Origin of the sequence: Streptomyces sp. NPDC048270, from assembly GCF_040652335.1 — a bacterium.
Classification (GTDB): Bacteria; Actinomycetota; Actinomycetes; order Streptomycetales; family Streptomycetaceae; genus Streptomyces.
Map to the genome: position 1 here is coordinate 1 of NZ_JBEZLV010000003.1, position 112003 is coordinate 112003.

At 72.3% G+C, this 112003-nt stretch carries 102 protein-coding genes, 2 tRNA genes, 1 pseudogene and 1 riboswitch (1 of these 106 cut by a window edge); of the genes and pseudogenes, 59 read left to right on the forward strand and 46 right to left on the reverse strand.

Annotated features, from left to right (window positions below):
• A pseudogene (locus AB0D66_RS03295) lies at positions 1 to 97 on the forward strand (small ribosomal subunit Rsm22 family protein); the annotation flags it as partial.
• 195 nt (positions 98 to 292) lie between these two features.
• On the opposite strand, the gene hemG reads toward AB0D66_RS03295, so the two are convergent.
• Genes hemG through AB0D66_RS03325 form a run of 6 tightly spaced genes read right to left on the reverse strand, consistent with a single transcriptional unit; the run spans position 293 to position 9512 of the window.
• Positions 293 to 1672, reverse strand: a complete 1380-nt coding sequence (gene hemG / locus AB0D66_RS03300) for a protoporphyrinogen oxidase (RefSeq protein WP_362295899.1) — start codon at positions 1670 to 1672, stop codon at positions 293 to 295.
• Positions 1673 to 1727: 55 nt separating this feature from the next.
• Positions 1728 to 2918 (reverse strand): TIGR04053 family radical SAM/SPASM domain-containing protein, encoded by a 1191-nt coding sequence (locus AB0D66_RS03305; RefSeq protein ID WP_362295902.1) that lies wholly within the window; start codon positions 2916 to 2918, stop codon positions 1728 to 1730.
• Positions 2915 to 3640: a respiratory nitrate reductase subunit gamma gene (gene narI / locus AB0D66_RS03310; RefSeq protein ID WP_362295905.1), complete on the reverse strand. Its 726-nt coding sequence runs from the start codon at positions 3638 to 3640 to the stop codon at positions 2915 to 2917. The genes AB0D66_RS03305 and narI overlap by 4 nt, the downstream gene beginning before the upstream one ends.
• Entirely contained in the window at positions 3640 to 4338 is a 699-nt protein-coding gene (gene narJ, locus AB0D66_RS03315; RefSeq protein ID WP_362295908.1) for a nitrate reductase molybdenum cofactor assembly chaperone, read from the reverse strand. Before narJ ends, narI begins: the two co-directional genes overlap by 1 nt.
• The gene (gene narH, locus AB0D66_RS03320; RefSeq protein WP_362295911.1) at positions 4335 to 5855 is read right to left on the reverse strand and encodes a nitrate reductase subunit beta; all 1521 of its coding nucleotides are present in this window, start codon (positions 5853 to 5855) and stop codon (positions 4335 to 4337) included. The genes narJ and narH overlap by 4 nt, the downstream gene beginning before the upstream one ends.
• 3 nt (positions 5856 to 5858) lie before the next feature.
• On the reverse strand, positions 5859 to 9512 hold the full coding sequence (locus AB0D66_RS03325; RefSeq protein WP_362295914.1) for a nitrate reductase subunit alpha: 3654 nt from the start codon (positions 9510 to 9512) through the stop codon (positions 5859 to 5861).
• Between the two features lie 177 nt (positions 9513 to 9689).
• Here AB0D66_RS03325 and AB0D66_RS03330 point away from each other — a divergent pair, with 177 nt between their 5' ends.
• On the forward strand, positions 9690 to 10460 hold the full coding sequence (locus AB0D66_RS03330) for a YwiC-like family protein (RefSeq protein ID WP_362295916.1): 771 nt from the start codon (positions 9690 to 9692) through the stop codon (positions 10458 to 10460).
• Positions 10461 to 10608: 148 nt separating this feature from the next.
• Here the strand turns inward: AB0D66_RS03330 and AB0D66_RS03335 are convergent, their stop codons facing one another.
• Entirely contained in the window at positions 10609 to 13425 is a 2817-nt protein-coding gene (locus AB0D66_RS03335) for a lysylphosphatidylglycerol synthase transmembrane domain-containing protein (protein ID WP_362295919.1), read from the reverse strand.
• Positions 13426 to 13535: 110 nt separating this feature from the next.
• Between AB0D66_RS03335 and AB0D66_RS03340 the strand changes: the two genes are divergently transcribed.
• From AB0D66_RS03340 to nudC, 5 genes are all read left to right on the forward strand, one after another.
• Positions 13536 to 13895, forward strand: a complete 360-nt coding sequence (locus AB0D66_RS03340) for an MGMT family protein (RefSeq protein ID WP_362295922.1) — start codon at positions 13536 to 13538, stop codon at positions 13893 to 13895.
• A gap of 237 nt (positions 13896 to 14132) precedes the next feature.
• Entirely contained in the window at positions 14133 to 17627 is a 3495-nt protein-coding gene (locus AB0D66_RS03345; protein ID WP_362296700.1) for an ATP-dependent DNA helicase, read from the forward strand.
• A 127-nt stretch (positions 17628 to 17754) separates the two neighbouring features.
• Positions 17755 to 21201 (forward strand): ATP-dependent DNA helicase, encoded by a 3447-nt coding sequence (locus AB0D66_RS03350; protein ID WP_362295925.1) that lies wholly within the window; start codon positions 17755 to 17757, stop codon positions 21199 to 21201.
• A 10-nt stretch (positions 21202 to 21211) separates the two neighbouring features.
• The gene (locus AB0D66_RS03355) at positions 21212 to 22618 is read left to right on the forward strand and encodes a dipeptidase (RefSeq protein WP_362295928.1); all 1407 of its coding nucleotides are present in this window, start codon (positions 21212 to 21214) and stop codon (positions 22616 to 22618) included.
• A 31-nt stretch (positions 22619 to 22649) separates the two neighbouring features.
• Positions 22650 to 23600 (forward strand): NAD(+) diphosphatase, encoded by a 951-nt coding sequence (gene nudC, locus AB0D66_RS03360; RefSeq protein ID WP_362295931.1) that lies wholly within the window; start codon positions 22650 to 22652, stop codon positions 23598 to 23600.
• A gap of 91 nt (positions 23601 to 23691) precedes the next feature.
• Here the strand turns inward: nudC and AB0D66_RS03365 are convergent, their stop codons facing one another.
• Positions 23692 to 23952 carry a mycoredoxin gene (locus AB0D66_RS03365; protein WP_362295934.1) on the reverse strand — a complete coding sequence of 87 codons (261 nt, stop codon included), beginning with the start codon at positions 23950 to 23952 and terminating at the stop codon, positions 23692 to 23694.
• Positions 23953 to 24108: 156 nt separating this feature from the next.
• Between AB0D66_RS03365 and AB0D66_RS03370 the strand changes: the two genes are divergently transcribed.
• The 5 genes from AB0D66_RS03370 to AB0D66_RS03390 all read left to right on the forward strand — a co-directional run bounded on the left by AB0D66_RS03370 (position 24109) and on the right by AB0D66_RS03390 (position 28037).
• On the forward strand, positions 24109 to 26277 hold the full coding sequence (locus AB0D66_RS03370) for an ATP-dependent DNA helicase UvrD2 (RefSeq protein ID WP_362295937.1): 2169 nt from the start codon (positions 24109 to 24111) through the stop codon (positions 26275 to 26277).
• A gap of 179 nt (positions 26278 to 26456) precedes the next feature.
• Positions 26457 to 26771: a hypothetical protein gene (locus AB0D66_RS03375; protein ID WP_362296703.1), complete on the forward strand. Its 315-nt coding sequence runs from the start codon at positions 26457 to 26459 to the stop codon at positions 26769 to 26771.
• Between the two features lie 193 nt (positions 26772 to 26964).
• On the forward strand, positions 26965 to 27336 hold the full coding sequence (locus AB0D66_RS03380; protein WP_328927527.1) for a WhiB family transcriptional regulator: 372 nt from the start codon (positions 26965 to 26967) through the stop codon (positions 27334 to 27336).
• Complete coding sequence (locus AB0D66_RS03385; RefSeq protein WP_362295941.1) at positions 27333 to 27662, forward strand: hypothetical protein; 330 nt, start codon at positions 27333 to 27335, stop codon at positions 27660 to 27662. The genes AB0D66_RS03380 and AB0D66_RS03385 overlap by 4 nt, the downstream gene beginning before the upstream one ends.
• A 168-nt stretch (positions 27663 to 27830) precedes the next feature.
• Positions 27831 to 28037 carry a hypothetical protein gene (locus AB0D66_RS03390; RefSeq protein ID WP_362295944.1) on the forward strand — a complete coding sequence of 69 codons (207 nt, stop codon included), beginning with the start codon at positions 27831 to 27833 and terminating at the stop codon, positions 28035 to 28037.
• 63 nt (positions 28038 to 28100) lie between these two features.
• Here AB0D66_RS03390 and AB0D66_RS03395 read toward each other — a convergent pair whose 3' ends face one another.
• Both AB0D66_RS03395 and AB0D66_RS03400 read right to left on the reverse strand, forming a co-directional pair.
• Positions 28101 to 29429, reverse strand: coding sequence for an AarF/ABC1/UbiB kinase family protein (locus AB0D66_RS03395; RefSeq protein ID WP_362295947.1), 1329 nt, complete (start codon positions 29427 to 29429; stop codon positions 28101 to 28103).
• Between the two features lie 74 nt (positions 29430 to 29503).
• Positions 29504 to 30646: a ThiF family adenylyltransferase gene (locus tag AB0D66_RS03400; protein ID WP_362295950.1), complete on the reverse strand. Its 1143-nt coding sequence runs from the start codon at positions 30644 to 30646 to the stop codon at positions 29504 to 29506.
• Between the two features lie 237 nt (positions 30647 to 30883).
• On the opposite strand from AB0D66_RS03400, the gene AB0D66_RS03405 reads away from it, so the two are divergent.
• From AB0D66_RS03405 to AB0D66_RS03420, 4 genes are all read left to right on the forward strand, one after another.
• Positions 30884 to 31423 (forward strand): M48 family metallopeptidase, encoded by a 540-nt coding sequence (locus AB0D66_RS03405; RefSeq protein ID WP_362295953.1) that lies wholly within the window; start codon positions 30884 to 30886, stop codon positions 31421 to 31423.
• Positions 31424 to 31565: 142 nt separating this feature from the next.
• Positions 31566 to 33197 carry a TerD family protein gene (locus AB0D66_RS03410; RefSeq protein WP_362295956.1) on the forward strand — a complete coding sequence of 544 codons (1632 nt, stop codon included), beginning with the start codon at positions 31566 to 31568 and terminating at the stop codon, positions 33195 to 33197.
• A gap of 20 nt (positions 33198 to 33217) precedes the next feature.
• Positions 33218 to 33898 carry an AIM24 family protein gene (locus AB0D66_RS03415; protein ID WP_361766368.1) on the forward strand — a complete coding sequence of 227 codons (681 nt, stop codon included), beginning with the start codon at positions 33218 to 33220 and terminating at the stop codon, positions 33896 to 33898.
• Between the two features lie 17 nt (positions 33899 to 33915).
• Positions 33916 to 34671: an AIM24 family protein gene (locus tag AB0D66_RS03420; protein ID WP_362295959.1), complete on the forward strand. Its 756-nt coding sequence runs from the start codon at positions 33916 to 33918 to the stop codon at positions 34669 to 34671.
• Positions 34672 to 34732: 61 nt separating this feature from the next.
• On the opposite strand, the gene AB0D66_RS03425 is transcribed toward AB0D66_RS03420, so the two are convergent.
• Both AB0D66_RS03425 and AB0D66_RS03430 read right to left on the reverse strand, forming a co-directional pair.
• Positions 34733 to 35257 carry an NUDIX hydrolase gene (locus tag AB0D66_RS03425; RefSeq protein WP_362295961.1) on the reverse strand — a complete coding sequence of 175 codons (525 nt, stop codon included), beginning with the start codon at positions 35255 to 35257 and terminating at the stop codon, positions 34733 to 34735.
• Positions 35254 to 36660: a zinc-dependent metalloprotease gene (locus AB0D66_RS03430; RefSeq protein WP_362295964.1), complete on the reverse strand. Its 1407-nt coding sequence runs from the start codon at positions 36658 to 36660 to the stop codon at positions 35254 to 35256. The genes AB0D66_RS03425 and AB0D66_RS03430 overlap by 4 nt, the downstream gene beginning before the upstream one ends.
• A 328-nt stretch (positions 36661 to 36988) precedes the next feature.
• Between AB0D66_RS03430 and AB0D66_RS03435 the strand changes: the two genes are divergently transcribed.
• From AB0D66_RS03435 to AB0D66_RS03450, 4 genes are all read left to right on the forward strand, one after another.
• Positions 36989 to 38050 (forward strand): SDR family oxidoreductase, encoded by a 1062-nt coding sequence (locus AB0D66_RS03435; RefSeq protein ID WP_362296706.1) that lies wholly within the window; start codon positions 36989 to 36991, stop codon positions 38048 to 38050.
• A 271-nt stretch (positions 38051 to 38321) separates the two neighbouring features.
• Positions 38322 to 38783, forward strand: coding sequence for a molybdenum cofactor biosynthesis protein MoaE (locus tag AB0D66_RS03440; RefSeq protein WP_362295966.1), 462 nt, complete (start codon positions 38322 to 38324; stop codon positions 38781 to 38783).
• A gap of 145 nt (positions 38784 to 38928) precedes the next feature.
• Positions 38929 to 39126: a hypothetical protein gene (locus AB0D66_RS03445; RefSeq protein ID WP_069921855.1), complete on the forward strand. Its 198-nt coding sequence runs from the start codon at positions 38929 to 38931 to the stop codon at positions 39124 to 39126.
• Positions 39127 to 39210: 84 nt separating this feature from the next.
• Complete coding sequence (locus tag AB0D66_RS03450; RefSeq protein ID WP_362295968.1) at positions 39211 to 40302, forward strand: PDZ domain-containing protein; 1092 nt, start codon at positions 39211 to 39213, stop codon at positions 40300 to 40302.
• Between the two features lie 21 nt (positions 40303 to 40323).
• Here the strand turns inward: AB0D66_RS03450 and AB0D66_RS03455 are convergent, their stop codons facing one another.
• Complete coding sequence (locus AB0D66_RS03455; RefSeq protein WP_361766289.1) at positions 40324 to 40893, reverse strand: PPA1309 family protein; 570 nt, start codon at positions 40891 to 40893, stop codon at positions 40324 to 40326.
• Between the two features lie 158 nt (positions 40894 to 41051).
• Here AB0D66_RS03455 and AB0D66_RS03460 point away from each other — a divergent pair, with 158 nt between their 5' ends.
• The 4 genes from AB0D66_RS03460 to AB0D66_RS03475 all read left to right on the forward strand — a co-directional run bounded on the left by AB0D66_RS03460 (position 41052) and on the right by AB0D66_RS03475 (position 46280).
• Positions 41052 to 43934 (forward strand): UPF0182 family protein, encoded by a 2883-nt coding sequence (locus tag AB0D66_RS03460; RefSeq protein ID WP_362296709.1) that lies wholly within the window; start codon positions 41052 to 41054, stop codon positions 43932 to 43934.
• A 53-nt stretch (positions 43935 to 43987) separates the two neighbouring features.
• Positions 43988 to 44061 (forward strand) — tRNA-Met (locus AB0D66_RS03465).
• Positions 44062 to 44254: 193 nt separating this feature from the next.
• Complete coding sequence (locus tag AB0D66_RS03470; protein WP_362295972.1) at positions 44255 to 46126, forward strand: tetratricopeptide repeat protein; 1872 nt, start codon at positions 44255 to 44257, stop codon at positions 46124 to 46126.
• Between the two features lie 80 nt (positions 46127 to 46206).
• Positions 46207 to 46280: transfer RNA gene (locus AB0D66_RS03475), tRNA-Met, on the forward strand.
• Positions 46281 to 46398: 118 nt separating this feature from the next.
• On the opposite strand, the gene AB0D66_RS03480 is transcribed toward AB0D66_RS03475, so the two are convergent.
• Complete coding sequence (locus AB0D66_RS03480) at positions 46399 to 46815, reverse strand: Fur family transcriptional regulator (protein ID WP_362295975.1); 417 nt, start codon at positions 46813 to 46815, stop codon at positions 46399 to 46401.
• A 129-nt stretch (positions 46816 to 46944) separates the two neighbouring features.
• On the opposite strand from AB0D66_RS03480, the gene AB0D66_RS03485 reads away from it, so the two are divergent.
• On the forward strand, positions 46945 to 48414 hold the full coding sequence (locus AB0D66_RS03485) for a catalase (RefSeq protein ID WP_362295978.1): 1470 nt from the start codon (positions 46945 to 46947) through the stop codon (positions 48412 to 48414).
• Between the two features lie 63 nt (positions 48415 to 48477).
• On the opposite strand, the gene AB0D66_RS03490 is transcribed toward AB0D66_RS03485, so the two are convergent.
• Entirely contained in the window at positions 48478 to 48870 is a 393-nt protein-coding gene (locus AB0D66_RS03490) for a CBS domain-containing protein (protein WP_362295981.1), read from the reverse strand.
• A 160-nt stretch (positions 48871 to 49030) separates the two neighbouring features.
• Positions 49031 to 49834, reverse strand: coding sequence for a histidinol-phosphatase (gene hisN / locus AB0D66_RS03495; protein ID WP_362295984.1), 804 nt, complete (start codon positions 49832 to 49834; stop codon positions 49031 to 49033).
• Between the two features lie 113 nt (positions 49835 to 49947).
• Here hisN and AB0D66_RS03500 point away from each other — a divergent pair, with 113 nt between their 5' ends.
• Positions 49948 to 50487: a TetR/AcrR family transcriptional regulator gene (locus tag AB0D66_RS03500; protein WP_362295987.1), complete on the forward strand. Its 540-nt coding sequence runs from the start codon at positions 49948 to 49950 to the stop codon at positions 50485 to 50487.
• Here AB0D66_RS03500 and AB0D66_RS03505 read toward each other — a convergent pair.
• The 4 genes from AB0D66_RS03505 to AB0D66_RS03520 all read right to left on the reverse strand — a co-directional run bounded on the left by AB0D66_RS03505 (position 50453) and on the right by AB0D66_RS03520 (position 54011).
• Positions 50453 to 50776 carry a multidrug efflux SMR transporter gene (locus AB0D66_RS03505; protein WP_069921864.1) on the reverse strand — a complete coding sequence of 108 codons (324 nt, stop codon included), beginning with the start codon at positions 50774 to 50776 and terminating at the stop codon, positions 50453 to 50455. The genes AB0D66_RS03500 and AB0D66_RS03505 overlap by 35 nt on opposite strands.
• A 92-nt stretch (positions 50777 to 50868) precedes the next feature.
• A complete protein-coding gene (rsgA, locus tag AB0D66_RS03510; RefSeq protein ID WP_362295991.1) occupies positions 50869 to 51879 on the reverse strand; it encodes a ribosome small subunit-dependent GTPase A in 1011 nt (336 codons plus the stop codon).
• A 9-nt stretch (positions 51880 to 51888) separates the two neighbouring features.
• Entirely contained in the window at positions 51889 to 53244 is a 1356-nt protein-coding gene (gene aroA, locus AB0D66_RS03515; RefSeq protein WP_362295994.1) for a 3-phosphoshikimate 1-carboxyvinyltransferase, read from the reverse strand.
• Between the two features lie 53 nt (positions 53245 to 53297).
• The gene (locus AB0D66_RS03520) at positions 53298 to 54011 is read right to left on the reverse strand and encodes a M50 family metallopeptidase (protein ID WP_362295997.1); all 714 of its coding nucleotides are present in this window, start codon (positions 54009 to 54011) and stop codon (positions 53298 to 53300) included.
• A 78-nt stretch (positions 54012 to 54089) separates the two neighbouring features.
• Here AB0D66_RS03520 and AB0D66_RS03525 point away from each other — a divergent pair, with 78 nt between their 5' ends.
• The 8 genes from AB0D66_RS03525 (at position 54090) to def (ending at position 61680) form a co-directional block, all read left to right on the forward strand.
• On the forward strand, positions 54090 to 54908 hold the full coding sequence (locus AB0D66_RS03525) for an SOS response-associated peptidase (RefSeq protein WP_362296000.1): 819 nt from the start codon (positions 54090 to 54092) through the stop codon (positions 54906 to 54908).
• Positions 54909 to 54927: 19 nt separating this feature from the next.
• Positions 54928 to 55569, forward strand: coding sequence for an alpha/beta family hydrolase (locus AB0D66_RS03530; protein ID WP_362296003.1), 642 nt, complete (start codon positions 54928 to 54930; stop codon positions 55567 to 55569).
• Positions 55570 to 55893: 324 nt separating this feature from the next.
• Positions 55894 to 56538, forward strand: coding sequence for a sigma-70 family RNA polymerase sigma factor (locus AB0D66_RS03535; RefSeq protein ID WP_030709911.1), 645 nt, complete (start codon positions 55894 to 55896; stop codon positions 56536 to 56538).
• Positions 56535 to 56852, forward strand: coding sequence for a mycothiol system anti-sigma-R factor (gene rsrA / locus AB0D66_RS03540; protein ID WP_362296006.1), 318 nt, complete (start codon positions 56535 to 56537; stop codon positions 56850 to 56852). The genes AB0D66_RS03535 and rsrA overlap by 4 nt, the downstream gene beginning before the upstream one ends.
• Positions 56853 to 57063: 211 nt before the next feature.
• Complete coding sequence (locus AB0D66_RS03545) at positions 57064 to 58605, forward strand: HD-GYP domain-containing protein (RefSeq protein WP_362296009.1); 1542 nt, start codon at positions 57064 to 57066, stop codon at positions 58603 to 58605.
• Positions 58602 to 59870 carry an HD domain-containing protein gene (locus AB0D66_RS03550; RefSeq protein WP_362296012.1) on the forward strand — a complete coding sequence of 423 codons (1269 nt, stop codon included), beginning with the start codon at positions 58602 to 58604 and terminating at the stop codon, positions 59868 to 59870. The genes AB0D66_RS03545 and AB0D66_RS03550 overlap by 4 nt, the downstream gene beginning before the upstream one ends.
• A 105-nt stretch (positions 59871 to 59975) precedes the next feature.
• Entirely contained in the window at positions 59976 to 60977 is a 1002-nt protein-coding gene (locus AB0D66_RS03555) for a hypothetical protein (protein WP_362296014.1), read from the forward strand.
• Positions 60978 to 61035: 58 nt separating this feature from the next.
• Positions 61036 to 61680, forward strand: coding sequence for a peptide deformylase (def, locus tag AB0D66_RS03560; RefSeq protein ID WP_362296017.1), 645 nt, complete (start codon positions 61036 to 61038; stop codon positions 61678 to 61680).
• Positions 61681 to 62004: 324 nt separating this feature from the next.
• Here the strand turns inward: def and AB0D66_RS03565 are convergent, their stop codons facing one another.
• Complete coding sequence (locus AB0D66_RS03565) at positions 62005 to 62976, reverse strand: helix-turn-helix domain-containing protein (protein ID WP_362296020.1); 972 nt, start codon at positions 62974 to 62976, stop codon at positions 62005 to 62007.
• A gap of 82 nt (positions 62977 to 63058) precedes the next feature.
• Here AB0D66_RS03565 and AB0D66_RS03570 point away from each other — a divergent pair, with 82 nt between their 5' ends.
• The gene (locus AB0D66_RS03570) at positions 63059 to 63265 is read left to right on the forward strand and encodes a hypothetical protein (RefSeq protein WP_362296023.1); all 207 of its coding nucleotides are present in this window, start codon (positions 63059 to 63061) and stop codon (positions 63263 to 63265) included.
• Here AB0D66_RS03570 and AB0D66_RS03575 read toward each other — a convergent pair.
• The 3 genes from AB0D66_RS03575 to AB0D66_RS03585 all read right to left on the reverse strand — a co-directional run bounded on the left by AB0D66_RS03575 (position 63220) and on the right by AB0D66_RS03585 (position 67439).
• Positions 63220 to 64251 (reverse strand): ribonucleotide-diphosphate reductase subunit beta, encoded by a 1032-nt coding sequence (locus AB0D66_RS03575; RefSeq protein WP_362296026.1) that lies wholly within the window; start codon positions 64249 to 64251, stop codon positions 63220 to 63222. The two genes, AB0D66_RS03570 and AB0D66_RS03575, sit on opposite strands and share 46 nt — an antisense overlap.
• Complete coding sequence (locus AB0D66_RS03580) at positions 64251 to 66629, reverse strand: ribonucleoside-diphosphate reductase subunit alpha (RefSeq protein ID WP_362296029.1); 2379 nt, start codon at positions 66627 to 66629, stop codon at positions 64251 to 64253. Before AB0D66_RS03580 ends, AB0D66_RS03575 begins: the two co-directional genes overlap by 1 nt.
• A gap of 141 nt (positions 66630 to 66770) precedes the next feature.
• A riboswitch (cobalamin riboswitch) is annotated at positions 66771 to 66900 on the reverse strand.
• A gap of 44 nt (positions 66901 to 66944) precedes the next feature.
• Positions 66945 to 67439, reverse strand: a complete 495-nt coding sequence (locus tag AB0D66_RS03585) for a GNAT family N-acetyltransferase (RefSeq protein ID WP_362296032.1) — start codon at positions 67437 to 67439, stop codon at positions 66945 to 66947.
• Positions 67440 to 67517: 78 nt separating this feature from the next.
• Here AB0D66_RS03585 and AB0D66_RS03590 point away from each other — a divergent pair, with 78 nt between their 5' ends.
• Positions 67518 to 68102, forward strand: coding sequence for a Uma2 family endonuclease (locus tag AB0D66_RS03590; protein WP_362296035.1), 585 nt, complete (start codon positions 67518 to 67520; stop codon positions 68100 to 68102).
• A gap of 50 nt (positions 68103 to 68152) precedes the next feature.
• On the opposite strand, the gene AB0D66_RS03595 is transcribed toward AB0D66_RS03590, so the two are convergent.
• The 3 genes from AB0D66_RS03595 to AB0D66_RS03605 form a co-directional block, all read right to left on the reverse strand.
• Complete coding sequence (locus tag AB0D66_RS03595) at positions 68153 to 68347, reverse strand: YbdD/YjiX family protein (RefSeq protein WP_362296038.1); 195 nt, start codon at positions 68345 to 68347, stop codon at positions 68153 to 68155.
• Positions 68347 to 70566, reverse strand: coding sequence for a carbon starvation CstA family protein (locus tag AB0D66_RS03600; RefSeq protein ID WP_362296041.1), 2220 nt, complete (start codon positions 70564 to 70566; stop codon positions 68347 to 68349). Before AB0D66_RS03600 ends, AB0D66_RS03595 begins: the two co-directional genes overlap by 1 nt.
• A 204-nt stretch (positions 70567 to 70770) precedes the next feature.
• Complete coding sequence (locus AB0D66_RS03605; protein WP_362296712.1) at positions 70771 to 71535, reverse strand: GntR family transcriptional regulator; 765 nt, start codon at positions 71533 to 71535, stop codon at positions 70771 to 70773.
• Positions 71536 to 71824: 289 nt separating this feature from the next.
• Between AB0D66_RS03605 and AB0D66_RS03610 the strand changes: the two genes are divergently transcribed.
• From AB0D66_RS03610 to AB0D66_RS03625, 4 genes are all read left to right on the forward strand, one after another.
• Positions 71825 to 73105 carry an extracellular solute-binding protein gene (locus tag AB0D66_RS03610; RefSeq protein WP_362296044.1) on the forward strand — a complete coding sequence of 427 codons (1281 nt, stop codon included), beginning with the start codon at positions 71825 to 71827 and terminating at the stop codon, positions 73103 to 73105.
• Between the two features lie 147 nt (positions 73106 to 73252).
• Positions 73253 to 74275: a sugar ABC transporter permease gene (locus AB0D66_RS03615; protein ID WP_362296047.1), complete on the forward strand. Its 1023-nt coding sequence runs from the start codon at positions 73253 to 73255 to the stop codon at positions 74273 to 74275.
• A 113-nt stretch (positions 74276 to 74388) separates the two neighbouring features.
• Complete coding sequence (locus tag AB0D66_RS03620) at positions 74389 to 75180, forward strand: carbohydrate ABC transporter permease (protein WP_362296714.1); 792 nt, start codon at positions 74389 to 74391, stop codon at positions 75178 to 75180.
• Between the two features lie 7 nt (positions 75181 to 75187).
• Positions 75188 to 76672 carry a glycoside hydrolase family 3 protein gene (locus AB0D66_RS03625; protein WP_362296050.1) on the forward strand — a complete coding sequence of 495 codons (1485 nt, stop codon included), beginning with the start codon at positions 75188 to 75190 and terminating at the stop codon, positions 76670 to 76672.
• Between the two features lie 357 nt (positions 76673 to 77029).
• On the opposite strand, the gene nagB is transcribed toward AB0D66_RS03625, so the two are convergent.
• A complete protein-coding gene (nagB, locus tag AB0D66_RS03630; RefSeq protein WP_069921887.1) occupies positions 77030 to 77815 on the reverse strand; it encodes a glucosamine-6-phosphate deaminase in 786 nt (261 codons plus the stop codon).
• 826 nt (positions 77816 to 78641) lie between these two features.
• Here nagB and AB0D66_RS03635 point away from each other — a divergent pair.
• Positions 78642 to 80111 (forward strand): PAS domain-containing sensor histidine kinase, encoded by a 1470-nt coding sequence (locus AB0D66_RS03635; RefSeq protein WP_362296718.1) that lies wholly within the window; start codon positions 78642 to 78644, stop codon positions 80109 to 80111.
• A 158-nt stretch (positions 80112 to 80269) separates the two neighbouring features.
• Here AB0D66_RS03635 and AB0D66_RS03640 read toward each other — a convergent pair whose 3' ends face one another.
• The gene (locus AB0D66_RS03640; RefSeq protein WP_003953983.1) at positions 80270 to 80527 is read right to left on the reverse strand and encodes a WhiB family transcriptional regulator; all 258 of its coding nucleotides are present in this window, start codon (positions 80525 to 80527) and stop codon (positions 80270 to 80272) included.
• 319 nt (positions 80528 to 80846) lie between these two features.
• The gene (locus AB0D66_RS03645) at positions 80847 to 81812 is read right to left on the reverse strand and encodes a diacylglycerol kinase family protein (protein ID WP_362296054.1); all 966 of its coding nucleotides are present in this window, start codon (positions 81810 to 81812) and stop codon (positions 80847 to 80849) included.
• 162 nt (positions 81813 to 81974) lie between these two features.
• On the opposite strand from AB0D66_RS03645, the gene AB0D66_RS03650 reads away from it, so the two are divergent.
• Entirely contained in the window at positions 81975 to 82367 is a 393-nt protein-coding gene (locus AB0D66_RS03650; protein WP_362296721.1) for a hypothetical protein, read from the forward strand.
• A gap of 23 nt (positions 82368 to 82390) precedes the next feature.
• Here AB0D66_RS03650 and AB0D66_RS03655 read toward each other — a convergent pair whose 3' ends face one another.
• The 3 genes from AB0D66_RS03655 to AB0D66_RS03665 all read right to left on the reverse strand — a co-directional run bounded on the left by AB0D66_RS03655 (position 82391) and on the right by AB0D66_RS03665 (position 84321).
• Positions 82391 to 83446, reverse strand: coding sequence for an RNA polymerase sigma factor SigF (locus AB0D66_RS03655; RefSeq protein ID WP_362296057.1), 1056 nt, complete (start codon positions 83444 to 83446; stop codon positions 82391 to 82393).
• Positions 83443 to 83856: an anti-sigma regulatory factor gene (locus tag AB0D66_RS03660; RefSeq protein ID WP_030153599.1), complete on the reverse strand. Its 414-nt coding sequence runs from the start codon at positions 83854 to 83856 to the stop codon at positions 83443 to 83445. The genes AB0D66_RS03655 and AB0D66_RS03660 overlap by 4 nt, the downstream gene beginning before the upstream one ends.
• 204 nt (positions 83857 to 84060) lie before the next feature.
• Positions 84061 to 84321, reverse strand: coding sequence for a UBP-type zinc finger domain-containing protein (locus AB0D66_RS03665; protein ID WP_361754736.1), 261 nt, complete (start codon positions 84319 to 84321; stop codon positions 84061 to 84063).
• Positions 84322 to 84386: 65 nt separating this feature from the next.
• Between AB0D66_RS03665 and AB0D66_RS03670 the strand changes: the two genes are divergently transcribed.
• Positions 84387 to 85964: a Na+/H+ antiporter gene (locus tag AB0D66_RS03670; protein WP_362296061.1), complete on the forward strand. Its 1578-nt coding sequence runs from the start codon at positions 84387 to 84389 to the stop codon at positions 85962 to 85964.
• A gap of 163 nt (positions 85965 to 86127) precedes the next feature.
• Here AB0D66_RS03670 and AB0D66_RS03675 read toward each other — a convergent pair whose 3' ends face one another.
• Positions 86128 to 87036 carry a pyridoxal-phosphate dependent enzyme gene (locus AB0D66_RS03675; protein WP_362296064.1) on the reverse strand — a complete coding sequence of 303 codons (909 nt, stop codon included), beginning with the start codon at positions 87034 to 87036 and terminating at the stop codon, positions 86128 to 86130.
• Positions 87037 to 87486: 450 nt separating this feature from the next.
• Between AB0D66_RS03675 and AB0D66_RS03680 the strand changes: the two genes are divergently transcribed.
• Together AB0D66_RS03680 and AB0D66_RS03685 are read left to right on the forward strand one after the other, a co-directional pair.
• Positions 87487 to 88152 carry an XRE family transcriptional regulator gene (locus tag AB0D66_RS03680; protein WP_362296067.1) on the forward strand — a complete coding sequence of 222 codons (666 nt, stop codon included), beginning with the start codon at positions 87487 to 87489 and terminating at the stop codon, positions 88150 to 88152.
• Positions 88153 to 88156: 4 nt separating this feature from the next.
• A complete protein-coding gene (locus tag AB0D66_RS03685; RefSeq protein WP_362296070.1) occupies positions 88157 to 88627 on the forward strand; it encodes an NUDIX domain-containing protein in 471 nt (156 codons plus the stop codon).
• Positions 88628 to 88652: 25 nt separating this feature from the next.
• Here the strand turns inward: AB0D66_RS03685 and AB0D66_RS03690 are convergent, their stop codons facing one another.
• From AB0D66_RS03690 to AB0D66_RS03700, 3 genes are all read right to left on the reverse strand, one after another.
• On the reverse strand, positions 88653 to 89243 hold the full coding sequence (locus tag AB0D66_RS03690) for an N-acetylmuramoyl-L-alanine amidase (protein ID WP_362296072.1): 591 nt from the start codon (positions 89241 to 89243) through the stop codon (positions 88653 to 88655).
• 114 nt (positions 89244 to 89357) lie between these two features.
• Positions 89358 to 90554, reverse strand: coding sequence for a globin domain-containing protein (locus tag AB0D66_RS03695; protein ID WP_362296075.1), 1197 nt, complete (start codon positions 90552 to 90554; stop codon positions 89358 to 89360).
• A gap of 180 nt (positions 90555 to 90734) precedes the next feature.
• The gene (locus tag AB0D66_RS03700; protein WP_362296078.1) at positions 90735 to 91190 is read right to left on the reverse strand and encodes an Rrf2 family transcriptional regulator; all 456 of its coding nucleotides are present in this window, start codon (positions 91188 to 91190) and stop codon (positions 90735 to 90737) included.
• Positions 91191 to 91406: 216 nt separating this feature from the next.
• On the opposite strand from AB0D66_RS03700, the gene AB0D66_RS03705 reads away from it, so the two are divergent.
• The 5 genes from AB0D66_RS03705 (at position 91407) to AB0D66_RS03725 (ending at position 95589) form a co-directional block, all read left to right on the forward strand.
• A complete protein-coding gene (locus tag AB0D66_RS03705) occupies positions 91407 to 92813 on the forward strand; it encodes a family 2B encapsulin nanocompartment shell protein (RefSeq protein WP_362296081.1) in 1407 nt (468 codons plus the stop codon).
• Between the two features lie 38 nt (positions 92814 to 92851).
• The gene (locus tag AB0D66_RS03710; protein WP_362296084.1) at positions 92852 to 93904 is read left to right on the forward strand and encodes a family 2 encapsulin nanocompartment cargo protein polyprenyl transferase; all 1053 of its coding nucleotides are present in this window, start codon (positions 92852 to 92854) and stop codon (positions 93902 to 93904) included.
• A 147-nt stretch (positions 93905 to 94051) separates the two neighbouring features.
• Complete coding sequence (locus AB0D66_RS03715; protein WP_362296087.1) at positions 94052 to 94645, forward strand: GNAT family N-acetyltransferase; 594 nt, start codon at positions 94052 to 94054, stop codon at positions 94643 to 94645.
• A 113-nt stretch (positions 94646 to 94758) separates the two neighbouring features.
• Entirely contained in the window at positions 94759 to 95340 is a 582-nt protein-coding gene (locus AB0D66_RS03720) for a dihydrofolate reductase family protein (protein ID WP_362296090.1), read from the forward strand.
• 36 nt (positions 95341 to 95376) lie between these two features.
• Positions 95377 to 95589 (forward strand): hypothetical protein, encoded by a 213-nt coding sequence (locus AB0D66_RS03725; RefSeq protein ID WP_362296093.1) that lies wholly within the window; start codon positions 95377 to 95379, stop codon positions 95587 to 95589.
• A gap of 14 nt (positions 95590 to 95603) precedes the next feature.
• Here the strand turns inward: AB0D66_RS03725 and snpA are convergent, their stop codons facing one another.
• Positions 95604 to 96257 carry a snapalysin gene (gene snpA / locus AB0D66_RS03730; protein ID WP_362296096.1) on the reverse strand — a complete coding sequence of 218 codons (654 nt, stop codon included), beginning with the start codon at positions 96255 to 96257 and terminating at the stop codon, positions 95604 to 95606.
• 210 nt (positions 96258 to 96467) lie between these two features.
• On the opposite strand from snpA, the gene AB0D66_RS03735 reads away from it, so the two are divergent.
• Positions 96468 to 97403 (forward strand): LysR family transcriptional regulator, encoded by a 936-nt coding sequence (locus AB0D66_RS03735; RefSeq protein WP_361754766.1) that lies wholly within the window; start codon positions 96468 to 96470, stop codon positions 97401 to 97403.
• Positions 97404 to 98287: 884 nt separating this feature from the next.
• Here the strand turns inward: AB0D66_RS03735 and AB0D66_RS03740 are convergent.
• Positions 98288 to 99115 carry a hypothetical protein gene (locus tag AB0D66_RS03740; RefSeq protein WP_362296099.1) on the reverse strand — a complete coding sequence of 276 codons (828 nt, stop codon included), beginning with the start codon at positions 99113 to 99115 and terminating at the stop codon, positions 98288 to 98290.
• Positions 99116 to 99281: 166 nt separating this feature from the next.
• Between AB0D66_RS03740 and AB0D66_RS03745 the strand changes: the two genes are divergently transcribed.
• Positions 99282 to 100223: a hypothetical protein gene (locus AB0D66_RS03745; RefSeq protein ID WP_362296102.1), complete on the forward strand. Its 942-nt coding sequence runs from the start codon at positions 99282 to 99284 to the stop codon at positions 100221 to 100223.
• 1 nt (position 100224) lies between these two features.
• Positions 100225 to 101169: a helix-turn-helix transcriptional regulator gene (locus tag AB0D66_RS03750; protein WP_362296105.1), complete on the forward strand. Its 945-nt coding sequence runs from the start codon at positions 100225 to 100227 to the stop codon at positions 101167 to 101169.
• Positions 101170 to 101521: 352 nt separating this feature from the next.
• Here the strand turns inward: AB0D66_RS03750 and AB0D66_RS03755 are convergent, their stop codons facing one another.
• The 4 genes from AB0D66_RS03755 to AB0D66_RS03770 form a co-directional block, all read right to left on the reverse strand.
• Positions 101522 to 102094 (reverse strand): Clp protease N-terminal domain-containing protein, encoded by a 573-nt coding sequence (locus tag AB0D66_RS03755; RefSeq protein WP_362296108.1) that lies wholly within the window; start codon positions 102092 to 102094, stop codon positions 101522 to 101524.
• Positions 102094 to 102303, reverse strand: a complete 210-nt coding sequence (locus AB0D66_RS03760) for a helix-turn-helix domain-containing protein (RefSeq protein ID WP_069921905.1) — start codon at positions 102301 to 102303, stop codon at positions 102094 to 102096. Before AB0D66_RS03760 ends, AB0D66_RS03755 begins: the two co-directional genes overlap by 1 nt.
• Before the next feature lie 49 nt (positions 102304 to 102352).
• Positions 102353 to 103315, reverse strand: coding sequence for a zinc-binding dehydrogenase (locus AB0D66_RS03765; protein WP_069921906.1), 963 nt, complete (start codon positions 103313 to 103315; stop codon positions 102353 to 102355).
• Positions 103316 to 103469: 154 nt separating this feature from the next.
• Positions 103470 to 104672, reverse strand: coding sequence for an NADP-dependent malic enzyme (locus tag AB0D66_RS03770; RefSeq protein WP_362296113.1), 1203 nt, complete (start codon positions 104670 to 104672; stop codon positions 103470 to 103472).
• 525 nt (positions 104673 to 105197) lie between these two features.
• Here AB0D66_RS03770 and AB0D66_RS03775 point away from each other — a divergent pair.
• Genes AB0D66_RS03775 through AB0D66_RS03785 form a run of 3 tightly spaced genes read left to right on the forward strand, consistent with a single transcriptional unit; the run spans position 105198 to position 107886 of the window.
• Positions 105198 to 106142 (forward strand): ABC transporter substrate-binding protein, encoded by a 945-nt coding sequence (locus AB0D66_RS03775; RefSeq protein ID WP_362296116.1) that lies wholly within the window; start codon positions 105198 to 105200, stop codon positions 106140 to 106142.
• 29 nt (positions 106143 to 106171) lie between these two features.
• Positions 106172 to 107122, forward strand: coding sequence for an amino acid ABC transporter permease (locus AB0D66_RS03780; protein ID WP_362296724.1), 951 nt, complete (start codon positions 106172 to 106174; stop codon positions 107120 to 107122).
• Between the two features lie 11 nt (positions 107123 to 107133).
• The gene (locus tag AB0D66_RS03785) at positions 107134 to 107886 is read left to right on the forward strand and encodes an amino acid ABC transporter ATP-binding protein (RefSeq protein WP_362296119.1); all 753 of its coding nucleotides are present in this window, start codon (positions 107134 to 107136) and stop codon (positions 107884 to 107886) included.
• A gap of 65 nt (positions 107887 to 107951) precedes the next feature.
• Here AB0D66_RS03785 and AB0D66_RS03790 read toward each other — a convergent pair whose 3' ends face one another.
• Positions 107952 to 108725, reverse strand: a complete 774-nt coding sequence (locus tag AB0D66_RS03790) for a class I SAM-dependent methyltransferase (RefSeq protein ID WP_362296122.1) — start codon at positions 108723 to 108725, stop codon at positions 107952 to 107954.
• An 81-nt stretch (positions 108726 to 108806) separates the two neighbouring features.
• Here AB0D66_RS03790 and AB0D66_RS03795 point away from each other — a divergent pair, with 81 nt between their 5' ends.
• Positions 108807 to 109436: a CGNR zinc finger domain-containing protein gene (locus AB0D66_RS03795; RefSeq protein ID WP_362296125.1), complete on the forward strand. Its 630-nt coding sequence runs from the start codon at positions 108807 to 108809 to the stop codon at positions 109434 to 109436.
• Here AB0D66_RS03795 and sodX read toward each other — a convergent pair.
• Positions 109340 to 109762: a nickel-type superoxide dismutase maturation protease gene (gene sodX / locus AB0D66_RS03800; RefSeq protein WP_362296128.1), complete on the reverse strand. Its 423-nt coding sequence runs from the start codon at positions 109760 to 109762 to the stop codon at positions 109340 to 109342. The two genes, AB0D66_RS03795 and sodX, sit on opposite strands and share 97 nt — an antisense overlap.
• Before the next feature lie 171 nt (positions 109763 to 109933).
• On the opposite strand from sodX, the gene sodN reads away from it, so the two are divergent.
• Positions 109934 to 110329: a superoxide dismutase, Ni gene (sodN, locus tag AB0D66_RS03805; RefSeq protein ID WP_136215065.1), complete on the forward strand. Its 396-nt coding sequence runs from the start codon at positions 109934 to 109936 to the stop codon at positions 110327 to 110329.
• A 127-nt stretch (positions 110330 to 110456) separates the two neighbouring features.
• Here the strand turns inward: sodN and AB0D66_RS03810 are convergent, their stop codons facing one another.
• Complete coding sequence (locus AB0D66_RS03810; RefSeq protein WP_030709801.1) at positions 110457 to 110645, reverse strand: DUF6104 family protein; 189 nt, start codon at positions 110643 to 110645, stop codon at positions 110457 to 110459.
• 130 nt (positions 110646 to 110775) lie between these two features.
• Between AB0D66_RS03810 and AB0D66_RS03815 the strand changes: the two genes are divergently transcribed.
• Positions 110776 to 112003 carry the 5' portion of a trypsin-like peptidase domain-containing protein gene (locus AB0D66_RS03815; RefSeq protein WP_362296132.1) on the forward strand. It continues 833 nt past the right edge of the window, so 1228 of the gene's 2061 nt are visible here — the first part of the coding sequence; its start codon is at positions 110776 to 110778; the stop codon falls past the right edge of the window.

A 112003-nucleotide genomic window follows, 5' to 3' on the forward strand; every position in this document is an offset into this window, starting at 1 on the left:
GGTCAGCCGCTCCTCCCTGCACCGGAAGGTCAAGGGCGGCTCCCTCCCGTACGAGGACGAGAAGTTCAGCTACGTCGCCGCGACCCGCTTCCCGATCCCGCGTCTCGGACGTTGGCGGGGCTGGTTTGGCTCCGGCCGGGCCCGCGCCTCAAACGCCGGCGGGGCTGGGTTTGGCTCCGGCCGGGCCCGCGTCTCGGCGGAGGCCGGCAGGGGTGGCGGGAGCCGGGGTGGTCAGGTGGTGGCCGGCCGGGCCCGTGGCGGGGCTGGGGTTGGGTCCGGTGCGGCCGGAGGGTCAGGTTGGGGGGAGGACCTGGTGGGCGGCGGATCGGGCCGTGGCTATGCAGGCGGCCACGCCCACGCCCTCGTACGCGGCTCCGCACAGCGCCAGCCCGGGCAGCTTCGCGGCGGCCTCGCGGATGCGGGCGACGCGTTCGCCGTGGCCCACGCCGTACTGCGGCAGCGCCCGGTCCCAGCGCGTCACCCGCGCCGCGAGCGGTTCGCCCATCGCGCCCACCGCGCGGTGGAGTTCGGTGATCGCGGAGCGGATCAGGTGCCGGTCCGGCCGGCCGAGGAGCTCGTCCTCGCCGATCCGCCCGACGGAGGCCCGCAGGACGAAGGTGTCCGGCGCCGACGCGGCCAGCCAGGACCACTTGTTCGACAGGAAGGACGCCGCCTTCAGGGTGTGCCCGTCCACCGGCGGGACCAGGAACCCGTTGCCCTCCGGGAGGAAGTGCGCCTGGGAGCGGGAGAACGCCATCGTGATCACCGCCGTCGAGGCGTGCGGGATCGCCGAGAGGTCGGCCTCCGCGAGCGGCGAGTGCGGCCGCAGCAGCTCCGCCGCGGCGTAGGCCGGCAGGGCCAGGACCACCGCGTCGGCCTCCATGGTCAGCGCGCCGTCGCCCGTCATGGCCTGCACCCGCCACCGGTCGCCCGCGGTCCGCTGGAGCGATCGCGCCGTCGTGCCCGTGAGGATCCGCGCCCCGCACGCGTCCGCGACGGCCTGCGGGAAGCGGCCCGTGCCGCCGACCACGCCCTGGACGGCCACGGCCGCCGACCGCGGGGCGCCCGCCGCCTTCATCCGGCGCAGGGCCGGCAGCAGCGGCCCGCCCTGCGCCGCCAGCGCGGCGATCCGCGGCATCGCCGCGCGCAGCGAGAGCCGGTCGGCGCGGCCGGCGTAGACCCCGCCGAGCATGGGCTCGACGAGCCGGTCCACGGCCTCCTGGCCGAACCGGGCCGCGAGGTAACCGGCCACCGAGCAGTCCTCGGTCAGCGGAGCCGCCGCCAGGGTCTCCTCCGCGGCCATCCGCGCCACGCCCTCCGCCGAGAGCAGCCCGGTGCCGGTCAGCGCCGAGGGGTCGGTGGGGATGCCCATCACGTGCCCGGCGGGCAGCGGACGCAGCGCGCCGCCGGTCCAGACGGTGGTCGGCGCCTTCGCCGGGTCGCACAGGGCGTCGCCCAGCCCGACGGCCGCCGCCAGCTCCACGGCCTCCGGCCGCAGCGCCATGAGGGACTCCGCGCCCTCGTCCACGGTGATTCCGGCGATGGTGCCGGTGCGGAGCTTGCCGCCGACCTTGGTGTGGCTCTCCAGCACGGTGACGTCCGCCCGACCGCGCAGCTGCCATGCGGCGGCCAGCCCGCTGATGCCGCCACCGATGACGATCACTGAACGCATTGTGTTCTCCCGCGAACGATATGTTCCCCTATGAAACATATGGGGCTTCCGGGTGTCAGCGCCTCAGGCTTTCGGCCAGAGTCCGCACCTCGTCCCGGTACGGGAAGCTGCCCGGCTCGTACGCGCAGTACGGGTCCGACTCCAGCAGGTCGCGGGTGAAGCCGTACGCCCGCGAGCGCGACCCCCCGCACACCGTCTTGAACTCGCACGCCCCGCACTTCCCGCGCAGCAGCGACGGGTCCCGCAGCCGGGTGAACAGCTCCGACTCCCGGTAGATCTCCGTCAGCGGGCGCCTCTTCACGTTGCCGCCCGACACCGGCAGGAAGCCGCTCGGGTGCACCTCGCCGGTGTGCGAGATGAAGACGAACCCGCGGCCCGAGGAGACGTCCATCGGCGGCCGCCGCACCGCCCGCCGCTCCCCGCCGCCCAGCCCCAGCTCGGCGGCGCGGGCCGACAGGCGCCCGTACAGCGGCCCCAGTTCCGGCCGCTCCCCGCGCGCGTCGAGGACCGTGCGCTGGAGCGCGACCCGCCGGAAGTGGTGGCCCTCGGTGGTCTTGGTGGCCATCACGGCGCCGCAGTCGTAGAGGAAGTGCAGCACGTCCTCGACCTCGCCGGGCGTCAGGGAGTCCAGCTGCCCGCCGCGGCCCGTTGGGACCAGGATGAAGCCCGACCAGAGCATCGCGCCCTCGCGCCGCACCAGCGCCGCGATGTCGGCCAGGTCCTCCAGGCTGTCGCGGGACACCGTGGTGTTGATCTGCACCTTGAGCCCCAGCTCGCGGGCCGTCCGCCAGCCGTCCAGGGTCCAGTCGTAGACCCCGGGCACCCCGCGGAAGGCGTCGTGCCGTGCGGCGGTCGAGCCGTCCAGGGAGAGGGACAGGGCCACGGCCCCCGCGTCGCGCACCGCGCCGAGGTTGTCCCGGGTGAGGGTGGGCGTGCCGGAGGGGGAGACCGCGACGCGCAGGCCCAGCGAGGTCCCGTACGCGACGAGGGCGGTGAGGTCGGCGCGCTGGAAGGGGTCCCCGCCGGTGATCACGAACAGGGGGCCCGGCCGGCCGAAGGCGGCGATCTGGTCCATCACGCGGCGGGCGTCGGCCCCGTCCAGCTCCTGGGGGTGCCGGGCGGTCTGCGCCTCGGCCCGGCAGTGCAGGCACGCCAGCGGACAGGCCCGGGTGGCCTCCCAGATGACGATGAACGGCCGCTCGGACACGGCGTGGCGGGGCCGGCGCACGACGCGGGACGGCTTCACGACACCCGCTCCCAGCCGCGCCGGCTCGGGCGGTCGGCCAGCTGCTTCGGATCCCGCCGCCGGTAGACCACGTACGGGCGGACCAGGTAGGCCAGCGGCGCCGAGAACATGTGCACCAGGCGGGAGTACGGGATCAGCGCGAACAGCGTGAAGCCGAACACGATGTGCAGCTTGAAGGCGAGCGGGGCCCCCGCCATCAGGTGGTAGTCCGGGCTGAGAGCGAAGAGGCTGCGGAACCAGACCGAGATGCCCTCCCGGTAGTTGTAGCCGTCGGTCTGCCCGGTGGAGTTGAGGATCGTGGCCGTCAGGCCGAGGACCATCGCGCCGAGCAGGACGGTGTACATCAGGTGGTCGCTCTTGAGCGTCGCCCTGCGCACGGCCCGGACGGTGAAGCGCCGGTAGACGAGGATCCCGATGCCGGCGGCGGCCGCGACGCCCGCGACCGCTCCGGTGCAGACGGCCAGCAGGTGGTAGGCGTGGTCGCTCAGCCCCAGCGCGTCGGTCCAGCTCATCGGGATCAGCAGGCCCACGACGTGGCCCAGCACCACGAACAGCATGCCGAAGTGGAAGAGCGGCGAGCCGATGCGCAGCAGCCGCGACTCGTGCAGCTGCGAGGAGCGGGTGGTCCACCCGAACCGGTCGAAGCGGGCCCGCCAGACGGTGCCGGCGATGAGCAGCGCGACGGAGACGTACGGGAGCACGCCCCACAGGAGGAGGTCCATCAGGCCGTCAGCCTTTCCGTGGTGGGCCAGGGCAGGTCGGTGGGCCGGCCGGCGGGCAGGTCGGCGGGCTGGTCGAGGCCGGGGCCGAAGGGTTCGAGCGGGGAGCCCGCGCCGACCAGCTCCTGCGGCGGCCCGTTCCTCGCGAGCGCCTTCGCCTCGGCCTTCGTCTCGGGGGACGGGCCCGGCAGGGTCGCGCAGACCGCCTCCAGCACCCGGGCGTACGGGGATCCGGCCTCGGCCAGCGCCAGCCGCAGCAGCTCCAGCCCGGCCCGGTGCTCCTGGAGGAGCTCGGTGCCGGCCTGCTCGCGCAGCGCGGCGAACTCCAGGGCCACGGGCAGGAAGTCGGGCAGCTCCTCGCCCGCGAACTCCAGCCCGAAGTCCCGGTAGATCCGCTTCAGCCGGACCAGGGACAGGCCGCGGCGGCGGGTGTCGCCGTCCACCCACCAGGTGAGGTAGAGGCAGCGCCGGTTGCGGGTGTCGAAGGTCGAGGTGTACGCGGCGCACAGCTCGATCGGGCCCAGGGACGCGGCGTGGTCCAGGAACGCGCCGAGCAGCGCGGCCGGTTCGGCGGCCGCCCCGGCGAGGGCCGCACGGAGCCGCGGGAGTTCGTCGTGGAAGTGGTCGCCGGGGTACTGCAGCGCGCAGCCGGCGACCAGGCGCACCAGGGCATCGGAGGACTGGGAGGGTCGGTGGCTCACGAACTCCTCCTGGTGGCACTGAGGTTGAGCATCACGCGCGGCTCGGCCACCGCGCCGACGGGGCATGCGGTGTCCAGCGGATGCGTGTCGGCGAGCGCCTCGGCGTCGGCGCGGGCGGCGCTGGGGATCACGAACCGGTCCTCGATCTTGGCGATCGCGAGCAGCCGGAACATGTCCTCCATCTCGACGCCGGTCAGGCCGACCGCCGCGGCGATCGACTCGTCCCGCTCCTCGCCGAGGTTGATCCCGCGCATGTAGGCGCGCATCGCCGCCATCCGGCGCAGCACCGCCTCGACGGCGTACGTGTCGCCCGCCGTGAGGATCGCGGCCAGGTACTCGACGGGAATGCGCAGGGCGTCGACGGCCCCGAACAGGTTGCCCGCGTCCTCGCCGTCGCTGCCGGTCGCGGCGACCGCCTCGACGACGGGGGAGAGCGGCGGCACGTACCAGACCATCGGCATGGTGCGGTATTCCGGGTGCAGGGGCAGGGCGACCTGGTAGGTGGCGATCAGGTCGTAGACGGGGGAGTGCTGCGCCGCCTCGATCCACTCGTGGGTGAGGCCGGCGCTCTTCGCGGCGGCGACCACGGCCGGGTCGTGCGGGTCGAGGAAGCACTCCACCTGCGCGGGGTAGAGGTCGTGCTCGTCCTCCACGGCCGCGGCCTCGGCGACCTTGTCGGCGTCGTAGAGCATCACGCCGAGGTAGCGCATGCGGCCCACGCAGGTCTCCGAGCACACCGTCGGCATGCCGACCTCGATGCGCGGGAAGCAGAAGGTGCACTTCTCGGCCTTGCCGGTCTGGTGGTTGAAGTACACCTTCTTGTACGGGCACCCGGTCACGCACATGCGCCAGCCGCGGCAGCGGTCCTGGTCGACGAGGACGATGCCGTCCTCCTCGCGCTTGTACATCGCGCCGGACGGGCAGGAGGAGACGCAGGCCGGGTTCAGGCAGTGCTCGCAGACCCGGGGGAGGTAGAACATGAAGCTCTGCTCGAACTCGAAGCGGATCTTCTCGCCCACCTCGTCGCGGATCTTCTCCACGATCGGGTCCCTCGGCGCGTGCGCGGGGGCGCCGCCGAGGTTGTCGTCCCAGTTCGGGCCCCACTGGATCGTGTCGATCGGCTCGCCGGTGACCTGGGAGACGGGCCGCGCGGTGGGCAGGTCGTCGCCCGCCGGGGCCTCGGTGAGGTTCTTGTACTCGTAGGTCCAGGGCTGGTAGTAGTCGTCGATCTCCGGCAGGTGCGGGTTGGCGAAGATCTCGCCGAGCTTCCTCAGCCGGCCGCCCGCCTTCAGGCGCAGCCGCCCGGAGCGGGTGCGCTCCCAGCCGCCCTTCCACTTCTCCTGGTCCTCCCAGCGGCGCGGGTAGCCCTGGCCGGGGAGGGTCTCGACGTTGTTGAACCAGACGTACTCGGTGCCCTGCCGGTTGGTCCAGGCTTGTTTGCAGGTGACCGAGCAGGTGTGGCAGCCGATGCACTTGTCGAGGTTCATCACCATCGCCACTTGTGCCATCACGCGCATGGGTCAGTACTCCACGTTCTGCGAGCGGCGTCGGATGACCGTCACCTCGTCGCGCTGGTTGCCGGTCGGGCCGAGGTAGTTGAAGGCCCAGGTCAGCTGGGCGTAGCCGCCGATGAGGTGGGTGGGCTTGAGCATCACCCGGGTCAGCGAGTTGTGGATGCCGCCGCGGCGGCCGGTCTTCTCCGTCCTCGGGACGCCCACCGTGCGCTCCTGCGCGTGGTTCATGTAGACCGTGCCGGGGGGCATCTTGTGGGAGACGATCGCGCGGGCGGTGATCACGCCGTTGCGGTTGACCGCCTCGATCCAGTCGTTGTCCGCGACCCCGATCGCCCCGGCGTCCTGCGGGGACATCCACACCGTCTGGCCGCCGCGGCCCAGCGTCATCATGTAGAGGTTGTCCTGGTACTGGCTGTGGATCGCCCACTTGTTGTGGGGGGTCAGGTAGCGCACGGCCACCGTCTTCTCGTCGACGACCCCGAGCTCGGGCTCCCCGTACAGGGTGTGCATGTTCAGCGGCGGCTTGTAGACGGGCAGCGATTCGCCGACCTCGTGCAGCCAGTCGTGGTCGATGAAGAAGTGCTGGCGGCCGGTGAGGGTGTGCCAGGGCTTGAGGTGCTCGGTGTTGACGGTGAAGGCCGTGTACCGGCGTCCGCCGGCCTCCGATCCGGACCACTCGGGCGAGGTGATCACCGGGACGGGCCGGGCCTGGGTGTCGGCGAAGGTGATCCGCTTGCCCTCGGCCTCGGAGGCGAGGTGGGCCATGTGCGTGCCGACCTTCTTCTCCAGGGTCTCGAAGCCCTGGGTGGCCAGGCGCCCGTTCGACGTGCCCGACAGGGAGAGGATCGCCTCGCAGGCCCGCTGCGCGGTGTCCAGGCGGGGGCGGCCGTCGGCGGCGCCGCCGCGCACCAGGCCGTTCTTCTCGCCGAGGTAGGCGACCTCCTCGGCGACGTCGAAGGTGATCGCCTTGGTGGTCACGCCGAGCCGGTCGACCAGCGGGCCGAGCGCGGCGAACTTCTCGCCGACCGCCCCGTAGTCCCGCTCGACGACGGCCAGGTTGTACATCGTCCGGCCCGGTACGGGTTCGCACTCGCCCTTCGACCAGTCCAGCGCGACCCCGCCGGGCTGGGCCATCTCGCCGCCCGGGGTGTCGTGCTGGAGGGCGGTGGCCACCAGGTCCCGGCGCACGCCCAGGTGTATCCGGGCGAGTTCGCCGAAGCGCTCGGCGAGGCCGCGGAAGGCGTCGTAGTCGGAGCGGGCCTGCCAGGGCGGGTCCACGGCCGGGGTGAAGGCGTGCAGGAAGGGGTGCATGTCCGTGGAGGACAGGTCGTGCTTCTCGTACCAGGTCGCCGCGGGGAAGACCACGTCGGACAGGAGCGTCGTGGACGTCATCCGGAAGTCCATGGTCATGAGGAGGTCGAGCTTCCCCTCGACGTCCTCCTCGCGGTAGGTGACGTCCCTGGGCGTGCAGCGCGGGCCGTCCTCGGGGAGGTTGGAGTGCGTGCCGAGGAGGTGCTTGAGGAAGTACTCGTTGCCCTTGGAGCTGGAGCCGAGCAGGTTGGCCCGCCACACGTTGAGCACGCGCGGCCAGTTGTGCGGGGCGTCCGGATCCTCGCCGGCGAAGCCGAGGGTGCCGTCCTTGAGCTGCTGAATCGTTTCGGCGATCGGGTCGGCGGCCTCGCCGAGATCCAGGGGGTTGCGGTCGAAGGTCGGATAGGACGGCATCCAGCCCATCCGGGCGCTCGCGGCCAGGCAGTCGGAGCCCGTCATGCCCTCGAAGCTGCCCGTCCCCAGCGGGGAGGCCAGCGCATCGGCGGGCAGGGTGTCGTAGCGCCACTGGTCGGTGTGCAGGTAGAACCAGGCCGCGCCGATCATCTGGCGCGGCGGGCGCGACCAGTCGGAGGCGGCGGCGAGGGTGGCCCAGCCGGTCACCGGACGGCACTTCTCCTGGCCGACGTAGTGCCCCCAGCCGCCGCCGTTGCGGCCCTGGCAGCCGGTGAGGGTGAGCAGGGCGAGGAAGGCCCGGTAGATGGTCTCGGAGTGGAACCAGTGGTTCGTGCCGGCGCCCATCAGGATCATGCAGCGGCCCTGCGACTGCTCGGCGGTCCGCGCGAACTCCCGCGCCACCCGGGCCGCCTGGGCCGCCGGCACCGAGGTCAGCGACTCCTGCCAGCCGGGGGTGCCGGGCTGGCTCGCGTCCTCGTAGCCGGTGGGCCACTCACCGGGGAGCCCGGCGCGGCCGACCCCGTACTGCGCGAGCATCAGGTCGAAGACGGTGGTGACCAGCCGGCCGCCGAGGCGGCGGACCGGAACCCCGCGGCGGACCGTGCCCCCGCGCTCGTCGTCCTCGAAGCGCGGAAGGACGATCTCGGCGCTCTCGCCCTCCCCGATCAGGGACAGCCGGGGCACGGTGCCGCCGAGGTCGAGGTTCCACTCGGGGGTCTCGTTCTTGCCCCAGCGGTGTCCGAGGGTGCCGTTCGGGACGACCGGCTCACCGGTGGCGTCGTCGACGAGGACGGTCTTCCAGTCGGCGTTCTCCGTGTCCCGGCCCAGATCGGCGGCCGTGACGAACTTTCCGGGGACGAGGCCCTGTTCCGTTTCCTTCAGGGAGACGAGGAAAGGAAGATCGGTGTACTTGCGGACGTAGTCGGTGAAGAAGGGGGTCTCGCGGTCGACGAAGAATTCCCTGAGGATGACGTGGCCCATGGCGAGGGCGAGCGCGCCGTCCGTTCCGGGGTGGGGGTGCATCCATTCGTCGGCGAATTTGGTGTTGTCCGCGTAGTCCGGGGAGACGGTGACGACCTTCTGCCCGCGATAGCGGGCCTCGGCCATCCAGTGCGCGTCGGGAGTGCGGGTCACCGGCACGTTGGAGCCCCACATCATCAGGTAGGCGGCGTCCCACCAGTCGCCCGACTCCGGCACGTCGGTCTGGTCGCCGAACACCTGCGGGGAGGCCACCGGCAGGTCCGCGTACCAGTCGTAGAAGCTCAGCATCGGCGCGCCGATGAGGGAGTGGAAGCGGGCGCCGGCCGCGTGCGAGGCCATCGACATGGCCGGGATCGGGGAGAAGCCGGCGACGCGGTCCGGCCCGTGCTCCTTGACGGTGTGCACGTGCGCGGCGGCGACGATCTCCGTGGCCTCCTCCCACGTCGCCCGCACCAGGCCGCCCTTGCCGCGGGCCCGCTGGTAGGCGCGGCGCCGCTCGGGATCCGCCTGGATGTCCGCCCAGGCCTCGACGGGGTCGCCCAGCCGCTCCTTCGCCTCCCGGTACATGCCCAGCAGCTCGCCGCGGACGTACGGGTAGCGGACGCGGGTGGGGGAGTAGGAGTACCAGGAGAAGGAGGCGCCGCGGGGGCAGCCGCGGGGCTCGTACTCGGGGCGGTCCGGGCCGACGGACGGGTAGTCGGTGGCCTGGGTCTCCCAGGTGATGATCCCGTCCTTGACGTACACCTTCCACCGGCACGAACCCGTGCAGTTCACGCCGTGCGTCGAGTACACGACCTTGTCGTGGCTCCACCGGTCCCGGTAGAAGGCCTCCGCCGCGCGCCCGCCCGTGTGATGGACGGTACGCAGGTCCTCGGACACCTCGGCCCGGGTGAAGAAGCTGCCCGCCCTGATGAGCGAATCGGCGGCGTCCTGATGTCCCTGACGCTCCTGCAAAGCGACCCTCCAGGCCGAAATGAATGGTGCGTATCGACGCTACGCCTGCGGAAAAGGCGAATGCGGTGACAAAGGTCCCGTGCAGACGTGACCTCTTTCCGCTCTTTCGCGGGCCGAGGGTCTGCCACGCTGGAGGAACGCCAACTGTGCCGAAGGCGGCGGAAATTGCGTGCCGGAATGCCGATCAAGGACCGGGAGGATCGGGTGGGCCGGGTGAAACAGGGGCGGAAATGGATTCCGGACCAGCACGGGGCCTGGGCGATGCTGGCGGTGCCGTTCCTCGCGGGGACGTTCCTGGCGCCCCGCCCCGGCTGGGCGCACGCGGTGCTGTTCGCGGCCTGGCTGCTCGGCTACGTCGCGGTCTTCCACGCCCAGCAGTGGCTGCGGCTGCACGCCCGCGGGCTGCGGTCGGCGCGGCGGCACGCGCTGCCGGCGGTGGTCTTCGGGGCGGCCTTCGCGGTGGCGGGCCTCCCGCTCGCGGTGCTGCACCCCTGGCTGGCGGGGGCCGCGCTGCTCGCCGCGCCGTTCGTGGCGGTGAACACCTACCACGCCCGGCGCGGCCGGGAACGGGCCCTGGCCAACGGCCTGGCGGCGGTGGTCCCGGCCTGCGGGATGCTGATGGTGGCGGCCGGGCTGGGCGGCCTCGGGCCGGCGCGGTCCTGGCCTCCCGCGGTGGCGTGCCTGCTGTACTTCGCGGGGACGGTGCCGTACGTGAAGACGATGATCCGCGAGCGGAACTCCCGGGGCTACCGGGCCGGTTCGGTGGCCTACCACGCCCTGGCCCTGGCGGCGGCCGCCGCGCTGTCCCCCTGGCTGGCGATCCCCTTCACGGCGTACCTGGCCCGCGCCGCCGCCCTCCCGGGGCGCGGCCTGCGCGTGCCCGTGGTCGGCGCGATCGAACTCGCCTGCGCGGCAGCTCTGTTGGCGACCCTGCCGGCGGCGTTCTAACGCACCGCCACCGTCGGGGGATCCGCCCCCGAACCCCCGGACGGAGTCTGGGGGAGGGTCTGGGGCGGAGCCCCAGGGGCCGGGGCCGAGCCCGGGCCGCAGGGACGGCCGGGGCGCGGGCCCGGAGCCCGTACTCCCGAGCCGGAGGCTAGATGGCTTCCTTGCGGGTCAAGAAGTTGAAGGCGACCCACCCCGGCAGCACCGGCAGCCAGAAGGTCATCGTGCGGAACAGCAGCACCGCCGAGAAGGCGACGTCGGACTGCAGGCCCACCGCGACCAGGCCCACCGTGAGCGTGGTCTCCACCGCGCCGATGCCGCCCGGCGTCGGCGCCGCCGACCCCAGCGCGTTGCCCGCGAGGAACACCACCGCGATGCTCGCGTAGCTGATGGCCTCGCCGCCGCCGAACGCCCGGATCGACGCGTCCAGGCACATCACGAAGCAGCCCGTCAGCAGCAGCATTCCGCCGATGCCCGTCACCAGCTTCTGCGGCCGCTGGAGCACGTCCAGCATGCGCGGCACGACGCCGGCGAACAGCGCCCGCACCCGCGTCGCGACGAACTTCCGCATGAACGGGACCGCCGTCACCACCAGCACCAGCACCGCCACCGTCAGCAGACCCGCGATGACCGTCCGGGAGGGGGTCATCTCCGGGGTCTTCTCCGTCCCCGTCAGGTAGCCGAACGACAGCAGCAGCAGGATGTGGCTCGCCAGCCCGAACAGCTGCGAGGCGCCCACGCTCGCGACCGCGAGCCCCGGCCGGACCCCCGCCCGCTGCAGGAACCTCGTGTTCAGCGCGACACCGCCCACCGCCGCCGGAGCCACCAGCTTCACGAAGGACCCGGCCACCTGCGCGACCACCGTCCGCAGGAACGGAACCCGCTCCGGCACGAAGCCCAGCAGGCTCATCGCCGCGGCGAAGTAGCTCAGCGCCGAGAAGGCCAGCGCCGCCCCGACCCAGCCCCACTCGGCCTCGCCGAGGATGGTGGCGAAGTCCACGTGGGCGAGCTGCGTCAGCAGGAAGTACGCACCGAAGGCGCCCGCGATGAACGACACCAGCGTGCGCGGCCGGATCCGCTCCAGCCGGGCCGGCTCCACCGGCGCCTGCGGGCGGATCAGCAGCACCTGCTGGCGGATCTGGCTCAGCAGGTCCTCCTCCCGGGCCCCGTCCAGCGCGTCGTCCAGCGCCTTCTTCTCGGCCTTGCGGTCCGCGGCGGGGCTGGTGGCGGAGACGTCCGCCCCGCGCGCCGCCTTGGCCGCGCGCGAGGACTCCAGCACGGCCTCCCGCTGCCGGTCCGCCCGCTCCCGCGCCAGCTTGCGCAGCGTGGCCCGGGTGGACCGGCTCAGCGCGATGGGCTGGAGCAGCGGCAGGCAGTCCGCCACCGCGTCCGGGCCGAGCACCGACACCGCCGAGGCCACCGCCCGCTCCGCGCCCACCCGCAGGCCGAGCGTGGTGAGCAGCTGGGCGATGTCCATCCGCAGCACCAGGTCGCCCGCCGCGATCTCGCCGCCGCGCAGGTCGGTCAGGATGACGGTGCCGGAACGATCCACCACCAGGGCGTCCCCGGTCAGCCGCCGGTGCGCGATCCGACGCGACTGCAGGGCCCGTACCTGCTCCCAGGCATTGCGGCTCAGCTCGTCGGTGATCTCCTCGTCGGAGAGGGAGTCCAGGGTCCGGCCGCCCAGGTGCTCGTAGACGAGCATCACGGCGTCCGGGCCGAGCTCGGAGGTGGCGATCAGCTTCGGCGCGTTCGCCCCGGCCGCGATGGCGGCGTACGCGAGCAGCGCCTCCTGCTCCAGTGCCTGCCGCAGCGACTGCAGGCTGCGCCGGGTGGTGATGCCGCGCAGGGTGAGCCGACGCCAGACCCGGTAGAAGAAGCCCTGGGCCTGCTGCTCGCGGTCGACGACGGTGACGTCGAGCGGCGGGCCGTCTTCCAGCGTGACGTGGTAGCGCCGCCCCCGGTCGCTGACCTCGGAGGCCTCCGGGCCGCCCTCGGTCGCCTCGGCGCGCATCGCGCTGACCGGCCGGAAGCCGACCCGGCGCAGTCCCGCGAGCAGGGTCTTCCCGGTGGGTCGCACATTGGGCGAGCCGACGGCGTACAGCGTCCCGTACGCGACGCTCCAGCCGATGAGCACGGTGAGGATGATCGAGAAGGGCGTGGTGTAGCCGCTGACCAGCATCGTGAACGCGTCGAGCAGCAGGACCACCCACAGGGCGACGCGCCAGTGCGGCCTGCGGGTCATCCCGACGGCGCACATGTACGCGATCACGGGTGCGAGGTAGCCGTGCACCGGATCGGTGAGGGCCCCGCCGGCCCCGGCGGACCGGGTGAGGGCTTCCTGGATCGTGCTCGGGGCGGCCTGGGAGACCCACAGGTCGGTGGCGAGGGTGACCCCGTGCGCGAGCACGGCCGCCAGCACGCCGTCGGCGATGCGCAGGCCGTCGCGTTTGATCAGCCGCTCGATGGCGAAGGCGACGGGGAGCAGCAGCACCGCGATGCTCGACACCAGCGCGGCGACCTTGATCAGCAGGACGGGCGCCTGGCCGGTGCCCTTGTTGATGTCCTCCTCCAGGCCGACGGTGGTGCCGTGGGCGAAGGCGGCGATGGCGAGGACGACGGCGATGCCGAGGATGCCGACGAGCAGGCGTACGAGGTCGGAGGGGCGGTGGACGCGGGCGGCGAGCAGCGGTTCGTCCACCTCCACCTGGTCGGCGGCGGTGGGGGCGTGCCCGTGCGGCCCCTCCGGCTCCGCTCCGTCGGCGGATCCGCCGTCGGATGTTCCGGTGCCGGACGGTCCGCCGTCGGACGTTCCGGTGCCGGACGTTCCGGTGCTCGACGGGGGTCTGGGCCGGGGGGCGTGGCCGTCGTCTGGGCGCGTCGCGTCGTCGTCCGCCGCCGCGCCGTCCGGAGGGCTCACACCCTGCTCCTTCGTCGTCACTTCCGTCTCTTCTTGATCACGTATCACCAGTCACCGCCCGCAAGATGGTGGCACGGACCGACCTGCCAGCGGGGCATCAGGGTGCGCGCCGGTACGGAACCTTGTCTTCCGCCGCCCGGTCGCCACCGTGCTGCACCATGGGCCGAATGAGCGAGGAGCTGCCCGCGTACGCGGAGCACGTGCTGGAGGTGGCCGAGCGTATTCCGCCCGGCCGGGTGATGACGTACGGAGACGTCGCCGAGTGGCTCGGCGAGGGCGGACCGCGCCAAGTCGGCCGCGTCATGGCCCTGTACGGAGGGGCCGTGCCCTGGTGGCGCGTGGTGCGCGCGGACGGCGTACCGCTGCCCGGCAGCGAGCGCCGCGCCCTGGAGCACTACCGGGCGGAGGCCACCCCGCTGCGCGTGACGGCCGGCGGCGAGCCGCGGCTCGACATGCGCCGGGCACGCTGGGACGGCGGCGAAGAGCGCGACGGGGACCGCGACGAGGCTCACACCTGACAGCTTCGGCCATGCGGGGCCCGGACGGGCGGTCGGGCGCCCGGGCGAAGGCCCGTCCGGGGGACGGGGACGGACTGCGCGGGGTCGGCCGGTTGCCGTAGCGTTGCCTCTTCCGCTCCGGCCGCCGCCGTCGCGGTGCCACCCGAAGACCCACCAGGACCGGCAGCTCACGTGATCACCTCTCCTTCCGACCGCACCGACCGGCGGCGTACGCGGACCCCTGACGCGTACCGCCTCGTGCGCACCGGGCCGGAACGGGTGGAGCCCCCTGTGCTGGACGCAGCGCAGCGCGCGGTGGTTGATCACACCGGCGGACCACTGCTGGTGCTGGCCGGACCGGGCACCGGCAAGACGACCACCCTGGTCGAGGCCGTCACCGCCCGGGTGGAAGCGGGCACCGACCCCGCGCGGATCCTCATCCTCACCTTCAGCCGCAAGGCGGCCGTGGAACTGCGCGACCGGGCGGCCCTGCGGCTCGGCGGCGCGCGGGCTCCGCAGGCGACCACCTTCCACTCCTTCTGCTACGGACTCGTCCGCGCCCACCAGGACACCGAACTCTTCGCCCATCCGCTGCGGCTGCTGTCCGGCCCGGAGCAGGACGTGATGGTCCGCACCCTCCTGGAGGGCCAGCGCCGGATCCGCTCCATCCGCTGGCCGGACGACCTGCGGGCCGCGCTGACCACGCGCGGCTTCGCGGACGAGGTCCGCGCCGTGCTGGCCCGCGCCCGCGAACTGGGCCTCGGCCCCTCGGCGCTCGACTCCTTCGCGACCCGGATCGGCCGCCCGGACTGGAAGGCGGCCGCGGCGTTCCTCTCCGAGTACCTGGACGTCCTGGACCTGCAGGGCACGCTGGACTACGCGGAACTCCTCCACCGCGCGGTGCTCCTGGCGGAGGGCACCCCCGCCCTGTCCTCCTCCTACGACGCGATCTTCGTGGACGAGTACCAGGACACGGACGCCTCCCAGCTGCGGCTGCTGCGGGCGCTCAACGGCCCCGCCGGCACGCTGCTCGCCTTCGGCGACCCGGACCAGTCGATCTACGCCTTCCGCGGCGCGGACATCAACAACGTGCTGGACTTCGAGTCGGCGTTCCCGGGCGCGGCGGTCAAGGCCCTGACGGTGGGCCGCCGCTCGGGCGCGGCCCTCCTGGCGGCGACCCGCCTCCTGACGGCCCGCATGCCGCTGCCCCGCCTCCCCGCGGCCGCGGTCCGGGCGCACCGCGCCCTCCAGGCCACGCGGGAGGGCGGCCGGGTGGAGGTGTACACCTACCCGACGGCCGGGGCCGAGCTGGACAACATCGCCGACATCCTGCGCAGGGCCCACCTCGAGGACGGCGTGCCCTGGCAGGACATGGCGGTCCTGGTCCGCGCGGGCGGCCGCACCCTCCCCTCGATGCGGCGCGCCCTGATCACGGCGGGAGTCCCGGTCGAGACGGACGGCACGGACACCCCCCTCCGCCACGAACCGGCGGTGGCCCCCCTCCTGACGGCCCTCCGCACAGCCGCCACCGCCGCCACCGCCCCTCCCGCCCTCGCCCCAACCGCCCCCGAGGCGCCGGCCCCCGACGACCTGCCGTCGCCGACCGGGGGCGCGGCAGCGGTTGGTGCGGGCGCCGCGGACGGCGGTCTGAGCGAGCTCGCTCACACCGCCGGGGCGGGCGGACGGGAAACACCCCCCGAGTCGGATGCCGCCCCCGGCTCCGCCGATCCCCATACCGCCGAGCCCGCCGCAGGCGCCCCGGCAGACGCCCCCGGCTCCGCCGAGTCCCACCCTGGCTCCGGCTCCGCCGATCCCCGTATCGCCGAGCCCGCCGCAGGCGACCCGGCAGGCGACCCGGCCGGGGACAGCGCCGGCGAGTACGGGATCAGCGTCGATGCCGCCATCGAGTTGCTCGGCTCGCCGCTCGGCGGGATGGACGCCGCCGACCTGCGGCGCCTCGGCCGGGCCCTCCGCGAGGAGGAGCGCGCCGCGGGCGTCAAGGTGCCCGCGCCCTCCGACGTGCTGCTCGCCCGCGCCCTGGCGGAGCCGGAACGGCTCACCGCGCACGACCCCGCCTACGCCCGCGGAGCGCAGCGCCTCGGCCTCCTCCTGCGCAAGGCCCGCGAGCTCCTCCAGGGCGGCGGCACGGCCGAAGAGGCCCTGTGGACCCTCTGGGACGGCACCCCCTGGCCCCAGCGGCTCGAGCGCTCCGCCCGCCGCGGCGGCGCGGCCGGCCGCAACGCCGACCGCGACCTCGACGCCGTCTGCGCCCTCTTCGACACCGCCGCCCGCGCCGAGGACCGCACCGGCGGCCGCGGCGCCCTCAACTTCCTCGAACAACTGGAGGCGGAGGACATCGCCGCCGACACGTTGACGACCCGCGCCGCCCGCCCCGACGCGGTCCGGCTGATGACCGCCCACCGCTCCAAGGGCCTGGAGTGGTCCCTGGTCGTCGTGGCCGGCGTACAGGAGGGCCTGTGGCCCGACCTCCGCCGCCGCGGCTCCCTCCTCGAGGCCGACCGCATCGGCCGCGACGGCCTCGCCGAGCCCCTCACCCCCGGCGCGCTCCTCGCCGAGGAGCGCCGGCTCTTCTACGTCGCGGCCACCCGCGCCCGCGACCGCCTCGTCGTCACCGCCGTCAAGGCCCCGGCCGAGGACGGCGACCAGCCCTCCCGCTTCCTGACCGAACTCGGCGTCACCCCGAAGGACGTCACCGGCCGCCCCCGCCGCCCGCTCGCCGTCCCGGCCCTCGTCGCCGAGCTGCGCGCCACCACCGTCGACCCCGACGCCTCGCCCGCCCTGCGCGACGCGGCCGCCCGGCGCCTCGCCCGCCTCGCCGCGCTCACCGACGACGAGGACCGCCCGCTGGTCCCCGCCGCCCACCCGCAGCGCTGGTGGGGGCTGTACGAACCCACCCGCAGCAGCGTCCCGCTGCGCGACCGGGAGCGGCCCCTCGCGCTCTCCGGCAGCGCCCTGGACCAGCTCGCCAACACCTGCTCGCTGCAGTGGTTCCTCGGCCGCGAGGTCAAGGCCGACGCCCCCTCCACCGCCGCCCAGGGGTTCGGCAACGTCGTCCACGTCCTCGCCGACGAGGTCGCCTCCGGCCGCACCCCCGCCGACCTGGCCGTGCTCATGGAGCGCCTCGACTCCGTCTGGGACGCCCTCGCCTTCGACGCCCCCTGGAAGTCGGCCCAGGAGAAGGAGAACGCCCGCGCCGCCCTCGAGCGCTTCCTGCGCTGGCACACCACCGACCGCGGCGGCCGGGCGTCCGTGGCCACGGAGCACGAGTTCGACGTCACGCTCGAAGCGGGAGAGCACACGGTCCGGATCCGGGGCTCCATGGACCGCGTCGAGGCGGACCCGCAGGGGCGCGCGTACGTCGTGGACTTCAAGACCGGCAAGTCCGCGCCCACCAAGGACGAGGTCGCCCGCCACCCCCAGCTCGCCGTCTACCAGCTCGCCGTGCGCGAGGGCGCCGTCGACGAGGTCTTCGACGGCCTGCGCCCGGCGCCCGGCGGCGCCGAACTCGTCCAGCTGCGCCAGGGCGCGCCCAAGAAGGAGGGCGGTGACGAGGTGCCCAAGGTCCAGGGCCAGCAGCCGCTCGACGGCGAGTGGGTCGGCGACCTGCTCGCCACCGCCGCCGGCCGGGTGCTGGACGAGCGCTTCGCGCCCGCCGCGGGCAAGCACTGCGACCACTGCTCCTTCCGCAGCTCGTGCAGCGCCCGCCCGGAGGGCCGCCAGACCGTGGAGTGACCCGGAGCGCCGAGCGGGCCCGCGCGGGCCGGATCCCGCGAGCCGACCGCCGGGCGAGAGGGCCGGACGAGAGGGCCGGACGAGAGGGCCGGGCGGGAGTGTCGGTGGGGGCGGCTAGCCTTTTGAGGTGTCCGCGCGTCCGTCCGTCCTCACCGACCCCGAGCAGCTCAAGGAGCTCCTCGGCATCCCCTTCACGCCCGAACAGCTGGCCTGCGCCACCGCACCGCCCGCCCCCCAGGTGATCGTCGCGGGCGCCGGATCCGGCAAGACCACCGTGATGGCCGCCCGCGTGGTCTGGCTGGTGGGCACCGGCGCCGTCGCGCCCGAGCAGGTCCTCGGACTGACCTTCACCAACAAGGCCGCCGGAGAGCTCTCCGAGCGCGTACGCACGGCCCTCGCCCGGGCCGGCATCACCGACCCGGACCCTTCCCCCGCCGAGGCCGACGCGGCCGGCGGCGAGCCGCGCATCTCGACGTACCACGCCTTCGCCGGGCAGCTCCTCAAGGACCACGGCCTGCGCATCGGCCTGGAACCCAGCTCCCGCCTCCTCGCCGACGCGACCCGCTTCCAGCTCGCCGCCAAGGTGCTGCGCGAGGCCCCCGGCCCCTACCCCTCGCTCACCAAGTCCCTCCCCGACCTGGTCAGCGACCTCCTCGCGCTCGACGCGGAACTCTCCGAGCACCTGGTCGAGCCGGCGCGCCTGCGGGCGTACGACACGGAGCTGCTGGACACGCTCGCCGACGTCAAGCTCACCAACGACGACCTGCGCAAGGTCCCCGAGGCCGTGCGCGGCCGCCTCGAGCTGCTGGAGCTCGTCGCCCGCTACCGCGCCGCCAAACGCTCCCGCGACCTCTTCGACTTCAGCGACCAGATAGCCCTCTCCGCGCAGCTCGCCACCACCCGGCCCGAGGTCGGGGCGCTGCTGCGCGAGGAGTTCCGGGTGGTCCTGCTCGACGAGTACCAGGACACGTCCGTCGCGCAGCGGCTGCTGCTGTCCGGGCTGTTCGGCGGAGGCACCGGGCACGCGGTGACCGCCGTCGGCGACCCCTGCCAGGCCATCTACGGCTGGCGCGGCGCCTCCGTGGCCAACCTCGACGACTTCCCCGCGCACTTCCCGCAGGCCGACGGCGCCCCCGCCACCCGCCTCTCGCTCAGCGAGAACCGGCGCAGCGGCGGCCGTCTGCTCGACCTGGCCAACGGGCTCGCCGGACCGCTGCGCGCCATGCACGAGGGGGTGGAGGCGCTGCGCCCCGCGCCCGGCGCCGAGCGCGCGGGTTTCGTACGGTGCGCCCTGCTGGAGACCCACGCCGAGGAGCTGGAGTGGCTCGGGGACTCCGTCGCGCACCTGGTCCGCACCGGGACCGAGCCGGGCGAGATCGCCGTGCTGTGCCGGTCCGCCGGGGACTTCGCGCGGATCCAGGCCGTTCTGGTGGCCCGGGACGTGCCGGTGGAGGTCGTCGGCCTGTCCGGGCTGCTGCACCTGCCGGAGGTCGCGGACCTCGTGGCCGTCTGCGAGGTGCTCCAGGACCCGGGCGCCAACGCCGCCCTGGTCCGCCTGCTCATCGGCCCCCGCTGGCGGATCGGCGCCCGCGACCTGGCCCTGCTGGGCCGCCGGGCACGCCTGCTCGTCGGCCGTGCGCCGGCCGGCGCGGACGGGGCGGACCCGGACGAGCGGCTCGCGGCGGCCGTCGAGGGCGTGGACCCGGCGGAGATCGTGTCGCTGGCCGACGCGCTGGAGACCTTCCTGGACGGGGCGGGCCAGTCCGATGACGGGCTCCCCTTCTCCGCCGAGGCCCGGGTCCGCTTCGCGCACCTCGCGCAGGAGCTGCGCGACCTGCGGCGCTCCCTGGCCGACCCCCTGATGGACGTCCTGCACCGGGTCCTGTCCGCGACGGGCCTGGAGGTGGAGCTCTCGGCCTCGCCGCACGCGCTGGCGGCCCGCCGCCGGGAGACCCTGTCGAACTTCATGGACGTGGCCGCGGGCTTCGCCGCCCTGGACGGCGAGGCGACCCTGCTGGCCTTCCTCGCCTTCCTGCGGACGGCGGCCCAGTACGAGAAGGGCCTGGACCACGCCCTGCCGGGCGGGGAGAACACGGTGAAGGTGCTGACCGCGCACAAGTCCAAGGGCCTGGAGTGGGACGTGGTCGTCGTCCCCGACCTGTGCGCCGGGGCCTTCCCGAAGGAGCGGGCGCCGGAGGCCTGGACCTCGTACGCGAAGGTGCTCCCGTACGCGCTGCGCGGCGACGCGCCGACCCTGCCGGCGGACCCGGCCTGGACCTCGGCCGGGCTCAGGTCCTTCAAGACGGCCCTGAAGGACCACAAGTCCGTGGAGGAGCTCCGCCTCGGCTACGTGACCTTCACCCGCCCCCGCTCCCTGCTGCTGGCCTCGGGCCACTGGTGGGGCCCGACCCAGAAGAAGCGCCGCGGCCCGTCCGCCTTCCTGACCGAGCTGTACGGGCACTGCGCGGCCGGTGCCGGGGAGATCGAGGCCTGGGCGGACGAGCCGGAGCCGGACGCGGAGAACCCGGCGCTGGCGGCAGAAGCCGCCCAGGACCACTCCTGGCCGCTTCCCCTGGACCCCGGCTCCCTGGCCCTGCGCCGCTCGGCGGCGGCCCTGGTGCAGTCCTACCTGGCGGCCCCGCCCCCGCCGGAGCCGACCCCGGGCCCCGCCGCCGCGCCCGGGCCGGAGCAGGACCCCTACCTCTGGCCCCCGGACTGCGAGGAGCCGCCGCCCTACGAGGACGAACCCTGGCCGGACGACGACCAGTGGCCGGCCCCGCCCCCCGGAGCCCCGGCACCGGACCTCGGCGATCCCGCCGAGTCCGCCCCCGCCGAGCCCCGCCCCGCGGAGTCGCTCGTGCCCGAGGAGGCTCGGGCCGTCGCCTCCTGGGACCGGGACCTCGACGCCCTGGAGGGCGAGCTGCGCCGTGCCCGCGCGGCGGTCCGCGACGTCGAACTCCCCGCCGCCCTGTCCGCCAGCCAGCTGCTCCGGCTCGCCGCCGACGAGCAGGGCTTCGCCCGCGACCTCGCCCGCCCCATGCCCAGGCCCCCGCAGCCCGCTGCCCGCCAGGGCACCCGTTTCCACGCCTGGGTCGAGTCCCGCTTCGACGAGCTCCCGCTCCCGCTCCTCGACGTGCTCGACCCCGCCACCGAGCTGCCCGGCTCCGACCAGGAGGTCGCCGACGAGGCCGACCTCGACTTCCTCAAGGCCGCCTTCGAGCGCAGCGAGTACGCGGACCGGCCGCCCCACCGCATGGAGGCCCCGGTCCAGCTCACCCTCGCCGGCCGGGTCATCCGCGGCCGGATCGACGCCGTCTACCGCACGGACACCGGCTACGAGATCGTCGACTGGAAGACCGGCCGCACCACCGAGGCCGACCCCCTCCAGCTCGCCGTCTACCGCCTGGCCTGGGCGGAGGCCACCGGCACCCCCCTCGAGCAGGTCACCGCCGCCTTCCTGCACGTCCGCAGCGGCCGCGTGATCCGCCCCCGCGACCTCCCCGACCGGGCCCGCCTTGAGCGGATCCTCCAAGGCAAATCGGACACCGACAGTGACCGTCAGGTGGACGGCTAGGCTCGGGGTCATGAGCGACACCCCGCCGGACAGCGTCGTCCGCACGTACATCGACACCCACCGCGCCGCCTTCCTCGACGACCTCGCCGAGTGGCTGCGCATCCCCTCCGTCTCGGCGCAGCCCGAGCACGCGGGCGACGTCCGCCGCAGCGCCGAATGGCTCGCGGCGAAGCTCAAGGAGACCGGCTTCCCGGTCGCCGAGGTCTGGGAGACCGACGGCGCCCCGGCCGTGTTCGCGCACTGGCCGAGCGAGGACCCGCAGGCGCCCACCGTCCTCGTGTACGGGCACCACGACGTGCAGCCCGCCGCCCTCGCCGACGGCTGGCACACCGACCCGTTCGAGCCGGTGGTCCGCGACGGCCGGATGTACGGGCGCGGCGCCGCCGACGACAAGGGGCAGGTGTTCTTCCACACCCTGGGCGTACGGGCGCACCTGGCGGCCACCGGCGCGGCCGCCCCGGCCGTGAACCTCAAGCTGATCGTCGAGGGCGAGGAGGAGTCCGGCTCCGTCCACTTCCGCGCCCTCGTCGAGGCCCGCGCGGCCGAGCTCGCCGCCGACGTCGTGATCGTCTCCGACACCGGCATGTGGTCCGAGACCACCCCCACCGTGTGCACCGGCATGCGCGGCGTGGCCGACTGCGAGATCGACTTCCACGGCCCGGACCAGGACATCCACTCCGGGGCCTTCGGCGGCGCCGTGCCGAACCCGGCCACCGTCGCGGCCCGCCTGGTCGCGGCCCTGCACGACGAGGACGGGCGGGTGGCGGTCCCCGGCTTCTACGAGGGCATCGCCGAGCTCACCGACGCCGAGCGCGCGCTGATCGCCGAGCTCCCCTTCGACGAGGCCGAGTGGCTCCGTACGGCCAAGTCCCACGCGGCCGCCGGCGAGGCCGGCTACTCCACCCTGGAGCGCGTCTGGGCCCGCCCGACGGCCGAGGTCAACGGCATCGGCGGCGGCTACCAGGGCCCCGGCGGCAAGACGATCGTGCCCGCCTCCGCCCACCTGAAGCTGTCGTTCCGGCTGGTGTCGGGGCAGGACCCGTACGAGGTCGAGGCGGCCGTCCGGGACTGGGTCGCGGCCCGCGTCCCGGCCGGGATCCGCCACTGCATCACCTTCGGCGCACCGACCCGCCCGTGCCTGACCCCGCTGGACCACCCGGCGCTGCAGTCGGTCGTCCGGGCGATGGGCCGCGCCTTCGGCCAGAAGATCCGCTTCACCCGCGAGGGCGGCTCGGGTCCCGCGGCCGACCTCCAGGACGTCCTGGGCGCGCCCGTCCTCTTCCTCGGCATCTCCGTGCCGTCCGACGGCTGGCACTCGCCGAACGAGAAGGTCGAGCTGGACCTCCTCCTCAAGGGGGTCGAGACGACCGCCTACCTCTGGGGCGATCTGGCCGCGTCCCACCGCACATCCGCCTGACGCCCACCTGCCTGTCCCACCACCGGGGGAGTTGGAAGTACCCGTGAGCATCCATACCGAGCGTCCGATCTCGCTGACCGCGCCCAGCGGAATCGACCGTGTCGCACACCACCGCCTCGACGAGGCCTGGCTGGCCGCCGCCTGGAGCCACCCGACGACCCGCGTCTTCGTCGTCTCCGGCGGCCAGGTGCTGATCGACGACACCCCCGACGGGGGCACGGGCATCGTGATGACCCCGGCCTTCGAGGCCCCGGTCACCGAGACGCACCGCTACTTCCTGGGGACCGACGAGGACGGCGTACGGTACTTCGCGCTGCAGAAGGACGCGCTGCCGGGCCGCATGGACCAGTCGGCCCGCGCGGCCGGCCTGCGCGAGGCCGGACTGCTGCTGTCGCCGCGCGACGCCGGGCTCATGGTGCACGCCGTGGCGCTGGAGAACTGGCAGCGGATGCACCGCTTCTGCTCCCGCTGCGGCGAGCGCACCGTGGTCGCGGCCGCCGGGCACATCCGCCGCTGCCCGGGCTGCGGCGCGGAGCACTACCCGCGCACCGACCCGGCCGTGATCATGCTGGTCACGGATGACCAGGACCGTGCGCTGCTGGGCCGCCAGGTGCACTGGCCGGAGGGCCGCTTCTCCACCCTGGCCGGCTTCGTGGAGCCGGGCGAGTCGATCGAGCAGTCCGTCGTGCGCGAGGTGTGGGAGGAGGCGGGCGTCCGGGTCGGCGAGGTCGAGTACGTGGCCAGCCAGCCCTGGCCGTTCCCGTACAGCCTGATGCTGGGCTTCACGGCCCGCGCCACCAGCTACGAGATCACGGTGGACGGCGAGGAGATCGAGGAGGCCCGCTGGTTCTCCCGCGAGGACCTGCGCACGGCGATCGAATCGGGCGAGGTCGTCCCCCCGGCGGGAGGCATCTCCATCGCCGCCCGCCTGGTGGAGCTCTGGTACGGCAAGCCCCTGCCCAAGCCCGGCCCCACGACCTGAGGCCCGGGCCCCACGACCTGAGGCCCGGGCCGGGCCCGAGACGGCAGAAGGCCCCCGCCGGGGCGGGGGCCGCTCTGTGGTGGGGAGGCGATCAGACGGCGAGGGCCTGCTTGACCTGGGCCAGGCTCGGGTTCGTCATGACGGACTCGTTGCCCGCGGGGGACTTCACGAGGACCGTGGGAACCGTCTGGTTGCCGCCGTTGGCCTTCTCCACGAACGCCGCGGACGCCGGGTCGAGCTCGATGTTGATCTCGTTGTACGCGATGCCTTCCCGGTCCAGCTGGGTCTTCAGCCGGCGGCAGTAGCCGCACCAGGTGGTGCTGTACATCGTGACGGTGCCCGTGTCCTGCATGCTGCGCTCTCCTTCATGGGGGCTCGGTGGTCCGAGTAGTCGAACGTACGGGGTCGCCCGGCCATTCCCGTGCGCCCCTCCCGTTCGGTACTACGAATACCGGCGGCCTGTGGACGGCTTTCCCGCCCGCCCCACGGGACCTGGCAGCATGGCGGGGTGACACCAGCAACGCACTCCTCATCCTTCGCCGGTTCCGTCGACCCGGCCGACGCGGTGCTCCTGGGCCTGGACCCGGAGCAGCGCGAGGTCGCGACGACCCTGCGCGGGCCGGTGTGCGTGCTGGCGGGCGCCGGCACCGGCAAGACCCGCGCCATCACCCACCGCATCGCCTACGGGGTCCAGTCCGGCCAGCTCATGCCGGCCAGTGTGCTGGCCGTCACCTTCACCAACCGGGCCGCGGGGGAGATGCGCGGCCGCCTGCGCGGACTCGGCGCGGGCGGGGTCCAGGCCCGGACCTTCCACTCCGCCGCCCTGCGCCAGCTCCAGTACTTCTGGCCCAAGGCGGTCGGCGGTGACGTGCCCCGGCTGCTGGAGCGCAAGATCCAGTTCGTGGCCGAGGCGGGGGCGCGCTGCCGCATCCGCCTCGACCGCGGCGAGCTGCGCGACGTGACCGGCGAGATCGAGTGGGCCAAGGTCACCCAGACCGTGCCCGCCGACTATCCGGCGGCCGCCCTCAAGGCGGGCCGCGAGGCCCCGCGCGACCTGGCCGAGATCGCCCAGATCTACGGGACGTACGAGCAGCTCAAGCGCGACCGCGGCATGATCGACTTCGAGGACGTGCTGCTCCTGACCGTCGGCATCCTCCAGGACCGCCACGACATCGCCGAGCAGATCCGCGCCCAGTACCAGCACTTCGTCGTCGACGAGTACCAGGACGTCAGCCCCCTCCAGCAGCGGCTGCTGGACCTGTGGCTCGGCGAGCGCGACAGCCTCTGCGTCGTCGGCGACGCCAGCCAGACGATCTACTCCTTCACCGGCGCCACCCCCGACCACCTGCTGAACTTCCGCACCCGCTACCCGCAGGCCACGGTGGTCAAGCTGGTCCGCGACTACCGGTCCACCCCCCAGGTGGTCCACCTCGCCAACGGCCTCCTGAACCAGGCGAAGGGCCGGGCCGCCGAGCACCGCCTGGAGCTGGTCTCGCAGCGCGAGGCCGGCCCCGACCCGGTGTACGCGGAGTACCCGGACGAGCCCGCCGAGGCCGAAGGCGTCGCCCACCGGATCCGCGACCTGATCGCGGCGGGCGTCCCGGCCGGCGAGATCGCCGTGCTCTACCGGATCAACGCCCAGTCCGAGGTCTACGAGCAGGCCCTCGCGGACGCCGGGGTGCCGTACCAGCTGCGCGGGGCCGAGCGGTTCTTCGAGCGGCCGGAGGTCCAGAAGGTGATCCTCGCGCTGCGCGGAGCCGCCCGGTCCGGGGGGAACGACCCGCTGCTCGACGACGTCGTCGAGCTCGGCTCCCAGGTCCGCGCCGTGCTCAGCTCCACCGGCTGGACCTCCGAGCCGCCCGCCGGGTCCGGCGCCGTGCGCGACCAGTGGGAGTCGCTGGCCGCGCTGGTCCGGCTCGCCGAGGACTTCGCCCGCGCCCGGCCCGGAGCCACCCTGGCGGACCTGACGGTCGAGCTGGACGAGCGCAAGGCCGCCCAGCACGCCCCGACCGTCCAGGGCGTCACCCTGGCCTCGCTGCACGCGGCGAAGGGCCTGGAGTGGGACGCCGTGTTCCTCGTGGGCCTCACCGACGGCATGATGCCGATCACCTACGCCAAGATCGACGAGCAGGTCGAGGAGGAGCGCCGGCTGCTCTACGTAGGCGTGACCCGGGCCCGGCTGCACCTGGGCCTCTCCTGGGGCCTCTCCCGGGCTCCGGGCGGCCGGGCCTCCCGACGCCCCAGCCGCTTCCTGAACGGCCTGCGGCCGGGCTCCGTGGCCCCGGGAAGCGGGTCGGGCGGTGCGGCCGAGCGGGCGGCGGGCCGCAAACGCGGCCGCCGGGGGCCGGTCCTGTGCCGGGTCTGCGGCAAGACCCTGACCGAGGCCGGCGAGCTGAAGCTGATGCGCTGCGAGGACTGCCCGTCCGACAGGGACGAAGGCCTCTACGAGCGGCTGCGCGAGTGGCGTGCGGCCCAGTCGAAGGAGCAGGGCCTGCCCGCCTACTGCGTCTTCACGGACAAGACGCTGATGGCGATCGCGGAGGCCGCGCCCTCCGAGGGCGGCGAGCTCTCGATGATCTCCGGCGTGGGTGGACGGAAGCTCGAGCGGTACGGAGCCGACGTGCTGGCCATCTGTGCAGGTCAGGAGCCTGGGGCCGGGGAGTCTGACGACGCGTAGAAACTCGTCGGAAAAATAGTTTGCACATGCCCAGCGAATCCCCATAGGTTCTTAGCAACGGAAACGGTGGCTTCTCCGAAGCCCTGGATCCGTGCTGTACTTATCCGAATACGCATGGGACGGGCCCCCGGGCCCCGTCCCCGAGACGCCGAGAGGAGGCGAGACCAGTGGCCAGCTTCATGACCTTCACCAAAATGACCGATCGCTCGGTCGACGCTTCCTGCCTGCTCGGTTCCGTCTCCCTCCGGGGTACCGGTCTGTCCGCGATTCCCGCGGCCGGCCCGGCCCTCCTGGCGACCCTTCCGGTCAGCGAGCGCAATGAGCGACCGACCCAGGCACCGGTGGCAGTACTGGCAGCAGAAGCGCAGGCGCATGGCGCCTATGGCTTCGCCGCCGCAGCCGGTGCCGGATCCAAGAGCCAGACGAAGCAGACGAAGCAGCACCACCTGATGTGGGCCTACCGCGGGCTCGAACCCTGGAGTGATCCAGCCTGATCGCATGATCTGGCCGGCGCCTTCAGGGCCGCGGAACCCCACCCGGGATCCGCGGCCCTTCTGTTTGTCCCCGAACGGGGGCGACAGCGAAGGGGCCACGGGACTGGCGGAGCCAGTCGGTGTGAGGACAGCCCAGCCGAACCCGGCCGACCGGCCGGAACGACTAGCCGAACAAGACGAGGAAGAAACCACCGTGCAACTCGAAGCGCACGCCCCGTCCGTACCGCAGACCCAAACGATCTCCCCGCCCGCAGTCCCGGAGGACCACACCTTGACCCCGCTCACCGCGCTCACCGCGCTCGACGACGCCATCGAGAACCTCGGCGTACCCGTTCCCTGCCGCACCTTCGACCCCGAGGTCTTCTTCGCCGAGTCCCCGGCCGACGTCGAGTACGCCAAGTCCCTGTGCCGGACCTGCCCGCTGGTCGAGGCCTGCCTCGCCGGGGCGACCGAGCGCCGCGAGCCCTGGGGTGTCTGGGGTGGCGAGCTCTTCGTCCAGGGTGTGGTCGTCGCCCGGAAGCGTCCGCGTGGCCGCCCGCGCAAGAACCCGGTTGTCGCGGCATGACCGCCAACGGAACCATCGACCGCCCCCTCACGCACGACCCCCTGAAGCAGGCCCTCATGACCGCCCACTCCACGAGCGAGCAGCCCCACGGCGCCGCCCACGCAGACTTCATCACCGCCGGCGCGATCACCTCGCGTCAGAACAGGACCCGCGAAATGCAACTCATCCCAGAAGCCCTGGCTCGTGCCCATATGGACGACCGCATGCGCGAGGCGGACGCCGAGCGTCACGCCCTGCGCCTGGTCGCCGCCCGCCGCATGCAGCGGCGAGCCGAGCGCGTCTCGCTGCGCGCCCGCCGCGCGCTGGCCATGGCCGTCATGCAGTAAGAGGCATGCGGTAAAAGGCATGCAGTAAAAGACATGCACCCAGCCGCATGACGTAACAGGCGTGCGGCAGGAGCAGAGAACCAGTCCCGGGGGGACCGGTCCTAAGGGACCGGTCCCCCCGGTGCGTTGCGAAGGGCAGTCCGCCCCGCACGGCGATATCGTCTGGAGGTGGACCAGCCGACTCCCCACCCCGTTCAGCCGGGCCCCGAGAAGCAGCCCGTCGTCTGCGCACGCTGCGGTGCCCGGTCTCCCGACGGCGCCCCGATCACCTGGACCTGCTCGGTGGAGAACGGGACCAGACAGTACTTCTGCGTCGACTGCGCGCGCGCCCATCTCCGGTCGATCGAGGGCAGGCTCGACTCCTCCTGGTGGTGACGGCGGGCCGTGCCGGCTCCGGGGCCATGCCCGCGCCGGAGCCCGCGCCGGGGCCCGCGCCCGTCACTCCGCGGGAGCGAACCCGGGCAGCCAGGTGTCGAGTTCGTCACGCAGGCGCACGGTCGCGCCCAGCTGGCACAGCACCCCGATGGTGCTGAGCGTCACCCGGTGGATCAGCAGGTACGAGGGCGGCAGGTTGATCTGCCGGCCCAACTGGTGCGCGGGGGAGCGGGGATCGGCGATCCGCGCCGCCTGGCCGCGCAGCCACGGACGCGTGAAGGTGAACTCCTCGGCCTCGGCGGGCTCGATGATCGGCTTCAGGTAGTCCAGCACCGCGTCGGGGTCCAGTTCGATGGACTCCTTCACGAACCCCTCGCCGCACAGGTGCCCGTAGACGCCCTCGGCGTCACCGTCCAGCGTCATCCGCAGCGACCTGCCGATGGGCTTGGGCCAGCCGCCGGGCAGCCGGTCCACGGTGCCGAAGTCCAGGACACCGAGCTGCATCCGGCCGTCCGCGCCGGATATCAGCCGGAAGTTGCCCGGGTGCGGGTCCGCGTGCAGCAGCCCGGTGCGTGCCGGTCCGGAGAAGAGGAACCGGGCCAGGAGCTGTCCGGCGCGGTCGCGCTCCTCCTGCGTGCCGTCGGCTATCACCTCCGACAGCGGCGTCCCCTCGAGCCACTCGGTCACCAGCACCTGGTCGCCCTGGTGCACGACGTCCGGCACGACGACATCGGGATCGTCGACGAACGCGTCCGCGTGCGTCCGCTGGGCCTCGGCCTCCAGCTCGTAGTCGAGCTCCTCCGAGACCCGGTCGCGCAGCTCCTTGATCAGCGGCTTGATCTCCATGCCGGGGATCAGCGGGCCCAGCAGCCCCGCGAACCGGCCCAGCTGCTTCAAGTCCGACAGGAGCGCCTCACCGGCCCCCGGATACTGGACCTTGACCGCCACCTGCCGGCCGTCGTGCCACACCGCCCGGTGCACCTGCCCGATCGAGGCCGCCGCGGCCGGCTTGTCCTCGAACTCCTCGAACAGATCGCGCCAGTCCGCGCCCAGCCGGTCCGCGAGCACCTGGTGCACGGTGGCCACGGGCAGCGGCGGGGCCGCCTCCTGGAGCTTGGTCAGCGCGGCCCGGTAGGGCCCCGCCACCTCCTCGGGCAGGGCGGACTCGAAGACCGACAGGGCCTGCCCGAACTTCATGGCACCGCCCTTCAGCTCCCCGAGCGTGCGGAACAGCTGCTCGGCGGTGCGCTGCTGGAGCTCGCGCGCCACGATCTCCGCCGACTTGCCGCCGATCCGCTTGCCCAGCCCCCAGGTGGCCCGACCCGCGATGCCCAGCGGCAGCGCGGCCAGCTTGACGGTACGGGTGACCGCCTTCCGGGGAAGATCAGACATATGCCCCTCCATGTCCCAGACAGCTGCGCCGCAAGCGGCGGTTCGGGGAGACCCCCTCCAACCCACGCATCCTGTCATGGCCCTACCGGCGGGTCCGCTCCCGATCCTTTCCCGGCGCCCTGGGACACGGCCGGGCGCCCGGCGACGGCCCCGCAGGGACAGTCCGGATGGGGCGGCAGGGAGCTGTGCTCCCAGTGGAGCCCGGGGAGGGCCGCCTCCCAGCGGGACCCGGTGGAGGCGGGCAGTTCGCCGTCGAGGAAGGACAGGGCATGGGCCGCGGCCAGTCCGGCCACGGCCGTGGACAGTCCCAGGCCGCAGGCGGCGCTCGCCCGGCGGCGGTGCGCCGACCGCCACTGCACCAGCATCCTGGGCCAGGCGGGATCCCGGTCCACGCGCTCCCGCTCCATGCACCCGGCGCACGCGGTCGCCCCGGGCAGCACCAGCGGCCCCACCAGCCCGGTGCCCTCCAGCACCCCCGCGTACAGGTGCGGGATCCCCGTGGCGACCCAGGCGGCCGCGGTGTCCGGATCAGGGGCCCAGGCGTGCAGCCCGTCCCGCGGTGCGACCACCACCAGGGCGAGCCCCGGCTGCGGGCCCCCGCCCTCCTCGCCCCGCGGGGAACGCCCCGGCGCCGACTCGCGCACCAGCCCGCCCGCCGCTTCGGCCCGCAGCCGGCCCACGCTCCCGGGACCGAGCCCGCCCGGGGCCACGTCCCCCGGCTCGACCCGGCCGCCGTCGAGCACCTCGACCCCACCCACGCCGGCTCCCGCCAGGACCGAGGCGATCAGGGCGCCCACCCGGCCGCTCCCGCGCACCTGGACCCGTATCGCCCGGCGCGCGGCGATGCCCCGTAGGTCCCCGCCCGGTTCGCGGTGCACCAGTGAGAGAGCGCCCAGATCGGGACCCAGCCGCTCCAGGGCCTCCGGCCGCCCCCGCACGGCCTGGGCCCGGGGGCCGCCCGCCGTGGCGTCGTCGAGCAGCCCCGCCCCGGCCAGCCGCCGGACCAGCTCGTCCGCCCGGCCGTCCGGCAGTCCCATCCCCGCGGCCTCGGTCCGCAGCAGCTCCATCCGCCGCGTCCCGTCGATCCGGTCGATGAACGCGCCCGTCGCCGTGTCGACCGGGCCGAGCACCACCGCGTGCGCGGGGGTCACCCCGAACTGCACCGTCTGCAGATCCCGCCACGCCCGTGCCAGAGCCGGCTTCACCTTCGGATACATGGTCCCGTCCCCCTCGATCTCACCTGCGGCGCCCGCACCGCCCCCTTGCCGTCCTTCGTCACAGTGCCCGTCCTCCGCATTCCGTGCGGGAATTTGTCCACAGGCAAGGCCTATTAGGCATATGAGATGGAGAAATGGTGCGCCCGGGATACCGGGGGCGCATCGATCCGCGCACCGATCACGTTCGAACCCCGGACGTGCGGGACTTCCACGACGGGTTCCGGGTACCGTCGTGGCGTGTCCGCCGACCCACCGCAGCGCGCCGTCGAAGTCCGCCGGAGCGCGCGCCGCCGCAGGACCGTATCCGCCTACCGCGAGGGTGACCGTACGGTCGTCCTGATCCCTGCCCGGATGTCGGAGGCCGAGGAGCAGCGCTGGGTGGGCGTCATGCTCGACAAACTCGCCGCGCAGGAGAGCAAGCGCACCCTCGGCGACGCGGAGCTGACCGAGCGCGCCGAGCGCCTGTCCGAGCAGTTCTTCGGGGGCCGGGCCCGCCCCCGCTCCGTCCGCTGGGTCACCAACCAGAACACCCGCTGGGGATCCTGCACCCCGGCCGAGGGCAGCATCCGGCTCTCGCACCGCCTCCAGGGGATGCCGGAGTACGTCGTCGACTACGTGCTCCTGCACGAGCTGGCGCACCTGCTCGTGCCCGGCCACGGCCCGCGCTTCTGGGAGCTGCTGGAGGCCTACCCCCGGACCGAGCGGGCCCGCGGCTACCTGGAGGGCATCGTCGCCGCCGAGCGCCTCCCGAAGGTTCCCGCGGCCCGGGACGAATAGCCGGGACCCCCTCCCCGGCCCCACCCGCCCCGTCACACACGGTGATATGTACCGGGTCGGTACCGACTTGGCCGGATGTCGGCCGTTGCCGTTAGCCTGAGCGGCACGCATTCACAGTCGGGATGGGGGACGGTCGTTACGTATGGCAAGGGAATTCCAACGGGGCCACAAGGCCAAGATCAGTGATCTGACGGCGGGCACCGATCTGTACGTGGGCGTCCAGATCGCCGGGCCCGGACTCACCTTCGACATCAGCTGCTTCGGCCTCGACGCGAACGAACAGCTGTCGGACGACCGCTACTTCGTCTTCTTCAACCAGCCGAAGTCGCCCGAGGAGTCCATCCAGCAGCTCGGCGCGCAGGCCGGTGACACGGAATCCTTCCGGGTGACCCTGGACCGCGTGCCGGCGTCCATCCACAAGCTGTCCTTCACCGCCACCCTGGACGGCGCCGGCCAGATGTCCCAGATCGGCCCGGGCTACATCCGGATCGTGGCGGGCGGCGAAGAGGTCGTGCGGTACGCGTTCAACGGCTCGGAGTTCACCACCGAGCGGGCCGTGATGCTCGGCGACTTCTACCTCAAGGACGTGTGGCGGTTCGCCGCCGTCGGCCAGGGCTTCGACGGCGGCCTCGACGCGCTGCTCAGGAACTTCGGCGGCGAGGTCGCCGAGGAGCAGCCGCAGCAGCAGGCACCGGCCGCCCCGTCGGGCGCCGCGCCCGGATTCGCCCCGCCGCCGCAGGCGGCCGCCCCGGCCCCGGCCCCCTCCTTCGGCGCCCCGGCCCCGCAGGCACCCGCCCCGCAGCCCCCGGCTCCGGCGCCCTCCTTCGGCGCGCCCGTGCCCGCCCCAGCAGCCGCCCCGGCCCCGCAACCGCAGGCGTACCCGCAGCACACCGCGCCCACCATGGCCGCGCCGCTCGCCCCGCAGGCCCCCGCGCCCTACGGGCAGCCGCCCCAGCAGCCCTCGTACGGCCAGGTCCCGCCGCCCGCCCCGGCCCCCGCGCCCTACGGGCAGCAGCCGGGCTACGGCCAGGTCCCGGGCCAGCAGCCGCCCGCCTTCGGGCAGGTTCCCGGGCAGCAGCCCGGCTACGCCCCGCAGGCCGCGGCCCCCGTCGGAGCCGGCCTCGCCGCCGCCCTCCAGCCGTACAAGGAAGCGCCCACGGGCGCCCGCTGGACCCCGCAGAACCAGCAGCTCATGCGGGTCGACCTGTCGATGGGCGGCCAGGCCGTCCTCGCGCGCCAGGGCAGCATGGTCCTCTACCAGGGCAAGGTCGACTTCAGCTACAAGGGAGCCGGCTTCGCGGGCCGCATCGTGGGCAACGCCACCGGCCAGGAGATGCAGCTCATGCGCTGCACCGGCCGCGGCCAGGTCTTCCTCGCCGAGAACGGCGCCCACCTGCACGCCATCGAGCTCCAGGGCGACGGAATCTGCGTCTCCGCCGAGAGCGTCCTCGCCTTCGACGAGTCGCTCCAGCACGAGGTCCGCCGCATCGAAGGCCACGGCATCCCCGGCGGCGCCCTGTTCACCATGCAGTTCCAGGGCACCGGCACGGTGATCGTCAAGACGCACGGCGTCCCGGTCGTCCTGCCCGTCACCCCGACCACCTTCGCGGACAGCAACGCCATCGTGGCGTGGTCGGCCGCCTCCCAGGTGATCATTTCCAGCCAGGTCCGGCTCCGGCGCAACGCCTACCCCGGCCACAGCGGGGAGACCGTGAACCTCCAGTTCCGCGGCGCTCCCGGCAACTTCATCGTCGTCCAGCCGTACGAGGTCTGAGGGAGCCCGACATGAACGCAATGAACCAGCAGCTCGCGGGCTTCGCCCCGACCCCCGTCACGGCCCGCATGGAGAACCACGGCCGGGCCATGCTCAAGGTGGCCATGCAGAGCGGCCAGGACCTCTTCGCCCGCACCGGCTCGATGGTGGCCTACGAGGGCTTCGTCCAGTACGAGCCCAACCCGCCGGCCGTGCGCCAGATGGCCTCGCAGTGGATCACCGGCGAAGGCGCCCCGCTGATGAAGTGCACCGGCGACGGCCTGCTCTACCTCGCCGACTACGGCGCGGACGTGGTCGTCATCAACCTCAACAACGACTCGCTCTCGGTCAACGGCACCAACCTGCTCGCCTTTGACGCCCACCTCCAGTGGGGCGTCGAACGGGTCAAGGGCATGGCCAAGTTCGCCGGCCAGGGCCTGTTCAACGTGTCGATCGCCGGCACCGGCTGGGTCGCGCTCACCTCGCGCGGCACGCCGATCGTCGTGGACTGCGGCCGCGGCGAGGACGAGACGTACGTCGACCCGGACGCGCTCGTGGCCTGGTCGCCGAACCTGAAGGTCAAGGGCAAGCGCAGCTTCAAGGCCTCGTCGATGATCGGCCGGGGCAGCGGGGAGGCCTACCAGATGGCCTTCTCCGGCCAGGGCATCGTCGTCGTACAGCCCAGCGAGGACAGCACCGACCGGCTCCGGGCCCGGGGCTGAGGGGGAGCGGACACATCATGCAGAGCGCACTTTTCGCCCACGCCGAGGCACAGTCCCAGGACCGGTACACCGTCCAGAACCCGCAGCTGCTGCGGGTCTCGCTGACCGGCACCGACGACGTGCTCGCCCGCAAGGGAGCCATGGTCGCCTACCAGGGCATCATCGATTTCGACGGCGAGTACCAGAGCGCCAACCAGCGCGGCGCCCGCCGCCGCACCGGCGAGGGCCTCGACCTCATGCGCTGCTCCGGGCAGGGCACGGTCTACCTCGCCAACCTCGCCCAGTACGTGCACGTCGTGGACGTGGACCAGGACGGCCTCACCGTCGACAGCAGCTATGTGCTGGCCCTGGACTCCACCCTGCACACCGAGGTCATCGCGGTGGACAGCCAGTACGGGATCTCCGGCTCCGGCAAGTACCAGCTCAACATCAGCGGCCGCGGCAAGGTCGCCCTGATGACCTCCGGGCAGCCGCTGATGATGCAGGTCACGCCCGACAAGTACGTCAACGCCGACGCGGACGCGATCGTCGCCTGGTCCACCTCGCTGCGGGTGCAGATGCAGGCCCAGACGCACTCCACCGGCGTCTGGCGGCGCCGCGGCAACACCGGCGAGGGCTGGGAGCTGAGCTTCCTCGGCACCGGTTACGCCCTGGTGCAGCCCAGCGAGGTGCTGCCGCCGCAGAACGCCCAGATCGGACAGGGCGCCGCCGCGCAGTTCGGCATGGGACAGCACGGCGCGCACGCGCAGAACCAGAACAACGCCTGGAACTAGCCCGGGCACGGGCACGGCGAAGGGGCGGCCCCGCGGGGACCGCCCCTTCGTCATGCCGGGCTCACAGCCGCGCCAGGGTCGCCTCCAGCAGCCGTACGACCGAGGCGTCGGCCACGGCCGCCACCTCCGCGTACGGGAACCAGCGCAGGTCCAGCGACTCCTCGCTGATCTCCGCCTCCGCCCCGGCCGGGGCCAGCGCCGCGTACTGCACGTCCAGGTGCCAGTTGCAGGGCGCCGGGATCGGATGCCGGTCCAGGCGCACCGGGCCGCCGGGCAGCAGGCTCAGCCCGGAGGCGATGCCCGACTCCTCTCGGGCCTCGCGCAGCGCCGCGTCGGCGAGGGTGGCGTCGCCGGGCTCGCAGTGGCCGCCCATCTGCAGCCACATGCCCAGCTTCTTGTGCAGGGTCAGCAGGACCCGCTCCCGCTCGGGGTCGATCACCAGCGCGCTGCCCGTGACGTGCCCGGCCCGGCAGGGCTTGTAGACCCCGTCCGGATGGGCGGCCAGGTGCTCCAGGTAGGCGTCGCGCAGCTCGGGCTGGCCCTCGTAGCCCTTCAGTACGAGGACCGCGTCTTCGTGCAGGCTCACTTCTTCTCGTCGCCGTCCTCGTCGCGCTTCTCGGCGGCCTCGCCGAGCATCTTGTCGATCTCCGAGAAGTCCAGCTGCTCCCGGTGCACGAAGCCGTCCGGGTCGTCCAGGTCGGAGGCCGTCGGCAGCATGTCCGGGTGCTCCCACAGCCCGTCACGGCCGTCCACACCGCGCGCGTCGGTGAGCGAGGCCCACAGCCGCGAGGCGTCGCGCAGCCGGCGCGGCCGCAGCTCCAGGCCGATCAGCGTCGCGAAGGTCTGCTCCGCCGGGCCGCCGGAGGCACGCCGCCGGCGCATGGTCTCGCGCATCGCGTCCGCCGAGGTCAGCCGGGGCGTCGCGGCCGCGTGCACCACCGCGTCGACCCAGCCCTCGACCAGCGCGAGCGCCGTCTCCAGGCGGGCCAGGGCCGCCTTCTGCTCGGGGGTGTCCTGCGGCTGGAACATGCCGCCCTGGAGCGCCTCCTGCAGCTGCTCCGGATTGGACGGGTCGATCTGTCCGACCACGTCCTCCAGCTTCGAGGTGTCGACCTTGATGCCGCGGGCGTACCCCTCGACCGCACCGAAGAGGTGCGAGCGCAGCCACGGCACGTGCGCGAAGAGCCGGGCGTGGGCCGCCTCGCGCAGGGCCAGGTAGAGCCGCACCTCGTCCGAGGGCACGCTCAGGTCCTTGCCGAAGCTCTCGATGTTCAGCGGCAGCAGGGCGGCCTTGCCGGCCGGACCCAGCGGCAGCCCGATGTCGGTGGAGCCGACGACCTCGCCCGCGAGCACGCCCACGGCCTGCCCGATCTGCTGGCCGAACATGGCCCCGCCCATGGAGCGCATCATCCCGAGCAGCGGGCCCGCCATGGCCTGCATCTCCTCGGGGAGCACCCCGCCCATGGCCGCGCCGACCCGCTCGGCGACCGGGTCCACGAGCTCCTTCCACACCGGGAGGGTGGCCTCGACCCACTCGGCGCGGCTCCACGCCACGGCCGTGGTGGCGCCCGAGGGCAGCGAGGTCACGCCGTCCAGCCAGTGGTCCGCGAGCCGCACGGCCTCCTCGACGGCGGACTTCTCGGCGACGCCGACGCTGGTGTCCTTCACCCCGTCCGCCGTGCCCTGCGCGACGGTCTGGCGCGCGATGTCCTTGGCCATGTCCCAGTTCACGGGACCGCCCTCGTAGCTGAGCATCTGGCCGAGCTGCTGGAAGGCCGCACCGAGGTCGTTCGGGTTCATCGCACCGAACATCGAGGCGAACGGATTGTCCGCCCCGCCCGGGCCGCCGGCGCCGCCCGGCAGGCCCATGCCGGGGAACCCGAACGGATTCGGGCCGCCCTGGCCGCCCTGATTGCCCTTCTTCTTGCCCTCGTCGCCGTGCTCCGGCTCCTCCGGCGGAAGGCCGAATCCGAATGGGGTGTCACTCACGGGTTTCCTCGGCTCGTAGGGCCGCCGGCGGGAGCCGGCGGGCATTGGTCCCGACAACACCACCCAGCGTAGACACCACACCCGCTTCGGGGCTCGGTGCTCCGCCGACTCCTGGGCTGCGGCAGGATGGACGTCACCTGGTAGGTACGCGTCACGGCGCGTCCCTACTGAAGACAACCGCTGGAGACGCCTGGTGAGTTCCCCGGATCCGCACGCTTTGGGCAAACACGGCTCGGACAAGGACGGCCGCGCGCCGCACGACGCGGAAAACCGCGCCGAGCACGGCGAGGACGCCCTCGCTGTTCGCCAGCCGCGAAACGAGGACGGTCTGCCGCGGCGCAGCCCCGTGATCGCCGTGACCGGCGCCGCGTCGGGCGTGGGCGCGGCCCTGGTGAGCCGCCTGGCCGCCTCCGACGAGGTCAAGCAGGTCGTCGCGATCGACGAGCGGCGCGGGGACTGCGCGGCCGCGCTGTGGCACGTCCTGGACGTACGGGACCCCGCCATCGCCGAGAAGCTGCGCGGCGCGGACGTGGTGGTGCACCTCGCCCTGGACCTGGACCTGGAGACCGATCCGGCGGCCCGCACGGCGTACAACGTGCGCGGCACGCAGACCGTCCTGACCGCGGCCGCGGCGGCCGGGGTCCACCGGGTCGTGCTGTGCACCTCCGCGATGGTCTACGGGGCCCTGCCCGACAACGACATCCCGCTCTCCGAGGACTCCGAGCTGCGGGCCACCGCCGAGGCGACGGGCGTCGGCGACCTGCTGGAGATCGAGCGCCTCGGACGGCGGGCGCCGCGGGCGCACCCCGGCCTGAACGTCACCGTGGTCCGGCCCGCGGTGCTGGTCGGCGGCACGGACACCGCGCTGACCCGGTACTTCGAGTCCCCGCGCCTGCTGGTGGTCGCCGGGTCCCGCCCCACCTGGCAGTTCTGCCACGTGGAGGACCTGGTCAGCGCGCTGGAGTACGCGGCCCTGGAGAAGGTCGAGGGCGAGCTCGCGGTGGGCTGCGAGGGCTGGCTGGAGCAGGAGGAGGTGGAGGAGCTGAGCGGCATCCGCCGCATGGAGCTCCCCTCGGCGGTGGCCCTGGGGGCCGCGGCCCGGCTGCACCGGATCGGCCTGACGCCGTCCCCGGCCGGGGACCTCGCCTACACGATGCACCCGTGGGTGGTCAGCGTCAGCGGGCTGCACGCTGCGGGGTGGCGGCCGCGCTGGACGAACGAGGAGGTGCTGGCCGAGCTGCTCCAGGAGGTCGCGGGGCGGCACACGGTCGCGGGGCGCCGGCTGGGGCGCAAGGACGCGGCGACCGCGGCCGGGGCCGCGGGGGCCACGGTGGCGCTGCTCGGGGCCGCGGCGGCCGTGCGGCGGGCCCGGAAGCGGCGCGGGATCTGACCCGCCGGCTCCGTCGGGGGCAGGGGCAGGGGCAGGGGCAGGGGCAGGGGCCGGAGGGCGGCGGGGCGGGCGTGCCGGTGCAGCTCAGGGGTCGGGACCCCGCCCCGGACCCCGCGCCGGCGGGGCCGTCCGGGCCGCCCGGAGCCGGCCATGGCAGGGTGCGGTTTCGGGGCTTCACCAGGGGGTTTCTGTAGGAGGCTCCCAAGGGGCGCCGTGCGGCACGGGCGAATCAGCTATTTCGCCGCGTCGGCGGCTAGGGCACGATGAAGGCATGGCACCGCACTTCGATCACCCCGGCGAGCAGGCCGCGCAGGACCCGATCCGGCTGCTCGCGATCCGTGACACCCCGCTCTCGATCGACGAGGTCTTCCAGGCCGTCGGCGACGACGCGACCGGCGGCACGACGCTGTTCGTCGGCACGGTGCGCAACCACGACAGCGGGGCGGACGTCGACTCCCTCGGCTACTCCTGCCACCCCACGGCCGAGGCCGAGATGCGCCGGGTCGCCGAGCGGGTCGTGGCCAAATACCCGGTCCGCGCCCTGGCCGCCGTGCACCGGGTCGGCGACCTGTCCGTCGGCGACCTGGCGGTGGTCGTCGCCGTGTCCTGCCCGCACCGCGGCGAGGCCTTCGAGGCCTGCCGGATGCTGATCGACGACCTCAAGCACGAGGTCCCGATCTGGAAGCACCAGACGTTCTCGGACGGCACCGAGGAGTGGGTCGGCGCCTGCTGAACCCCCGGTCGGGGAACCACCCCCGGAAGGCGGTACCCTCGCACCCGTTCGGCCGCGCAACACGCCCTCGATTTGCGTAACCCCCTCCCGGGCATGAGCGTTGAAGCCACCAACGACAGGTACTTCGGGGTAGGGAGGCAGGCCCATGGCGTCTCTGGTGTGGTTGCTGATTCCGTTGTTCGCCGCGATCGGCGCGGGCATATGGGGCAGCTGGGCGGCACGCGACCGCACGCAAGGCGACATATCCGAGCTCGCCGGCTACGCGCGGTTCCGCGAGGCCATGGGCAATGCCGAACAGGCCAAGGCGAAGGCACAGGCGCACTCCGGCTCCGACGCCGTCTGAGATTCCCCTGAGAGTTCCGCGTACGCCCCCGTACGGACCGGCCCCAGCGGCCGTCCGCAAGGGCCGTCCCGTACTGTCGGATCCATGCCACGCCGCACTGCGACGATGCTCGCTTCCACCCTCGTGCTGTTCGCGCTGCTCTGCGCAGGAGTGTTCATCAAGGTCCCGTACTCCGAGATGAGCCCCGGCCCCACGGTGAACACGCTCGGGGACTCGCACGGCGAGCCCGTCCTGAACATCTCGGGGCGCAAGACCTACCCCACCAGCGGTCACCTCAACATGACGACCGTCCGCGTCACCGGCGCGGACTACGACATGAACCTGCTGGAAGCGGTGTACGGGTGGCTGGCCGACGACAACATCGTCGTGCCGCACGAGAACCTCTACCCGGACGGCAAGACGGAAGAGCAGTCCACCCAGGAGAACGCCGAGGAGTTCAGCCAGTCGCAGCAGAGCGCCAAGGTCGCGGCTCTCAAGCAGCTCGGCATCCCGGTCTCCGCCCGCGTCATCGTCGCCTCCGTGGTGAAGGCGAGCCCCTCGGAGGGCAAGCTGCACGCCGGTGACGTCATCAAGGCGGTGGACGGCGCCCCCGTCACCGCGCCCGAGGACGTGGCGAAGCTCGTCACCAAGCACAAGCCCGGCGAGCCGGTCGAGTTCACCATCGTGCCCGCCGCCGAGGCGGCCGAGGCGGCGAAGGCGAACCGCGAGCCCGCCGGCTCCACCAAGGTCACCATCACGGCGGGCAAGGCGGAGGGCGACGGCCACGCCATCGTCGGGATCCGGGCCGGGACCGACCACACCTTCCCGTTCACGATCGACATCAAGCTCGCCGACGTCGGCGGCCCCAGCGCCGGCCTGATGTTCGCCCTCGGCATCGTCGACAAGCTCACCCCGGAGGACCTGACCGGCGGCAAGTTCGTCGCGGGCACCGGCACCATCGACGACACGGGCAAGGTCGGCCCGATCGGCGGCATCCAGATGAAGACCATCGGTGCCCGCCAGGCCGGCGCCCGGTACTTCCTGACGCCCGCCGACAACTGCGCCGCCGCGTCCGCGCACGTGCCAGACGGGCTGACCCTGGTGAAGGTCTCCACCATCGAGGACGCCACGAAGTCGCTGGAGAAGATCAGCAAGGGGGACACGGCCGGGCTGCCGCAGTGCGGCGCCAAGCCCTGACCCCCCGCCCGACCCCGAGGGCTAGGAGAACGTCGCCGCCAGGGCCTCCGCCAGCCCGGGCACCAGGCCCCCGCCGGTGAGGACCTCGGTCGAGGAGTCCTTCTCGCGCAGCCGTACGGCCGACTCCCGCGACCCGTCGCGCAGCACGGCCACGGTCAGCCGGACCTCCTGCCGCTCCGGGTGCCCGGCGACCCACTTCGCCAGCTGCTTGTCGCTCAGCCCCTCCGGTACGGAGGCCTCCGCGGACGGCGGCAGCATCAGCCGCTCCACCGTCAGCGCGCAGCCGACGACGGCATCGGGCCAGGCGATGGTGCCCAGGAACTTGTCGAGAGGGGTCCCGGCGGGCAGCTCGTCCTGCTCGATGGGGGTGAGGGAGCTCTTGCCGGCGTCGTCCTGGTCGAGGCCGAGCTGGCCGGCGAGGCGCGGCTCCTGCCGCTTGAGCTTGGCGGTGTCGACGAGGGCGAACAGCCGGGCGGGCCGGTCCCAGCCGAGGCCGGCCGCGTACTCGTCGATCTCGAGACAGGCCCGGGTCAGCGGGCTGGCCGCCATCGGCGTGCCGGGGGAAGGCGAAAGGTTGGACATGGACAACATCCTGCCTCCTTTCCCCCGGATACCGGGAACTGACTAAAGCCTCAGTAAGTTCCATGAGTGGGCTCTACGATCGGGGGCCCCGTTGAATACCAGACCCTCCCCCGGACTCCGTCCGGGGGGAACCCAGACTTTCAGAGGTGCGCACCTTGGCTTTCCAGATGCCGGACCGCGGCGGAGGCCCTTCGGGGCCACGGATGAGAGTCGGCCGCCCGTCCAGGCGAGCCCGCACTCTCCTCATGACCTTGGGCGTGCTGGCTGTCCTGGTCATGCTTTTCATCATGTTCGCGGGCTTCTGGACGGACTGGCTCTGGTTCCGCTCCGTGAAGTACTCCACCGTCTTCACCACCACCCTGTGGACCAAGATCGGCCTCTTCGCCGTCTTCGGCCTGCTGATGGCCGGTGCCGTCGGTTTCAACATCTGGCTGGCGCACCGGCTGCGGCCGCCGCTCAGCGCGATGTCGATGGAGCAGCAGAGCCTCGACCGCTACCGGATGAGCGTCGCCCCGTACAAGAAGTGGCTGCTGCTGGGCATCGCCGTCCTCGTCGGCCTGATCGCGGGCGCCTCGGCGGCCGGCCAGTGGAAGACCTGGCTGATGTACGTGAACGGGGTGCCCTTCGGCCAGAAGGACCCCGAGTTCAACCTGGACGTGTCGTTCTACACCTTCGACCTGCCCTGGTACCGCTTCCTGCTCGGCTTCGGCTTCGCCGCGGTCGTGCTGTCGGTGATCGCCGCGGCCGTCGTGCACTACCTGTACGGCGGACTGCGCGTGACCAGCCCGGGCGCCCGGGCCACCGCCGCGGCCACCGGCCACCTGTCGGTGCTCCTCGGCCTCTTCGTCACGCTCAAGGCGATCGCCTACTGGCTCGACCGGTACGGCCTCGCCGTGAAGTCCAGTGACTTCAAGGCGGCGGACAACTGGACGGGCCTGCGCTACGTCGACGCGAACGCGTACCTCCCGGCGAAGACGATCCTCGTCGCCATCGCCGCGATCTGCGCCGTGCTGTTCTTCGCGACGCTGTGGCGGCGCACCTGGCAGCTGCCCGTCATCGGCTTCGGCCTGATGGTGCTCTCGGCGATCCTGATCGGCGGTCTCTACCCGGCGATCGTGCAGAAGTTCCAGGTCCAGCCGAACGAGCAGGCCAAGGAATCGCCGTACGTCCAGAAGAACATCAAGGCCACGCGCGACGCCTACGGGATCGCCGGCTCCGAGGTCAAGGACTACCCGGGCGTCCCGGCCGCGGGCACGGACAAGAACCAGCTGCGCAAGGCGGCCGACACGACCGCCAGCGTCCGGCTGCTCGACCCGAACATCGTCTCGCCGGCGTTCCAGCAGCTCCAGCAGGTCAAGGGCTACTACGCCTTCCCGTCCACGCTCGCCGTGGACCGGTACGACGGGCAGGACACCGTGATCGGGCTGCGCGAGCTGAACATCGCGGGCATCCCGAAGAACAACTGGATCAACGACCACTTCAAGTACACGCACGGCTACGGCGTGGTCGCGGCCAAGGGCACCACCGTCGGCGACCAGGGCGCTCCCGACTTCACCCAGTCCGACCTGCCCTCCAAGGGCATGTTCGGCACGGACTTCGAGCAGCGCATCTACTACGGCGAGCAGACGAAGCAGTACTCGATCGTCGGCGGGCCGCAGAAGGAGCTCGACTACTCGGACGACCAGGGCGAGAAGGAGACGAGCTACACCGGCAAGTCCGGCGTCAGCCTCGACAACCCGATCAACCGGGCGGCGTACGCGCTGACCTTCAGCGAGCCGCAGATCCTCTACTCGGGAGCCATCGGCGACGGATCGCGGATCCTGTACAACCGCACGCCCAAGGAGCGCGTCGAGGCCGTCGCCCCGTGGCTGACCATCGACGGCGCCCCGTACCCGGCGGTCGTCGACGGCCGGATCAAGTGGATCGTGGACGCCTACACGACCACCAACGGCTACCCGTACGCCTCGCGCACCACCCTGGGCCAGAGCACCGCGGACTCGCTGACCAACAGCCAGCGCGCGGTCGTGGCGCAGGAGAACCAGGTCAACTACATCCGGAACTCGGTGAAGGCCACCGTCGACGCGTACGACGGCACGGTCGACCTGTACCAGTGGGACACCCAGGACCCGGTCCTGAAGACCTGGATGAAGGCGTTCCCGGGCACGGTGAAGCCCAAGAGCGAGATCTCCAAGCCGCTCATGGACCACCTGCGGTACCCGCAGGACCTGTTCAAGGTCCAGCGCGAGCTGCTGACCCGCTACCACGTCACCGACCCGCAGACCTTCCTCAGCGGCAGTGAGGCCTGGGCCGTCCCGGACGACCCGACCACCAAGGCCGGTACGGCGGTTCCGCCGTACTACCTGTCGATGAAGCTGCCGGGCCAGACGGACAAGGACCAGGTCTTCTCGCTCACCACGACGTTCACGCCGAACGAGCGGGACAACCTGAGCGCCTTCATGGCGGTCAACGCCGATCCGGGCACCCCGGACTACGGCAAGATCAGCCTCCTGAAGCTGCCGACCAGCAAGCCGGTCGACGGCCCCAAGCAGGTCCAGAGCAAGTTCCAGTCCGAGCCGAAGATCGCCGAGTCGATCCGCCTGCTGCGCGGTGGCGACTCGGAGGTCGAGTACGGAAACCTGCTCACGGTGCCGCTCGACGGCGGGATGCTCTACGTGGAGCCGGTGTACGTGCGCAGTTCGGGGCTGAAGTACCCGCTGCTGCGCAAGGTGCTGGTGACCTACGGCGGGCAGACCGCGTTCGAGGACACCCTGGAGAAGGCGCTGAACGTGGTCTTCGGGGCCGAGGCCCCGACCACGCCGGTGCCGCCGACCGAGCCCCCGGGCGACGGCACCACGCCGCCGCCGACCACGACGGACCCGACGGTGAAGGCGGCGCTCGCCGACGCCCAGAGGGCCATCGAGGACGCCGAGAAGGCCAGGCAGGCGGGCGACTGGGCGGCCTTCGGCAAGGCGCAGGACGAGATCAAGGCGGCGCTGAAGCGGGCGATCGACGCGGAGGCGAAGCTGACGGCCCCCAAGCCGGGAGGCTGACGCTCCAACCGGTAATGGCTCGGTCCCGCGTCGTGATACTGTGGTTTCACCGACGCGGGGTGGAGCAGCTCGGTAGCTCGCTGGGCTCATAACCCAGAGGTCGCAGGTTCAAATCCTGTCCCCGCTACTGAAGACGAAGGCCCGGATCCAATGGGATCCGGGCCTTCGTCATGTCCGGGGTGGACACGCGGTAGCTGAGACGGGTGAGTTGGGGCAGGAGCGTGTTTGACTTGACTCTCTATGGGCATGTCGACAAAACGCTGTAGTGACCTCACTGGCTGCGACATACCAGGTGTACGCGGGTAGCAGGTGATGCGACGATGGGATTTATGGGGGACAGGTCAACTCTGCTGGAGACAGGGCGGTTTGCGAGGACGGATGCCGAGCCGGGTACGGGAGCCGGTGACTCGGCTCCCGCTGTCAACGCGCAGACCGCGCTGAACGATGCGGACTTCTTGGACAAGCACAGTGCGGAGGAAATGTTCGCCGAGACCGACACGGCGAGCGATGCCGAGCTCGAGGCCCGGCACCGGGTGGCCGCCGACAAGGGCGACCCCGGCGCCATGAGCGTGCTCGGCGCGCTGCTGCTGCGCCGCGGCGACCTGGACGGGGCCGAGCCGTACCTGCGCGGCGCCACGGGGGAAGGGGACCGCGCCGCCGCGAACAACCTGGGCGTACTGCTGCACCAGCGGGGCTACCCCGAGGAGGCGGCCGGCTGGTGGCGGGTGGCCGCCGTGGCCGGATCCGCTCCGGCCGCCCACGCGCTGGGCCGCCACTTCCGCGAGCGCGGGGACGAGCCCGCCGCCGAGTACTGGCTGCGCCAGGCGGCGGAATCCGGCCACGCCCTGGGGGCCTACGGTCTGGCCGACCTGCTTGAGCACCGCGGCGACAAGGGCGTGGAGCGGTGGTTCCGCGCCGCCGCGGAGCAGGGGCACCGCGAAGCGGCCTACCGGCTGGCCCGGCACCTGCGCAAGGGCGACCCCGCCGAGGCCGAGCAGTGGTACCGGCAGGCCGCCGCGCGTGGGCACCGCCGTGCCGCGCTGCACCTGGGCGCACTGCTGGAGGCGCGCGGCGAGCTCAAGGAGGCCGGGCGCTGGTACCTGACCTCCGCCAAGCAGGGCGAGGCCCGGGCGGCCTGCGCCCTGGGCTTCCTGCTGCGCGACGCCGGGGACGAGGACAGCGCCGCCGCGTGGTGGCACCGCGCCGCCCAGGACGGCGACGGCAACGCCGCCAACGCGCTCGGCGCGCTGCACGCCGCCCGCGGCGAGACCCAGACCGCGGAGCGCTGGTACCGCACCGCCATGGACGCGGGCGACCAGAACGGGGCGTACAACCTTGCTTTGCTGTGCGTCGCACAGGACCGGACCGCGCAGGCCGAGCAGTGGTACCGGCGGGCGGCCTACGCCGGCCACCGCGAGGCGGCCAACGCGCTCGCCATCCTGCTGCTCCAGGGCGGCGACGCGGCGGGCGCGGAGCCGTGGTTCTCGAAGGCGGCCGAGGCGGGCAGCGTGGACGCCGCCTTCAACCTCGGGATCCTGTTCGCCAGCCGCGACGAGGACCGCACGGCGCTGAAGTGGTACGAGCGCGCCGCGTCGGCCGGACACACCGACGCCGCACTCCAGGTCGGGATCGCGCTCGTGCGCGACGGCGAGGAGCGGGCCGCCGAGCGCCACCTGCGGTGCGCGGCGGGCGGCGGCAGCGCGGAGGCCGCCTTCCGGCTGGCCGCGCTGCTGGAGTCGCTGGCCCCGCCGCCGGAGCCGGTGGCGCTGGGCGAGCCGGTGGGCAGCGCCCCGCGCACCGAGAGCGAGGAGTGGTACGAGCGGGCCGCCGAGCTGGGGCACCGCCGGGCCCAGGTGCGCGTCGGGATGCTCGCCGCGGCCCGGGGGGACCTGCCGGCCGCCGCGCGCTGGTACCGGGAGGCGGCCGAGGCCGGGTCCCGCAACGGCGCGTTCAACCTCGGGCTGCTGCTGGCCCGCGAGGGCAGCGAGCCGGAGGCCGCCCTGTGGTGGACGCGAGCGGCGGTGGCGGGCCACGGCCGCGCTGCCCTGCGGCTGGGCCTGCTGGCGGCGCGGCACGGGGACCTGGCCGAGGGGCAGAAGTGGTGCGTCCGGGCCATGGAACTCGGCCCGGCGGAGGTGTCCGAGCGTGCGGCGCGGCTGCGCGACGCCCTCGCCGAGGAGCTCTCGGCCTGATCCCGGGCCGGGGGCTCCGGCGGCGCCGGTTAACCGATTTGCATCTGTCGTGTTGCCTCACGTAAAGTCGTGTTTACCGACGCGGGGTGGAGCAGCTCGGTAGCTCGCTGGGCTCATAACCCAGAGGTCGCAGGTTCAAATCCTGTCCCCGCTACTGAAGGCTCAGGGCCCGGATCCCATGGATCCGGGCCCTGAGTCGTTTTCAGACGTGAAGCGTGCGGAAGAAGGAGGGCCCGGATCCCATGGATCCGGGCCCTCCTCGCGTCCGGGAATCAGGCGCCGGCGCAGTTGGGGCACACCCCGCGGTACGTCACCTCGACCGCCGACACCACGAAGCCGAAGCGCTCCGTGTCCGGCAGGTCGGCCAGCGGGTTGCCCGCCGGGTGGACATCGCGGATCGCGCCGCACTGGGCGCACACCAGGTGCTGGTGGGGCCGGTGGGCGTTCGGGTCGTAGCGCTTCGCGCGGCGGTCCGTGGCGACCTCCAGCACCTCGCCGAGCGTCACCAGCTCGCCGAGCGTGTTGTAGACCGTCGCCCGGGAGATCTCCGGCAGCTTGGCCACGGCACGCGCGTGCACCTCGTCGGCCGTCAGGTGAACGTGGTCACCGTCGAGCACCTCGGCCACGACGCGCCGCTGTGCGGTCATGCGCCATCCGCGTCCGCGAAGTCGTTCCAGCAGGTCACTCATAGACGCCAGCCTAACAGTGTGGGGATTCGGTGTAACTCCCGAATCGGTGTGGATTTGGACTCTTGCTTGACTTAGACAATGTCCATTGTAGGATCGAGTACGGCAAGGCCGAGGACAGGACACGCGGGAATGACGCAGGAGGCGCACGTGACGCAGGGACCGCTCACCACGGAGGCCGGGGCTCCGGTCGCCGACAACCAGAACAGCGAGACCGCGGGCGTCGGCGGCCCGGTCCTCCTCCAGGACCAGCTGCTGTTCGAGAAGCTCGCGCACTTCAACCGCGAGCGCATCCCGGAGCGCGTGGTGCACGCCCGCGGCGCGGGCGCGTACGGCACCTTCACCCTGACCCGCGACGTCTCGCAGTGGACCCGCGCGGCGTTCCTGTCCGAGGTCGGCAAACAGACCGAGACCTTCCTGCGCTTCTCCACCGTCGCGGGCAGCCTGGGCAGCGCCGACGCGGTGCGCGACCCGCGCGGCTGGGCGCTGAAGTTCTACACCGAAGAGGGCAACTACGACCTCGTCGGCAACAACACCCCGGTGTTCTTCATCAAGGACGCGATCAAGTTCCCGGACTTCATCCACACCCAGAAGCGCGACCCGTACACGGGCTCGCAGGAGGCGGACAACGTCTGGGACTTCTGGGGCCTGTCGCCCGAGTCCACCCACCAGGTGACCTGGCTGTTCGGTGACCGCGGCATCCCGGCGTCCTACCGCCACATGAACGGCTACGGCTCGCACACCTACCAGTGGAACAACGAGGCCGGCGAGGCCTTCTGGGTCAAGTACCACTTCAAGACCGACCAGGGCATCAAGAACCTCACCCAGGCCGAGGCGAACCGGCTCGCCGGCGAGGACCCGGACTCCCACCAGCGCGACCTGCGCGAGTCCATCGAGCGCGGCGACTTCCCGAGCTGGACCGTGCAGGTCCAGATCATGCCGGCGGCCGAGGCGGCCGAGTACCGCTTCAATCCGTTCGACCTCACCAAGGTGTGGCCGCACGCGGACTACCCGCCGGTCGAGATCGGCAAGCTGGAGCTCAACCGCAACCCGGAGAACGTCTTCGCCGAGGTCGAGCAGAGCATCTTCAGCCCCGCCCACTTCGTCCCCGGCATCGGCCCCTCCCCGGACAAGATGCTCCAGGGCCGCCTCTTCGGCTACGGCGACGCCCACCGCTACCGGGTCGGCATCAACGCCGACCACCTGCCGGTGAACCGCCCGCACGCCACCGAGGCGCGCACCCACTCCCGCGACGGCCACCTGTACGACGGCCGCCACAAGGGGGCGAAGAACTACGAGCCGAACAGCTTCGGCGGCCCCCACCAGACGGACCGGCCGCTGTGGCAGCCGACCGGCCTGACCGGAGGCACGGGCAACCACCCCGCGGCCGTGCACAGCGAGGACGACGACTTCGTCCAGGCCGGCAACCTCTACCGGCTGTACTCGCAGGACGAGAAGTCCCGGCTGATCGAGAACCTGGCCGGCTTCATCGCCCAGGTCTCCCGCGACGACATCGTCGAGCGCGCGGTCGACAACTTCCGCCGGGCGGACGGCGACTTCGGCAAGCGGCTCGACGCCGCGGTCCAGGCCCTCCGCGGCTGACACGGACGCTTGCCGTAGCAAGGCGACGGGCCGGAACCCCCCGGGGTTCCGGCCCGTCGTCCGCTATGCCGCGACGGTGCGCCGCGCGGGCACCCAGCAGCGGATGACGTCGCGCACGGAGACGATGCCCACCGGGCCGCCGTGCTCCAACACGATCAGATGCCGGAAACCGCCGTGGGCCATGGCCTCGGCGGCCTCCTGCAAGGTGGCCTCCGGGGTGCAGAACACCACGTTGTTGGTGGTGTGCGCGCCCACGGTCTCGCGGTCGGGATCGTGGCCCGCGCCGATCGAGTTGAGGATGTCGCGCTCGGTCAGGATGCCGATTCCACTGTGGTCGGGGTCGAGTACGACGGCTGCGCCGACGCGCCGCCCCGACATCAGGCAGGCCGCCTGACGCAGGGTGTGCGCGGGTCCGAGGGTGAGGATCACGGTGCTCATTGCGTCACGGACGAGCATGAAGAGAGCCACCTCCTGGGTGAGTCCCTCCGCTTGGGTGTGGTGCGCCCGCAGGATCCTAGAGAAAGGATTCACAAGCGCACAAGCGGAGGATTCTCAGATTCCCACGGACGCGCACCGTCAACAAGGGGGCCCGCACGGGGACATGCGGGGAGGATGCTCAGCCGCGCGGACGCAGCAGCTCCAGCATCTCCTCGTGGAGCAGCCCGTTGGAGGCGGCGGCGTTCCCGCCGTGCACCCCGTCCACCCCGTCCAGGCTGGTGAAGCGGCCGCCGGCCTCCTGGACCACGACCGCGATGGCCGCCATGTCCCACAGGTTCAGCTCCGGTTCGGCACACAGGTCCAGCGAGCCTTCCGCGACCATCATGTACGGCCAGAAGTCGCCGTAGCCGCGGGTGCGCCAGCAGGCGCGGGTCAGGTCCAGGAAGCCGGGCAGGCGGCCCTGCTCCTCCCAGCCGCTCAGCGAGGAGTAGGCGAACGAGGCGTCGCCCAGCCCGCCCACCTTCGAGACGCCGATCGGCGTGGCCGCGCCGAGCGCGCCGCCCGCGAACGCGCCGCCGCCGCGCACCGCCCACCAGCGCCGGCCCAGCGCGGGCGCGGACACCACGCCCACCACCGGCCGGAAGACGCCGTCCTCGTCCTGCGCCATCAGGGAGATCAGGGTCGCCCAGACCGGGACCCCGCGCACGTAGTTCTTCGTGCCGTCGATCGGGTCGACGACCCAGCGCCGCGGCCCGTCGCCCTTGAGGCCGTACTCCTCGCCGAGGATCGCGTCGTCGGGCCGTGCGGCCGCGATGCCCGCCCGGATGATCTCCTCGGCGGCCCGGTCCGCCTCGCTCACCGGCGTCATGTCCGGCTTGGTCTCGACCACGAGGTCGAGGGCACGGAAACGCTCCATCGTCGCGGCGTCCGCGGCGTCGGCGAGCTCGAGGGCAAGGCGCAGGTCATCGTCATACTCGGACATGGCCGAACAGTATCGCGGCCGGTGGCGCGGCCGGGACGCGCCCTTGACAGGATCTGTCGCCCCGTCAACTCTGGCCGGGAAGCCCAGCGGGAACGGCCCAGTGGGAGGCGAAGATGCCGGCAGCCCGGGAAACCTTGCTGGAAGCGGCGGGAGCGGCGCTCTCGGCACGCCCCTGGCCGTCCGTGCGGATGGTCGACGTGGCGGCGGCCGCCGGGGTGTCCCGGCAGACCCTGTACAACGAGTTCGGCGGCAAGGGGGGCCTGGGCCGCGCCCTGATCCGGCGCGAGGGCGAGTGGTACCTCGACGGAGTCGAGCGCGCCCTGTCCACCCCCGCCCCGACCTCCCAGCGGCTCGCGGCGGTCGCGGAGTGGACCGTGCGCGCGGCCCGCGCCCACCCCCTCGTACGGGCCCTGCTCACCGGTTTCTGGGACCCCGGCCTGCCCGCCGCGGGCCGCGCGCCCGGACCCGGTGAGCTGGCCCGGGCCGTCCGGGACCGGGCGGCGGCCGCGCTGATGCCCGCGCAGGACGCGCAGCGGTGCGAGCTCGCCGTGCGGCTCGCGCTGTCCTACGTGGTGGCCCCGGGGGAGGAGCCGGGGGCGGGGGAGCTGCTGCGGCTGCTCAGTGCGCAGAACCGGACAGCTGCAGCCCGATGACCCCGAGGATGACCAGGGAGATCGAGACGAGCTTGAGGGTGGAGACCAGGTCGCCGAGGAAGACCATGCCGTAGATCGCCGTCCCGGCGGCGCCGATCCCGGTCCACACCGCGTACGCCGGACCCACGTCCAGCTTCTTGAGGGCCAGGGTGAGCAGGCCGAAGCTGCCGAGCGCGAAGCAGGCGAAAGCGACGGTCGGCCACAGCCGGGTGAAGCCGTGCGAGAGCTTGAGGCAGACGGCGAAGCCGGTCTCCAGGATTCCCGCAACCACGACGAGCAGCCACGCCATGTCGAATGCCTCCCCGCGTCACGTGAATTCTCGCCACTTGGTGCGATTATGCATTTATCCAGACACGATCTTCGGCAAACCCCGACGGTGCGTCAGTCTCCCTCGCGGCGCTCCCGCGTCTCCAGCAACCGCCGCAGCGAATACAGCCGCGCCGGGTCCGCGTGGCCTTCCTCCACCCACTTGTCGAGCGCGCAGTCCGGCTCGTCGTGGCTGCACGCCCGCGGGCACTCTTCGGTGCCGGGCACCAGGTCCGGGAAGGCCAGGATCACCCGGGAGGGGTCCACGTGGTGCAGGCCGAAGGAGCGCACGCCCGGGGTGTCGATGACCCAGCCGTCGCCGCCGGGCAGCGGAAGCGCGAGCGCGGAGGTGGTGGTGTGCCGGCCGCGGCCCGTGACCGCGTTGACGTGCCCGGTGGCGCGCTGGCGGCCCTCGGCGACCAGCGAGTTGACCAGGGTGGTCTTGCCGACGCCCGAATGGCCCACGAAGGCCGTGATCCGGCCGTTCAGCCGGTCGCGCACCCGGTCGGCCGCGTCGCCCGTCGCGAGCTCCTCGCGGTTGGTGACCACGTAGTTCACGCCGAGCGTCGAGTAGATCTCCAGGATCTTGTCGGCGGAGGTCAGATCGGACTTGGTGAGCACCAGCAGCGGTTCCAGACCCGCGTCGTACGCCGCCACCAGGCAGCGGTCGATCATCCTGGGCCGCGGCTCCGGGTCGGCGAGGGCCGTCACGATGGCCAGCTGGTCGGCGTTGGCGACGACCACCCGCTCGAACGGGTCGTCGTCGTCGGCGGTGCGCCGCAGGACGGACCTGCGCTCCTCGATCCGCACGATGCGGGCGAGGGTGTCCTTCTTGCCGGACAGGTCACCGACGATCCAGACCCGGTCGCCGACCACCGCCGCCTTGCGCCCCAGTTCCCGGGACTTCATGGCGTGGACCGTGCGGTCCTCGACCAGGCAGGTCAGCCGGCCGCGGTCCACGGTGAGGACGAAGCCCTCGGAGGCGTCCTCGTGCTTGGGCCGGATGCTGGTCCGCGGCCGGTTGCCCTTGGGGTTGGGCCGCTGGCGGATGTCGTCCTCGTCGGTGTGCTTGCCGTACCTGCGCATGACGCGGCCCTACGCTCCCGCTCCCGCTGCGAAATCCCCTGCGAGCATGTCCGCCCACATCTGCGGGAAGTCCGGCAGGGTCTTCGCGGTCGTCGCCACGTTCTCGATCATCACGCCCTCCACCGCCAGGCCGATCACCGCGCCCGCGGTCGCCATCCGGTGGTCGTCGTACGTGTGGAAGGTGCCGCCGTGCAGCGGGCGCGGCCGGATGCGCAGGCCGTCCTCCGTCTCGGTGACGTCGCCGCCGAGCGCGTTGATCTCCTTGGTCAGCGCGGCCAGCCGGTCCGTCTCGTGCAGGCGCAGGTGCTGGACGCCGCGCAGCACCGACTCCGAGTCGGCCAGGGCCGCCACCGCCGCGATGCCCGGGGTGAGCTCGCCGACCTCGCCCAGGTCCACGTCGATTCCGTGGATCTTGCCGGTGCCGGTGAAGACCAGGCCCGCGTCGGTCAGCTCGCAGGAGCCGCCCATCTCCGTGAAGATCCGGCGCAGCGCGTCGCCGGGCTGCGTGGTGCGCCGCGGCCAGTCCGGGATGGTGACCGTACCGCCGGTGATCAGCGCCGCGGCCAGGAAGGGCTGGGCGTTGGACAGGTCCGGCTCCACCACCAGGTCGCGGCCGAGCACCGCGCCGGGCGCCACCCGCCACACGTTCTTCTCGCCGCCCGCCTCGGGGGTGTCCACCTGGGCGCCGGCCGCGCGCAGCATCTCCACCGTCATCCGGATGTGCGGCATCGACGGCAGGTTGGTGCCCACGTGCCGCACCTCGACGCCCTGGTTGAAACGCGGGGCGGAGAGCAGCAGCGCGGAGACGAACTGGGAGGAGTTGGTGGCGTCGATCTCCACGACACCGCCCTCCAGGGCCCCGCCGCCCTGCACGGTCAGCGGCAGCGCGCCGCGGCCGTCGTCGTCGATCCGGGCGCCGAGGGTGCGCAGGGCGTCGATGACCTGGCCCAGCGGGCGCTCGTAGGAGCGCGGGTCGCCGTCGAAGCGGATGTCGCCGTCGGCGAGGGTGGCGACGGGCGGCAGGAAGCGCATGACCGTGCCCGCGTTGCCGACGTCGACGGTGGCCGGGCCGTGCAGGGCGGCCGGGATGATCCGCCAGGCCTCGCCGCTCGCGGCGGCGCCCGCCGAGCTGGAGGAGACGGTCTCCTCGATGCCCACGCCCATCGCCCGCAGGGCGTCCGCCATCAGCTGGGAGTCGCGCGAGCGCAGCGGCCGGCGCACCCAGCCCGGCTCGGCGGCGAGCGCGGCGAGGACGAGGGCGCGGTTGGTGACCGACTTGGAACCCGGCACGGTGACGGTGGCGTGGACGGCAGCGTCGGCGATCGGGGCGGGCCAGAGGGCGGGGAGCGCGGGGGTCTCGGTCATGGCCCCCACTTTAGTGGCTTCCCCCGACCCCGGATCTTGATCGTCGGGCCGTCTCAGAGGGCGAGAAGCCAGCGGCCGCCGCCCACCAGCGAGCACAGCGCGACGACGTGGAAGAGGAGCAGCCACACCACCGGGTGCACGTGGGTGAGCCGCCCGAGCTGGTCGGCGTCCGAATCCGGCGCTCCGCCGTGCCGGCGCTTGGCCCCGAGCTCGAAGACCGGCCGGACGCCGCCGAGCAGCAGGAACCACACCACCGCGTACGCGAAGACGGCCTGCACCTCGGCCGGGGCCAGCCAGGACACCAGCAGGAAGGTCCCCCCGGTCACCAGCACGGTCAGCGCCCCGTAGGCGTTGCGGATCATCACCAGCATCGCCACCAGCAGGGCGGTGGCCGCCCACAGGAGCAGCGTGATCCGGTGCGCGGACAGCAGCGCCGCCCCGCCGAGCCCCAGCAGCGAGGGCGCGGTGTAGCCGGCGGCGGCGGTCAGGATCATGCCCAGCCCGGTCGGCTTGCCCCGGCTGACGGTGACCCCGCTGGTGTCGGAGTGCAGCCGTATCCCGTCGAGCCGCCGCCCGGTCAGCAGCGCCAGCAGGCCGTGGCCGCCCTCGTGCGCGATGGTCACGGCGTTGCGCGACAGCCGCCACAGCGGGCGCGGGCCCACGGCGGCCAGGGCGACCAGGCCCGTCGCGATCACCAGCCACAGGTCGGGCGCCGCCTGTATACCCGTGAGCCGGTCCCACAGGCCGGCCGTGCTGCTGCTGTCCATGGAGGGCGGACTCCTTGCGGTGGGGTTCTGGGGACACCTCCCAGCGGTGGCCGGGGGCGACATGGCAGTGTGGCAGGCATGTGCGGACGGTTTGCAGCGAGTCGGAAGCCCGAGGACCTGGTGGAGGCCTTCGGCATCGAGAAATGGGAGCCCGAGGAGACCCTGGCCCCCGACTTCAACGTGGCGCCGACCAAGCAGGTCCACGTCGTCCTCGACCGCCCCCTCAAAGACGCGTCCGACCCCCGTCCGGTTCGCCAGCTGCGCACCCTGAAATGGGGTCTCGTGCCCTCCTGGGCCCAGAACCCCGACGGCGCCGCCCGGATGATCAACGCCCGGTCGGAGACCCTCGCCGAGAAGCCCTCCTTCCGCCGCCCCTTCGCGCAGCGCCGCTGCATCGTCCCCGCCGACGGCTACTACGAGTGGGTCACCGCCCACGACGAGCGGGAGTTGGAGGTGGAGGGGAAGCGCAAGCGGGCCCGCAAGCAGCCCTACTTCGTGCTCCCCGCCGACGGCTCCGTCTTCGCCATGGCCGGCATATACGAGTTCTGGCGCGACCGGACCCTGCCCGACGCGCACCCCCTCGCCTGGTGGGTCACCTGCTCGGTGATCACGGCCGAGGCCGAGACCGGACCGCTGGGCGCGGCTCCCGCCGAGGGGCCGCGCTCCCTGTCCGACATCCACCCCCGGATGCCGCTCATGCTGACCCCCGACCGCTGGGACGCCTGGCTGGACCCCGCGAACACCGACACCGAGGGCTCGCTGCGCGCACTGCTGGCACCGCCGCCCGGCGGCCTCATGCGGGCCTACCCGGTGTCCACGGCCGTGAGCAACGTGCGCAACAACGCGCCGGAGCTGCTGGCGGAACTGGCCGCGCCTGAAGAGGGCACCCTCTTCTGACCCGGGCAGGATGGGGTGCATGAACACCCGTACCCAGAGCGTCGGCACCCCGGCGGGCGAGGCCCGCATCACCTGGCACACCGCCCGCGGGGCCCGGCTCGTGCTCGCCGTGAGCCACGGGGCCGGCGGCGGGATCGAGGCCCGGGACCTGCAGGCGCTGGCCGCCGCCCTGCCCGCGCACGGGATCACCGTGGCCCTGGTCGAACAGCCCTGGCGGGTCGCCGGGAAGAAGGTCGCCGCCGCGCCCAAGGTGCTCGACGAGGGGTGGCGCGGACTGTGGCCCGCCCTCGCGGAGCCCGGGCTGCCCGTGGTCGCCGGCGGCCGCAGCGCCGGGGCCCGGGTCGCCTGCCGGACCGCGGCGGAACTGGGCGCGGCCGGGGTGCTGGCGCTGGCGTTCCCGCTGCACCCGCCGGGCCGGCCGGAGAAGTCCCGGGCCGAGGAGCTGCTCGGCGCCGGACGGCCCGCGCTGGTGCTCCAGGGCGGCCGCGATCCCTTCGGCCGCCCGGAGGAGTTCCCGGCGGGAGGCACGTACACGCTGGTGGAGGTCCCGCACGGGGACCACGGGTTCGCCGTGCCCAAGAAGGCGGACGTCACCCAGGAGGCGGCCCTCGCCCTGATCACCGGGACCGTGGCCGAATGGCTCACCGCGCTCGAGATCTGATCGAGGGCCGCTGGACGCCGGAGTGATCCGGATCACCCCTCCCGCGCGCGCCCCGATACCGGGCCGAAAGCCGCTCCCGCCCCGGGGAATGCGGGGCCCGCACCGTCTGTTGTGCCGGATGTCGGTACGTACGGGAACTTGTCGGAGGAGAGGGAGCGCATGACCCAGGTCATCAGTCAGAACCGTCGGCAGGCCGCTGACCTGGACTGGACGGTTCTCCCCAGCCCCAAGCGCGGGACGCTTCGGGCGGCGGAGGGCCGGGATGGTCGACTATTCTCCGATTCGAGCGGCTCCGCTCTCGAAGCCGCCACGCAGTCGGAGGAGGTGGGTCCTGTCGCTGGGACCGACGAAGGCCACGCGGAGGAGACGACCCCGGAGCGCAATGCGCGCTTCGAGCGGGACGCCCTCGGCTACCTCGACCAGATGTACTCGGCCGCGCTGCGCATGACGCGCAATCCGGCCGACGCCGAGGACCTGGTCCAGGAGACGTACGCGAAGGCATACGCGTCGTTCCACCAGTTCCGCGAGGGCACCAACCTGAAGGCGTGGCTGTACCGCATTCTGACCAACACCTTCATCAACTCCTACCGCAAGAAGCAGCGCGAACCCCAGCGCAGCGCCGCGGAGGAGATCGAGGACTGGCAGCTGGCGCGCGCCGAGTCGCACATGTCGACCGGGCTGCGCTCCGCCGAGTCGCAGGCGCTCGACCACCTGCCCGATTCGGATGTGAAGGAAGCGCTCCAGGCCATTCCGGAGGAGTTCCGCATCGCGGTCTACCTTGCCGACGTAGAGGGCTTTGCGTACAAGGAGATCGCCGACATCATGGGTACACCCATCGGTACGGTCATGTCGCGACTGCACCGTGGCCGCCGTCAACTCCGCGGAATGCTGGAGGACTATGCCCGTGAGCGCGGGCTGGTTCCCGCGGGCGCGGGAGAGTCGAACGACCGGAAAGGCTCGGGCTCATGAGTTGCGGAGAGCCGCACGAGACGGAGTGCTCTGAGGTCCTGGATCACCTTTACGAGTTCCTCGACCGGGAGATGCCCGACAGCGACTGCACGAAGTTCGAGACGCACTTCGGGGAGTGCAGCCCCTGTCTGGAGAAGTACGGCCTGGAACAGGCCGTGAAGAAGCTGGTGAAACGCTGCTGCGGGTCGGACGACGTGCCGAGTGACCTGCGGTCCAAGGTGATGGGGCGGATCGAGCTGATCCGGTCGGGACAGGCCGTGCCCGAACACGACATCACCGCCGACGTGGCCGCCGACAACCCGGCCGCCGGCTGATCCCGCCGCGGGCCGTCCGAACGGCCGTGTGAAACAACCGCCGCCCCCGGAACAGCACTTCGTTCACCCGAAGGTGCTAATCCGGGGGCGTCCGTATGGCGCAATGTGAAAATGTGGCCCGCTTCTCCAGGGGCCCCACTTATTCTCCCCATTCGGTGCTGGTTTGATTCGGTACCTGGATTCCTGGCACGGCACGGGGGAGGAGAGCGCCATGCGGGCACTTCCGCCGGCGGCGCGCGCGTACATCCTGTGCGCCGTCCTCGCCGCCCTGGCGTGCGCCGCACCCGCCCTCACCGATTCCGGTACGCCCTGGGCCGCCGTCGCCCTGCTCGCCGTGCTCTACCTCGGCTGCGAGCTGGTGAAGGTCTGCCCGCTGCTGGGCGGCAAGGTGCCCGAGGGCATCGGCTCCTTCTTCCCCGTGGTGCTCGCCGCCGTCCTCCTCCTGCCGCCCTCCGCCGCCGCCCTCGTGGCGCTGCCCGGGGGGCTCGCGGGGACCGTGGTCCAGCGGCCCGCCCGGGTGCGGCGGGTGTGGCACGGGGCGCAGCAGGCGCTGGCCGCCTGGGCCGCAGGGCAAACGTTCCGGCTGCTGCGCGGCCCGGCCGCGCTCGGCTCCTCGGCCGAAACCGGGCCGGCGGGATCCGCCGGCCCGCCCGTCTGGGTGGCCGACTTCCCCTACGTGCTGCTTCCCGCGGGTGCCGCGGCCGTCGTCTTCTGCCTGGTGCTCACCGCCCTCGACGGGGGCGTCCTGGCCGCCGCGGAGCGCCGGCCCGCCGCCACCGCCTGGCGGGGACTGCTCACCCGGTCCCTCGCCCCCCACTGCGTGCACGGCCTCGCCGGACTGATGATGGCGGTCATGTGGCGCAGCCCGTACGGGCTCCCGGCCGCCCTCCTCGTCCTGCTGCCGATGTACATCTCCTGCTGGGTCTTCGCCCAGTACCACCGCGAACGCGCGGCCCACCAGGCCACCATCCGCGCCCTCGTCCAGGCCGTCGACATCAAGGACCGCTACACGCGGGGCCACAGCGAGCGCGTCGGCCAGGCCTCCGCGATGATCGCCCGCGAGCTGGGCATGTCCGAGGACCGCCTCGAGGTCGTCCGCATCGCCGGGATCCTGCACGACGTGGGCAAGCTCGGCGTCCCCACCCGGCTGCTGCGCAAGGACGGGCCGCTCACCCCGGAGGAGCGCAGGATCATCGAGCTGCACCCCGAGTACGGGCACGAGATGGTGCGCGGCATCGGCTTCCTCGGGGAGGCCCGGGCCGCGATCCTGCACCACCACGAGCGGGTCGACGGCTCCGGATACCCGTACGGGCTGACCGGCGACCAGATCCCGGTGCTGGCCCGCGTGGTGGCGGTGGCCGACGCCTTCGACGCGATGACCTCCACCCGGTCCTACAGCCGGGCCCGTCCGGTACCGGTCGCCCTGGCCGAGCTGGAGCGGTGCGCGGGGGCGCAGTTCGACCCGGCCATGGTGGACGCCCTGACCGGGGCCATCGGACGGCACGGCTGGCACCCGGTGGTGACCTCCGACGCGGACCTGCAGGTGATCAGCGGGCCCGATCCCGCCGGGGGCGGACCGGGGCTGCCCGCCCTCGCCGGCCTGCCGGCCCAGGGCTCCCGCCCGGCCGGCGGGGCCGACCCCGCCGGCGCGGGCCCCGGCGAACGGCCGCACCGCGCGGGCGCCGCCGACGCCCCGCCCGCCGCTGGGGCCGCCGACGCGCCGGCCCGCCGCCGGACGGAGGGCGGGTCGTGAGGGGGACGGCCGTGCGGGCGGTGCGGGGCGCGGCCGGTGCGCTCACCGCCGTCGCCCTCGGCCACACGCTGTGGAACGGCCTCGCCGACCCCGGGGTCGCCCTGGCCTTCGGCATCCTGATCACCATCGGCGAGCTCGCCCGCCGGGACCCGCGCACCGAGCCGGGCCCCACCGACCGCCGCCCCGCCCCCCTCGCCTCCGCCGGAGCCCTCGCCTACGCCCTGCTCGGGCAGAACGCCGGGCAGCCCACCGGACACGGGGTCCTGCAGATCGTGGCCGTGGTCGTCGCGGCCGCACTCGCCGGGATCGTCCCGCACGTCGCCCGGGGCCACGGGCCCGCCCTGGACCACGTGGCCCGGCGGGTCCTCACCGTCGCCTTCGCCGCCGTCTGTTTCCAGCCGCTCTACAACTCGGGCCGGCTGGAGGAGCGGATCGGCCAGGGCCCGTACCTCGTCCTGTTCCTGCTGTGCCTGCTCGGCCTGACCGCGCTGTGCGAAGCCGTGCTCGCCGCCGTGCTCGCCGGGGCCCGCACCGGCTGGCCGTACGGGCCCCTGCTGCGCGACGAGCTGCGCGCCCAGCTCGGCATCGGCTCGGCGATCTGCGCCACCGGCGTGGTGATGGCCCTCGGCGTCGCGGGGGCCGGCCTGTGGGCCCTGCCCGTCTTCAGCGTGCCCCTGCTGCTGACCCAGATGTCCTTCCACCGGATCACCGCGATCCGCACCACCTACCGCCAGACCATCACCTCCCTGGCCCGGGCCACCGAGATCGCCGGCTACACCCCGCCCGGCCACGCCCGCAGGGTCGCCTCCCTGAGCTGCGCCGTCGGCCGGGAGCTGGGGCTGTCGGAGCGGGAGCTCACGGTCCTGGAGTACGCGGCGCTGATGCACGACATCGGGCAGCTCTCCCTCGTCGACCCCGTTCCGGACGGAGCCACCGCCGTCCTGCCCGCCGCCGAGGCCCGCCGGATCGCCGAGCTCGGCGGGGAGGTGGCCCGCCAGACCGGGGTGCCCGCCGAGGTGGCCGTGGTCGTGGAGCGGCAGGCCGATCCGTACCGGGAGCAGCCCGTCGCCGCCCGCATCGTGCGCGCGGTCAACGCGTACGACGACCTGGTGGGCGGGGACCGTCACCCGAGCGGCTCACTGGCGGCCCTGGAAGAGCTCCGCCTGGGCACCGGGCACGACTACCAGCCGGAGGTCGTGGAGTGTCTGGCGAGGGTTCTGGCCAGGGGCGGACGTGACAGAGTTGTTCCCGTCCCACCTGGGTAACCCATGGGTAATGAGCGGCCGTCCGAGTGGGCATGGTTGGATGCCAGTAAGAGTGAGAGCGAGAGTGTCCGCAAGGCTGCACCGTCGGACCGGCAGGCGGGAATCGTGAGGATCTTCGGGAAGGTACGGCATCGGCCCTCCGCCTCGTGGCGGCAGGCCACCGACCGCGCGTTCACGCTGATCGGCGACGGTCGGTACGAGGACGCGGGCGCGCTCCTGACCAGGGCCGCGGACCTGGAACCCTGGCTGTCCGAGTCCTGGTTCAATCTGGCCCTGCTGCACAAGTTCCGGCACGACTGGGAGCAGGCGAGGGCCGCCGGACTGCGCGCCGTGGCCCTGCTGGACCGCGAGACGGGCGCCCCGGACTGGTGGAACGTCGGCATCGCCGCGACCGCGCTCCAGGACTGGCCGCTGGCCCGGCGGGCCTGGCAGGCGTACGGGCTGAAGGTGCCCGGGGACGCGCACGGCGCGGGCGGCAAGAACGGCGGCGAGCCGGTGGGCATGGAGCTCGGCAGCGCGGCCGTGCGGCTGTCGCCCGAGGGCGAGGCCGAGGTGGTCTGGGGCCGCAGGCTGGACCCGGCCCGTATGGAGGTCCTCTCGATCCCGCTGCCCTCCTCGGGGCGACGCTGGGGCGAGGTGGTGCTCCACGACGGCGTCCCGCACGGCGAGCGGGTCACCGCGGCCGGGCCCTCGTACCCCGTCTTCGACGAGATCGAGCTGTGGGCGCCGTCGCCCGTGCCGACCTGGGTGGTGCTGCTGGAGGCGGCCGGCGAGGCGGACCGCAACGCGCTGGAGCAGCTGGCCTCGGACGCGGGCTTCGCCGCCGAGGACTGGTCCTCGTCGGTACGGCTGCTGTGCCGGACCTGCTCGGAGAGCGAGATGCCGAGCGACGAGGGCGACGGGGAGCACCTGGACCCGCACGACCACAGCGAGCCGGGGCACCCCGGGCCGCTGGGGCACCGCACGGCCGGCTCCGGTGCGCTGTGGGTGCCCGAGCGGGAGTGCGGCATCGCGGCCCCGGCCGGTCTGGTGCGCGGGCTGCTGGACGGCTGGGTCGCCGACAGCCCGGACACCCGTGAGTGGCGGGATCTCGAGGAAGTCTGCTGAGCCGGGGGCCGTAGGCTGTACGGGCACATCGGTGACTTACGGAAGGCGTACGGCGGACATGGCGCAGCAGGAGAACGAGGTTGTCGAGGTCGCGGGCGAGGTGAACGACGGGTACGTCGTGGACACCGAGGACTGTGCGGAGCGCGAGCTCGCCCACCGGGAGCGCGGCACCGCCCGCCCCATCACGGTGGTCGGCAACCCGGTGCTGCACCGGGAGTGCAAGGACGTCACCGAGTTCGGCGACGAGCTGGCGCAGCTGATCGACGACATGTTCGCCAGCCAGCGGGCCGCCGAGGGCGTGGGCCTGGCCGCGAACCAGATCGGCGTGGACGCCAAGGTCTTCGTCTACGACTGCCCGGACGACGACGGCGTGCGGCACACCGGTGTGGTGGTCAACCCGAAGCTCGTCGAGCTGCCGGCCGGCGCGCGGGTGCTGGACGACTCCAACGAGGGCTGCCTGTCGGTCCCGACGGCCTACGCCTCGCTGGCCCGCCCGGACTACGCCGAGGTCGAGGGCCAGGACGCGCAGGGCAACGCGATCAAGGTGCGCGGTACCGGCTACTTCGCGCGCTGCCTGCAGCACGAGACCGACCACCTGTACGGGTACCTGTACATCGACCGGCTCTCGAAGCGGGACCGCAAGGACGCGCTGCGGCAGATGGCCGAGGGCACCCCGCGCTACGAGACGGTCCCGAACGACTGATCTTTCCGCACGCGCGGCCGGGCCCCGCCTCCCGTGAGGGGAGCGGGGCCCGGCCGCGTCGGGCTACTTCTGCGCGAAGCCCCAGCCGCTGTCGGCGACTGCGGCGGCGGTGAGGATGCGGGCGGTACGGGACATACGGGCCCTCCTGAGCTGTGATGAGAGGTGCGCACGGCCGGGCGCGGTGCGGGGGCGACGGGCCGGGCGTCATCACGGTACGCCACCGCCCGACTACGCAAGGGCCTGCTTTGGGCCAAAGGCGGCCGGTTCTCGGCCAAGGTCGGGCCGGGGGTCGAGCCGGGATTCGGGCAGGAGGCCGGGCCGGGGTCAGGCCACGGCCCGCGGGCCCCGGAACGCACGCCGGAAGGCGTTCGGGGTGGTGCCGAGCGTCCGCAGGAAGTGGTGGCGCAGGGCGGCCGCGGTCCCGAACCCGCAGCGGCCCGCGATCGCGTCGACGGTCTCGTCGGTGGTCTCCAGCAACTCCTGGGCGAGCAGGACCCGCTGGCGCAGCACCCACTGGTAGGGGGTGGTGCCGGTCTCCTGGAGGAAGCGGCGGGCGAAGGTGCGCGGCGACATGTGCGCGCGCTCGGCGAGCTGCTCGACGGTGATCTCCTCCTCGAGGTGGCGGGCCATCCACCCGATCACCTCGCCCACCGTGTCGCAGGCCGTGCGGGCCAGCGGCCGCTGGATGAACTGGGCCTGGCCGCCGTCCCGGTGGGGCGGCACCACCATCCGCCGCGCGATGGTGTTGGCCACCTCGGCGCCCTGCTCCTGCCGTACGACGTGCAGGCACGCGTCGATCCCGGAGGCGGTGCCGGCCGCCGTGATCACCGGGCCCTCGTCCACGTACAGCACGTCGGGGTCGACCAGGGCGCGCGGGAAACGGCGCCGCAGCGCGGGCGCGTGCATCCAGTGCGTGGTGCAGCGCCGGCCCTCGAGCAGCCCGGCCGCGCCCAGGACGAAGGCGCCGCTGCACACGCTCAGCACCCGCGCGCCCCGGTCGACGGCCCGGTTCAGGGCGGCCAGCAGGGGCTCGGGGTAGTCGCGGGTGGGCGCCGTCCGGTCCGCGGGCAGGCAGACCAGGTCCGCCTCCTCCAGCCGCTCCAGGCCGTGGCGGAGCGTGAGGTCGAAGAGCCCGTCGCCGCTCACCACCTTGTCCTCCTCGGCGGCGCACACGGCGAACTCGTACGTCGGCAGGCCCATCGCGCTGCGGTCGATCCCGAAGACCTCGCAGAAGATGCCCAGCTCGAAGGGGGCGACCCCGTTGACCACGGCCACGGCCACGTTGTTCAAAGGCATGGCTCACAGTGTGGCAGTAATTCGCTCCTTCATGACAGTCCTGCCACTGTCCCGTTTTCCGGGCTCTCGCGAGAGTGGAGTCATGAACACGCTCCTGAACTATCTCGCCGTCCTCGCCGTCGCAGCCCTCCTGCTGGCCCCCGCCCTCTACGGGGCGGCCCGGGAACGCAGGATCGACCGGCAGCTGCGCGAGGCAGCCGCCGGCCGATCAGAGGCCCGCGGGGCGGACGGGGCCCGGAAGGCTCAGAAGTCCTCGTCGAGGTCGACCGTGCCCTCCACGGCGACCTGATACGCCGACGGGCGGCGCTCGAAGAAGTTGGTCAGCTCCTGCACGCCCTGCAGCTCCATGAAGGAGAACGGGTTCTGCGAGCCGTACACCGGCGCGAAGCCGAGCCGGACCAGGCGCTGGTCCGCGACGCACTCCAGGTACTCGCGCATCGACTCGGTGTTCATACCCGGCAGGCCCTCGCCGCACAGGTCGCGGCCGAACTGCAGCTCCGCCTCCACGGCCTCCTTCAGCATGTCGGTGACCTGCTGCCGAAGGGCGTCGTCGAAGAGCTCCGGCTCCTCCTTGCGGACGGTGTCCACGACCTCGAACGCGAAGTTCATGTGCATGGTCTCGTCGCGGAACACCCAGTTGGTGCCCGTGGCCAGACCGTGCAGCAGACCGCGCGAGCGGAACCAGTACACGTACGCGAAGGCGCCGTAGAAGAACAGGCCCTCGATGCACGCGGCGAAGCAGATCAGGTTCAGCAGGAAGCGGCGGCGGTCGGCCTGCGTCTCCAGCCGCTCGATCTTCTCGACCGAGTCCATCCACCGGAAGCAGAACTGCGCCTTCTCGCGGATGGAGGGGATCTCCTCGACCGCGTCGAAGGCGGCCGCGCGGTCGTCCGGGTCGGGCAGGTAGGTGTCGAGCAGCGTCAGATAGAACTGGACGTGCACGGCCTCCTCGAACAGCTGGCGCGACAGGTACAGGCGCGCCTCCGGGGAGTTGATGTGCTTGTAGAGCGTCAGCACCAGGTTGTTCGAGACGATCGAGTCGCCCGTCGCGAAGAACGCGACCAGGCGGCCGATCATGTGCTGCTCGGCCGGCGTCAGCTTCGCGAGGTCGGCGACGTCCGAGTGGAGGTCGACCTCCTCGACCGTCCACGTGTTCTTGATCGCGTCCCGGTAGCGCTCGTAGAAGTCCGGGTAGCGCATGGGGCGGAGCGTGAGCTCGAAGCCCGGGTCCAGGAGGTTCTTGCTCGTCACAGCATCGGTGTCGTTGGAGCTCATTACTGGCAGGCCTCGCAGGACTCGGGGTTCTCAAGGGAGCAGGCGAGCGCCTCCGCGTCGGCCACGGCCTGCGGGAGCGCCGCCGGAGCGGCGGCCTGCGCCGCACGGGCGATCTTCGTCGCCGGGCGCGAGCGCAGGTAGTACGTGGTCTTCAGGCCCTGCTTCCAGGCGTACGCGTACATCGAGCTGAGCTTGCCGATGGTGGGCGTCTCCAGGAACAGGTTCAGGGACTGCGACTGGTCGAGGAACGGGGTACGGGCCGCCGCCATGTCGATCAGGCCGCGCTGCGGGATCTCCCACGCCGTGCGGTACAGCTCGCGCACCTCGGCCGGGATCCAGCCGAAGCCCTGCACCGAGCCGGACGCGTCGCGCAGCGCCTCGCGGGTCTGCGCGTCCCACACGCCGAGCTGCTTCAGCTCCTCCACCAGGTAGGCGTTGACCTGGAGGAACTCACCGCTCAGCGTCTCGCGCTTGAAGAGGTTGGAGACCTGCGGCTCGATGCACTCGTACACGCCCGCGATCGAGGCGATCGTCGCCGTCGGGGCGATGGCCAGGAGCAGCGAGTTGCGCATGCCGGTCTTCGCGACCCGGGCGCGCAGCGCCTCCCAGCGCTCCGGCCAGTTCAGCTCCACGTCGTAGTGGTCCGGGTGCAGGACGCCGCGGGCGGTGCGGGTCTGCTCCCAGGCCGGCAGCGGGCCGCTGCGCTCGGCGAGGTCGCAGGAGGCCTCGTACGCGGCCAGCATGATGCGCTCGGAGAGCTTGGTGGACAGGGCCTTCGCCTCGGGGGAGTCGAAGGGCAGCTTCAGCTTGAAGAAGACGTCCTGGAGGCCCATCGCGCCCAGGCCCACCGGGCGCCAGCGGGCGTTGGAGCGGCCGGCCTGCTCGGTCGGGTAGAAGTTGATGTCCACCACGCGGTCGAGGAAGGTCACGGCGGTGCGGACGGTCTCGTCCAGGCGCTCCCAGTCGATCCCCCCGTCCACCACGAAGGCGCCCATGTTGACCGAGCCGAGGTTGCAGACGGCCGTCTCGCCGTCGTTGGTGACCTCGATGATCTCGGTGCACAGGTTGGAGGAGTGGACGACGGTGCCCGGCTCGGCGGTCTGGTTCGCCGTGCGGTTGGAGGCGTCCTTGAAGGTCATCCAGCCCTGGCCGGTCTGCGCGAGGGTGCGCATCATCCGGCCGTACAGGTCGCGGGCGGGCATGGTCTTGCGGGCCAGGCCCGCCGATTCGGCCTTGCGGTAGGCGGCGTCGAACGCGTCGCCCCACAGGTCGACGAGCTCGGGCACGTCGGCCGGGGAGAACAGCGACCAGTCGGCGTCGGCGTTGACCCGGCGCATGAACTCGTCCGGCACCCAGTGGGCCAGGTTCAGGTTGTGCGTACGGCGCTGGTCCTCGCCGGTGTTGTCGCGCAGCTCCAGGAACTCCTCGATGTCCGCGTGCCAGGTCTCCAGGTAGACGGCGGCGGCGCCCTTGCGGCGGCCGCCCTGGTTCACGGCGGCGACGGAGGCGTCGAGGGTCTTCAGGAACGGCACGATGCCGTTGGAGTGGCCGTTGGTGCCGCGGATCAGCGAACCGCGGGCGCGGATGCGGGAGTACGACAGGCCGATGCCGCCGGCGTGCTTGGAGAGTCGGGCGACCTGGTGGTAGCGGTCGTAGATCGAGTCCAGCTCGTCCAGCGGGGAGTCCAGCAGGTAGCAGGAGGACATCTGCGGGTGGCGGGTGCCGGAGTTGAAGAGCGTGGGGGAGGACGGCAGGTAGTCGAGGCGGCTCATCAGCCGGTAGAGCGAGGCCACTTCCTCGACGGCCTGCACGGACTCGTCCTCGGCCAGACCGCACGCCACGCGCAGCATGAAGTACTGCGGGGTCTCGATCACCTGGCGGGTGATCGGGTGGCGCAGCAGGTAGCGGCTGTGCAGGGTGCGCAGGCCGAAGAAGCCGAAGCGGTCGTCGGCACCCTCGGCGAGGGTGTGCTCCACCAGCGCGTCCAGGCGGCTCGCGTGGGTCCGGACGAACTCGGCCGTGCGGTCGGCGATGAGGCCCTCGCGGTGGCCGACCCCGACGGAGGCCGAGAAGGAGGTGGAGCCCTGGCCCGCGGCCTCGTCGCGCACCGCCAGCGTCAGCAGCCGCGCGGCGAGCCTCGAGTACGCGGGGTCCTCGGAGATCAGGCCGGCGGCGGCCTCGGTGGCCAGCCCGCGCAGTTCGGCCTCGTCGGCGGCGGCGCTGCGACCGCGCAGCGCGGCGGCGGCGACCCGGCCGGGGTCGGTGTCGGGGAGGTCCGCCGTCAGTTCGGTGAGGGTACGCAGCAGCGTGGCCCCCGGGCCCTCGGTGTTGTCGCCAGAAACGGACTCGGCGCGCGGTGCGGAAGGCGCGATGGTCACGGCGGGAGCTCTCCCTCGCTCGGCCCGGATCGACGGCGGGCGGGCACGGGGAGGCGCATGCGGGCGTGGCAGGAACGCGTACACCGCATGGCGTCCACCGGCCCAACCGCGAGGCCCGGACGTATCGGCACCCGGTTCGGTCGACCCGGGCGCACCGTCGGCAGGTCCTCGGACTTCATGTCCGGTAGCCGGACACTTCATACCGTTGCGGGACAGTTCCGGATTCGCACCGGATTCCCCTGCGGCGACAGCAGGCATGAGCATACATGTGGGGGGCCGCCGTTGCGTGACCCCCCACATGTTGTGTCGGTGTGGCTACAGCTCCAGACGGTACGTGAGCAAGGTGAGCCCGGGAACCGGCGCCCAGTCCCGCTCCGGCGTACGGACGAAACCGAGCCGCTCGTAGATCCGCTGGGCCCCGGTCATGCCGCGCTGGGTGGACAGCACCAGGTGCGTGACGCCCGACAGCTCCCGCGCACGGGCCGCGCACGCCCGCACCAGCGCCTCGCCGGCGCCGCGTCCCCGCGCCTCGCGGGAGACGGCCAGCATCCGGAACTCGGCCTCGCCGGGCCCGGCTATGTCGGCCAGCGGGCTGCCGGGCGGCGCGAAGGTCACCCCGCCGAGCAGGGCCCCCTCCTCGACGGCCACGAGCACCTCCCCGTCGGCGGCCCGTCCGGCGACATCGCGCAGCACCGCCGCGTAGAACGCCTCGCCGGAGCCCAGCAGGCCGTCGCCCAGATAGGCCTGCGCGGTGATCTCACCCAGCTGCTCGTACTCGGCGGGCAGCGCCGCCCTGATCACGATGTCCATGGGGTCGAGTGTGCCGGACGGGTGCCGGTGCCCGGCGCTATCGTCGGAGGCAGCACCGTCGATGAAGGTGAGTGAGGCATGACCGCGATGACCGACCGTCCCCACATGCCGACTGAGGACTTCGAAGCCGTCGCACGCGTAGCGGCCAAGGAGAGGGAGGGGACGCGGCTCGAATTCATCGACGGGGTTATCAGGAGCAAGGCCATGCCGGACGGCGACCACCAGATGATCATCCAGTGGCTGACGCGGCTCTGCATGCAGCACCGGCCGGAGCTCTGGCTCCATGGGGGACAGGGGATCAAGGCTCAGGCGTACCGGGACGGGCGAGCCATCCCGGACGCGGTGCTGGCGCCTTCCCAAGCCTTCGCGGGGCAGGGCGACTGGGTCGACCCCGCTCCGATCCTCATGGCCGTCGAGGTGACCTCGTGGGATTCGGATACCCACCAGCGGGATCATGTCGAAAAGCCTCGCGCCTACGCGGAGTCCGGCATCCCCGTCTACCTCCTGATCGACCGGGCCAAGTGCGAGGTCTCCGTCTACAACCAGCCCAACGGCCGACGTTACGAGGGCATCCAGGTAGTGCCGTACGGCACGGACATTGCGCTGCCCGACCCCGTCGGGATCACACTCCAGACCGAGGTACTCAAGGACTGGGTACGCTGAACAGCCCGAAGGCCCCGCCGGGATGGCGGGGCCTTCGGTACGTGCGGGGCTCAGCAGCAGCCGAAGCCCTCCCGCGGGTCCGCCTCGCGGGCGTCCGTACGGGCCCGTTCGAACGCGCGGCGGGTCGGGACCTCCGCGTCCGGGTCGTGGGAGCGGGCGTGGGCGACGTACCGGTCGTAGGCCGCCTCACCCGAGAACTCCCGTACGAAGTACCGCGCCCTCGCCAGTGCGCTGCGCAGGCTCATCAGGCCACCGGCTCCTTGACCTGCCCGCCGCCCGAGTCCAGGCCCGCCGCGGCGAGCTCGGCCTTCTCCTCGGCCGTCGGGAACAGCCCCGCCGGCGCGACGATCCTGGACTCGCTCCACGGGACCTCGGCCAGCTTCGCCGACTCCGGGTTGCTGATCGCCTTGAAGCAGGTCCGGGCCGCGTCGGCCAGCACGATGATGATCAGCACCGCGAACAGGGCGCACAGCACCCCGTCCACCGTGGCGTTGGTGACCACCGTGTGCATCTCGTCCATGTTCTTGGCGGGCGGAAGCACCTTGTCGGCGTCGATGCCCGCCTGGTACTTGTCGCGCTGGGCGAAGAAGCCGACCCGGACGTCCTCGGAGAAGATCTTCTGGTAGCTCGCGGTGAGGGTCACCGTGGCGTCCCAGGCCAGCGGGACCGCGGTCACCCAGGCCCACTTCAGCCGCCCCGACTTCACCAGCAGGGTGGTGCAGACCGCCAGGGCGACGGCCGCCAGCAGCTGGTTCGCGATGCCGAACAGCGGGAACAGCTGGTTGATGCCGCCCAGCGGGTCCTTCACGCCGACCCACAGGAAGTAGCCCCAGCCGCCGACCACGACGGCGCTGGCCAGCCACACGCCCGGCTTCCAGCTGACGTCCTTGAAGGACTTGTGCACGTTGCCCAGGGTGTCCTGGAGCATGAAGCGGCCGACCCGGGTGCCCGCGTCGACCGTGGTGAGGATGAACAGCGCCTCGAACATGATCGCGAAGTGGTACCAGAAGGCCTTCATCGAGCCGCCGCCGATGACCGAGGCGAAGATCTCCGACATGCCGAGTGCGAAGGTCGGGGCGCCACCGGTACGGGAGAGCAGGCTGGTCTCCTCGACGTCCTTCGCGGCCTGGGCCAGCGCCTCCGGCGAGATGGCGAAGCCGAAGCTCGTCACGGCCTGCGAGGCCGACTCCACCGTGGTGCCGATGACGCCGCCGGGGGAGTTGATGGCGAAGTAGAGGCCGGGCTCCAGGATGCAGGCCGTGATCACGGCCATGACGGCGACGAACGACTCGGTGAGCATCGCCCCGTAGCCGATCATCCGGACCTGGGTCTCCTTCTGGATCATCTTCGGGGTGGTGCCCGAGGAGACCAGGGCGTGGAAGCCGGACAGGGCGCCACAGGCGATCGTGATGAAGACGAAGGGGAACATCGAGCCGGCGAAGACCGGGCCGTCCCCGCGCGAGGCGAAGTCGGTGACCGCGGGCATCTTCAGGGTGGGCATCGCGATGAACACGCCGACGGCCAGCAGGGCGATGGTGCCGACCTTCATGAAGGTGGAGAGGTAGTCGCGCGGGGCGAGCAGCATCCACACCGGCAGCACCGAGGCCAGGAAGCCGTACACGATCATCCAGATGACCAGCGTCTCCTTCTCCAGGGTGAAGGTGCCCGCCAGCGAGGATTCCGCGACCCAGCCGCCCGCGACGATGGCGAGCAGCAGCAGGGCCACGCCGATCAGCGAGACCTCGGTGACCCGGCCGGGTCGCAGGACGCGCAGGTAGAAGCCCATGAAGAGGGCGATCGGGATCGTCATGCCGATGGAGAAGACGCCCCAGGGCGAGTGCGCCAGGGCGTTGACGATGACCAGCGCGAGCACGGCCAGCAGGATGATCATGATGGCGAACACGGCGATCAGGGCGGCGGCTCCGCCCACGGGGCCGATCTCGTCCCGGGCCATCTGGCCGAGCGAACGGCCGTCGCGCCGGGTGGAGAAGAACAGCGTCACCATGTCCTGCACGGCGCCCGCGAAGATCACGCCCACGACGATCCAGATGGTGCCGGGCAGGTAGCCCATCTGTGCGGCGAGCACCGGTCCGACGAGGGGCCCGGCGCCGGCGACGGCGGCGAAGTGGTGGCCGAAAAGGACCCGTCGGTCGGTGGGATGGAAGTCGACACCGTTGTCAAGGCGTTCGGCGGGGGTCGCCCGCGTCTTGTCCACCTTCAGTACGCGGTGTGCGATGAACCGCGAGTAGAAGCGGTAGCCGATCGCGTAGGAGCCCAGCGCGGCGGCGAGCAGCCACGCCGCGGAGATCTCCTCGCCGCGGGAGAGGGCCAGGACGGCCCAGCCGAGGGCGCCGACGAGTCCGACGAGCACCCATGCGGCGATGGACTTGGGGGAAGGCGAGCCCGGCCTGCTGTCCGGACCCGCCGCGTTCCGTTGTGTCCCAGTTGCTTCCGGTTCAGGCATGACTCTCGTCCCATCGTCGATCATCTGCGTAAGCGCAGGGAATCTACGGTGGATTGCCTGGTGAACGTAAGACCCCGTCCGTATTCCGGTATTCCGGTTCCCGGTATATAGGGACGGAAGCCAGACGGAACGCCGTCGGGCCTCCAGCGGTCCTTCGCCGGCTCTTCGCCGGTCCTCCGTCGGGCCTCGGCCGCCCGCCGGTCCTCAGGCCGCGGGCCGCTTGAGCCGGGCGACGAACTTGTACCGGTCGCCGCGGTACACCGACCGCACCCACTCCACCGGCTCCCCGTCCGCGTCGAGCGAGTGCCGGGAGAGCATCAGCATCGGCAGGCCGACGTCGGTGCCGAGCAGGCCGGCCTCGCGGGGGGTGGCCAGCGAGGTCTCGATCGTCTCCTCCGCCTCCGCGAGGTGGACGTCGTAGACCTCGGCGAGGGCGGTGTAGAGGGAGGTGTACTTGACGAGCGAACGGCGCAGGGCGGGGAAGCGCTTCGCCGACAGGTGCGTGGTCTCGATGGCCATCGGCTCACCGCTGGCCAGCCGCAGCCGCTCGATGCGCAGCACCCGACCACCGGTGGTGATCTTGAGGAGCCCGGCCAGGGTGTCGTCGGCCGTCACATAGCCGATGTCGAGGAGCTGGGAGGTCGGTTCCAGTCCCTGGGCGCGCATGTCCTCGGTGTACGAGGTGAGTTGGAGGGCCTGGGAGACCTTGGGCTTGGCGACGAAGGTGCCCTTGCCCTGGATCCTCTCCAGTCGGCCCTCGACGACGAGCTCCTGGAGGGCCTGGCGGACGGTGGTCCGCGAGGTGTCGAATTCGGCCGCGAGCGTGCGCTCCGGCGGCACCGGAGTGCCGGGCGGCAGCGTTTCGGTCATGTCGAGCAAGTGCCGCTTGAGTCGGTAGTACTTGGGTACACGCGCCGTGCGGGTGGCCGCCCCGCCTTCCGGCTCCGTGATCGCCCCTTCGGTGGCCATCGCCGCCCGCCTTCCCGACTCCAGTTTCGCTGCCGTCACCGGCTCCTCCGATATGTGCGGTCACATCGTGACACGTGCGGGGGGACAGGCCTTCTCTCTCCCCAGGTGTCGGTCCGATAACGGACCGAGCACCCGCTCATTAGACCCTTGACACCCCTAAAGGTCTAGGCCAAGCTCCAGCTACTGGTCTAAACCAATATGGATCAGATCCCAGCCCCACGGCAGTACTTCGCGTATGTCACCGCGGCGGGCAAGGGAAGTGCAGGCAGGCATCCCTGAGGAGGGTGGCGTGAAGCGCAAGCTCATCGTGGCGGTCAGTGTCGCGGGCATGTTGGCGGGAGTCGCGGCATGCGGCAACGGCGACGACAGCAAGGCCAAGGCGGACGCGGGCCCCAAGGAGATCACCGTCTGGGTCATGGACGGCTCCGCGCCGAAGGCCTGGATCGAAGAGGTCAACAAGGAGTTCTCGGCCAAGCACCCCGGTGTCACGGTCAAGGTCGAGGAGCAGAAGTGGACCGGCATCCAGGAGAAGGTGACCACGGCCCTCTCCGAGAACACCCCTCCGGACGTCCTTGAGCTCGGCAACACCCAGACCGCCGGCTACGCGGTCACCGGCGGACTCGCCGACCTGACGAAGGACAAGGCCAAGCTCGGCGCCGACGCCTGGCAGAAGAGCATGCTCGCCTCGGCCGAGGTCGACGGCAAGCTCTACTCCGCCCCGTGGTACGCCGCCAACCGCGTCGTCATCTACGACAAGAAGGCCTTCGAGAAGGCCGGCGTCACCGCGCCGAAGACCCGCGACGAGTGGATCGCCGGCCTGGAGAAGCTGAAGGCGGCCGACCCGGCCTCGCAGCCGATCTACCTGCCCGGCCAGAGCTGGTACGTCCTCGCCGGCCTGATCTGGGACGAGGGCGGCGACCTCGCCGTCAAGGACGGCGACAAGTGGAAGGGCGGACTGGGCACCCCGCAGGCCGCCTCCGCCATGGAGTTCTACAAGAAGCTCCAGTCCTTCTCCACCGCCCCCAAGGACAAGGACGAGGCCAACCCGCAGCAGTCCACCGACATCGTCCCCAAGGGCGGCGTCTCCTCCTGGATCGGCCTCGGCTGGGAGGCCGGCGGAGCCGAGAAGGCGCTGAAGGACGCGGGCAAGGAAGCCGACTTCGGCTACTTCCCGATCCCGGGCAAGACGGCTGACAAGACCAGCACCGTCTTCCTCGGCGGCTCGAACCTCGCCGTGGCCGAGCGCTCCAAGAACAAGGAGCTCGCCAAGGAGTGGCTGGCCCTCGCCGCAGGCAAGGACCAGATGACCAAGTACGCCGCCGAGACCAAGGGCGCGCTGCTCCCGAACCAGGTCGGCGCCAACTTCACCCCCGCCGCCGGCTCCTTCGCCGAGGCCATGGGCAAGGCCGGCGTCAACGGCAAGATCACCCCGGTCACCCCGGGCTGGGCGAACGTCGAGACCGAGCCGAACCCCATCAAGGAGTTCATGACCAAGGTCCTGAAGGGTGAGGACGCCGCCAAGGCGGGCGCGGACGCGGACAAGGAAATCGCGAACCGCATCAACAAGTAGTCCCACCCCGCAGTACCGGCTGCACCCGCAGCACGCGCAGTACCCAGCAGTGTGAACGCACCGGGGGGTGCGGCAGGCGCCCGCAGCGTCCGCCGCGCCCCCGGTCGCGCATGTGACTCCACAGTCAACCGCGAGGAAACGAAGACCATGACTGTGCACTCCCAGGGGGCGGCGACCAGCGCTCCACAGGACGCACCGATGAAGTCCGCCGCGGCGCCGCCGGAGGCACCGGTCAGCGGGAGCGACCGCGGCCGTCCGTCTCCTCGCGGGCCCAGGAAGTCCCTCCCGTCGGGGTGGCTGCCCTACCTGCTGATCGGGCCCGCGGTGCTCAGCCTCGCGGTCCTCCTGCTCTACCCGCTGATCAAGAACGTGATCCTGTCCTTCCAGGACATCAACAAGATCGAGTTCATCCAGCGGAAGTACCCCTTCGCCGGGTTCGGCAACTACACCGAGCTGCTCGGCGACGCGAACTTCTGGACCGTGGTCGTCCGGAGCTTCGGCTTCACCCTGGCCAACGTCGCCCTGATCATGGTGCTCGGCAGCCTCATCGGCATCCTGCTGAACAAGCTCGGCACCAAGATGCGCCTGGTCCTGTCGATGGCCCTGGTGATGGCCTGGGCCATGCCGATCGTCGCCTCCGTCCAGGTCTTCAAGTGGCTGTTCGACGAGCAGTTCGGCGTCATGAACTGGCTCATGCGCACCGCCGGCTTCGCCGGCTACGAGCAGCACAACTGGATGGAGACCGGCCTCTCCACCCTGGTCATCGTCACGATCCTGGTGGTCTGGGGCTCCATCCCCTTCGTCGCCCTCAACATGTACGCCGGCCTGACCACCGTCAGCGCCGAGCTGTACGAAGCCGCCCGGATGGACGGCGCCAACGGCTGGCAGACCTTCTGGAAGATCGTCTTCCCGAACCTCAAGCCCTTCTTCCTCGTCACCACGTTCCTCGAGGTGATCTGGGTCTTCAAGGCCTTCACCCAGGTCTACGCGATGAACAAGGGCGGCCCCGACCGCGCCTCCGAGATCCTGCCGGTCTTCGCCTACGTCGAGGGCCAGAGCCAGGCCCACTACGGTCTCGCCGCCGCGATCTCCGTCCTGACGATCGTGATCCTCGTGGTCGTCATGTCCTTCTACTTCCGCCTGATCCTGAAGCAGGAGGAGGAGCAGTGAGCACCACCACCGCCCCGAAGCCCGCGCCGTCCGGCCCGTCCGCGCCGTCCGTGAAGCCGGCGCAGAAGCTCCGTACGCGCCGGCCGGTCCGCCCCGGAGCCGTCGCCAAGAACCTGGGCGCGCTCCTGGTGGCCCTCGTCTTCGTCTTCCCCGTGTACTGGATGTTCTCCTCGGCGCTCAAGCCGTCCAGCGAGATCCTCACCAAGGACCCGGTCTTCGTCTTCACCCCGACGCTGGACAACTTCACCAAGGCCACCGGGGTCGACCAGTTCTGGACGTACGTCACCAACAGCGTCCTGGTCACCGTCGGCGCCGTCCTGCTGGCCCTGATCGTCGCGCTCGCCGCGAGCTTCGCCATCGCCCGCATGAAGTTCAAGGGCCGCAAGGGCCTGGTACTCGCCGTGATGATGGCGCAGATGGCCCCCTGGGAGGTCATGGTCATCGCGATGTACCTGATCGCCCGCGACAGCGAGATGCTGAACAGCCTCCCGCTGCTCACCGCGATCTACTTCGTGATGGTCCTGCCCTTCACCATCTGGACCCTGCGCGGCTTCATCGCCGCCGTCCCGGTGACCCTGGAGGAGGCCGCCCAGATCGACGGCTGCACCCGCGGCCAGGCCTTCCGCAAGGTGATCTTCCCGCTGCTGGCCCCCGGCCTGATGTCCACCTCGCTCTTCGGCTTCATCACCGCCTGGAACGAGTTCGCGATGGTCCTGATCCTGAACAAGGACAAGTCCGCGCAGACCCTGCCGCTCTGGCTCACCGAGTTCCAGAGCGCCTTCGGCAACGACTGGGGCGCCACCATGGCCGCGTCTTCCCTGTTCGCCGTGCCGGTCCTGCTGATCTTCATCTTCCTCCAGCGCAAGGCCGTCGGCGGCATGACCGCCGGCGCCGTGAAGGGATAACGGCACCATGACTGTCCTTGCGCACCAAGTGGATACGGTCACCCGCGACGCCCTCGCCGTCCTCCAGCCCGGCTTCGAGGGCACCACCGCCCCCGCCTGGCTGCTCCGACAGGTCTCCGAAGGGCTCACCGCCGTCGGCCTGTTCGGCCGCAACATCGCCTCGCCCGAGCAGCTCGCCGCGCTGACCGCGCAGCTGCGCGCGGAGCGCGAGGACGTGCTGGTCGCCATCGACGAGGAGGGCGGCGACGTCACCCGCCTCGAGGTCCGCGGCGGCTCGTCCTTCCCCGGCAACCTGGCGCTCGGCGCCGTCGACGACACCGGCCTCACCCGGGCGGTGGCCCGCGAGCTGGGCCGGCGCCTCGCCGAGTGCGGGGTCAACCTCAACTGGGCCCCGTCCGCGGACGTCAACTCCAACCCGGACAACCCGGTGATCGGCGTACGCTCCTTCGGCGCCGACACCCACCTCGCGGCCCGGCACACCGCCGCGTACGTCGAGGGCCTGCAGGCCTCCGGGGTCGCCGCGTGCACCAAGCACTTCCCCGGCCACGGCGACACCAACGTCGACTCGCACCACGCGCTGCCGCGCATCGACGTGGACCTGGACACCCTCCAGGCCCGCGAACTCGTGCCCTTCCGGGCGGCGATCGAGGCCGGCACCAAGGCGGTGATGAGCGCGCACATCCTCGTGCCCGCCCTGGACCCGACCCGCCCGGCCACCCTCAGCCCGCAGATCCTGACCGGCCTGCTGCGCAAGGAGCTCGGCTACGAGGGGCTGATCGTCACCGACGGCATGGAGATGAACGCCATCGCCGGGACGTACGGGATCGAGCGCGGCTCGGTCCTGGCCGTCGCGGCCGGCGCCGACGCCATCTGTGTGGGCGGGGGGCTCGCCGACGAGGCGACCGTGCTGCGCCTGCGCGATGCGCTGGTCGCGGCCGTGCGGGAGGGCACGCTGCCCGAGGAGCGGCTGGCCGAGGCGGCCGCGCGGGTCCGCGCGCTGGCGGAGTGGACTTTCCGGACCCGGCCGGACGCGCGACCGGAGGGGAGCCGCGCGTCCGGCATCGGCCTGGAGGCGGCCCGCCGCGCGGTGACCGTCACCGGGACGGGCGGTCCGCTCACGGCCGCCCCGTACGTGGCCACGCTGGCCCCGGTCGCGAACATCGCGGTGGGGGACGAGACCCCGTGGGGGCTGGCCGCGGAACTGGCCGCGCTGATGCCGGGGACGGCCTCCGGGGTCTACCCGGAGGGCGCGTCGGCGGCGGACGTCCTGGCGGCGGCGGGTGGCCGGACCGTGGTCGCGGTGGTGCGCGACGCGCACCGGCATCCGTGGATGGCGGAGGTGCTCGACGCGCTGGTCGCTGCGCGGGGCGACACGGTGGTGGTCGAGATGGGCCTGCCGAAGGGTGCGCCGCGGGGCCGCCTGTACGTCGCGACGCACGGCGCCTCCCCGGTCTGCGGCCGAGCCGCAGCCGAACGCCTCACCACCCCGTAGCCCAACCCGCAGCGTGCCCCGCGCCTCCCCGACGGGGCTGGGTCTGACGCGCGGCGCCGCTGCTGGGGGCGCCGCCCCCAGACCCCCGCGCCTCAAACGCCGGCGGGGCTGGAACTGCCTGCCCCGGGAGCTCGCCGCACATGGCGGGCGGCAGGGGCGAAAATGTAGCCCCGCCGGCGTTTGAGGCGCGGGGTACGGGGCGGAGCCCCGGGGCTTGAGGCCGCACCGGCGGTCACGTCCGGGACCGGGCCCGGCTGCGCAGCCCCGCCGGAGCCCGAGGCACGCGGTAGAGCCCCGCGACCGGGTACGGCGAAGGCCGGGCTCCCTCACCGGGGGCCCGGCCTTCGCCGCAGGCGGTTACAGGCCCTGCCAGGCCGGCTTGTTCGCGTACGTGTGGCGGAAGTAGTCGGCCAGCTTCAGCTTCGACGCGGCCGCCTCGTCCACGACGACGGTCGCATGCCGGTGCAGCTGCAGCGCAGACGCCGGGACCAGCGCCGACAGCGGCCCCTCGACCGTCTGCGCGACGGCCTCGGCCTTGCCCTCCCCGGTGGCCAGCAGCACCAGGTGGCGGGCGTCGAGGATCGTGCCGATGCCCTGTGTGATGACGTGGTGCGGCACCTGGTCTATGTCGTCGTCGAAGAACCGTGCGTTGTCCACCCGGGTCTGCTCCGTCAGCGTCTTGATCCGCGTGCGCGAGGCCAGCGAGGAGCACGGCTCGTTGAAGCCGATGTGCCCGTCGGTGCCGATGCCCAGCAGCTGGAGGTCCACGCCCCCGGCCTCGGCGAGCGCCCGGTCATAGGCCTCGCAGGCCGCCACGATGTCCGCGGCGGAGCCGTCCGGGCCCATGAAGGAGGCCTCGGACAGGCCCAGCGGCTCCACGACCTCGCGCAGCACGACCGCGCGGTAGGACTCGGGGTGCCCGGCCGGCAGGCCGACGTACTCGTCGAGCTGGCAGATCCGCGCGCGGGACGCGTCGACCTCGCCCGCGGAGACCTTGGCGGCCAGGGCCTCGTAGATGGGCAGCGGGGTAGAGCCGGTCGCCACGCCCAGCAGGGCGTCGGGCTTGCGGCGGACCAGTGCGGCCATGGCCTCCGCGATGAGCTCGCCGCCTGCCTTGGCGTCCGGGACGATGACAACTTCCACGCGGGGCCTGCCGATCTGAGTGGTCCCCCCGGCGGGCGAGGGGAGTGTGGGCATGTTGTGGTATAGACCAATCTAGCAGAACCGGGCCCCGCCCACCCCGGGTTCCCACCCCTTCCCATGGTGGTCCCGATCCCCGCAGGCGCATCCCGGAACCCCGGGCCGGACCGGGCGCCCGTGCCAGTCATGGAGCGCCCCGGCAGTGTGCTGATCGGCGAGATCGGACAGCGCCCCCAGAGGTGGCCCGGACTCCGGGCAGACGGGGCGGGCCGACGGAACCGGGCCGACGGGGCGGGGTCTACGGGGCGGTGCGGCGGGGCGGGCCCACGGGGCGGGCCGATCGCGGAGAGGGGCCGTAGCGTCGGCCTGGGCGTCGTGGGGTCCAAGGAGCGGGCCGAGGCCGCCGTGAGCGAGCGCGGGCTGCCTGTGGACGGGGTCCGGGGTCCCCGAGGAGCTGCGGGCGCGGAAGGGCGCGGGCCGCTGCGGAGTTCCTCTGGGCCACGGTGCCCGACGGGACCCTCAGCCCGTCCGGCACCGTAGCCCGGAGTACTCACGGCCGAGGGTGTGCGGTTCCCGCGGCCGTTGGGAGGTGCCTGCGCGGTCAGGGCAGAGCGCGCGGCTTACCTCGATCCGTCCTCCTGTGCGGGGAGGGCGGAAGCTTAAGGCAATTGTGGACTAGACCATTCTGTTCTGTCCATCCAATGACGGGACCCGGAATGCCGTCACTTCCTCCAACAGTACGCGTCCGAGGCCCCTCCTGTGTACTCCCGAGTATTCCCGTGGGGAAAGTCATGGGGCGTACCCGGGGTACGCTCGCCACGTGCCCTCCATGAACGACCTCGTACGCCAGCACACCGCTCTCAGTGAAACCGACCTGGAGTGGCTCCACCTGCTGGTCTCGGAGTGGCAGCTGCTCTCCGACCTGTCCTTCGCCGACCTCGTGCTGTGGGTGCCCACCCTGGACGGCACCCGGTACGTGTCGGTCGCGCAGATGCGCCCGAACACCGGTCCGACCTCGTACCAGGACGACATGGTCGGCCACCTGGTGCCGCGCGGCCGCCGCCCCCTGCTCGACGCGGCGCTCGACGAGGGCCGGATCGTGCGCGAGGGCGACCCTGAGTGGCGTGAGGAGGTGCCGGTGCGCGTCGAGTCGATCCCCGTGCGCCGCGAGGGGCGGGTCCTGGGTGTGATCGCCCGCAATACCAACCTGCTCACTGTGCGTACACCCAGCCGGCTGGAGCTCACCTACCTCCAGTCCGCCTCCGACCTGGCCCAGATGATCGCGGCGGGCTCCTTCCCGTTCCCCGGCCAGCAGGTCGACATGGACGCCTCCCCGCGCGTGGGGGACGGGCTGATCCGGCTCGACGCCGACGGCGTGGTCACCTACGCCTCGCCGAACGCCCTCTCCGCCTACCACCGGCTCGGCCTCGCCTCCGACCTGGTCGGGCAGCACCTCGGCGACACCACCACCGAACTCGCCCCCTCCCGCGGCCCGGTGGACGAGGCCCTGGTCAAGCTGGCCAGCGGCTGGGCCCCGAGGGAGACCGAGGTCGAGGGCAACGGCGGGGTCATCCAACTGCGCGCCATCCCGCTGAAGCCGAAGGGGACGCGCATCGGTTCCCTGGTGCTGTGCCGCGACGTCACCGAACTGCGCCGTCGCGAACGCGAACTGATCACCAAGGACGCGACCATCCGGGAGATCCACCACCGGGTGAAGAACAACCTCCAGACCGTGGCGGCCCTGTTGCGGCTCCAGTCCCGTCGCATGGATTCGCCCCAGGGGCGCGAGGCGCTCAACGAGGCCGTGCGCCGGGTCGGTTCGATCGCGATCGTGCACGAGACCCTGTCCCAGAACCTCGACGAGCGGGTCGAGTTCGACGAGATCGCCGACCGGGTGATCGCGATGGTCTCCGAGATCTCGCCGGGCAAGGTCGTCTGCCGGCGCACCGGCCGCTTCGGGATCCTGGACGCGGAGGTCGCCACTCCGCTGTCGATGGTGCTGACCGAGATCCTGCAGAACGCCCTGGAGCACGCCTTCACCCAGGGGGAGCGGGGCACGGTCGAGGTGTCGGCCGCCCGCAGCGGAACCGGTCGCGCCGACGGGCGGCTGCTGATCACCGTGCTCGACGACGGCAGCGGCCTGCCCGAAGGGTTCGACCCGCAGCGCGCCGGCAACCTCGGACTGCAGATCGTCCGCACCCTCGTCGAGGGGGAGCTCGGCGGAACCTTCGACATGGTCCGGGCGGAGCCGCGCGGCACCAAGGTGGTGCTCGACATTCCGTCCAGCCCGCAGAAGTAGCGGGTCGGGCATCACTCAGTGTGACGGAGCGGCTGCCCGGCCGGGGCCGGACAGCACTGAGCCCCGGACTGAATGGTTCCCAGTCCGGGGCTCAAGAGCACGTTGCCAAGCGCTTATACGGGTACTACGCGCTGCGCGTCGAGGCTCGAAAGTCGTTGTCAGGCGCTGGCGTTGCGCGCCCGGTTGCGAGCGGCGCGGCGCTTCATCGCGCGGCGCTCGTCCTCGCTGAGACCGCCCCAGACACCCGAGTCCTGACCGGACTCGAGCGCCCACTGCAGGCACTGCTCCATGACGGGGCAGCGGCGGCAGACGGCCTTGGCTTCCTCGATCTGCAGCAGCGCAGGACCGGTGTTGCCGATGGGGAAGAACAGCTCCGGGTCTTCCTCACGACAAACGGCGTTGTGACGCCAGTCCATGGCTGCTACCTCTCTTGATGTGACATGCACGTTGCTTGTGAATGTGAACGCTTTCACGAATCCCCCCGTGGGGGAAGGGCCGACACCCAGTTGCCTGGTGTGGTCCGAAGATTCGTGGAGGGGTTCTGGCGGTCTGTGTGGGTGCCGGTTCTGCGGGCTGTCCCGATCGCCATGTAGAGATTCGCAAACCTCGGACGGGGATACAACCCCTTCCGGAAAGTTTTTTTTGATTCGTCGGTGTCTACTAGGTCACAGCCCTACTTCGTGGGGGTGGACCAGCGTGTAAACGTTCGAGTGAAAGGACTTTGGGCCCTTCCACTCACACAATCACACGCAGTGCCCGCCGTACGCCTGTGAACCGAACGCTGGTGCGCAGACCGAGGTGGTCTCCGTCCATCTGGAACGGAAGCGGAACCTTGGAATGCAAGGTGAAGTCGGTCAGATCGTGCAGAGACACCGCATGCTTGCCGTGCGGACCCCGTTCAGGAGTCGAGGTCAGGAGCTGTGTCGCGTAGCGGGCGACCGCCGGAGTTGACAAACGGTTGAGGGCCAGTACGTCAAGCGCAGTATCGAACGACGCCTCCGGAGAGGCGTAAAGCGGGCGATTGCCCAGATATGTCCACGGTGACGTGTTGCAGACTATGGACAGCACCAGATCCGTCACCGGATCCGCGCCCGGCCGCTCCAGGGTGACCGTGCCGTGCCGGCGGTTCGGCTCGTCCCAGAACTGGCGCATGAGCTGCCGCACGTACAGGGCGTGCGTCGAACGCTTGCCGCGCTCGCGCTGCTGTTCGACCCGCCCCACGACGCCCGCGTCGAAACCGAAGCCCGCGCAGAAGGTGAACCAGCGGGCCGGGACCGATTCGTCCTCCGTGCCCGGAGTGCCGGCCGCCAGGCCCAGGCCCACGATCCGCTCGCGCTGCTCGCGCAGTGCGTCCAGCAGGGCGCCGGTCGCCTCGACCGCGTCGTTCGGCAGGCCGAGTGCGCGGGCGAAGACATTGGTGGAGCCGCCGGGCACCACCGCCAGCCGCGGCAGCCGCTCCGGATCGGGCCCGTCGTGCAGCAGTCCGTTGACCACCTCGTTGACCGTGCCGTCGCCGCCCAGGGCGACGACGAGGTCGAGCCCCTCGTGCGCGGCCCGGCGGCCCAGGTCCCGGGCGTGGCCCCGGTACTCGGTGGTCACCGCCTCCAGCTTCATCTCGCTGGCCAGGGCGTGGGTCAGGACGTCGCGCGTGCGCGCACTGGTCGTCGTCGCTGCTGGGTTGGCCACGAGAAGTGCACGCATGAGCGCCAGACTACCCACCCCTTCCCGAGGCGTCCCTACTGCCCGTCCCCTCCGGCGTCCGGGGTACGCGGCTACCCTGCTGGAGTGAGTAAGAAGCAGCCCGCGAAAGCCGCCGCCCCCACCACCACTCCCGCCGCCCAGTCCACCGGGGGCACTGCCGCGCTGCCCGGCCGGCTGACCGCCGCCGCCGTGCTGACGGCCCTGGAGGGCCTGGCACTGGCCGGCCTCGGCGTCTACATGCTGTTCGTGGGCATCGCCGGCGATCCCGACTCCCCGCAGCAGGCGGAGACGGGCGGCATCACCCTGCTCGCCCTCGCCGCACTGCCGCTGGTCGCGGCCCGCGGTCTGCGCCTCGGCCGCGGCTGGAGCCGCGGCCCGGCCCTGATCACCCAGCTGATGGCGCTGCCGGTGGCCTGGACCCTGTACAACACCGGCGGCGCGATGATCGCCGCCGCGGTGGCCCTGGCCCTGGCGGCGGTGGCGGTCGCGGCCCTGCTGGTGAACCCGACGGCGACCGAGGCTCTGGGTATCGGGCCCGGCCAACAGGCCCGATAGTCCGCTCGTCCGCGCCTTCCCGCCTACTCCTCGACGAGGAGCTTCTCGCGCAGCTGGGCCAGGGTGCGGGCCAGTAGGCGGGAGACGTGCATCTGGGAGATGCCGACCTCCTGGGCGATCTGCGACTGGGTCATGTTCCCGAAGAACCGGAGCAGCAGGATCCGCTTCTCTCGCGGCGGCAGGCCCTCCAGCAGCGGCTTCAGGGACTCGCGGTACTCGACGCCCTCCAGGGCCTCGTCCTCCGCGCCCAGGGTGTCCGCGACCGCCGGCGACTCGTCGTCGGTGTCCGGGACGTCCAGCGAGAGCGTGCTGTAGGCATTGGCCGATTCCAGCCCCTCCAGCACCTCCTCCTCGGAGATCCCCAGCCGCTCGGCCAGTTCGTGCACCGTGGGGGAGCGGCCGTGCTGCTGGGACAGTTCCGCCGTGGCCGTCGTCAGCGAGAGCCGCAGCTCCTGCAGGCGCCGGGGTACGCGGACCGCCCAGCCCTTGTCGCGGAAGTGCCGCTTGATCTCGCCGACCACGGTGGGCGTGGCGTAGGTGGAGAACTCCACCCCGCGGTCCGGGTCGAACCGGTCCACCGACTTGATCAGGCCGATGGTCGCGACCTGCGTCAGGTCGTCGAGCGGCTCGCCGCGGTTGCGGAACCGCCGCGCCAGGTGCTCGACCAGCGGCAGGTGCATCCGTACGAGCCGGTTGCGCAGCTCGGCCTTCTCCACCGAGCCGTCGGGCAGCGCCCGCAGCTCGATGAACAGGGCGCGGGCCCCGCTGCGGTCGCGCGGATCCGGCAGCGGCGCGGTCGCCTGGAACGCGGGCGCTTCCGGGGGAGCCGGGGCCTCCGGGGGAACCGGCGCCTCCGGGGCCGTGGCAGCGGCCGCCGGTGGCTGTGCCGGCTGTGGTTCTTCGTGCTGGTTGTCGCTCATAGGGCCCGCCCGTCGCTCCGCCGAGTCCAAAAAGCCGTCTTCCGCATCCGTGTCAGCCGGGTGCGGCCGGGCGTGCTGCTGCTCCGGGATGCCGCCGTCGACCTCGTGCCGTACCCGGGGCCGATCCCCGCCCCGCACCGGGATCTCCCCGCCGCTCACGCCGGGCCTGGTCCCGCGCCGCGCTGTTTGTAGAGACTGATGCTCACCGTCCGGTCCTCCTCGACCGTCGACTCGACCTTGCCGGCCAGCGCCGACAGTACGGTCCAGGCGAACGTGTCGCGCTCCGGCGCACGGCCGTCCGTGGTCGGCGCCGAGACGGTCACCTCCAGCGAATCGTCCACCAGCCGGAAGACGCAGCTGAGGACGGAGCCGGGCACGGCCTGCTGGAGCAGGATCGCGCAGGCCTCGTCCACCGCGATGCGGAGGTCCTCGATCTCGTCGAGGGTGAAGTCCAAACGTGCTGCGAGACCGGCCGTGGCCGTGCGCAGCACCGACAGGTAGGCACCCGCAGCGGGCAGCCGGACTTCCACGAAGTCCTGGGTCCCGGGCTCGCCTGCGATCTGGGACACCCTCACCTCCAAGGTGGTACGAGCTCTGTTCGCCGGTGACGCTACCGCGATCCGGGCGATCGTGTCGCGGCACCCCTCGTGATGCCCGCTGGGGACACCCCTTCCCACGGCCAGTGACTGATGGTAAGCCCATGGGTACGCACAGTGGCTAGGGGTCTGCGGGTCCAAATCAGGGGAACCGGCGGAGGGTTGACCTACCCCGCCTCAGACGATCGAACCGTCGACAAAACACCAGCGCCAGATCTCGCCCGGCTCGAAGCTGCGCATCACCGGATGGCCGCTCTTCTCGTGGTGTGCGGTGGCGTGCCGGTAGGGGGAGGAGTCGCAGCAGGCCACGTGCCCGCATTCCAGGCACATCCGCAGCTGCACGGGGTGGCTGCCGACTGCCAGACATTCGGCGCAGGTCCGGTCAGAGGGGACGGGCTCGGGGCGCGGCAGTTCGGCAACGTGGGTGCACTCGCTCATGATGGCCAGCGTACGGCCAGGATGCGGGTGCGCGATGGCTCCGACGACTACCGAGGGGATCTTCGATGGAGGTCTTGCCGCTGGTGGCACTGGTCGCGGGCAGTGCGGCCGTCGCGGGCGCGGCGCGCCGGACCCCGGTGCCCGCGCCGCTGCTGCTGGTCGCAGCCGGGCTGCTCGCCGGCTACCTGCCGGGGGTGCCCTCGTACACGCTCGACCCGCACATCGTGCTGCCGCTGCTGCTCCCGCCGCTGCTGCACACGGCCGCGGTGGACAGTTCGTACCTGGACCTGCGGGCCAATATCCGGCCCATCGCGCTCCTGTCGGTGGGCTACGTGCTGTTCGCGACCCTCGCGGTCGGGTACGCGGCCTACCTGGTGGTGCCGGGCCTGTCGCTGCCGGTCGCGCTGGTGCTGGGCGCGGTGGTCGCGCCGCCCGACGCGGTCGCCGCCACCGCGATCGCCCGCAAGCTCGGGCTGCCGAACCGGATCACGACGATCCTGCAGGGCGAGTCCCTGGTGAACGACGCCACGGCCATCACCGCCTACAAGGTGGCCCTCGCGGCCGCGGTCGGGGTGAGCGCCGGCTGGGCGGGCGGGATCGCCGAGTTCCTGCTGGCCTCGGTGGGCGGGATCGGCGTGGGCCTGCTGCTCATGGTGCCGATCCACCAGCTGCGCAAGCGGCTCAAGGAGCCGCTGCTGCAGAACACCCTCTCCCTGCTGATCCCCTTCGTGGCGTACGCGGCGGCCGAACGGCTGCACGCCTCCGGGGTGCTGGCGGTGGTCGTGGTGGCGCTGTACCTGGGGCACCGCAACTGGCAGGTCGACTTCGCCACCCGGCTCCAGGAGGAGGCGGTGTGGAAGGTGGTCGCCTTCGTGCTGGAGTCGGTGGTCTTCGCGCTGATCGGCCTCCAGCTGCCGGTGGTGCTGAAGGGGCTGGGGGAGTACGAGGGCGCCGCCGCGGCCGGATACGCGGTCCTGGTGTTCCTCGCGGTGGTGGCGAGCCGGTTCCTGTGGGTGTTCCCGGCCACCTTCATGCCGCGCTGGATGTCGGAGCGCATCCGCACGCGCGAGCCGGACACCGACTGGAAGGCGCCGGTGGTCGTGGGGTGGGCCGGCATGCGGGGGGTGGTCTCGCTGGCGATCGCCTTCTCGGTGCCGATGTCGGTGCCCCACCGGAACCTGATCCTGTTCCTCACCTTCACGACGGTCATCGGCACGCTCGTCGTCCAGGGCCTCACCCTGCCGCCCCTGATCAAGGTGCTGCGGCTGCCGGCGCGGGACCTCCAGGCCGAGACGCTGGCGGAGGCGCAGGCGCAGAGCGAGGCCTCGCGGGCGGCGGACGAACGGCTGACCGAACTCCTGCAGTCGCCCGAGAACCAGCTGCCGCCGCCGCTGGCGGACCGGCTGCGCACGGTCCTGGAGCGGCGGCGCAACGCGGTGTGGGAGCGGCTGGGCGAGGTCAACCCGGTGACGGGGGAGTCGGCGGACGAGATCTACCGGCGCCTCGCGCGGGAGATGATCGAGGCGGAGCGGGAGGTCTTCGTGTCCCTGCGGGACCGCCGCCGGATCGACGACGAGATGCTGCGGGGTCTGCTGCGCCGCCTGGACCTGGAGGAGGCGGCGGCCTACCGCGAGGAGACCTGACCGTGTCCCGCGGCGCGGCTCCCCCCCCCCGTCAGGGGCGGGCCCAAGGCGAGCCGGGCCGGTCGGGGTCGGGGCCGGGCTGCGACGGGTGCGGCTCCGGCCAGGGGCGGGCGCAGGCGAGCGGGCCCGGTCGGGGTCGGGGATGGGGGCGCGGCTTCCCCCGTCAGGGGCGGCCCGTGATGACGGCGGCCACGGTGGTGCCGCGGGGGAAGGCGCCGGACGCGCTGAGCTCGGTCAGCGCCCAGAGCAGCTTGGCGACGTAGATCCGCTCGACCGGCAGCCCGTGCCGGGACTCGAAGTCGGCGGCGAAGGCGTCCAGCACGGCCGGAACGCGGGCGTAGCCGCCGTGGTCGAAGCCCTCGGCCAGGGACCAGTCCCCGGCGGGACCTCCGAAGGCGGCCAGCTGGAGGGAACGTATCTCCGCCGCCAGGAAGCCGCCCGCCAGGACCGGCACTCCCAGCCCCCGCTGCCCGGGGTCCAGGCCGGCGGCCAGCCCGGCCAGGGTCCCACCGGTCCCGCAGGCCACGGCCACCACATCGGCCGCGCCGCGCAGCTCGCGGCCGAGCTCGGCGCAGCCGGTCAGGGCCAGGGCGTTGCTGCCGCCCTCGGGAACCACGTAGGCCCCGCCCGCGCCCGCCCCGTCCAGCAGCCGGGCGAGCTCCTCGGGCTCGGCCTTGCGGCGGTAGTCCGACCGGGACACGAAGTGCAGCCGCATCCCGTCGGCCGCGCACCGCGCGAGGGACTCGTTGAGCGGCCGCCGGGCCAGCTCCTGGCCGCGCACGATGCCGACGGTCCCCAGCCCGAGCAGCCGCCCGGCCGCCGCGGTGGCCCGCAGATGGTTCGAGTAGGCCCCGCCGAAGGTCACCACGGCCCGCTGCCCCCCGGCCACGGCGGCCCGCAGATTGGGCGCGAGCTTGCGCCACTTGTTCCCCGGCAGCTCGGGATGCACGAGGTCGTCCCGCTTCAGCAGCAACCGCACGCCGCACCGCTCGAACCGCTCGTCACGGATCTCCTGCAACGGGGACGGCGGGCGTGGCTGCAAGAGCACGTCAAGGTTCGAGGGGCGGTTCACCCGTCCATTGTGAAGCGCCCGTGCCACTGCCGTCGCACGTCAGAGCCCCGCCCACACCATTCGGGTGGCGTGAACGGGGCCGGAGCCTGCGCGCTGGACCGTCCTGATCGCCGGCGCCCAGCGGGCCGGGGTCTACCTCTCGCGTGTGACGCGCGCGTGATCGGTGAACACCCGCCTGAACAGGTCGTGTCCGGTCCGCCCGGCGTGCCGGAGCGCCCAGTCCTGCGCGTCCGCCTGTCCGTCGTGAGCGCCGGACTCGGCTCCACAGCCCTGGGCGACGCAGAACCCCTCGTACGCCACCCCGCCCTCGGGGGCGTGCGGATCGTGTGGGGGACGTAGCGGAGCACTGCTCTGGTCATCGACTCAACCCCGCGTGCGGGTGCCGGCGAATCTCTACGTTGCAGTCCACGACCCCCGAGAGGTCCCGGCGCCGGTAGCAGTCAGTGCGGCGTGGACCCGAAGAGCGTGGAACGCTGGGTGAACCTCGGGCACACCCCACGCCGGGCAACCGCACTCAAGGCGGCGGAGACGTTGGGTGAGGACATTCACGCCCTGTGGCCGGCACTCCGGCAAGCACGGGCAGCGCGGGCCGTCAGTCCGGAACTGGTCGCGCTGTACGACCAGCGGGCAGACCTTCCCGTATCCGTGTTCGTGGATCTCCTCGCGGCAGCGCGCGAGCGCATCGACGTCCTGGTCTACGCGGCGGTGTTCCTGCACGAGGCGTATCCCCGGCTGAACGATCTTCTGCGGGAGCGTGCTGCCGACGGGTGCGCGGTACGCATCGCAGTCGGCGACGCGGACAGCGAGAACGTCCAGCAGCGAGGACAGGAAGAGAAGTTCGGGCACGGCATCGAATCCCGCTGTCGCCTCGCTCTCTTGCACTACCGGCCGTTGGCGAGCGTGCCGGGCATTGAGCTTCGGACACACGGCACCACGCTCTACAACAGCTTGTACCGGGCTGATGATCAGGTGTTGGTCAATGCCCACGTCTGGGGTGTGAACGCGTACGGTGCGCCCGTGTGGCACCTTCGCCGCCACGACTCCGGCGGCATGTTCGACACCTACGCGGACAGCTTCAATGCCGTGTGGGAGACAGCGCTCCCCGTGGAGGCATGACCGGATGGCCAGGACCGAGTACTACGACGATCCTCACGCGCCCGAACCGAACAGCATGGTCGTGGCCGCATCGGCGGTGGTCACCGACGGCGACGGCCGCATCCTGCTGCAACGGCGCACGGACAACGACCTGTGGGCGCTGCCCGGCGGAGGGATGGACCTGGGCGACTCACTGCCCGGCACGGCCGTCCGCGAGGTCAAGGAGGAGACCGGGCTCGACGTGGAGATCACGGGACTGGTCGGTACGTACACGGACCCCCGGCACATCATCGAGTACAGCGATGGCGAGGTCAGGCGGCAGTTCAACGTCTGTTTCACGGCCCGGATCACCGGCGGAGAGCTGTCCCTCTCCGGCGAGAGCACGGAACTGCGGTTCGTGGCGCCGGCCGATCTCGACGCGCTGCCCATGCACCACACGCAACGCCTGCGCCTCCAGCACTTCTTGGAGTGCCGCCCCGCGCCGTACCTCGGCTGACCGGGCGGGGGCGGCGGGCGGGGGCCTACTTGAGGCGTTCGGCGATGCGGTGGCGCAGGGAGTCCATCGTGAAGCCCTTGGGGTCGATCTTGCCCGGCTGCCATTCCAGGTGGCCGATCACCGAGCGGGCCGTCCAGGCGTGGACGCGGCACAGGGCCGCCGCCGCGCGGGTGATCGCGTCGAGCTGGGCCGCCGGCCAGGGGTCCTCGCCGTCGCCGAGGTTCTCGCACTCGAAGCCGTAGAAGTGGCGGTTGCCGTCGGTGTCCGCCTGGTGGTCCGGCGGCAGCCGCTTCTCGGCGATCACCGCCGCCAGGACGTCGGAGTCCCCCGCGCCCGCGTGGTTGGCGCGGCCGTAGCCGACCAGGTGGACCCGGCCGTCCTTGGTGATCACGCCGTGGCAGAGCGGGCCGGGCAGGGCGGAGTCGCCCCGGCGGCAGAGGGACACGGTGTTCGCGGTGCCGTTCGTCACGGTGTGGTGGATCATCACCCCGTGCACCGGCCCCCAGGGGCCCTTGTGGTTGCGGTTGTGGGTACGCCAGGTGCCCACCTCGACGACGGTCAGACCCTCGCCGCGCAGTGCGCCGACGAACCGGTCCGCGGACATGGGTGCGGCCATGGCCCCTCCTCCCGTGGACACCCAGTGTGTCCACGTCGCTACGCTCCGGTGTAGTGGAGGAGGGGCTTCCGCGCTAGTGGATTCGTACGGCGAGCGAGCCGATCCGGACAGCCCTCAGGCCGACGCGAGCCACAGGTCCGGGCCGAACACCTCGTAGTGGATGTCGGCGGCCGGCACGCCCTTGGCCAGCAGCTGCTCGCGGACGGACCGCATGAAGGGCAGCGGCCCGCAGAGGTAGGCCCGGGTGCCGGGCGCGACCGGGACGGACGTCAGGTCGAGGCGGCCCGTGCCGTCGCCCGGCTCGGCCGACTCCTCGTACCAGAACCGGGCCGACGCGTCGGCCAGTTTGTGCGTGAGCGCCCGGTGGTCGGCGCGCATCGGGTGGTCCGCCGGGGACCGGTCGGCGTGCAGGACGGTCACGGGGGCGCGGTGCCCGGTGTCGGCCAGGTGCTCCAGCATCGAGAGCATCGGGGTGCAGCCGATGCCGGCCGAGGCGAGCAGGACCGGGGCGGTGGAGTCCCGCAGCACCAGGTCGCCGTACGGGGCCGAGACCCGCAGGGTGTCTCCGGTCCGGACCCGGGCGTGCAGGTGGTGGGAGACCTCCCCGTCCGGGCCCGCCGCGGCCGGCCCGTGGACCCGCTTGACGGTGATCGCGCGGACCGGGGAGCCGGGGGAGGTGGAGAGGCTGTACTGGCGTATCTGGCGGGCACCGTCGGGGAGTTCGACCTGCACCGAGACGTACTGGCCGGGCTTGAAGGCGGGCGCCGGCGCCCCGTCGGCCGGGGCGATCCGGAAGGTGGCGCAGTCCGCGGTCTCCTCGGTGCGGCAGGTGACCGTCCATGGGCGCCACACGTCCCCCGCGACGACCCGCCGCTCGGCGTAGAGGCGCTCCTCGAGGGTGATGAGGGCATTGGCCATCAGCCAGTAGACCTCGTCCCATACCGCCGCGACCTCGGGGGTGACGGCCTCGCCGAGGATCTCGGCGATCGCCTCGCACAGGTGGCGGTGGACGACCGGGTACTGCTCGCGGGTGACGCCGAGGGAGGCGTGCTTGTGGGCGATGCGGCCCAGCATCACGTCGGGGCGGGTGTCGGGGTGTGCGACGAGGTGGGTCGCGAAGGCGGCGATGGAGCCGGCCAGGGCCTGCTTCTGGAGGCCGGCGCTCTGGTTGCCCCGGTTGAACAGGTCGCGCAGGAGTTCCGGGTGGGCCGCGAACAGCTTCGCGTAGAAGAGCTCCGTGATCTCGCCGATCGCCGCGCCCACGGCGGGCAGGGTGGCTCGTACGGTCGCGGTCGACTTCTCGGAAAGCATCGGGACTCCTCGCGGATGGATCGGGTTCCGTCGGAAAACTGGTGTATGGGAATTGGCATGTGAGATGCATGTTTTTGGACGCGGAGCCGCCGGGTAGGGGGACTTCTGTTCGAGCCGACCCGTCGGGGTCAGCCCAGGCAGGCCCGCCGGCGCCGCGAACCGGCCATCAGGCCCGCGGTGTCAGGGTCTTTGGGCCCCGCTCGGCGCACCGCCCGAGATGCCCAGCAGCAGCGGTCCGGTCGGGGCCGCCACCAGGTCGTTCACGGTCAGCGGGTCCAGGGCGGTGAAGAAGGCCTCCTGGGCCCGGCGCAGCGCCCCGCGCAGTACGCAGCCGCCGGCCAGCGGGCAGGGGGCGGCGCCGTCGCAGTCCACGACGTCACCCGCGCCCTCCAGTTCCCGCACCACCCCGCCCACCGGGGCGCGGCGCCCGGCGGGGGTCAGGGCGAGCCCGCCGCCGCGGCCGCGCCGCGCCTCGATCAGGCCGAGATGCTGCAGCCTGGCGACCACTTTCGCCGTGTGCGTGTACGGGACCTCCATGGTCGCCGCGACCTCGCGCGTCGTCGGGAGGTCGGTCTCCTCGACGGCCAGGCGCATCAGGACGCGCAGGGCGAGGTCGGTGAATCGGGTCAGGCGCATGGGCACACCGTAGAAAACTTGCATGTCCGATGCAAAATATGCGCCCCGGGTGGCTGGAAGTGATGGGCCCAGAGGGGCGTGTGGGGGTGCAGGTGACCCAAGAGAGTGCCCCGCACCCGGACGGAGTAGTCCCACCCTTTTGTGTAATGGTCCCATCACGTTCCGTACTGCGAGGCTGCGTATCGCAGATTCATGGAGTGATCGAAAGGGAAATACATGTCGGTCCAGGCAGGTTCCGAAACCGAAGCCCAGACGCCGCAGCGCAGTCTCGGGACCTCGGCCGCACGGAACTTGGCAACCACGACCAAGTCCGCGCCGCAGATGCAGGAGATCACCTCCCGGTGGCTGCTGAAGATGCTGCCGTGGGTCTCCGTGCAGGGCGGCACGTACCGCGTCAACCGACGGCTGAGCTACTCGGTCGGCGACGGGCGCGTCGAGTTCATCAAGACCGGGACCCAGGTCCAGGTGATCCCGGCCGAGCTCGGTGAGCTCCCGCTGCTGCGGGAGTACGAGGAGCTCGACGTCCTCGGTGAACTCGCCCAGCGGTGCCAGCAGATCGACTTCGAGGCCGGCCAGGAGCTCACCTCCTTCGGCAACGCCTCCGACCGCGTCTTCCTCCTCGCCCACGGCCGCATCGACCACGTCGGCCCCGGCCCCTACGGCGACGACGCCGTCCTGCGGACCGTCGCCGACGGCGCCTACTTCGGCGAGGACTCCCTCGTCGACGAAGAGGCGATCTGGGAGTACACCGCCCGCGCCGCCACCTCCGGCACCGTGCTCGTCCTGTCCCGACAGGACTTCCAGCTGCTCGCCGACCGCGTCGAATCGCTGCGCGAGCACGTGGAGCAGGTCCGGACGCAGCCCGCCCAGCGCACCAACAAGTACGGCGAGGCGGCCATCGACCTGTCCGCCGGCCACCAGGGCGAGGCCGTGCTCCCCGGCACCTTCGTGGACTACGACGCCCGCCCGCGCGAGTACGAACTCTCCATTGCACAAACGGTCCTGCGGGTGCACACCCGCGTGGCCGACCTCTACAACCAGCCGATGAACCAGACCGAGCAGCAGTTGCGGCTCACGGTCGAGGCGCTGCGCGAGCGCCAGGAGCACGAGATGCTCAACAACCGCGACTTCGGCCTGCTCCACAACACGGACTACGACCAGCGCATCCAGCCGCACGACGGCGCGCCCAGCCCCGACGACATGGACCAGCTGCTCAGCATGCGGCGCGGCTCCAAGTTCTTCCTGGCGCACCCCAAGGCCATCGCCGCCTTCGGCCGCGAGTGCAACAAGCGCGGCCTGTACCCGGAGTCGGTGGACATCGGCGGCAACCGGGTCCCGGCCTGGCGCGGCGTCCCGATCTTCCCGAGCAACAAGATCCCGATCAGCGACGCCCGCACCACGTCCATCCTGTGCATGCGCACCGGCGAGGAGGAGCAGGGCGTGATCGGCCTGCACCAGCCGGGCATCCCGGACGAGATCGAGCCGAGCCTGTCGGTCCGCTTCATGGGGATCAGCGAGCAGGCGATCATCTCCTACCTGGTCACCGCGTACTTCTCCGCCGCGGTGCTGGTGCCCGACGCGCTCGGCGTGCTGGAGAACGTCGAGATCGGCCGCTGGCGCTGAGGCGGCCGGCCGAAGAGCGACGGAGACACGGACACGCCATGGCGACCACCGAGGCGATCACGACCGGCGAGGGCCACGAGGCGGCGGCCCTGCTGGAACGCACAAGAGAAACGGTCAACCCGGAGCTGCGCCGGACGGTAGAGAGCCTGCCCGGTTCGATGCGGCGCGTCGCGATGTACCACTTCGGCTGGGAGCACGCGGACGGCACCCCGGCCGCGGGCACCGCCGGGAAGGCCATCCGGCCGGCCCTGGTGCTGGCCGCGGCCCAGGCCCTGCAGGGGCCGGCCGGACAGGTGGAGGACGAAGCCGTCCGGGCGGCGGTCGCCGTCGAGCTGGCGCACAACTTCACGCTGCTGCACGACGACGTGATCGACAAGGACGTCCGGCGCCGCGGCCGGGCCACGGCCTGGACCGTCTTCGGGATACCGGACGCGATCATCGCCGGCGACGCCATGATGGCGCTCGCCCTGCGGCTGCTCGCGGAGGATCCGCACCCGGCGTCGGCGGCGGCCTCGGGCCGGCTCGCGGCCTGTGTCATCGAGCTGTGCGCGGGCCAGCAGGCGGACTGCGCCTTCGAGCAGCGCACGTACGTCTCGCTCGACGAGTGCCTGACCATGGCGACGGCCAAGACCGGCGCCCTGCTGGGCTGCGCCTGCGCGCTGGGCGCGCTGTACGCGGGCGCCGGGCCGGACGAGGTCGACGCGATGGACGCCTTCGGCCGGGAGGCCGGGCTGGCCTTCCAGCTGATCGACGACCTGATCGGCATCTGGGGGGATCCGGGGCACACCGGCAAGCCCGCCGGGGCCGACCTGCTCGCCCGCAAGAAGTCCCTCCCGGTCGTGGCCGCCCTGACCTCGGGCACCGCGGCGGGGGAGGAGCTGGCGGCCCTGTACGCGGGTCCCATGACCGGGGACGACGCGCTCAGGGCGGCCGACGCGGTGGACCGGGCCGGCGGGCGCGACTGGGCCCAGGCCCATGCCGCGGACCGGATGGGCCGGGCCGTGCAGCAGCTGTCCCGGGCCGTGCCGGACCTCGGGGCGGCGGGCGGGCTGCTGGCCCTCGCGGAGTTCGTGACGCGCCGTACGCGGTGAACGCGCCGTGCGCGGTGAACGCGGGGCGATGTGTATGAGGACGGTCCGGTTCCGGCGCCGAGGGGTGCCGGAACCGGACTGTCCGCGTTCCTGGCCCAACTCTAGGATCGCTCAAGGTTGTTGATGATTGAGCGAAGGGTGTGGCCCATGGGGCTGGACATACGTCAGGCGGATCAGTCGGACCGGGACGCGGTGGCGCGGCTCCTCGACGAGGCCTTCCGCACCGATCCGGTGAGCAGCTGGGTCTTCCCGGACCCGGACCACCGGGCCGCGGTGCACGGCAAGTTCCTCGGGGTCTTCGTGGACGTGGCCCTGGCCGAGGGCCGGATCGACTATGCGGTCGACGGCTCCGCCGCCGCGCTGTGGCTGCGGATCCCGGCGGGGGAGCCGGAGGGGGAGGACGAGATCCCCGCGAAGATGCGGGCGGTCGCCGACCCCGACAACGAGCGGTGCGAGCTGGTCGGCCGGCTCACCGGCGCGGTGCATCCGACGTCGGAGGAGCACGAGTACCTGCTGATGATCGCGGTGGCTCCGGACCGGCAGGGGGAGGGGCTGGGCACCGAGCTGATGCGGCCGGTGCTGGAGCGCTGCGACCGGGAGGGCCTGCCCGCGTACCTGGAGGCGAGCAGCGAGCGCAGCAAGGGGCTGTACGAGCGGCTGGGCTGGCAGTTCACGGGTGAGGCGGTACGGCTCCCGGACGGGCCGCTGATGTGGCCGATGTGGCGCAAGCCGCAGGGCTAGCCGAGGGGGCGCGGCGGCGGGGCGTGCGTAAGCGGTTTGCGTGACCACTTCACCTGAAGTACTTTGGTTGACGTGCCCCGGTGCGGTGGCACTGTCGAACGGAAGAGAACCACTTGCGCAAGCTCACGTACTTCGTCGCGACGTCGGTCGACGGCTTCATCGCCGACCCGGACGGAGACGGCGACTACCTCAACCGCTGGGTGGAACCGGGTTACGCCGAGGACATGTTCGGCGAGTTCCCGGAGACGGTGCCCACCCACGTCCGGGCCGAGCTCGGCCTCGAGGGGGCGGTGGGGAAGCACTTCGACGCGGTCCTGATGGGGCGCGGCACCTATGACGCCGGGCTGCGGCTGGGCATCACCAGCCCGTACGGCCATCTGGACCAGTACGTCGCCTCCCGCTCCCTCGGCACCTCGCCCGACCCGGCCGTCGAGATCATCTCGGGCGACGTGGCCGCGCGCGTGCGGCGGCTGAAGGAGCAGCCGGGCCTCGGGGTCTGGCTCTGCGGCGGCGCCGACCTGGCCGGGCAGCTGGTCGAGGAGATCGACGAGCTCGTCGTCAAGACGTACCCCGTCTTCGCGGGATCCGGCATCCCGATGGCCCGGGCCGGCTTCGCCGCCCGCGAGCTGGAGCTGACCGACCTGAGGCAGTTCGCCGGCGGCCAGGTCGTGAGCACGTACGCGCGCAGGCGCTGACCCGCCGGACGTGCGAAACCGGCCTACCGTGGAGGTATGGCCGGTATCAAGCAGCAGCAGCACGAGCGGGAGACGGTCGCCCCGCAGGCCGGGCACGAGCAGCACGCGTGCCCGGCCTGCGGGGGTTCCGTCGAGACGGTGGTCCGACGGCGCAAGTCCCTCGGGGTCTTCGTGCCGCAGTGGGCGGCGGGTCCCTGCCGGAAGCCGGACTGCCCGCAGTACGCGGCTCCGGAAGGGGCCCGCCCCTAGACCCTCCGGCCCGTCTAGCCCTTGGAGTCCAGGCCGGAGGCGACGAGGCCGTTGGCCCACAGCTGGTTGACGCGCGCCCGCTCGGCGCTGTTCGGGGTGGCGTTCTGGCACGAGGTGCCCGGGCCGCCGCCCGACATCAGCTCACTGCACGGGCCCGAGTAGTGGTCCGGAAGGCCCAGCACGTGGCCGGTCTCGTGCGAGGTCACCCGGGTGGAGTTGTACTGCTGGTTCTGCCGGTAGTCGAGGAAGATGTAGCCCCGGCCGTGGCCGTCCGTGCTGGCGTACGAACCGCGCGAGTCGTTGCCCTCGCGGTAGGAGAAGTTCCCGCCGGAGGAGACCTCCTGCAGTCTGACGTTGCTCACCGAGCTGTTCCAGATCTGCGTGGAGCGGGCTATCTGGGTACGGAAGCTCGGGGCGCTGCGGGTGTTGTAGGTGACGGTCACGGCCAGGGCGCCCGGGTTCGCGGCGCGCTGCTCGGCGACCGAGCGCTGTACGGCCTCGAAGAACGCCTTGTTGGCGGCCTGGTTCTCCTGGGAGCGGTCGTACGCGGCGTAACTCGCGGCGCTGCCGGCGGGGGCGGCGCTGGCGGTGGGGACGACGCCGCCGAGGGCGGCGGCCATGCCGAGGCCGACGGTGGTGGCCAGCATGGCCTTACGGGAGTGGCGCATGTGGGGGAGCTCCTACTCGTCCGGTGCGGTGGGGGGTGGGTCGTTCGCACCGGAGTCTGAGGGAGCGGAAGTGCGCTGCGGATGATGTCACTGCCCGATAGCACGGGGCTATCGGGAAGATTTCGTCAGATCAACTGGTGTGAGAATGGCGGGATTCGGGGGGCTATCGGTGGCTGGTGCGGTCTACCGGGCGCGGCCTACCCTCGGGTCATGGAGCTTGAGGTCAGGCACCTGCGCGCACTGTGCGCCATCGCCGACGCCGGGAGTCTGCACAAGGCGGCCCGGCAGCTCGGCGTGAGCCAGCCCTCCCTCACGACCCAGCTGCGCCGCATCGAACGGGCCCTGGACGGCGAGCTGTTCCTGCGCGACCGGACCGGCTGCCGGCCCACCCCCTTCGGGCGCACCGTCCTGGGCCGGGCCCGTCCGCTGCTCGCCGAGATGGCCGCGCTGGTCGCGGAGGCCCGGGCGCTCGCCCACGGGCCGCGGCTGCGGATCGGCTCCACCGCCAGCCGTGCGCTGCCGGGCTGGCTCCGGCGGATCCACCGGCGGCTGCCGGACACCGAGACCTCGCTGGTGGTGGACGTGTCCGCCAACGCGCTGCTGCGGATGGCGGCTTCGGGGCAGCTGGACGTGGCCTTCGTGCACGAGGTGGAGGGCAGCCCGCTGCGGGTGCCGGCCGGGCTGCAGCTGCGCGTGCTGATGGAGCGCGAGCCGCAGTTCGTGTCGATGTCCCGGGACCATCCGGCCGCCCGGCAGTCGGTGGTGTCCTTACGGGACCTGGCCGAGGACCGCTGGATGGTGGACCCGTCGGTCGACGGCGAATGGGACGGGCTGCGGCGGGTCTTCGCCGGGGCCGGGCTGGATCCGCCGGTGCTGCACGCCGACTACCACACCGCGAGCTCGCTGATCGTCTCCGGCGAGGCGGTGGCTCCCTGCCAGCCGACCTCCGGGCCGCGCGAGGACATGGCGATCCGGCCGCTGTCCGGCGATCCGCTCGCGGTACGGCTCCTCCTGGCGACCCGGCCCGGCGCCCACCCGGAGCTCTACGAGGACCTGCGGGCCGCGTACCGCGAGGTCGCGCTGCTCACGCCGCCGTACCGGGCCTGGCTCCACCACCACGCGAGCCCCCTCCTGGAGGCCGCGTAGCCCTGCCGGGGCTCCGGCCCGGGTCCGCGCCTCAGTCGCCGGCGGGCTTGAGCCGCCCTCCGCGCAGGCCGGATACCAGCCCGGACGGGTGCGGCGCCGTTGCTGGGGCTCTGCCCCAGACCCCGCGCCTCAAGCGCCGGCGGGGCTTGAGTTGGGCTCCGCGTGGCGCTGCAGGCTGCGTGTGGTGGGGTGGCGGGGCTTCGGGAGGCCGGCCGGATGGGGTGCGGCGCCGTTGCTGGGGCTCTGCCCCAGACCCCCGCGCCTCAAGCGCCGGCGGGGCTTGAGTTGGGCTCCGCGTGGCGCTGCAGGCTGCGTGTGGTGGGGTGGCGGGGCTTCGGGAGGCCGACCGGATGGGGTGCGGCGCCGTTGCTGGGGCTCTGCCCCAGACCCCGCGCCTCAAGCGCCGGCGGGGCTTGAGTTGGGCTCCGCGCAAGCCTGGCAGGCCGCGTGTGGTGTGGTGCCTCGGCTTCGGGGAGGCCGGCCGGACGGGTGCGGCGCCGTTGCTGGGGCTCTGCCCCAGACCCCGCGCCTCAAGCGCCGGCGGGGCTGAAATTGCGCTCCGCGCAATCCGGCCTGCCGTCGGGGGCTGGATCTGCCGCTTCCGGAGCTGAAATTGGGCTCCGGATGATCCAGCGCGCCGCCTGGCGCAACCTCAGCCTCGCCGGCGTTTGAGGCGCGGGGTGCGGGGCGGAGCCCCGGATCTTTGAGCCGCGCCGACGATTGAGGCGCGGGGCCGGGCAGCGCCCGGGTTGGGCTTCGCGCAGCGGAACTGGCGCCCCTGCACCCGGCCGGCTCCGGTGCGACCTCAGCCTCGCCGGCGATTGAGGCGTGGGGCAGCGCCCGGGTTGGGATTCGTGCCGCGCATCCGGGCCGGCCCCGTCGGCTCAGGCTTCGGGTCGGCCGCGGCGGCGGGGGCGGGCGTAGGTCAGGGAGAGGGTGCCCTGGGCCAGGAGGGCCGCGCCGGCCGTGGCCCAGGCCGGGCTGCGGCGGTGGGCGGCCCAGAGGAGGAGAGGGGCGCCCGCCGCCAGTTGGGCCGCGCCCAGGAGCCGGGCCTTCGGGCCGCGTACCCAGGGGCCCAGCGGGCCGTCCTCCACCGCGTCGAGCTCCGCGCGGACCGCGTCGCGCCAGCCGGACCACTCCACGGCCTCGGCCCCGGGCGCGACCCGCGCCGCCTCCCGCAGCCGGTCGGCGGGTTCGCCGGGGGACAGCCCGGCGGGCAGCGCCAGCCCGGCGCGGGCCAGCAGGGCGATCAGCGCGAGCAGCCGGGCTTCGCCGTCCACGGCGGGGTCGCCGGCGGGCCGGGTCAGGCGCTCCAGTTCCTCCAGGTCGAGCACGGGGTCCAGGCCGAGCCGGGCGGCCAGGGTCCGCATGGCGTCGGGCCCGCCGGCCGGGCCGCCGCGGGCGTCCCACGCGTACGCGGCGGTGCGCCGGAACCCGCTCGACAGCGCGAACCCGGTCCGCCCGCCCTCCCACCACAGGCTCAGCACCGGCCAGTTGGTGCCGACCGCGACCGCCGACCCCCAGCCGCAGAGCACCTCGGCCACGGTCTCCTCGCCGTCCAGCCACGGCTTGACCTCGGGGACGAGCACGGTCCATCCGCCCGCCGGGGCGAGCAGGAGGCGTATGCGCAGCAGGTGCGCGGCGGGGCGGGCGGCGAGGGGCTCGGCGCGGCAGAGGAGCAGTCCGCCGGCGGTGGTCCGGGAGATCGGCATGCCCACACGCTAGGGCAAAACGCCCCATTTGGTCGAAAGTAGGGGAGTTCTCGGGCGGGCTCGACCGCTTGACTTCCCCTGACCGCGATATATCGTGTTACTCAGAAGACGCGATATGTTGCGTGCGTCGAGACCCGTCCGTGAACGCACGAGGAGGATCAGCCCCATGGCCGAGCAGGCGTCGCAGTCGACGTGGCACATCGCCGAAGCGCAGAAGCTCACCTTCGAGCAGCCGGTGACCGACCTCCGCGTCCGCCTCGTCGGCGGCACGGTGAACGTGGTCGCCGCCGAGGAGGGCCCCGCCCGCCTGGAGGTGACCGAGGTCGACGGTCCGCCCCTGTACGTGGTGCAGGAGGGCGGCTCTCTCACCGTCTCCTACGAGGACGTGCCCTGGAACGGTTCCCAGGGCCTCAAGCAGTGGTGGGAGGCCAAGCCCTGGAAGGCCTGGTCGAGTTCTGCCTCCGGCCGCAAGGCCTGGGAGCGCAGCGCGGCCGTCACCCTCACCGTCCCCGCCGGCACGCAGGTGGAGGTGGGCGTGGTCGACGCCGCCGCCTTCGTCTCCGGGATCTCCGGCGGCACCGCGGTCAACGCGGTCTCCGGCGACGCCACCCTGTCCGGGCTGTCGGGCCGGGTCAAGGCGCACACCGTCTCCGGCACCGTCGAGGCCCAGTCCGTCACCGGCGACCTCGCCTTCCACTCCGTCTCCGGCGGCCTCACGGTGGTCGACGGCGCGGGCGTGAGCGTACGGGGCGACTCGGTCAGCGGCGACATGCTCATCGACCTGGACCTCGACCCCTCCGCGCCCCGCCCGGTGGACATCTCGGTCACCTCCGTCTCCGGACAGGTCGCCATCCGGCTGCCGCACCCCGCCGACGCCCGGGTGGAGGCCAACACCGCCACCGGCGGCGTCTCCAACGCCTTCGAGGACCTGCGGGTCTCCGGTCACCTGGGCGCCAAGCGGATCACCGGAACCCTCGGTTCGGGCACCGGCACCCTGCGCGCCACCACGGTCTCGGGATCCATCGCGCTGCTGCGCCGCCCGCCGGCCGAAGCCGACACCCCCGCCGCCCCCGGCGCCCCCCTCGCGTTCGACAAGAAGGTGCTCTGACATGCCGCCCGTCTTCGCCCACGGCCGACTCCGCCTCTACCTCCTCAAGCTGCTGGACGAGGCGCCGCGGCACGGGTACGAGGTGATCCGGCTGCTGGAGGAGCGCTTCCAGGGCCTGTACGCCCCCTCCGCGGGCACGGTGTACCCGCGGCTGGCCAAGCTGGAGGCCGAGGGCCTGGTCACGCACGCCACCGAAGGCGGGCGCAAGGTGTACTCGATCACGGAGGCGGGCCGGGCCGAACTGGCCGACCGCGGCGGCGAACTCGCCGACCTGGAGCTGGAGATCCGCGACTCGGTCACCGAACTGGCCGCCGAGATCCGCGAGGACGTCCGGGGTGCGGCCGGCGACCTGCGGCGCGAGATGCGGGCCGCGGCCTCCGCGTCGGCGACCCGGGTCGACGACGAGTCCTGGGCGGCGGTCAAGGAGGAGCTGGGCCGGGCGCGGCAGGAGTGGAAGGAGCAGGCGCGGCGGGCCAGGGACGAGAGCCGCCGGGCCCGCGAGGAGGCCCAGCAGGCCCGCCGCCAGGCCAAGGAGGCCCAGGAGCGGGCGCGCGCCGAGGTGCAGCGCGTCACCCGGCAGTTCCAGGAGCAGTTCGCCAAGTCGGGCGGGGTCCTGGGCAGTCTGGCCGGCGCGTGGCTCGGCGGGAGCGGCACTCCGGGGTCCGGGCCGTTGGCGACCGAGTCGCCGACGGGGCCGGTGACGACCGGGCCGACGACGGCCGGGCCGTCGGGGCCCGCCGCGGCGGCCGACCCCGACTGGGCCGAGGACCTGGCCCCCACCGGCGACCCGGCGCGGGACCTGGACCGGCTGCTGGACCGTTTCCGAGACGAGGTGCGGGACGCGGCCCGGGACCACGGGGTGAGCCCGGCCCGGCTGGCCGAGGCGAAGGCCCACCTCGCGGCCGCCGCCGCCCGGCTGGCCGCGACCCTCCGGACCGGGTCGTAGCTCCTGCCGGCGGCGCCGCTTCCGCCGACTGCGGCACGCCCCGCACGGCGGTACGCCCGGCACGGCGGCGCAGCCCGTACGGCGGCAGCGGCGGCCGGCTCAGGCGGCCAGGGCCCCGGCACGGCGGCACGCCCCGCACGGCGCAGCCCGTACGGCGGCGGCGGCCGGCTCAGGCGGCCAGGGCCCCGGCACGGCGGCACGCCCCGCACGGCGGCACGCCCCGCACGGCGCAGCCCGTACGGCGGCAGCGGCGGCCGGCTCAGGCGGCCAGGGCCCCGGCACGGCGGGACGCCCCGCAAGGCGGCACGCCCGGCATGGCGGCGCAGCCCGTACGGCGGCAGCGGCGGCCGGCTCAGGCGGCCAGGGCCGCTTCCGCCGTGGCGTAGGTGATCCCGTGGTCCGTGAGGACCTCGGAGACCGTGCCCGGGCGGGAGAGCAGGGCCAGGAGCAGGTGCAGGGTGCCGATGTGGTTGTCCTTGCGGCCCAGCGCGATCCGCAGGGACTGCTCCAGGGTCTTCTTCGCTTCCTCGGTGAAGCGGACGTGCCGGTTCCCGGAGCGGGTGTCCGGCTCGCCGCGTCCCAGGGCGGAGCGGAGCGAGCCGCCCAGGGTCCGCCTGCGCGGCGCCGGGGCCGCCAGCGCTCCCTGGCCGTGGGTCTCCTCGACGCGGGAGACGATCTCCGTGAGGTCGATGCCGAGTCCGGCCAGCGCCTCCTCGTCCGCCCGCGACATGCCGCCCCGGCGGCGGGCCGCCGCGAGGTCGGCGGCCACCGCCGTGCGGTCCACGCCCAGGGGGTCGAGGACCCCCAGGGCCAGCAGGGAGAGCAGCAGGTGCTCCTGGGTGACCGTGGGGGCCCCGGCCTGCCGGGCCTCGGCCACCGCGCCCGTCACGGTCGACCGGGCGTCCCGGGTGAAGCGTTCGAACATCAGATCCTCCCGTGCTTCTTGTGCACGGCCTGCCGGCTGACGCCCAGCTCGGCCGCGATCTCCTGCCAGGACCATCCCTGCGCGCGGGCGCTGCGTACCTGTACGGCCTCCAGCTGCTCCAGCAGCCTGCGGAGGGCGGCCACGGCACGCAGGCCCACGCGCGGGTCCCGGTCACCGGCCCGCTCGGCGAGATCGGTAGCTTCCGTCATGGGTGTCAATTTAGGTTGACGGGGGAGAGGTGTCAACCCTTGTTGACGGTCAGGGCTTGAGGACGATCTTGCCGAAGAGGTCGCCCGACGCGAGCTTCTCGAAGCCCTCGCGCGCCCGGTCCAGCGGCAGCACCTCGTCGATGACCGGCCGCACCCCGGTGGTCGCGCAGAACGACAGCAGGTCCTCCAGCTCGTCCTTCGAGCCCATCGTCGAGCCGACCACCTTCAGCTCGAGGAAGAAGATCCGGGTCAGCTCGGCGTGCGCGGGGCGGTCGCCGCTCGTGGCGCCGGAGATCACCAGGGTGCCGCCCGGGCGCAGCGACTTGACCGAGTGCGACCAGGTGGCCGCGCCCACCGTCTCGATCACGGCGTCCACCCGCTGCGGCAGCCGCGCGCCCGGCTCGTACGCCTCCAGGGCGCCGAGCTCCACGGCCCGCTTGCGCTTGGCCTCGTCCCGGCTGGTGGCGAAGACGCGCAGGCCCGCCGCCTTGCCGAGGACGATGGCGGCGGTGGCGACCCCGCCGCCGGCGCCCTGGACGAGGACGGAGTCGCCGGGGCGCACCCCGGCGTTGGTGAACAGCATCCGGTACGCCGTCAGCCAGGCCGTCGGCAGGCAGGCGGCCTCCTCGAACGAGAGCCCGGCGGGCTTGCGCAGCACGTTCCACGCGGGAACGGTGACCTGCTCGGCGAAGGTCCCCTGGTAGCGCTCGGTCAGGATCGAGCGGGGCTCGTCCGGGCCCACTCCGTGACCGCTCTGGCCGATCACGGAGTGCAGGACGACCTCGTTGCCGTCCTGGTCGGTTCCGGCCGCGTCGCAGCCGAGGATCATGGGGAGTTTGTCCTGGCCGAGGCCCACCCCGCGCAGCGACCACAGGTCGTGGTGGTTGAGGGAGGCGGCCTTGACGTTCACGGTCACCCACCCGGGCCGGGCCTCGGGAGCCGGGCGCTCCCCCAGCTCCAGGCCGTTCAGCGGGTGGTCACGGTCGATTCGGGCGGCATAGGCAGCGAACATGCCGTGACGCTACCGCTCGGTAGTGCGGGGGTTCCAGCCTTCCCGCGGCCCGGCTGGTGAGGCCTTCGTCGCACCGTGCCCCCGGCGCACGGAAAAAGGCGGGGCCCGGCCGGATGGTTCCGGCCGGGCCCCGCCCGTGGGCTCGGTGTGGCGGTCAGGCCAGGCGGGCCACGCCGTCGGCCTTGGCGGCGGCGGCGACGGCCGTGGAAACGGCCGCGGCCACGCGCTCGTCGAAGGGCGACGGGATCACGTAGTCGGCGGAGAGCTCGTCACCCACGACGCCGGCGATGGCGTCGGCGGCGGCGATCTTCATGCCCTCGGTGATCCGGGTCGCGCGCACCTTGAGGGCGCCCGCGAAGATGCCCGGGAAGGCCAGCACGTTGTTGATCTGGTTCGGGAAGTCCGAACGGCCCGTGGCCACGACCGCCGCGTACTTGTGCGCGACGTCCGGGTGGACCTCCGGGTTCGGGTTGGCCATGGCGAAGACGAACGCGTCCTTCGCCATCGAGGCCACCGCCTCCTCCGGCACCGTGCCGCCGGAGACGCCGATGAAGACGTCCGCGCCCGCGAGGGCGTTCTCCAGCGAACCGGTCTGGCCCGTCTTGTTGGTCAGGCCCGCGATCTCCGCCTTGACGTCCGTCAGGTCGGTGCGGTCCGCCGAGACGACGCCCTTGCGGTCGGTCACGCAGACGTCGCCGATGCCCGCGTCCACCAGGATCTTGGCGATGGCGATGCCCGCGGCGCCGGCGCCCGAGATCACGGCGCGCAGGTCGCCGAGCGTGCGCCCGGTGAGCTTGGCGGCGTTGCGCATCGCGGCCAGCGTCACGATGGCCGTGCCGTGCTGGTCGTCGTGGAAGATCGGGATGTCGAGGGCCTCCTGGAGGCGGCGCTCGATCTCGAAGCAGCGGGGAGCGGAGATGTCCTCCAGGTTCACCCCGCCGAAGGACGGCGCGAGGCGGATGACCGTCTCGACGATCTCGTCCGTGTCCTTGGTGGCGAGCGCGATCGGAACCGCGTCCACGCCGCCGAACTGCTTGAAGAGGATGGCCTTGCCCTCCATCACGGGGAGGGAGGCCTCGGGACCGATGTCACCGAGGCCGAGCACGGCCGTGCCGTCGGTGACGACGGCGACCACGTTGGACTTCCAGGTGTACTCGTTCACCAGGTCCGGCTGCTCGGCGATGGCGCTGCACACTTTCGCCACGCCGGGGGTGTACGCGAGGGACAGGTCGTCCTTGTTGGTGACCGGCACCGTGGCCTGGATGGCCATCTTGCCGCCCCGGTGCAGGGCGAACACCGCGTCCGGGTTGTTGTCCGTCGCGCTGTCGGTATGAGGGTTGACGATCTCCGCTGCCACTTTGTGTGACCCCTTAAGTCCTTTGAATCGTTGAGGGTGGCCACTCCTGGTTAAGGGGTGGGCGGGCACCGCGTTCGTGCTCCGCATCGGCGGTTGGACCGCCTCCGCGGAGGGGAGGTTCGTACGCGCGGGCGCGCCGCACGCGCGCCCTGAGCCCCGGATGAGGGGTGTAAGGATCTGTTCTACCGGATGAACGCTCACCCAGACGAGTCGATTCCGGCACGACCATAGGCTGCTTGTCACGGTTTTGGCTAAAAGTCCAAACCCTTGTGTCCAATGGGCGAGACGCGCCGCAAATAGTGAGGCCAAACCGCCTGGTCGCGGGGGTTTGTGCGGCTCCGAGGCGCCTTGCCCGCAGTCCTGTTGGGTAGCCGGGCGTGTCCGTTATCTGATTTTGACCTCACGGGCAGCCTGAATGCGTCAGTCCGAATGGCAAGATGCCGTAATCACACAAGGTCGCGACACTCGATGGTGCGTGCCCGACCCCGTTTTCGGTGCTTTTCCACCAGCCGGAGGAACCAGCTCATGACCGCAAGCATCACCCGTCGTACGACCGCCGCCCGGTCCCGGATCGCCGCGGTCGGCGCGATCGCGGTCGCCGGCGCCCTGATCCTCACCGGTTGTGGCGACCAGACCGACAGCGGCTCCGCCGCCAAGGAGAAGACGAGCGATGCTCCGCTGTTCTCCAAGCTGCCGAAGAAGATCCAGGACGCCGGGGTCGTCAAGGTCGGTTCCGACACCGCCTACGCGCCGATGGAGTACGTCGAGGGTGGCAAGATCATCGGTGTCGACCCCGACATCGCCGATGCGCTGGGCAAGCAGCTCGGTGTGAAGTTCCAGTTCACCTCCGGCACCTTCGACGGCCTCCTGACCTCGCTGGAGACCGGCCGCCAGGACATCGCGATGTCCTCGATCACGGACAACAAGAAGCGCCAGGAAGGCCTGGACGACGACGGCAAGAAGATCGGCAAGGGCGTCGACTTCGTCGACTACTTCTCCTCCGGCGTCTCGCTGCTGGTCAAGAAGGGCAACCCGGAGAACATCAAGTCCCTGGACGACCTCTGCGGCAAGACGGTCGCCGTGCAGCGCGGCACCACGTACGAGGACACCTTCAAGGCCCAGGCCGAGAAGTGCGGCGACAAGAAGCTCACCATCGAGGCCTTCGACACCGACGCCGAGGCGCAGACCCGCGTCAAGGCCGGCGGCGCCGTGGCCGACCTGAACGACTACCCGGTCACCGCCTACGCGGCGAAGACCTCCGGCGGCGGCAACGACTTCGAGGTCGCCGGCGAGCAGGCCGACGTCGGCCTCTTCGGCATCGCCGTGTCCAAGGACAACACGCAGCTGCGCGACGCCATCAAGGAAGCCCTGGACGCCATCATCAAGGACGGCTCCTACGCCAAGGTCCTGGAGAAGTGGAACGTGAAGGACAGCGCCGTTCCGTCCGCCACGGTCAACGCAGGCAAGTGATCCGAGCGCTCCACTGAAGGGCAGTCATGGTGACTGACAAGATCGACAAGGGTCCGGCCGCAACTCCGCCGGCCGGACCCGGCGCCTCGGGTACCCCGTACGAGGCGATCAAGGCAATCCCGGTACGGCACTACGGGCGCTGGATCAGCGCCGTGGTGGTGGCCGTGCTGTTGGCGTGGCTGGTCTACGCGTTCTCCCAGGGCAAGATCATCTGGGGTACGGTCGGGGACAAGCTGTTCGACCCGGCGGTGCTCAGCGGTCTGGGCAACACGATCATCATCAGTGTCGCCTCGATGGCGCTGGGTCTGGTGCTGGGCATCCTGTTCGCGGTGATGCGGCTCTCGCACAACCCGGTCACCAGTTTCGTGTCGTGGCTGTACATCTGGTTCTTCCGCGGTACCCCGGTCTATGTGCAGCTGCTGGTGTGGTTCAGCCTTCCGCTGATCTTCCAGTACATCAACCTGGGTCCGATCTACAAGAACGAGACCGTCGATGTGATGACGCCGTTCATGGTCGCCCTGCTGGGTCTCGGCCTGAACGAGGGCGCCTACATGGCGGAGATCGTCCGTGCGGGCATCCAGTCCGTCGACGAGGGTCAGAGCGAGGCCTCGCACGCGCTGGGCATGACCCGGACGCAGACGATGCGCCGGGTGGTGCTGCCGCAGGCGATGCGGGTGATCATCCCGCCGACCGGCAACGAGTTCATCAACATGCTGAAGACCTCTTCGCTGGTGTCGGCGGTGCAGTACACCGAGCTCCTGCGGGCCAGCTCGAACATCGGGTCCACGGCGGGTGCGATCATCGAGATGTACTTCGTGGCCTCGATCTGGTACCTGGCTTTGACCAGTGTGTTCAGTGTCGGGCAGTACTACCTGGAGCGCCGTTATGCCCGTGGTTCGCTGCGGAGTCTGCCGCCGACGCCGTTCGAGCGTCTGAAGGCCAACCTGAACATGTTCCGCCGTACGGAGGTGGCGAAGTGAGCGCCCAGCCGATGGTTAAGGCAGAAGGCGTCCACAAGTCGTACGGCGCCGCCCACATCCTGCGCGGGATCGACCTGGAGGTCGCGCCGCGTGAGGTCTTCTGCCTGGTCGGTCCGTCCGGCTCGGGGAAGTCGACGTTCCTGCGGTGCATCAACCACCTGGAGCGGATCAACGCGGGCCGGCTGTCGGTGGACGGGCAGCTGGTGGGGTACCGGCAGAAGGGCGACAAGCTCTACGAGCTGAAGGACTCCGAGGTGGCCTCGCAGCGGCGGGACATCGGGATGGTCTTCCAGCGGTTCAACCTGTTCCCGCACATGACGGCCATAGAGAACGTCATGGAGGCCCCGGTGATGGTCAAGGGCGAGTCCAAGGCGGTGGCGCGGGAGCGTGCCGTGCGCTTGTTGGACCGTGTGGGCCTGGGGGACAAGGGCGGGAACTATCCCTCGCAGTTGTCGGGTGGCCAGCAGCAGCGGGTGGCGATCGCGCGTGCGCTGGCGATGGAGCCGAAGCTGATGCTGTTCGACGAGCCGACCTCGGCGCTGGACCCGGAGCTGGTGGGTGACGTCCTGGACGTGATGCGGGACCTGGCCGAGTCGGGCATGACCATGATCGTGGTCACGCACGAGATGGGCTTCGCCCGTGAGGTCGGTGACAACCTCGTCTTCATGGACGGCGGTGTCGTCGTCGAGTCGGGCCATCCCCGCGAGGTCCTGGGCAACCCCCAGCACGACCGGACGAAGGCCTTCCTCTCCAAGGTGCTCTGACACCGGGACGGACCTGCGAAGCAGGGGCGGTACGGGATTCCCGTACCGCCCCTGCGCCGTTCCCGCTACTTCAGACCCAGGACCAGCGCGTCGGAGGGCGAGCGCCACACCGTACGGGCCTCCGCGAATCCCGCCTCCAGCAGGGCGCGGGCGTGCCAGGCCTCGGAGGGGGTGTCGCCGTCCGCGTGCTCCCCGTAGATCTCGAAGCGCTGGGCCACGGCGTCGGCCAGCACCGGGTCCGCGGCCGCCAGGGCCCACCACTCGCGCCAGTCGGGCACCCCGGAGGCCTTGGCGCGGTCCATCCCGGCGTGCCGGTGGGCGTGTTCGGCGGCGTTGATGCGCGGGGTGGCCGGGTCGGGCATGTGGTCGGCGTTCATGAACGCCCCGCCCGGGCTCACCAGCGGCGCCAGCTGCCCGTACAGCACGGCGAGGTCCTTGCTGTGCAGCCAGTGCAGGGCCGTCGCCGTGAGGACCGCGTCGTACGTGCCGTGGGGGAGGGCCGACCGCCACTCGGGGTCCTTGAGGTCGGCGGTCACGAAGGAGACCCGGTCGTCGCCCGCGAAGTGGCCCCGGGCGATGGCCAGCAGCGCCGGGTCGAGGTCGACGCCCGTGCTGGTGGCCTCCGGGAACCGCTTGAGCACGCGGTCCGTAATACTTCCCGTACCGCACGCGAGGTCCAGCACCCGGGGGGCGGGGCCGGCCAGGGCCTCGACCATGTCCAGCATCACCCGGAACCGCTCCTCGCGGTCGGGCATGTACCACTCCTGCTGGCGGTCCCAGCTGTCCTGCCACGCCTGCCAGTAGGCGCTGGTCCCGGTCACCGCTGTCGTATCCGCCATCACGAACCCTCCATACGTAATACCCTCGAAGACGTCTCAGCCGTTACCGGAGACACTAATCCGCAGCCGTAAGGACTACAAGTGGAACTGGCCCATTACTCGGACTTCGCCGTGCGCCTGGTCAACACCGAGGAGCCGGCCCGCAACAAGGACTCGCTGACCTCGGTCGACGCCGTCCGCGCCCTGTTCGGCGCCAGCGTGCAGATGGCCCGCCGGGTCACCGAGACCGACGTCACCCGCTTCCGCAACGTCCGCGGCCGGCTGCGCTCCGTCTTCGAGGCGGCCGACGGCGGCGACCACGTCCTCGCCGTCGACCTGCTGAACTCGCTGCTCATGGAGTTCCCCATCAGCCCCCAGGTCTCCGGCCACGAGACCCTCGGCGAGGACGGCGCACCCGACTGGCACATCCACCTCGCCGAGCACCCCTCGAACGCCTCCGCGGGCTACGCCGCCATGGCCTCCTTCGGGCTGGCCTTCCACCTCACCGAGCACGGCCCCGACCGGCTCGGCCTGTGCCAGGCCGCGCCCTGCCGCAACGCCTACCTCGACACCTCGACCAACCGCTCCCGGCGCTACTGCTCCGACCGCTGCGCCACCCGGGCGAACGTGGCCGCCTACCGCGCCCGCAAGCGGCTGGAGGCCGAGGCGTCCGCCCAGAGCGGGCGCAGCGCCGAAGCCGCCCACGAGAGCCGCGCCCTCAGCGACCGCTGACCGTCCTCGCGCGGCCGGAACCGCAGGACCGCCGTCGCCAGCACCAGCTCGCCGGGCACCGGCCCGAAGACGGTGCTGTCGCCGGTCTCGTTGTACGGGTTGTCGCCCAGCACCCACCAGGAGCCGCCCGGCCGCCGCTCCACCGCCCGCTTGACCACGAGCAGGTCCTGCTGGAACGGGTGGCGCAGCACCACCACGTCACCCGGACGGACGGCCGCCCCGTAGCGGACCAGCAGCCGGTCCCCGTGGAGCAGCGTCGGCACCATCGAGGGACCCGCCACCTCCAGCACCTCGAACCGCTTGCGGGGGCGCCCGTTCTCCGTCATGCCCGACCTCCTCGTCACCCCCGCATGCTGCCGTACGGCCCCGTACATTCGCTCACCGGTCCGCACGCGACGCTAGACTTTTGTCCTAAGCCCATGGGGCCGACCGCGAAAACGCGATTTGGAGCGAGTAACCTCCCCCTTGAGAAGACGATCACGAGGAGGACACACTCCATGCTTTCCCGCCTCTTCGCCCCCAAGGCGAAGGTCTCCGCCCACTGCGACCTGCCGTGCGGCGTGTACGACCCTGCCCAGGCCCGCATCGAGGCCGAGTCCGTCAAGGCCGTGCAGGAGAAGTACCAGGCCAACGACGACGCCGACTTCCGCGCGCGCGCCATCACCATCAAGGAGCAGCGCGCCGAACTGGCCAAGCACCACGTCTCGGTGCTGTGGAGCGACTACTTCAAGCCGCCGCACTTTGAGAAGTACCCGCAGCTGCACACCCTGGTCAACGACACCCTGAAGGCCCTCTCGGCCGCCAAGGCGTCCAACGACCCGGCGACCGGCCAGAAGGCCCTCGAGCTCATCGCCGAGATCGACCGCATCTTCTGGGAGACCAAGGCCGCCTGATCCGGCGCCCGGTCCCTCCGCCCGCGCCGCCCGCGGCGGGCTGAGACACACGAGAACGGCCCGACTGCCCACCGGCAGCCGGGCCGTTCTCATGTGTTCCCACAGGTGCGCCGTCCGCGCACGCCGCTCACTCGTCGGCGTCGTCGTCCTCGTCGTCCAGGCGGGCCAGCCAGGTGGCCAGGCGTTCCACCGGGACCTCGAAGTCCGGGTTCAGGTCGACGAAGGTGCGCAGCTGCTCGGCGAGCCACTCGAAGGTGACCTCCTCCTCGCCGCGCCGCTTCTCCAGCTCCTCGATGCCGCGATCGGTGAAGTACAAGTCGGGCTCCGTGCCGTGATGAGGATGTGCAGGGGGTGTTTCCCGCCAGGATAATCCGCGGCGCGGCAAGACCTCCCGCCCGCGGCGGCCGCGGCGCTAGCCTGGACGTCTCACGAGCTGGGGGGCGCGCATGACGGAAGGGCGCACGGCCGGCTCCGCGCGCGCCTTCGAGCTTCTGGAGCCCCTGGTCCAGGCGGCGACCGTACGCGTCCACGCCCCGCCGGACGGGTATGGAACGGCTGGGACCGGACCCACCTGGGGCAGCGGCTTCTTCATCGCCCCCGGCTGGGTCCTGACGTGCGCGCACGTGGTGGGGGAAGGGGGTGCTGCGGTGCGTCTGACGGGGCGCGAGGTCGGCATCACCTTCTCCTCCGGCGGCAACGGCGCCACCGGTACGGTCACCGGGCGCGTGGAGTGCGTCCTGCCCGAGCGGCTGGAGGAGCGGCGCCCCGGCCGCAGGGCCCTGTGGGACCTGCCCGACCTGGCCCTGATCCGGGTGCTGGCTCCCGTCTCGCACGCCTGCGTCTGGCTGACCGACCGCTCCAGGCCCCGCTTCGACGAGGTCGCCTACTTCGGCTGCACCGAGGACCTCGGCACGCCCGAGATCACCGGCCGCACCACCCGGCTGCGCGGCAGCGCGGGCCACGGAGCGGCCATCCGGCTCGGCGACGACGACGAGATCGAGCCCGGCATGTCCGGCGGCCCCGTGGTGGACCTGGTCCGCGGCGAGGTCGTCGGCGTGGTCAAGGCCCGGCGGCACGCCGGGGGCGGCGGGCTCGCCGTCTCCGTCGTGCAGCTGCGCACCCTGCCCATGCCCCTGCGCGGCCAGACCGGGCTCTACCGCCGGGTCATGCAGGCCCACGACCTGCACCACTACGACCAGCACCTCAGCGACCTCAACAGCCGCCGGACCTGGACGGACGTGCACGGCGAACTCCCGCCCGGGGAAGGGGACCCGTACGGCGGGCGCGGCCGGCTCACCCCCGGCGAGCGCACCACCCTGTGCGGGCTGCTCGCCGAACTGCCCCCGCCCGGCTCCTCGGAGGTCGTACGGGCCCTGGTGGAGGCGGCGCGCGGGGAGGAGCCCGAGCCGCATCCGCTGGCCCCGCTCAGCTGGCGCGACGGCCTGGGGCTGCTGCACGACCCGCCGGGCGGGGCGGGGGAGGCCGCGGCGATGCTCCGGTACGCGGCGGACGTGAGCGTGGCCGACTACCGCGAGCCGCCGACGCCGGGCGCGGACGAGGAGCTGTGGGACTGGGTGCGGGCCACCGCCGAGCGGCTGTGGCGCCCGCTGCGCCGGGAGCTCGGGGAGCGGCACGAGCGGGGACTGGCCGAGCGGGAGCGGCGCCGGCGCGCCT

What these genes read in the sequence shown, in the direction of transcription:
- AB0D66_RS03340 (WP_362295922.1), top strand. Translation starts at nt 13,536, where the DNA reads ATGGGCCGAATGAGCGAGGAGCTGCCCGCGTACGCGGAGCACGTGCTG.
- AB0D66_RS03670 (WP_362296061.1), top strand. Translation starts at nt 84,387, where the DNA reads ATGGAGGTCTTGCCGCTGGTGGCACTGGTCGCGGGCAGTGCGGCCGTC.
- AB0D66_RS03690 (WP_362296072.1), bottom strand. Translation starts at nt 89,243, where the DNA reads ATGGCCGCACCCATGTCCGCGGACCGGTTCGTCGGCGCACTGCGCGGC.
- AB0D66_RS03715 (WP_362296087.1), top strand. Translation starts at nt 94,052, where the DNA reads ATGGGGCTGGACATACGTCAGGCGGATCAGTCGGACCGGGACGCGGTG.
- AB0D66_RS03605 (WP_362296712.1), bottom strand. Translation starts at nt 71,535, where the DNA reads ATGGCCACCGAAGGGGCGATCACGGAGCCGGAAGGCGGGGCGGCCACC.
- AB0D66_RS03505 (WP_069921864.1), bottom strand. Translation starts at nt 50,776, where the DNA reads ATGGCGTGGCTGCTCGTCGTGGTTGCGGGAATCCTGGAGACCGGCTTC.
- AB0D66_RS03595 (WP_362296038.1), bottom strand. Translation starts at nt 68,347, where the DNA reads ATGAGCCTGCGCAGCGCACTGGCGAGGGCGCGGTACTTCGTACGGGAG.
- AB0D66_RS03640 (WP_003953983.1), bottom strand. Translation starts at nt 80,527, where the DNA reads ATGGACTGGCGTCACAACGCCGTTTGTCGTGAGGAAGACCCGGAGCTG.
- sodX (WP_362296128.1), bottom strand. Translation starts at nt 109,762, where the DNA reads ATGACGGAGAACGGGCGCCCCCGCAAGCGGTTCGAGGTGCTGGAGGTG.
- hemG (WP_362295899.1), bottom strand. Translation starts at nt 1,672, where the DNA reads ATGCGTTCAGTGATCGTCATCGGTGGCGGCATCAGCGGGCTGGCCGCC.
- AB0D66_RS03725 (WP_362296093.1), top strand. Translation starts at nt 95,377, where the DNA reads ATGGCCGGTATCAAGCAGCAGCAGCACGAGCGGGAGACGGTCGCCCCG.
- AB0D66_RS03460 (WP_362296709.1), top strand. Translation starts at nt 41,052, where the DNA reads ATGCCGGACCGCGGCGGAGGCCCTTCGGGGCCACGGATGAGAGTCGGC.
- AB0D66_RS03695 (WP_362296075.1), bottom strand. Translation starts at nt 90,554, where the DNA reads ATGCTTTCCGAGAAGTCGACCGCGACCGTACGAGCCACCCTGCCCGCC.
- sodN (WP_136215065.1), top strand. Translation starts at nt 109,934, where the DNA reads ATGCTTTCCCGCCTCTTCGCCCCCAAGGCGAAGGTCTCCGCCCACTGC.
- AB0D66_RS03530 (WP_362296003.1), top strand. Translation starts at nt 54,928, where the DNA reads ATGAACACCCGTACCCAGAGCGTCGGCACCCCGGCGGGCGAGGCCCGC.
- AB0D66_RS03565 (WP_362296020.1), bottom strand. Translation starts at nt 62,976, where the DNA reads ATGCCTTTGAACAACGTGGCCGTGGCCGTGGTCAACGGGGTCGCCCCC.
- AB0D66_RS03700 (WP_362296078.1), bottom strand. Translation starts at nt 91,190, where the DNA reads ATGCGCCTGACCCGATTCACCGACCTCGCCCTGCGCGTCCTGATGCGC.
- AB0D66_RS03615 (WP_362296047.1), top strand. Translation starts at nt 73,253, where the DNA reads ATGACTGTGCACTCCCAGGGGGCGGCGACCAGCGCTCCACAGGACGCA.
- AB0D66_RS03760 (WP_069921905.1), bottom strand. Translation starts at nt 102,303, where the DNA reads ATGACGGAAGCTACCGATCTCGCCGAGCGGGCCGGTGACCGGGACCCG.
- aroA (WP_362295994.1), bottom strand. Translation starts at nt 53,244, where the DNA reads ATGACCGAGACCCCCGCGCTCCCCGCCCTCTGGCCCGCCCCGATCGCC.
- AB0D66_RS03400 (WP_362295950.1), bottom strand. Translation starts at nt 30,646, where the DNA reads ATGTATCCGAAGGTGAAGCCGGCTCTGGCACGGGCGTGGCGGGATCTG.
- AB0D66_RS03765 (WP_069921906.1), bottom strand. Translation starts at nt 103,315, where the DNA reads ATGTTCGCTGCCTATGCCGCCCGAATCGACCGTGACCACCCGCTGAAC.
- AB0D66_RS03645 (WP_362296054.1), bottom strand. Translation starts at nt 81,812, where the DNA reads ATGCGTGCACTTCTCGTGGCCAACCCAGCAGCGACGACGACCAGTGCG.
- AB0D66_RS03740 (WP_362296099.1), bottom strand. Translation starts at nt 99,115, where the DNA reads ATGCCGATCTCCCGGACCACCGCCGGCGGACTGCTCCTCTGCCGCGCC.
- narI (WP_362295905.1), bottom strand. Translation starts at nt 3,640, where the DNA reads ATGGACCTCCTCCTGTGGGGCGTGCTCCCGTACGTCTCCGTCGCGCTG.
- rsgA (WP_362295991.1), bottom strand. Translation starts at nt 51,879, where the DNA reads ATGCGCAGGTACGGCAAGCACACCGACGAGGACGACATCCGCCAGCGG.
- def (WP_362296017.1), top strand. Translation starts at nt 61,036, where the DNA reads ATGGCGCAGCAGGAGAACGAGGTTGTCGAGGTCGCGGGCGAGGTGAAC.
- narH (WP_362295911.1), bottom strand. Translation starts at nt 5,855, where the DNA reads ATGCGCGTGATGGCACAAGTGGCGATGGTGATGAACCTCGACAAGTGC.
- AB0D66_RS03785 (WP_362296119.1), top strand. Translation starts at nt 107,134, where the DNA reads ATGGTTAAGGCAGAAGGCGTCCACAAGTCGTACGGCGCCGCCCACATC.
- AB0D66_RS03705 (WP_362296081.1), top strand. Translation starts at nt 91,407, where the DNA reads ATGTCGGTCCAGGCAGGTTCCGAAACCGAAGCCCAGACGCCGCAGCGC.
- AB0D66_RS03395 (WP_362295947.1), bottom strand. Translation starts at nt 29,429, where the DNA reads ATGTCTGATCTTCCCCGGAAGGCGGTCACCCGTACCGTCAAGCTGGCC.
- AB0D66_RS03450 (WP_362295968.1), top strand. Translation starts at nt 39,211, where the DNA reads ATGCCACGCCGCACTGCGACGATGCTCGCTTCCACCCTCGTGCTGTTC.
- AB0D66_RS03520 (WP_362295997.1), bottom strand. Translation starts at nt 54,011, where the DNA reads ATGGACAGCAGCAGCACGGCCGGCCTGTGGGACCGGCTCACGGGTATA.
- AB0D66_RS03385 (WP_362295941.1), top strand. Translation starts at nt 27,333, where the DNA reads ATGACCGCCAACGGAACCATCGACCGCCCCCTCACGCACGACCCCCTG.
- AB0D66_RS03440 (WP_362295966.1), top strand. Translation starts at nt 38,322, where the DNA reads ATGGCACCGCACTTCGATCACCCCGGCGAGCAGGCCGCGCAGGACCCG.
- AB0D66_RS03590 (WP_362296035.1), top strand. Translation starts at nt 67,518, where the DNA reads ATGACCGCGATGACCGACCGTCCCCACATGCCGACTGAGGACTTCGAA.
- AB0D66_RS03470 (WP_362295972.1), top strand. Translation starts at nt 44,255, where the DNA reads ATGGGATTTATGGGGGACAGGTCAACTCTGCTGGAGACAGGGCGGTTT.
- hisN (WP_362295984.1), bottom strand. Translation starts at nt 49,834, where the DNA reads ATGTCCGAGTATGACGATGACCTGCGCCTTGCCCTCGAGCTCGCCGAC.
- AB0D66_RS03745 (WP_362296102.1), top strand. Translation starts at nt 99,282, where the DNA reads ATGGCCGAGCAGGCGTCGCAGTCGACGTGGCACATCGCCGAAGCGCAG.
- AB0D66_RS03775 (WP_362296116.1), top strand. Translation starts at nt 105,198, where the DNA reads ATGACCGCAAGCATCACCCGTCGTACGACCGCCGCCCGGTCCCGGATC.
- AB0D66_RS03330 (WP_362295916.1), top strand. Translation starts at nt 9,690, where the DNA reads ATGCCGATCAAGGACCGGGAGGATCGGGTGGGCCGGGTGAAACAGGGG.
- AB0D66_RS03455 (WP_361766289.1), bottom strand. Translation starts at nt 40,893, where the DNA reads ATGTTGTCCATGTCCAACCTTTCGCCTTCCCCCGGCACGCCGATGGCG.
- AB0D66_RS03575 (WP_362296026.1), bottom strand. Translation starts at nt 64,251, where the DNA reads ATGAGCTCCAACGACACCGATGCTGTGACGAGCAAGAACCTCCTGGAC.
- AB0D66_RS03600 (WP_362296041.1), bottom strand. Translation starts at nt 70,566, where the DNA reads ATGCCTGAACCGGAAGCAACTGGGACACAACGGAACGCGGCGGGTCCG.
- snpA (WP_362296096.1), bottom strand. Translation starts at nt 96,257, where the DNA reads ATGCGCCACTCCCGTAAGGCCATGCTGGCCACCACCGTCGGCCTCGGC.
- AB0D66_RS03755 (WP_362296108.1), bottom strand. Translation starts at nt 102,094, where the DNA reads ATGTTCGAACGCTTCACCCGGGACGCCCGGTCGACCGTGACGGGCGCG.
- AB0D66_RS03485 (WP_362295978.1), top strand. Translation starts at nt 46,945, where the DNA reads ATGACGCAGGAGGCGCACGTGACGCAGGGACCGCTCACCACGGAGGCC.
- AB0D66_RS03415 (WP_361766368.1), top strand. Translation starts at nt 33,218, where the DNA reads ATGAACCAGCAGCTCGCGGGCTTCGCCCCGACCCCCGTCACGGCCCGC.
- AB0D66_RS03685 (WP_362296070.1), top strand. Translation starts at nt 88,157, where the DNA reads ATGGCCAGGACCGAGTACTACGACGATCCTCACGCGCCCGAACCGAAC.
- AB0D66_RS03665 (WP_361754736.1), bottom strand. Translation starts at nt 84,321, where the DNA reads ATGAGCGAGTGCACCCACGTTGCCGAACTGCCGCGCCCCGAGCCCGTC.
- AB0D66_RS03420 (WP_362295959.1), top strand. Translation starts at nt 33,916, where the DNA reads ATGCAGAGCGCACTTTTCGCCCACGCCGAGGCACAGTCCCAGGACCGG.
- AB0D66_RS03710 (WP_362296084.1), top strand. Translation starts at nt 92,852, where the DNA reads ATGGCGACCACCGAGGCGATCACGACCGGCGAGGGCCACGAGGCGGCG.
- AB0D66_RS03570 (WP_362296023.1), top strand. Translation starts at nt 63,059, where the DNA reads ATGAACACGCTCCTGAACTATCTCGCCGTCCTCGCCGTCGCAGCCCTC.
- AB0D66_RS03445 (WP_069921855.1), top strand. Translation starts at nt 38,929, where the DNA reads ATGGCGTCTCTGGTGTGGTTGCTGATTCCGTTGTTCGCCGCGATCGGC.
- AB0D66_RS03500 (WP_362295987.1), top strand. Translation starts at nt 49,948, where the DNA reads ATGCCGGCAGCCCGGGAAACCTTGCTGGAAGCGGCGGGAGCGGCGCTC.
- AB0D66_RS03750 (WP_362296105.1), top strand. Translation starts at nt 100,225, where the DNA reads ATGCCGCCCGTCTTCGCCCACGGCCGACTCCGCCTCTACCTCCTCAAG.
- AB0D66_RS03625 (WP_362296050.1), top strand. Translation starts at nt 75,188, where the DNA reads ATGACTGTCCTTGCGCACCAAGTGGATACGGTCACCCGCGACGCCCTC.
- AB0D66_RS03365 (WP_362295934.1), bottom strand. Translation starts at nt 23,952, where the DNA reads ATGCAGGACACGGGCACCGTCACGATGTACAGCACCACCTGGTGCGGC.
- rsrA (WP_362296006.1), top strand. Translation starts at nt 56,535, where the DNA reads ATGAGTTGCGGAGAGCCGCACGAGACGGAGTGCTCTGAGGTCCTGGAT.
- AB0D66_RS03635 (WP_362296718.1), top strand. Translation starts at nt 78,642, where the DNA reads ATGAACGACCTCGTACGCCAGCACACCGCTCTCAGTGAAACCGACCTG.
- AB0D66_RS03480 (WP_362295975.1), bottom strand. Translation starts at nt 46,815, where the DNA reads ATGAGTGACCTGCTGGAACGACTTCGCGGACGCGGATGGCGCATGACC.
- AB0D66_RS03735 (WP_361754766.1), top strand. Translation starts at nt 96,468, where the DNA reads ATGGAGCTTGAGGTCAGGCACCTGCGCGCACTGTGCGCCATCGCCGAC.
- AB0D66_RS03790 (WP_362296122.1), bottom strand. Translation starts at nt 108,725, where the DNA reads ATGGCGGATACGACAGCGGTGACCGGGACCAGCGCCTACTGGCAGGCG.
- AB0D66_RS03410 (WP_362295956.1), top strand. Translation starts at nt 31,566, where the DNA reads ATGGCAAGGGAATTCCAACGGGGCCACAAGGCCAAGATCAGTGATCTG.
- AB0D66_RS03525 (WP_362296000.1), top strand. Translation starts at nt 54,090, where the DNA reads ATGTGCGGACGGTTTGCAGCGAGTCGGAAGCCCGAGGACCTGGTGGAG.
- AB0D66_RS03585 (WP_362296032.1), bottom strand. Translation starts at nt 67,439, where the DNA reads ATGGACATCGTGATCAGGGCGGCGCTGCCCGCCGAGTACGAGCAGCTG.
- AB0D66_RS03545 (WP_362296009.1), top strand. Translation starts at nt 57,064, where the DNA reads ATGCGGGCACTTCCGCCGGCGGCGCGCGCGTACATCCTGTGCGCCGTC.
- AB0D66_RS03375 (WP_362296703.1), top strand. Translation starts at nt 26,457, where the DNA reads ATGACCTTCACCAAAATGACCGATCGCTCGGTCGACGCTTCCTGCCTG.
- AB0D66_RS03355 (WP_362295928.1), top strand. Translation starts at nt 21,212, where the DNA reads ATGAGCGACACCCCGCCGGACAGCGTCGTCCGCACGTACATCGACACC.
- AB0D66_RS03490 (WP_362295981.1), bottom strand. Translation starts at nt 48,870, where the DNA reads ATGCTCGTCCGTGACGCAATGAGCACCGTGATCCTCACCCTCGGACCC.